This is a genomic window from Stutzerimonas stutzeri (assembly GCF_000952685.1).
Lineage (GTDB): Bacteria > Pseudomonadota > Gammaproteobacteria > Pseudomonadales > Pseudomonadaceae > Stutzerimonas > Stutzerimonas stutzeri_E.
On the sequence record NZ_JYHV01000010.1, the window covers coordinates 1 to 112629 of the forward strand.

The 112629-nt window shown below is 61.7% G+C and carries 114 protein-coding genes (1 of these 114 only partly in view); 66 read left to right on the forward strand and 48 right to left on the reverse strand.

Annotated features, from left to right (window positions below):
• The 29 genes from tuf to rplQ form a co-directional block, all read left to right on the forward strand.
• On the forward strand, positions 1-1193 hold a 1193-nt coding region (tuf, locus tag UF78_RS03090), incomplete at its 5' end, for an elongation factor Tu (protein ID WP_155397594.1).
• Between the two features lie 149 nt (positions 1194-1342).
• Positions 1343-1654 (forward strand): 30S ribosomal protein S10, encoded by a 312-nt coding sequence (gene rpsJ, locus UF78_RS03095; protein WP_003186070.1) that lies wholly within the window; start codon positions 1343-1345, stop codon positions 1652-1654.
• Positions 1655-1735: 81 nt separating this feature from the next.
• Positions 1736-2371, forward strand: coding sequence for a 50S ribosomal protein L3 (gene rplC / locus UF78_RS03100; RefSeq protein WP_045160596.1), 636 nt, complete (start codon positions 1736-1738; stop codon positions 2369-2371).
• Positions 2372-2383: 12 nt separating this feature from the next.
• On the forward strand, positions 2384-2986 hold the full coding sequence (gene rplD, locus UF78_RS03105) for a 50S ribosomal protein L4 (RefSeq protein WP_019339977.1): 603 nt from the start codon (positions 2384-2386) through the stop codon (positions 2984-2986).
• A complete protein-coding gene (gene rplW / locus UF78_RS03110; protein WP_021209378.1) occupies positions 2983-3282 on the forward strand; it encodes a 50S ribosomal protein L23 in 300 nt (99 codons plus the stop codon). Before rplD ends, rplW begins: the two co-directional genes overlap by 4 nt.
• A gap of 14 nt (positions 3283-3296) precedes the next feature.
• Complete coding sequence (gene rplB / locus UF78_RS03115) at positions 3297-4118, forward strand: 50S ribosomal protein L2 (RefSeq protein ID WP_019339975.1); 822 nt, start codon at positions 3297-3299, stop codon at positions 4116-4118.
• Between the two features lie 16 nt (positions 4119-4134).
• A complete protein-coding gene (gene rpsS, locus UF78_RS03120; RefSeq protein WP_019339974.1) occupies positions 4135-4410 on the forward strand; it encodes a 30S ribosomal protein S19 in 276 nt (91 codons plus the stop codon).
• 13 nt (positions 4411-4423) lie between these two features.
• Positions 4424-4756, forward strand: a complete 333-nt coding sequence (rplV, locus tag UF78_RS03125; RefSeq protein WP_003103908.1) for a 50S ribosomal protein L22 — start codon at positions 4424-4426, stop codon at positions 4754-4756.
• A 13-nt stretch (positions 4757-4769) separates the two neighbouring features.
• Complete coding sequence (rpsC, locus tag UF78_RS03130) at positions 4770-5456, forward strand: 30S ribosomal protein S3 (RefSeq protein ID WP_021209375.1); 687 nt, start codon at positions 4770-4772, stop codon at positions 5454-5456.
• 12 nt (positions 5457-5468) lie between these two features.
• Positions 5469-5882 carry a 50S ribosomal protein L16 gene (rplP, locus tag UF78_RS03135; RefSeq protein ID WP_003176421.1) on the forward strand — a complete coding sequence of 138 codons (414 nt, stop codon included), beginning with the start codon at positions 5469-5471 and terminating at the stop codon, positions 5880-5882.
• Positions 5882-6073 carry a 50S ribosomal protein L29 gene (gene rpmC / locus UF78_RS03140; protein WP_003289209.1) on the forward strand — a complete coding sequence of 64 codons (192 nt, stop codon included), beginning with the start codon at positions 5882-5884 and terminating at the stop codon, positions 6071-6073. Before rplP ends, rpmC begins: the two co-directional genes overlap by 1 nt.
• 2 nt (positions 6074-6075) lie before the next feature.
• Positions 6076-6342, forward strand: a complete 267-nt coding sequence (rpsQ, locus tag UF78_RS03145) for a 30S ribosomal protein S17 (protein WP_029404618.1) — start codon at positions 6076-6078, stop codon at positions 6340-6342.
• A gap of 23 nt (positions 6343-6365) precedes the next feature.
• Positions 6366-6734 carry a 50S ribosomal protein L14 gene (rplN, locus tag UF78_RS03150; protein ID WP_003289207.1) on the forward strand — a complete coding sequence of 123 codons (369 nt, stop codon included), beginning with the start codon at positions 6366-6368 and terminating at the stop codon, positions 6732-6734.
• 11 nt (positions 6735-6745) lie between these two features.
• Positions 6746-7060 carry a 50S ribosomal protein L24 gene (gene rplX, locus UF78_RS03155; protein ID WP_019339971.1) on the forward strand — a complete coding sequence of 105 codons (315 nt, stop codon included), beginning with the start codon at positions 6746-6748 and terminating at the stop codon, positions 7058-7060.
• Between the two features lie 19 nt (positions 7061-7079).
• Positions 7080-7619, forward strand: coding sequence for a 50S ribosomal protein L5 (gene rplE, locus UF78_RS03160; RefSeq protein ID WP_019339970.1), 540 nt, complete (start codon positions 7080-7082; stop codon positions 7617-7619).
• A gap of 12 nt (positions 7620-7631) precedes the next feature.
• A complete protein-coding gene (rpsN, locus tag UF78_RS03165; RefSeq protein WP_025240349.1) occupies positions 7632-7937 on the forward strand; it encodes a 30S ribosomal protein S14 in 306 nt (101 codons plus the stop codon).
• A 189-nt stretch (positions 7938-8126) separates the two neighbouring features.
• Positions 8127-8519: a 30S ribosomal protein S8 gene (gene rpsH / locus UF78_RS03170; RefSeq protein WP_003281824.1), complete on the forward strand. Its 393-nt coding sequence runs from the start codon at positions 8127-8129 to the stop codon at positions 8517-8519.
• Between the two features lie 12 nt (positions 8520-8531).
• Complete coding sequence (gene rplF / locus UF78_RS03175) at positions 8532-9065, forward strand: 50S ribosomal protein L6 (RefSeq protein WP_025240350.1); 534 nt, start codon at positions 8532-8534, stop codon at positions 9063-9065.
• 10 nt (positions 9066-9075) lie between these two features.
• On the forward strand, positions 9076-9426 hold the full coding sequence (gene rplR / locus UF78_RS03180; RefSeq protein WP_025240351.1) for a 50S ribosomal protein L18: 351 nt from the start codon (positions 9076-9078) through the stop codon (positions 9424-9426).
• 3 nt (positions 9427-9429) lie between these two features.
• The gene (gene rpsE, locus UF78_RS03185) at positions 9430-9930 is read left to right on the forward strand and encodes a 30S ribosomal protein S5 (RefSeq protein ID WP_019339966.1); all 501 of its coding nucleotides are present in this window, start codon (positions 9430-9432) and stop codon (positions 9928-9930) included.
• Between the two features lie 2 nt (positions 9931-9932).
• Positions 9933-10112: a 50S ribosomal protein L30 gene (gene rpmD, locus UF78_RS03190; RefSeq protein WP_003281818.1), complete on the forward strand. Its 180-nt coding sequence runs from the start codon at positions 9933-9935 to the stop codon at positions 10110-10112.
• Between the two features lie 3 nt (positions 10113-10115).
• Positions 10116-10550 carry a 50S ribosomal protein L15 gene (gene rplO / locus UF78_RS03195; RefSeq protein WP_045160597.1) on the forward strand — a complete coding sequence of 145 codons (435 nt, stop codon included), beginning with the start codon at positions 10116-10118 and terminating at the stop codon, positions 10548-10550.
• A complete protein-coding gene (gene secY, locus UF78_RS03200; RefSeq protein ID WP_045160598.1) occupies positions 10551-11879 on the forward strand; it encodes a preprotein translocase subunit SecY in 1329 nt (442 codons plus the stop codon).
• A gap of 30 nt (positions 11880-11909) precedes the next feature.
• The gene (gene rpmJ / locus UF78_RS03205) at positions 11910-12026 is read left to right on the forward strand and encodes a 50S ribosomal protein L36 (RefSeq protein WP_014854209.1); all 117 of its coding nucleotides are present in this window, start codon (positions 11910-11912) and stop codon (positions 12024-12026) included.
• Positions 12027-12157: 131 nt separating this feature from the next.
• Entirely contained in the window at positions 12158-12514 is a 357-nt protein-coding gene (rpsM, locus tag UF78_RS03210) for a 30S ribosomal protein S13 (RefSeq protein WP_014854208.1), read from the forward strand.
• A gap of 30 nt (positions 12515-12544) precedes the next feature.
• Positions 12545-12934: a 30S ribosomal protein S11 gene (gene rpsK / locus UF78_RS03215; protein ID WP_014854207.1), complete on the forward strand. Its 390-nt coding sequence runs from the start codon at positions 12545-12547 to the stop codon at positions 12932-12934.
• 17 nt (positions 12935-12951) lie between these two features.
• Positions 12952-13572 (forward strand): 30S ribosomal protein S4, encoded by a 621-nt coding sequence (gene rpsD, locus UF78_RS03220; protein ID WP_025240354.1) that lies wholly within the window; start codon positions 12952-12954, stop codon positions 13570-13572.
• Positions 13573-13594: 22 nt separating this feature from the next.
• Complete coding sequence (locus UF78_RS03225; RefSeq protein ID WP_019339960.1) at positions 13595-14596, forward strand: DNA-directed RNA polymerase subunit alpha; 1002 nt, start codon at positions 13595-13597, stop codon at positions 14594-14596.
• A 45-nt stretch (positions 14597-14641) separates the two neighbouring features.
• Positions 14642-15028: a 50S ribosomal protein L17 gene (gene rplQ, locus UF78_RS03230; RefSeq protein ID WP_019339959.1), complete on the forward strand. Its 387-nt coding sequence runs from the start codon at positions 14642-14644 to the stop codon at positions 15026-15028.
• A 394-nt stretch (positions 15029-15422) separates the two neighbouring features.
• On the opposite strand, the gene uvrA is transcribed toward rplQ, so the two are convergent.
• Positions 15423-18260 (reverse strand): excinuclease ABC subunit UvrA, encoded by a 2838-nt coding sequence (gene uvrA, locus UF78_RS03235; RefSeq protein ID WP_045160599.1) that lies wholly within the window; start codon positions 18258-18260, stop codon positions 15423-15425.
• Positions 18261-18391: 131 nt separating this feature from the next.
• Here uvrA and UF78_RS03240 point away from each other — a divergent pair, with 131 nt between their 5' ends.
• From UF78_RS03240 to UF78_RS03255, 4 genes are all read left to right on the forward strand, one after another.
• Entirely contained in the window at positions 18392-19759 is a 1368-nt protein-coding gene (locus UF78_RS03240) for an MFS transporter (protein WP_045160600.1), read from the forward strand.
• Between the two features lie 174 nt (positions 19760-19933).
• On the forward strand, positions 19934-20428 hold the full coding sequence (locus UF78_RS03245) for a single-stranded DNA-binding protein (RefSeq protein WP_019339955.1): 495 nt from the start codon (positions 19934-19936) through the stop codon (positions 20426-20428).
• Between the two features lie 11 nt (positions 20429-20439).
• Positions 20440-21324 (forward strand): sugar nucleotide-binding protein, encoded by an 885-nt coding sequence (locus UF78_RS03250; RefSeq protein ID WP_045160601.1) that lies wholly within the window; start codon positions 20440-20442, stop codon positions 21322-21324.
• Complete coding sequence (locus UF78_RS03255) at positions 21317-22246, forward strand: NAD-dependent epimerase/dehydratase family protein (protein WP_045160602.1); 930 nt, start codon at positions 21317-21319, stop codon at positions 22244-22246. The genes UF78_RS03250 and UF78_RS03255 overlap by 8 nt, the downstream gene beginning before the upstream one ends.
• A gap of 70 nt (positions 22247-22316) precedes the next feature.
• On the opposite strand, the gene UF78_RS03260 is transcribed toward UF78_RS03255, so the two are convergent.
• On the reverse strand, positions 22317-23003 hold the full coding sequence (locus UF78_RS03260; protein ID WP_045160603.1) for an OmpW/AlkL family protein: 687 nt from the start codon (positions 23001-23003) through the stop codon (positions 22317-22319).
• 273 nt (positions 23004-23276) lie between these two features.
• Between UF78_RS03260 and UF78_RS03265 the strand changes: the two genes are divergently transcribed.
• Genes UF78_RS03265 through UF78_RS03290 form a run of 6 tightly spaced genes read left to right on the forward strand, consistent with a single transcriptional unit; the run spans position 23277 to position 28155 of the window.
• Positions 23277-24047: a DUF3450 domain-containing protein gene (locus UF78_RS03265; protein ID WP_045160604.1), complete on the forward strand. Its 771-nt coding sequence runs from the start codon at positions 23277-23279 to the stop codon at positions 24045-24047.
• Positions 24044-25390 carry a MotA/TolQ/ExbB proton channel family protein gene (locus UF78_RS03270; RefSeq protein ID WP_045160605.1) on the forward strand — a complete coding sequence of 449 codons (1347 nt, stop codon included), beginning with the start codon at positions 24044-24046 and terminating at the stop codon, positions 25388-25390. The genes UF78_RS03265 and UF78_RS03270 overlap by 4 nt, the downstream gene beginning before the upstream one ends.
• Entirely contained in the window at positions 25383-25928 is a 546-nt protein-coding gene (locus tag UF78_RS03275) for a MotA/TolQ/ExbB proton channel family protein (protein WP_045160606.1), read from the forward strand. The genes UF78_RS03270 and UF78_RS03275 overlap by 8 nt, the downstream gene beginning before the upstream one ends.
• Before the next feature lie 10 nt (positions 25929-25938).
• Positions 25939-26352 (forward strand): ExbD/TolR family protein, encoded by a 414-nt coding sequence (locus UF78_RS03280; protein WP_021210047.1) that lies wholly within the window; start codon positions 25939-25941, stop codon positions 26350-26352.
• The gene (locus UF78_RS03285) at positions 26352-27062 is read left to right on the forward strand and encodes an energy transducer TonB (RefSeq protein WP_045160607.1); all 711 of its coding nucleotides are present in this window, start codon (positions 26352-26354) and stop codon (positions 27060-27062) included. The genes UF78_RS03280 and UF78_RS03285 overlap by 1 nt, the downstream gene beginning before the upstream one ends.
• A 1-nt stretch (position 27063) precedes the next feature.
• Positions 27064-28155, forward strand: a complete 1092-nt coding sequence (locus UF78_RS03290) for a tetratricopeptide repeat protein (RefSeq protein WP_045160608.1) — start codon at positions 27064-27066, stop codon at positions 28153-28155.
• A 102-nt stretch (positions 28156-28257) separates the two neighbouring features.
• Here the strand turns inward: UF78_RS03290 and UF78_RS03295 are convergent, their stop codons facing one another.
• The 4 genes from UF78_RS03295 to UF78_RS03310 form a co-directional block, all read right to left on the reverse strand.
• A complete protein-coding gene (locus tag UF78_RS03295) occupies positions 28258-28770 on the reverse strand; it encodes a DUF3299 domain-containing protein (RefSeq protein WP_045160609.1) in 513 nt (170 codons plus the stop codon).
• A gap of 8 nt (positions 28771-28778) precedes the next feature.
• Positions 28779-30044, reverse strand: a complete 1266-nt coding sequence (locus UF78_RS03300) for an ABC transporter permease (protein ID WP_045160610.1) — start codon at positions 30042-30044, stop codon at positions 28779-28781.
• Between the two features lie 3 nt (positions 30045-30047).
• Positions 30048-30755 (reverse strand): ABC transporter ATP-binding protein, encoded by a 708-nt coding sequence (locus tag UF78_RS03305; protein ID WP_045160611.1) that lies wholly within the window; start codon positions 30753-30755, stop codon positions 30048-30050.
• A gap of 69 nt (positions 30756-30824) precedes the next feature.
• Entirely contained in the window at positions 30825-31424 is a 600-nt protein-coding gene (locus tag UF78_RS03310; protein WP_045160613.1) for a DUF2796 domain-containing protein, read from the reverse strand.
• Positions 31425-31533: 109 nt separating this feature from the next.
• Between UF78_RS03310 and UF78_RS03315 the strand changes: the two genes are divergently transcribed.
• Positions 31534-31857, forward strand: a complete 324-nt coding sequence (locus tag UF78_RS03315) for a hypothetical protein (RefSeq protein ID WP_045160614.1) — start codon at positions 31534-31536, stop codon at positions 31855-31857.
• 20 nt (positions 31858-31877) lie between these two features.
• Here the strand turns inward: UF78_RS03315 and ypfJ are convergent, their stop codons facing one another.
• Both ypfJ and UF78_RS03325 read right to left on the reverse strand, forming a co-directional pair.
• The gene (ypfJ, locus tag UF78_RS03320) at positions 31878-32738 is read right to left on the reverse strand and encodes a KPN_02809 family neutral zinc metallopeptidase (RefSeq protein ID WP_045160615.1); all 861 of its coding nucleotides are present in this window, start codon (positions 32736-32738) and stop codon (positions 31878-31880) included.
• 93 nt (positions 32739-32831) lie between these two features.
• Positions 32832-33266, reverse strand: a complete 435-nt coding sequence (locus UF78_RS03325) for a DUF411 domain-containing protein (RefSeq protein ID WP_045160616.1) — start codon at positions 33264-33266, stop codon at positions 32832-32834.
• Between the two features lie 172 nt (positions 33267-33438).
• On the opposite strand from UF78_RS03325, the gene UF78_RS03330 reads away from it, so the two are divergent.
• Positions 33439-33987, forward strand: coding sequence for a DUF4345 domain-containing protein (locus UF78_RS03330; protein ID WP_045160617.1), 549 nt, complete (start codon positions 33439-33441; stop codon positions 33985-33987).
• A 401-nt stretch (positions 33988-34388) separates the two neighbouring features.
• Positions 34389-35621 (forward strand): gephyrin-like molybdotransferase Glp, encoded by a 1233-nt coding sequence (glp, locus tag UF78_RS03335; RefSeq protein ID WP_045160712.1) that lies wholly within the window; start codon positions 34389-34391, stop codon positions 35619-35621.
• Positions 35622-35675: 54 nt separating this feature from the next.
• Here the strand turns inward: glp and UF78_RS03340 are convergent, their stop codons facing one another.
• From UF78_RS03340 to UF78_RS03350, 3 genes are all read right to left on the reverse strand, one after another.
• A complete protein-coding gene (locus tag UF78_RS03340) occupies positions 35676-36227 on the reverse strand; it encodes a cytochrome b (protein WP_045160618.1) in 552 nt (183 codons plus the stop codon).
• A 274-nt stretch (positions 36228-36501) separates the two neighbouring features.
• Positions 36502-37590: a tRNA (uridine(54)-C5)-methyltransferase TrmA gene (gene trmA, locus UF78_RS03345; RefSeq protein ID WP_045160619.1), complete on the reverse strand. Its 1089-nt coding sequence runs from the start codon at positions 37588-37590 to the stop codon at positions 36502-36504.
• 123 nt (positions 37591-37713) lie between these two features.
• Entirely contained in the window at positions 37714-39009 is a 1296-nt protein-coding gene (locus UF78_RS03350; protein WP_045160620.1) for an NCS2 family permease, read from the reverse strand.
• Positions 39010-39353: 344 nt separating this feature from the next.
• Here UF78_RS03350 and UF78_RS03355 point away from each other — a divergent pair, with 344 nt between their 5' ends.
• From UF78_RS03355 to UF78_RS03370, 4 genes are all read left to right on the forward strand, one after another.
• Positions 39354-39956 carry a nucleotidyltransferase family protein gene (locus UF78_RS03355; protein ID WP_045160713.1) on the forward strand — a complete coding sequence of 201 codons (603 nt, stop codon included), beginning with the start codon at positions 39354-39356 and terminating at the stop codon, positions 39954-39956.
• A 232-nt stretch (positions 39957-40188) separates the two neighbouring features.
• Entirely contained in the window at positions 40189-40722 is a 534-nt protein-coding gene (locus UF78_RS03360) for a (2Fe-2S)-binding protein (protein ID WP_045160621.1), read from the forward strand.
• Positions 40719-41705, forward strand: coding sequence for an FAD binding domain-containing protein (locus UF78_RS03365; RefSeq protein WP_045160622.1), 987 nt, complete (start codon positions 40719-40721; stop codon positions 41703-41705). The genes UF78_RS03360 and UF78_RS03365 overlap by 4 nt, the downstream gene beginning before the upstream one ends.
• A complete protein-coding gene (locus UF78_RS03370) occupies positions 41702-43906 on the forward strand; it encodes a xanthine dehydrogenase family protein molybdopterin-binding subunit (RefSeq protein ID WP_045160623.1) in 2205 nt (734 codons plus the stop codon). The genes UF78_RS03365 and UF78_RS03370 overlap by 4 nt, the downstream gene beginning before the upstream one ends.
• Before the next feature lie 154 nt (positions 43907-44060).
• On the opposite strand, the gene UF78_RS03375 is transcribed toward UF78_RS03370, so the two are convergent.
• The 4 genes from UF78_RS03375 to UF78_RS03390 all read right to left on the reverse strand — a co-directional run bounded on the left by UF78_RS03375 (position 44061) and on the right by UF78_RS03390 (position 47411).
• A complete protein-coding gene (locus tag UF78_RS03375) occupies positions 44061-45287 on the reverse strand; it encodes an MFS transporter (protein WP_045160624.1) in 1227 nt (408 codons plus the stop codon).
• A gap of 161 nt (positions 45288-45448) precedes the next feature.
• Complete coding sequence (locus UF78_RS03380; RefSeq protein ID WP_045160625.1) at positions 45449-45853, reverse strand: carboxymuconolactone decarboxylase family protein; 405 nt, start codon at positions 45851-45853, stop codon at positions 45449-45451.
• A gap of 56 nt (positions 45854-45909) precedes the next feature.
• Complete coding sequence (locus UF78_RS03385; protein ID WP_080890543.1) at positions 45910-46287, reverse strand: MerR family transcriptional regulator; 378 nt, start codon at positions 46285-46287, stop codon at positions 45910-45912.
• On the reverse strand, positions 46284-47411 hold the full coding sequence (locus tag UF78_RS03390) for a methyltransferase (RefSeq protein WP_045160626.1): 1128 nt from the start codon (positions 47409-47411) through the stop codon (positions 46284-46286). Before UF78_RS03390 ends, UF78_RS03385 begins: the two co-directional genes overlap by 4 nt.
• A gap of 216 nt (positions 47412-47627) precedes the next feature.
• On the opposite strand from UF78_RS03390, the gene UF78_RS03395 reads away from it, so the two are divergent.
• Positions 47628-48404, forward strand: a complete 777-nt coding sequence (locus UF78_RS03395) for a ferredoxin--NADP reductase (RefSeq protein WP_045160627.1) — start codon at positions 47628-47630, stop codon at positions 48402-48404.
• Positions 48405-48584: 180 nt separating this feature from the next.
• Here the strand turns inward: UF78_RS03395 and gdhA are convergent, their stop codons facing one another.
• Both gdhA and UF78_RS03405 read right to left on the reverse strand, forming a co-directional pair.
• Positions 48585-49922 (reverse strand): NADP-specific glutamate dehydrogenase, encoded by a 1338-nt coding sequence (gene gdhA, locus UF78_RS03400; RefSeq protein ID WP_045160628.1) that lies wholly within the window; start codon positions 49920-49922, stop codon positions 48585-48587.
• A gap of 166 nt (positions 49923-50088) precedes the next feature.
• Positions 50089-51009 carry a choline sulfate utilization transcriptional regulator gene (locus UF78_RS03405; protein ID WP_045160629.1) on the reverse strand — a complete coding sequence of 307 codons (921 nt, stop codon included), beginning with the start codon at positions 51007-51009 and terminating at the stop codon, positions 50089-50091.
• A 112-nt stretch (positions 51010-51121) separates the two neighbouring features.
• Between UF78_RS03405 and betC the strand changes: the two genes are divergently transcribed.
• Both betC and choX (UF78_RS03415) read left to right on the forward strand, forming a co-directional pair.
• Complete coding sequence (gene betC, locus UF78_RS03410) at positions 51122-52627, forward strand: choline-sulfatase (RefSeq protein WP_045160715.1); 1506 nt, start codon at positions 51122-51124, stop codon at positions 52625-52627.
• Between the two features lie 64 nt (positions 52628-52691).
• Complete coding sequence (gene choX, locus UF78_RS03415) at positions 52692-53627, forward strand: choline ABC transporter substrate-binding protein (protein ID WP_045160630.1); 936 nt, start codon at positions 52692-52694, stop codon at positions 53625-53627.
• Positions 53628-54104: 477 nt separating this feature from the next.
• Here the strand turns inward: choX (UF78_RS03415) and betA are convergent, their stop codons facing one another.
• The 8 genes from betA to UF78_RS03455 all read right to left on the reverse strand — a co-directional run bounded on the left by betA (position 54105) and on the right by UF78_RS03455 (position 63859).
• Positions 54105-55835, reverse strand: coding sequence for a choline dehydrogenase (gene betA, locus UF78_RS03420; RefSeq protein WP_155397596.1), 1731 nt, complete (start codon positions 55833-55835; stop codon positions 54105-54107).
• 83 nt (positions 55836-55918) lie between these two features.
• The gene (gene betB, locus UF78_RS03425) at positions 55919-57391 is read right to left on the reverse strand and encodes a betaine-aldehyde dehydrogenase (RefSeq protein ID WP_045160632.1); all 1473 of its coding nucleotides are present in this window, start codon (positions 57389-57391) and stop codon (positions 55919-55921) included.
• A gap of 34 nt (positions 57392-57425) precedes the next feature.
• The gene (gene betI / locus UF78_RS03430) at positions 57426-58019 is read right to left on the reverse strand and encodes a transcriptional regulator BetI (RefSeq protein ID WP_045160633.1); all 594 of its coding nucleotides are present in this window, start codon (positions 58017-58019) and stop codon (positions 57426-57428) included.
• 267 nt (positions 58020-58286) lie between these two features.
• Positions 58287-59597 carry an OprD family porin gene (locus UF78_RS03435; RefSeq protein ID WP_045160634.1) on the reverse strand — a complete coding sequence of 437 codons (1311 nt, stop codon included), beginning with the start codon at positions 59595-59597 and terminating at the stop codon, positions 58287-58289.
• Positions 59598-59676: 79 nt separating this feature from the next.
• Positions 59677-60531: a glycine betaine ABC transporter substrate-binding protein gene (locus UF78_RS03440; RefSeq protein WP_045160635.1), complete on the reverse strand. Its 855-nt coding sequence runs from the start codon at positions 60529-60531 to the stop codon at positions 59677-59679.
• A 263-nt stretch (positions 60532-60794) separates the two neighbouring features.
• Entirely contained in the window at positions 60795-61742 is a 948-nt protein-coding gene (locus tag UF78_RS03445) for a choline ABC transporter substrate-binding protein (protein ID WP_045160636.1), read from the reverse strand.
• 30 nt (positions 61743-61772) lie between these two features.
• Positions 61773-62660: an ABC transporter permease gene (locus tag UF78_RS03450; RefSeq protein ID WP_045160637.1), complete on the reverse strand. Its 888-nt coding sequence runs from the start codon at positions 62658-62660 to the stop codon at positions 61773-61775.
• Positions 62661-62662: 2 nt separating this feature from the next.
• The gene (locus UF78_RS03455; protein WP_045160638.1) at positions 62663-63859 is read right to left on the reverse strand and encodes a quaternary amine ABC transporter ATP-binding protein; all 1197 of its coding nucleotides are present in this window, start codon (positions 63857-63859) and stop codon (positions 62663-62665) included.
• Positions 63860-64895: 1036 nt separating this feature from the next.
• On the opposite strand from UF78_RS03455, the gene UF78_RS03460 reads away from it, so the two are divergent.
• Both UF78_RS03460 and UF78_RS03465 read left to right on the forward strand, forming a co-directional pair.
• On the forward strand, positions 64896-66272 hold the full coding sequence (locus UF78_RS03460; RefSeq protein WP_045160639.1) for an L-serine ammonia-lyase: 1377 nt from the start codon (positions 64896-64898) through the stop codon (positions 66270-66272).
• Between the two features lie 393 nt (positions 66273-66665).
• A complete protein-coding gene (locus UF78_RS03465) occupies positions 66666-67763 on the forward strand; it encodes a GlxA family transcriptional regulator (protein WP_045160640.1) in 1098 nt (365 codons plus the stop codon).
• Between the two features lie 150 nt (positions 67764-67913).
• Here UF78_RS03465 and UF78_RS03470 read toward each other — a convergent pair whose 3' ends face one another.
• The 8 genes from UF78_RS03470 to UF78_RS03505 form a co-directional block, all read right to left on the reverse strand.
• The gene (locus UF78_RS03470) at positions 67914-68162 is read right to left on the reverse strand and encodes a hypothetical protein (protein WP_045160641.1); all 249 of its coding nucleotides are present in this window, start codon (positions 68160-68162) and stop codon (positions 67914-67916) included.
• A gap of 44 nt (positions 68163-68206) precedes the next feature.
• A complete protein-coding gene (locus UF78_RS03475) occupies positions 68207-68980 on the reverse strand; it encodes an electron transfer flavoprotein subunit beta (RefSeq protein ID WP_045160642.1) in 774 nt (257 codons plus the stop codon).
• A 113-nt stretch (positions 68981-69093) separates the two neighbouring features.
• Positions 69094-70317: an electron transfer flavoprotein subunit alpha/FixB family protein gene (locus UF78_RS03480; RefSeq protein ID WP_045160643.1), complete on the reverse strand. Its 1224-nt coding sequence runs from the start codon at positions 70315-70317 to the stop codon at positions 69094-69096.
• Positions 70317-72296: a dimethylglycine demethylation protein DgcB gene (dgcB, locus tag UF78_RS03485; protein ID WP_045160644.1), complete on the reverse strand. Its 1980-nt coding sequence runs from the start codon at positions 72294-72296 to the stop codon at positions 70317-70319. Before dgcB ends, UF78_RS03480 begins: the two co-directional genes overlap by 1 nt.
• A 103-nt stretch (positions 72297-72399) precedes the next feature.
• Positions 72400-74460, reverse strand: coding sequence for a dimethylglycine demethylation protein DgcA (dgcA, locus tag UF78_RS03490; protein WP_045160645.1), 2061 nt, complete (start codon positions 74458-74460; stop codon positions 72400-72402).
• A 155-nt stretch (positions 74461-74615) separates the two neighbouring features.
• Positions 74616-75146 (reverse strand): 4-vinyl reductase, encoded by a 531-nt coding sequence (locus UF78_RS03495; protein WP_045160646.1) that lies wholly within the window; start codon positions 75144-75146, stop codon positions 74616-74618.
• Positions 75147-75268: 122 nt separating this feature from the next.
• Complete coding sequence (locus tag UF78_RS03500; RefSeq protein ID WP_045160647.1) at positions 75269-76246, reverse strand: dipeptidase; 978 nt, start codon at positions 76244-76246, stop codon at positions 75269-75271.
• A 190-nt stretch (positions 76247-76436) separates the two neighbouring features.
• Positions 76437-77390 (reverse strand): GlxA family transcriptional regulator, encoded by a 954-nt coding sequence (locus UF78_RS03505; protein WP_045160649.1) that lies wholly within the window; start codon positions 77388-77390, stop codon positions 76437-76439.
• 290 nt (positions 77391-77680) lie between these two features.
• Between UF78_RS03505 and choX (UF78_RS03510) the strand changes: the two genes are divergently transcribed.
• The 4 genes from choX (UF78_RS03510) to UF78_RS03525 all read left to right on the forward strand — a co-directional run bounded on the left by choX (UF78_RS03510) (position 77681) and on the right by UF78_RS03525 (position 81285).
• Positions 77681-78619 (forward strand): choline ABC transporter substrate-binding protein, encoded by a 939-nt coding sequence (gene choX, locus UF78_RS03510; RefSeq protein ID WP_045160650.1) that lies wholly within the window; start codon positions 77681-77683, stop codon positions 78617-78619.
• 83 nt (positions 78620-78702) lie between these two features.
• Positions 78703-79590: a 3-keto-5-aminohexanoate cleavage protein gene (locus UF78_RS03515; RefSeq protein ID WP_045160651.1), complete on the forward strand. Its 888-nt coding sequence runs from the start codon at positions 78703-78705 to the stop codon at positions 79588-79590.
• 109 nt (positions 79591-79699) lie between these two features.
• Positions 79700-80665: an L-carnitine dehydrogenase gene (locus UF78_RS03520; RefSeq protein WP_045160652.1), complete on the forward strand. Its 966-nt coding sequence runs from the start codon at positions 79700-79702 to the stop codon at positions 80663-80665.
• A 152-nt stretch (positions 80666-80817) separates the two neighbouring features.
• Positions 80818-81285 carry a thioesterase family protein gene (locus tag UF78_RS03525; RefSeq protein ID WP_045160653.1) on the forward strand — a complete coding sequence of 156 codons (468 nt, stop codon included), beginning with the start codon at positions 80818-80820 and terminating at the stop codon, positions 81283-81285.
• A gap of 224 nt (positions 81286-81509) precedes the next feature.
• Here UF78_RS03525 and fdhA read toward each other — a convergent pair whose 3' ends face one another.
• The 8 genes from fdhA to gbcB all read right to left on the reverse strand — a co-directional run bounded on the left by fdhA (position 81510) and on the right by gbcB (position 92170).
• Positions 81510-82709: a formaldehyde dehydrogenase, glutathione-independent gene (gene fdhA, locus UF78_RS03530; protein WP_021209821.1), complete on the reverse strand. Its 1200-nt coding sequence runs from the start codon at positions 82707-82709 to the stop codon at positions 81510-81512.
• Between the two features lie 156 nt (positions 82710-82865).
• On the reverse strand, positions 82866-83723 hold the full coding sequence (gene purU / locus UF78_RS03535) for a formyltetrahydrofolate deformylase (RefSeq protein ID WP_045160654.1): 858 nt from the start codon (positions 83721-83723) through the stop codon (positions 82866-82868).
• 117 nt (positions 83724-83840) lie between these two features.
• Positions 83841-84470 carry a sarcosine oxidase subunit gamma gene (locus UF78_RS03540; RefSeq protein ID WP_045160655.1) on the reverse strand — a complete coding sequence of 210 codons (630 nt, stop codon included), beginning with the start codon at positions 84468-84470 and terminating at the stop codon, positions 83841-83843.
• Between the two features lie 72 nt (positions 84471-84542).
• The gene (locus tag UF78_RS03545) at positions 84543-87575 is read right to left on the reverse strand and encodes a sarcosine oxidase subunit alpha (RefSeq protein WP_045160656.1); all 3033 of its coding nucleotides are present in this window, start codon (positions 87573-87575) and stop codon (positions 84543-84545) included.
• The gene (locus UF78_RS03550; protein ID WP_045160657.1) at positions 87572-87898 is read right to left on the reverse strand and encodes a sarcosine oxidase subunit delta; all 327 of its coding nucleotides are present in this window, start codon (positions 87896-87898) and stop codon (positions 87572-87574) included. Before UF78_RS03550 ends, UF78_RS03545 begins: the two co-directional genes overlap by 4 nt.
• Before the next feature lie 56 nt (positions 87899-87954).
• The gene (locus UF78_RS03555; RefSeq protein WP_045160658.1) at positions 87955-89205 is read right to left on the reverse strand and encodes a sarcosine oxidase subunit beta family protein; all 1251 of its coding nucleotides are present in this window, start codon (positions 89203-89205) and stop codon (positions 87955-87957) included.
• Positions 89206-89326: 121 nt separating this feature from the next.
• Entirely contained in the window at positions 89327-90580 is a 1254-nt protein-coding gene (gene glyA, locus UF78_RS03560; RefSeq protein WP_045160659.1) for a serine hydroxymethyltransferase, read from the reverse strand.
• A gap of 489 nt (positions 90581-91069) precedes the next feature.
• A complete protein-coding gene (gbcB, locus tag UF78_RS03565; RefSeq protein WP_045160661.1) occupies positions 91070-92170 on the reverse strand; it encodes a glycine-betaine demethylase subunit GbcB in 1101 nt (366 codons plus the stop codon).
• 401 nt (positions 92171-92571) lie between these two features.
• On the opposite strand from gbcB, the gene gbcA reads away from it, so the two are divergent.
• Both gbcA and UF78_RS03575 read left to right on the forward strand, forming a co-directional pair.
• Positions 92572-93861 (forward strand): glycine-betaine demethylase subunit GbcA, encoded by a 1290-nt coding sequence (gbcA, locus tag UF78_RS03570; RefSeq protein WP_045160662.1) that lies wholly within the window; start codon positions 92572-92574, stop codon positions 93859-93861.
• A 267-nt stretch (positions 93862-94128) separates the two neighbouring features.
• The gene (locus tag UF78_RS03575) at positions 94129-94635 is read left to right on the forward strand and encodes a gluconokinase (RefSeq protein ID WP_045160716.1); all 507 of its coding nucleotides are present in this window, start codon (positions 94129-94131) and stop codon (positions 94633-94635) included.
• Between the two features lie 11 nt (positions 94636-94646).
• Here UF78_RS03575 and siaD read toward each other — a convergent pair whose 3' ends face one another.
• The 5 genes from siaD to ettA form a co-directional block, all read right to left on the reverse strand.
• On the reverse strand, positions 94647-95435 hold the full coding sequence (siaD, locus tag UF78_RS03580; protein ID WP_045160663.1) for a biofilm regulation diguanylate cyclase SiaD: 789 nt from the start codon (positions 95433-95435) through the stop codon (positions 94647-94649).
• A 9-nt stretch (positions 95436-95444) separates the two neighbouring features.
• Entirely contained in the window at positions 95445-95822 is a 378-nt protein-coding gene (gene siaC, locus UF78_RS03585) for a biofilm regulation phosphoprotein SiaC (RefSeq protein ID WP_045160664.1), read from the reverse strand.
• A 20-nt stretch (positions 95823-95842) separates the two neighbouring features.
• A complete protein-coding gene (gene siaB, locus UF78_RS03590) occupies positions 95843-96388 on the reverse strand; it encodes a biofilm regulation protein kinase SiaB (RefSeq protein WP_045160665.1) in 546 nt (181 codons plus the stop codon).
• A gap of 28 nt (positions 96389-96416) precedes the next feature.
• Positions 96417-98408, reverse strand: a complete 1992-nt coding sequence (siaA, locus tag UF78_RS03595) for a biofilm regulation protein phosphatase SiaA (protein ID WP_045160666.1) — start codon at positions 98406-98408, stop codon at positions 96417-96419.
• Positions 98409-98566: 158 nt separating this feature from the next.
• On the reverse strand, positions 98567-100234 hold the full coding sequence (gene ettA, locus UF78_RS03600; protein ID WP_045160667.1) for an energy-dependent translational throttle protein EttA: 1668 nt from the start codon (positions 100232-100234) through the stop codon (positions 98567-98569).
• Positions 100235-100446: 212 nt separating this feature from the next.
• Between ettA and UF78_RS03605 the strand changes: the two genes are divergently transcribed.
• The 6 genes from UF78_RS03605 (at position 100447) to UF78_RS03630 (ending at position 107982) form a co-directional block, all read left to right on the forward strand.
• A complete protein-coding gene (locus UF78_RS03605; protein WP_045160668.1) occupies positions 100447-103434 on the forward strand; it encodes a bifunctional diguanylate cyclase/phosphodiesterase in 2988 nt (995 codons plus the stop codon).
• Between the two features lie 84 nt (positions 103435-103518).
• The gene (gene glyA, locus UF78_RS03610) at positions 103519-104772 is read left to right on the forward strand and encodes a serine hydroxymethyltransferase (protein ID WP_045160669.1); all 1254 of its coding nucleotides are present in this window, start codon (positions 103519-103521) and stop codon (positions 104770-104772) included.
• Positions 104773-104939: 167 nt separating this feature from the next.
• Positions 104940-106292, forward strand: a complete 1353-nt coding sequence (locus UF78_RS03615; RefSeq protein ID WP_045160670.1) for a cache domain-containing protein — start codon at positions 104940-104942, stop codon at positions 106290-106292.
• A 35-nt stretch (positions 106293-106327) separates the two neighbouring features.
• Positions 106328-106966, forward strand: a complete 639-nt coding sequence (locus UF78_RS03620; RefSeq protein WP_045160671.1) for a response regulator — start codon at positions 106328-106330, stop codon at positions 106964-106966.
• Positions 106967-107089: 123 nt separating this feature from the next.
• Positions 107090-107551, forward strand: coding sequence for a methyltransferase family protein (locus tag UF78_RS03625; protein WP_045160672.1), 462 nt, complete (start codon positions 107090-107092; stop codon positions 107549-107551).
• A gap of 62 nt (positions 107552-107613) precedes the next feature.
• Positions 107614-107982, forward strand: a complete 369-nt coding sequence (locus UF78_RS03630) for a PilZ domain-containing protein (protein WP_045160673.1) — start codon at positions 107614-107616, stop codon at positions 107980-107982.
• 10 nt (positions 107983-107992) lie between these two features.
• On the opposite strand, the gene radA is transcribed toward UF78_RS03630, so the two are convergent.
• Positions 107993-109354: a DNA repair protein RadA gene (gene radA, locus UF78_RS03635; protein WP_045160674.1), complete on the reverse strand. Its 1362-nt coding sequence runs from the start codon at positions 109352-109354 to the stop codon at positions 107993-107995.
• A 116-nt stretch (positions 109355-109470) separates the two neighbouring features.
• Here radA and UF78_RS03640 point away from each other — a divergent pair, with 116 nt between their 5' ends.
• Positions 109471-109905, forward strand: coding sequence for a CopD family protein (locus tag UF78_RS03640; RefSeq protein WP_045160675.1), 435 nt, complete (start codon positions 109471-109473; stop codon positions 109903-109905).
• A gap of 139 nt (positions 109906-110044) precedes the next feature.
• Here UF78_RS03640 and UF78_RS03645 read toward each other — a convergent pair whose 3' ends face one another.
• Positions 110045-110314 carry a YdcH family protein gene (locus UF78_RS03645; protein WP_045160676.1) on the reverse strand — a complete coding sequence of 90 codons (270 nt, stop codon included), beginning with the start codon at positions 110312-110314 and terminating at the stop codon, positions 110045-110047.
• Between the two features lie 211 nt (positions 110315-110525).
• Between UF78_RS03645 and mscL the strand changes: the two genes are divergently transcribed.
• Both mscL and UF78_RS03655 read left to right on the forward strand, forming a co-directional pair.
• On the forward strand, positions 110526-110936 hold the full coding sequence (gene mscL, locus UF78_RS03650; protein WP_045160677.1) for a large-conductance mechanosensitive channel protein MscL: 411 nt from the start codon (positions 110526-110528) through the stop codon (positions 110934-110936).
• Positions 110937-111181: 245 nt separating this feature from the next.
• Positions 111182-112629 carry the 5' portion of a Lon protease family protein gene (locus tag UF78_RS03655; protein WP_045160678.1) on the forward strand. Its footprint extends 1006 nt past the window's final position, so only the first 1448 of its 2454 coding nucleotides appear in the window; its start codon is at positions 111182-111184; the stop codon falls past the right edge of the window.

The window sequence follows — 112629 nt, forward strand, 5'->3', positions numbered from 1 at the left end:
TGGCTAAAGAAAAATTCGAACGTAACAAACCGCACCTGAACGTCGGTACCATTGGTCACGTTGACCATGGCAAAACCACGCTCACCGCTGCGCTGACTAAGGTCTGCGCGGAAACTTGGGGCGGCTCTGCACGTGACTTCTCGCAGATCGACAACGCGCCGGAAGAGAAGGCTCGTGGTATCACCATCAACACCTCCCACGTTGAGTACGATTCCTCGATTCGTCACTACGCTCACGTCGACTGCCCAGGTCACGCTGACTACGTGAAAAACATGATCACCGGTGCTGCGCAGATGGACGGCGCGATCCTGGTTTGTTCCGCTGCTGACGGCCCGATGCCGCAGACGCGCGAACACATCCTGCTGTCCCGTCAGGTAGGTGTTCCTTACATCGTTGTCTTCCTGAACAAGGCTGACATGGTGGATGACGCCGAGCTGCTGGAACTGGTTGAGATGGAAGTGCGTGACCTGCTGTCGACCTACGACTTCCCGGGTGACGACACGCCAATCATCATCGGCTCCGCACTGATGGCTCTGAACGGTCAGGACGACAACGAAATGGGTGTGTCGGCCGTGCGCAAGCTGGTCGAGACTCTGGATAGCTACATTCCGGAGCCTGAGCGTGCCATCGACAAGCCGTTCCTGATGCCGATCGAAGACGTGTTCTCGATCTCCGGTCGCGGTACCGTTGTGACCGGTCGCGTTGAGCGCGGCATTGTCAAGGTTCAGGAAGAGATCGAAATCGTTGGTATTCGTGCCACGACCAAGACCACCTGCACCGGCGTTGAAATGTTCCGCAAGCTGCTCGACGAAGGTCGCGCTGGTGAGAACGTGGGCGTGCTGCTGCGTGGTACCAAGCGTGATGACGTAGAGCGTGGTCAGGTTCTGGCCAAGCCGGGCACCATCAAGCCGCACACCAAGTTCGAAGGCGAAGTCTACGTGCTGAGCAAGGAAGAAGGCGGTCGTCACACGCCGTTCTTCAAAGGCTACCGTCCGCAGTTCTACTTCCGTACTACTGACGTGACCGGTAACTGCGAGCTGCCGGAAGGCGTAGAAATGGTAATGCCGGGCGACAACATCAAGATGGTTGTCACTCTGATCGCTCCGATCGCCATGGAAGATGGTCTGCGCTTCGCGATTCGCGAAGGTGGCCGTACCGTGGGTGCCGGCGTGGTTGCCAAGATCATCGAATAATCCTTTCGATGTGGGAAAGGGCCCTTCGGGGCCCTTTTTCTATTGTTGATCATTTATTGACACCCCCTGGACGCATCCGTACAATTGCGCCTCCTTTTACCGGGCGTATTGCGTTTGGTAGGGATGGCTAATTGGAGTCTGAGGTCAAAATGCAAAACCAACAAATCCGTATTCGGTTGAAGGCTTTTGACCATCGCCTGATCGATCAATCAACCCAGGAAATCGTGGAAACCGCGAAACGTACTGGTGCTCAGGTGCGTGGTCCGATTCCACTGCCGACCCGCAAAGAGCGGTTCACTGTTCTGGTTTCTCCGCATGTCAACAAGGATGCGCGCGACCAGTATGAGATCCGTACTCATAAGCGTGTGCTGGATATCGTCCAGCCGACCGACAAGACTGTCGATGCGCTGATGAAGCTTGATCTTGCGGCTGGCGTGGAAGTGCAGATCAGCCTCGGCTAAAACCTCGAGTTTTAGTCGTGTAACGCTCTGAAATGGGCGGCCATAGCGGGTGAAAGCCCCGTACACTCAAGAGGTTACAACATGACTATTGGTGTAGTCGGTCGTAAATGCGGCATGACCCGCGTTTTCACCGAAGATGGTGTCTCTATTCCGGTTACGGTCATCGAGATCGAGCCGAATCGCGTCACTCAGTTCAAGAATGAAGAGAGCGATGGCTATCGCGCTGTACAGGTTACTGTCGGCGAGCGTCGCGCGTCCCGTGTTACCAAGGCTCAGGCTGGCCATTTCGCCAAGGCGAACGTTGCTGCCGGTCGTGGTGTCTGGGAATTCCGCCTCGATGGCGAGGAGTTCCAGGTTGGTGACCAGATCAACGCTGAAATCTTCCAGGCTGGACAGATGGTGGATGTCACCGGTCAGTCCAAGGGTAAAGGCTTTGCCGGTACCATCAAGCGCTGGAACTTCCGTGGTCAAGACAATACCCACGGTAACTCCGTATCCCACCGCGTTCCGGGTTCGATTGGCCAGTGCCAGACTCCTGGTCGTGTTTTCAAGGGCAAGAAGATGTCCGGGCACATGGGCGCCGAGCGCGTAACCGTGCAGTCCCTGGAAATCGTGCGTGTCGATGCAGAGCGTAACCTGCTGCTGGTGAAGGGCGCAGTGCCCGGCGCCACGGGTGGTGACGTTGTCGTGCGTCCGGCCGCCAAGGCTCGCGGGTAAGGGGGAGTTCACATGCAATTGAATGTAAATGGCGCACAGGCCATCGAAGTCTCCGAGCAAACCTTTGGTGGTGAGTTCAACGAGACCCTGGTGCACCAGGCTGTCGTCGCCTATATGGCTGGCGGTCGTCAGGGCAGCAAGCAGCAGAAGACTCGCTCCGATGTCTCGGGTGGCGGTAAGCGTCCCTGGCGTCAGAAAGGTACTGGCCGCGCGCGTGCGGGTACCTCGCGTGGTCCGATTTGGCGTGGCGGTGGCGTAACCTTCGCTGCTCGTCCGCAGAACCATGAGCAGAAGCTCAACAAGAAGATGTACCGCGCAGCGCTGCGTTCCATTCTTTCCGAACTGGTTCGTTCCGAGCGTCTGGTCGTCGTTGAAGATTTCGCCGTCGACAGTCCTAAGACCAAGCTGCTTGCCAACAAGCTGACCGGTATGGGCCTGAATGACGTACTGATCGTTTCCGATGCTGTCGATCAGAACCTGTATCTGGCGGCTCGCAACCTGCCGCACGTCGATGTTCGTGACGTTCAGGGTTCCGATCCAGTCAGCCTGATCGCCTATGACAAGGTGTTGATCACCGTGTCGGCTGTGAAGAAATTCGAGGAGCTGCTGGGATGAACCAGGAACGCGTATTCAAAGTCCTGCTTGGTCCGCACGTCTCCGAGAAGGCAACCATGCTGGCTGACAGCAAAAGCCAGTTCGTTTTCAAGGTTGCTACTGATGCAACCAAGCTGGAAATCAAGAAGGCCGTCGAAAGCCTGTTCAACGTGAAGGTAGCCAAAGTCAGCACTCTGAATGTTCAGGGCAAGACCAAGCGCACCGCTCGCGGGCTGGGCAAGCGCAACGACTGGAAGAAGGCGTACATCGCGCTTCAGCCGGGCCAAGATCTCGATTTCTCCGGCAACGCTGAGTAAGGAAGGGGTGCATCATGGCAATCGTTAAATGCAAACCGACTTCCGCGGGCCGCCGTTTTGTGGTCAAAGTGGTCGGTCAGGAGCTGCACAAAGGCGCTCCTTATGCTCCGCTGCTCGAGAAGAAGTCGAAGTCAGGCGGTCGTAACAACAACGGTCGTATCACCACGCGTCATATCGGTGGTGGTCACAAGCAGCATTACCGTCTGGTCGATTTTCGCCGCAACAAGGATGGCATTCCTGCCGTCGTTGAGCGTGTGGAATATGACCCGAACCGCACTGCGCACATTGCGCTGCTGAAGTATGCGGATGGTGAGCGTCGTTACATCATTGCGCCTAAGGGCGTAAGTGCTGGTGACCAGCTGCTTTCCGGCGTCAACGCGCCGATCAAGGCTGGCAACAGCCTGCCGCTGCGCAACATCCCGCTGGGTTCAACCGTTCACGGTGTCGAGCTCAAGCCGGGCAAGGGTGCTCAGATCGCCCGTTCTGCCGGTGCGTCGGCTCAGCTGGTCGCGCGTGAGGGTGCTTACGTAACACTGCGTCTTCGCTCCGGCGAAATGCGCAAAGTGCTGGCCGAGTGCCGAGCGACTCTGGGCGAGGTCTCGAATTCCGAGCACAGCCTGCGTTCGCTGGGTAAAGCGGGTGCCAAGCGCTGGCGCGGTGTTCGCCCGACCGTTCGCGGTGTGGCAATGAACCCGGTCGATCACCCCCACGGTGGTGGTGAGGGTCGTACCTCCGGTGGTCGTCATCCGGTGTCGCCATGGGGCTTCCCGACTAAGGGCGCGAAGACTCGTTCTAACAAGCGCACCGATAACATGATCGTCCGTCGTCGCAAGTAACTAGAGGGATACGACAGTGCCGCGTTCTCTGAAAAAAGGTCCTTTTATCGATCTTCACCTATTGAAGAAGGTCGAAGTGGCGATGGAAAAGAATGATCGCAAACCAGTTAAAACCTGGTCGCGTCGTTCGATGATCCTGCCGCAAATGGTCGGTTTGACCATCGCTGTGCATAACGGTCGTCAACATGTTCCCGTTCTCGTGAACGAAGACATGGTCGGTCACAAACTCGGCGAGTTCGCTGGTACCCGCACCTATCGCGGGCACGTAGCGGACAAGAAAGGCAAGCGCTAAGGGGTAAGGAAAGATGGAAGTAGCCGCTAAGTTGTCGGGCGCTCGCATCTCCGCCCAGAAAGCCCGCCTGGTCGCCGACCAGATCCGCGGGAAGAAGGTGGGCGAAGCGCTCAACCTGCTGGCTTTCAGCAGTAAGAAAGCCGCCGAGATCATGAAGAAAGTGCTGGAGTCGGCCGTGGCCAACGCCGAGCACAACGAAGGCGCTGACGTGGATGACCTCAAGGTTTCCACGGTCTTCGTCAACGAAGGGCGTTCGCTTAAGCGCATCATGCCGCGTGCCAAAGGCCGCGCTGATCGCATCGTCAAGCGGTCTTGCCATATCACTGTCAAGGTTGCGGACAAGTAACGGAGTCGATCAGATGGGTCAGAAAGTACATCCCACTGGCATTCGCCTGGGAATCGTCAAGGAGCACACCTCCGTCTGGTACGCAGACGGACGTACGTACGCCGATTATCTGCTTGCAGATCTGAACGTGCGTGAGTACCTCCAAGACAAATTAAAAAGCGCGTCCGTAAGCCGTATCGATATCCATCGCCCGGCTCAAACCGCACGCATCACTATCCATACCGCTCGTCCCGGCATCGTGATCGGCAAGAAAGGTGAGGATGTTGAGAAGCTGCGTCAGGACCTGACCAAGAAAATGGGTGTGCCTGTGCACATCAACATCGAAGAAATCCGCAAGCCGGAACTCGATGCAATGCTGGTAGCACAGAACGTCGCTCAGCAGCTGGAGCGTCGCGTAATGTTCCGTCGCGCCATGAAGCGCGCCGTACAGAACGCGATCCGCATTGGTGCCAAGGGCATCAAGATCCAGGTGAGCGGTCGTCTGGGTGGGGCTGAAATCGCCCGTACGGAATGGTATCGGGAAGGTCGTGTGCCGCTGCACACCCTGCGTGCCGATATTGACTACAACACCTACGAAGCACACACCACTTACGGTGTGATCGGCGTCAAGGTTTGGATCTTCAAGGGCGAAGTTATTGGTGGTCGCCATGAAGAGCTCAAGCCGCAAGCGCCTGCGCCTCGTAAAAAAGCTGCCAAGTAAGGAGTACGCCAAATGTTGCAACCCAAGCGTACAAAATTCCGTAAGCAGATGACTGGTCACAATCGTGGCCTGGCTCAGCGCGGTAGCAAAGTCAGCTTCGGCGAGTTCGCTCTGAAGTCTGTCGCTCGTGGACGTCTCACTGCACGCCAGATCGAGTCCGCACGTCGTGCGTTGACCCGTCACGTGAAGCGTGGCGGTAAAATCTGGATCCGTGTGTTCCCCGATAAGCCTATCTCCAAAAAGCCTCTGGAAGTCCGGATGGGTAAAGGTAAGGGTAACGTCGAGTACTGGGTGGCCCAGATTCAGCCGGGCAAGGTGCTCTACGAGATCGAGGGTGTTTCCGAAGAGCTGGCGCGTGAGGCATTCGCCCTGGCTGCTGCAAAGCTGCCGCTCGCCACCTCCTTTGTTAAGCGGACGGTGATGTGATGAAAGCGAATGAGCTTCGTGAAAAATCCGCTCAGCAGCTGAACGAGCAACTGCTCGAGCTGCTGCGCGACCAGTTCAATCTGCGTATGCAGAAGGCAACTGGCCAGTTGGGGCAGTCTCACCTGCTCTCGCAAGTCAAGCGCGACATCGCTCGTGTCAAGACTGTGCTCAACCAGCAGGCAGGTAAGTGATCATGGCTGAAGTTGAAAAAACTGTCCGCACGCTGACTGGCCGCGTCGTCAGCGACAAAATGGACAAAAGCATCACCGTTCTGATCGAGCGTCGTGTTAAGCACCCGATCTACGGTAAATACGTGAAGCGTTCGACCAAACTGCACGCCCACGACGAAACCAACCAGTGCCGTATTGGCGACAAGGTCACTATCCGCGAGACTCGTCCGCTGGCGAAGACCAAGTGCTGGATGCTGGTTGATGTCGTTGAACGTGCCGTCGAAGTCTAAGGGCTAGGGGTCGGAGAAATTATATGATTCAGACTCAATCAATGCTCGATGTGGCGGATAACAGTGGCGCTCGTCGCGTCATGTGTATCAAGGTTCTCGGCGGTTCGCACCGCCGTTACGCCGGCATCGGCGACATCATCAAGGTAACCGTCAAGGAAGCGATCCCGCGTGGCAAGGTCAAGAAAGGCCAGGTGATGACTGCTGTCGTAGTCCGCACTCGTCACGGTGTTCGTCGTCCGGACGGCTCCATTATTCGCTTCGATGGCAACGCTGCTGTTCTGTTGAACAACAAGCAGGAGCCGATCGGCACCCGTATTTTCGGGCCGGTGACACGTGAGCTTCGTTCCGAGAAGTTCATGAAGATCGTCTCGCTCGCGCCTGAAGTGCTGTAAGGAGAAGCCGCATGCAAAAGATTCGTCGCAACGACGAGATCATCGTCATCGCCGGCAAAGACAAGGGCAAGCGCGGTAAGGTGCTCCGGGTTCTCGCTGACGACCGTCTGGTCGTCGGTGGTATCAACCTCGTGAAGCGTCATACCAAGCCGAACCCGATGTCGGGCGTTCAAGGCGGTATCGTCGAAAAGGAGGCGCCTCTGCACGCCTCTAACGTCGCTATCTTCAACGGCGAAACCAACAAGGCTGACCGTGTTGGTTTCAAAGTAGAAGACGGCAAGAAAATTCGTGTCTTCAAGTCGACCCAAAAGCCGGTTGAAGCTTGAGACTGCTAGGTAGATAACCATGGCACGACTAAAAGAAGTTTATCGGAAGCAAATCGCTCCCAAGCTGAAAGAAGAGCTTCAGCTTGGCAACGTGATGGAAGTTCCGCGCATCACCAAGATCACCCTGAACATGGGTATCGGCGAAGCGATCGGTGACAAAAAAATTATCGACAACGCGGTTGCTGATCTGGAAAAGATCACCGGCCAAAAGGTCGTCGTGACTCACGCACGCAAGTCCATCGCCGGCTTCAAGGTCCGCGAAGGTTGGCCGATCGGTGTCAAGGTGACCCTGCGTAGCGATCGTATGTACGAATTCCTGGATCGTTTGCTGTCGATCTCCCTGCCCCGGGTTCGCGACTTCCGCGGCCTGAATGCCAAGTCCTTCGACGGACGTGGTAACTACAGCATGGGCGTGAAAGAGCAGATCATTTTCCCGGAAATCGATTACGACAAGATCGATGCGCTGCGTGGTCTGGACATCACGCTGACCACTACTGCTCGAACGGATGAAGAGGGTCGCGCACTGTTGCGTGCCTTCAACTTCCCGTTCCGTAACTAATTGGAGTAGGAAATGGCTAAGCAAAGCATGAAGAACCGCGAGCTGAAGCGTCAGCAGACGGTTGCCAAGTACGCCCAGAAGCGTGCTGCGCTGAAAGCTGTCATCGCTAATCCCGAGTCGTCTCCAGAGGCGCGTTGGGAAGCTCAGGTTGCTCTGCAGAAGCAGCCTCGTGATGCCAGTGCTTCGCGTCTGCGTAATCGTTGCCGTCTGACTGGCCGCCCGCATGGTGTGTACCGCAAGTTTGGTCTTGCGCGTAACATGCTGCGTCAGGCTGCGATGCGCGGTGATGTGCCGGGTCTGGTGAAAGCCAGCTGGTAATAACGCTCCGGCAGTTGTTGTCGGAACTGCAGTTGTCGAATCAAGCCCCTTATGGGGCTTGATTCGTTTCTGAACTGTCTCTAGAATGTCCGGCTCGCCCGAGCCATGCCTGTTAGGCGTTCGCTCATTTAGTAGCAGGCGACACGAGCCCTAGCGGGCTTATTTTTTTGAATTAGGAGCCAAGAGCCCATGAGTATGCAGGACCCGTTAGCGGACATGCTAACTCGTATCCGTAATGCCCAGATGGCCGAAAAGTCCGTCGTAAGCATGCCGTCTTCCACTTTGAAGGTGGCTGTAGCCAACGTTCTTCAGGGTGAGGGCTATATCGCAGGATACAACGTCAGCAGCGACGCCAAACCGCAGCTGTCTATCGAGCTCAAGTACTTCGAAGGCCGTCCGGTTATCGAAGAGCTGAAGCGCGTAAGCCGTCCTGGCCTTCGCCAGTACAAATCCGTTGATCAGTTGCCGAAAGTTCGCGGCGGTCTGGGTGTTTCGATCGTATCCACCAATAAAGGTGTGATGACGGATCGGGCTGCTCGCGCTGCTGGCGTTGGCGGCGAAGTGCTCTGCACAGTGTTCTAAGGGGGGATAAGCATGTCTCGCGTTGCTAAGAACCCCGTCAAGCTGCCCGCTGGTGTTGAATTCAACATGGCCGGCCAGCAGCTTTCGGTGAAGGGTGCCAAGGGTACTCTCGAACTGAACGTGCACTCGTCTGTGGAAGTGATCCACGAGGCCGGTGAGCTCCGTTTTGCTGCGCGTAATGGCGATCAGCAGAACCGTGCCATGGCCGGTACCACCCGTGCGCTGGTTAACAATATGGTGATCGGCGTCAGCCAAGGCTTCGAGCGCAAGCTTCAGCTGGTTGGTGTTGGTTACAAGGCGCAAGCCAAAGGTCAAGTGCTGTCCCTGGCTCTCGGCTTCTCGCACCCGGTGGAGTATGAACTGCCGCAAGGCGTTACCGCTGAGACCCCCAGCCAGACCGATATCCTGATCAAGGGTGTCGATAAGCAACTGGTCGGTCAGGTGGCTGCTGAAATCCGTGATTTCCGCCGTCCTGAGCCCTACAAGGGCAAAGGCGTGCGTTACTCGGACGAAGTGGTCCGTCGTAAAGAAGCTAAGAAGAAGTAGGGCATAGCAAATGAGCGTAAAGAAAGTTACTCGTCTGCGTCGCGCTCGCAAGGCACGCCTGAAGATGCGCGAGCTGGAAACCGTACGCCTTTGTGTGTACCGCTCTTCCCAGCACATCTACGCCCAGGTCCTTTCGGCCGACGGCGGCAAGGTCCTGGCCAGTGCCTCGACTCTCGACAAAGAACTGCGCGACGGAGCCACCGGCAACGTCGACGCTGCCAAGAAAGTTGGTCAGCTGGTCGCTGAGCGTGCTAAGGCCGCAGGTGTCACCCAGGTGGCGTTCGACCGTTCTGGCTTCAAGTACCACGGTCGTGTCAAGGCACTGGCTGATGCTGCTCGTGAAGGCGGGCTGGAGTTCTAAGTTATGGCATATAACGAGCAAAAGCGCGACGAAGGCTACATTGAGAAGCTGGTTCAAGTTAACCGCGTCGCCAAGACAGTAAAAGGTGGTCGTATCTTCACATTCACTGCGTTGACCGTAGTGGGTGATGGTAAGGGTCGTGTAGGTTTCGGTCGTGGCAAGTCGCGCGAAGTGCCGGCTGCCATTCAGAAGGCTATGGAAGCGGCTCGCCGCAACATGATCCAGGTCGATCTGAACGGCACGACTCTGCAGTACGCGACCAAGGCAGCGCATGGCGCTTCCAAGGTGTACATGCAGCCTGCTTCGGAAGGTACCGGTGTTATTGCCGGTGGTGCGATGCGTGCCATTCTTGAAGTGGCTGGCGTGCAGAACGTCCTGGCCAAGTGCTACGGCTCTACCAATCCAGTGAACGTGGTCCATGCCACTTTCAAGGGATTGAAGGCCATGCAGTCGCCTGAGTCGATCGCTGCTAAGCGTGGCAAGAGCGTTGAGGAGATTTCCTGATCATGGCTAACACCGTCAAGGTCACGCTGATCAAAAGCGTCAGCGGTCGTATCCCCAATCACAAGCTTTGCGTCAAAGGCCTCGGTCTGCGTCGCATTGGTCACACCGTCGAAGTCCAGGATACTCCTGAAAATCGCGGCATGATCAACAAGGCTTACTACATGCTCCGTGTGGAGGGCTAAGCCATGCAACTGAACGATCTGCGTTCTGCGCCAGGCGCCCGTCGCGAAAAGCTGCGTCCGGGCCGTGGTATCGGTAGCGGCCTCGGCAAGACCGGTGGTCGTGGTCACAAGGGTCAGACTTCCCGCTCTGGCGGCAAGATCGCTCCCGGTTTCGAAGGCGGCCAACAGCCTTTGCATCGCCGTCTGCCTAAGTTTGGCTTCGTCTCCTTGAAGGCTATGGATCGTGCTGAAGTACGTACCTCCGAGCTGGCAAAGGTTCAGGGCGACGTCGTAACTCTGCAGAGCCTTAAGGATGCCGACATCATCAATCAGAACGTACAGCGCGTGAAAGTCATGCTGTCGGGTGAGGTTGGTCGTGCGGTAACTCTGAAAGGCATCGCCGCCACCAAGGGTGCGCGTGCGGCTATCGAAGCAGCTGGCGGCAAGTTCGAGGAATAAATGGCTAAGCAAGGTGCTCTCTCCGCGCTGAATAGTGGCGGGCTTTCTGAACTTTGGGCTCGTCTGCGTTTTCTGCTGATGGCGATCATCGTCTATCGTGTTGGCGCACACATCCCGGTTCCGGGAATCAATCCCGACAGGTTGGCCGAGCTGTTCCGTCAGAACGAAGGGACCATCCTTAGCTTGTTCAACATGTTTTCCGGTGGTGCGCTGGAGCGCATGAGCATCTTTGCCTTGGGGATCATGCCGTATATCTCGGCATCGATCATCATGCAGCTCATGACGGCTGTCAGTCCCCAGTTGGAGCAGTTGAAGAAAGAGGGCGAGTCCGGTCGTCGCAAGATTAGTCAGTACACGCGCTACGGTGCTTTGGTGTTGGCTATCGTGCAGGCCATTGGTATGTCGGTCGGTCTCGCCGGCCAGGGTGTCGCCTTCAGCACTGACTTCGGCTTCTACTTCGTAGCTGTCACTACCTTTGTGGCAGGGGCGATGTTCATGATGTGGCTGGGGGAGCAGATCACCGAGCGGGGTGTCGGTAACGGCATTTCGATGTTGATCTTCGCTGGTATCGTTGCCGGTCTCCCTGGCGCCCTGGGGCAGTCGTTCGAATCTGCGCGGCAGGGCGATGTCAACATCATCGCACTGCTGGCCGTTGGTTTGCTGGCGATCGCCATCATCGGGTTCGTTGTGTTCATCGAGCGTGGTCAGCGGCGAATCGCCGTGCATTACGCCAAGCGTCAGCAGGGCCGCAAGGTCTTCGCTGCGCAGACGAGTCACCTTCCGCTGAAGGTGAACATGGCGGGTGTCATCCCTGCCATTTTTGCCAGCAGCATTCTGCTGTTCCCTGCTTCCTTGGGACAGTGGTTCGGACAGTCGGAGAACATGGGATGGCTGGCTGATATTTCTCAGTCGATCGCCCCTGGTCAGCCGTTGAATATCCTATTGTTCAGCGCCGGCATCATCTTCTTCTGCTTCTTCTATACGGCATTGATGTTCAATCCGAAGGATGTTGCAGAAAACCTGAAGAAGTCCGGTGCATTTATCCCGGGGATTCGGCCTGGTGAGCAGTCGGCACGCTATATCGATGGTGTGTTGACTCGTTTGACCATGTTCGGCGCCCTATACATGACGGCTGTATGCTTGCTACCGCAGTTTCTTGTGGTGGCAGCAAACGTGCCGTTCTACCTTGGCGGGACGTCGTTGCTGATTGTGGTTGTGGTTGTAATGGACTTCATGTCCCAGGTTCAATCTCACCTCATGTCTCACCAGTACGATTCCCTGATGAAAAAAGCCAACCTGAAGGGCTATGGCAGCGGAATGCTCCGCTGAGGTCAGCCCGTAAGGTTCCAGGAGTTGGTCATGAAAGTTCGTGCATCGGTCAAAAAGCTGTGCCGCAACTGCAAAATCGTTCGTCGCGAAGGTGTCGTTCGAGTGATCTGCAGCGCAGAACCGCGTCACAAGCAGCGCCAAGGCTGATTGTGAGCTAAGGCTCGAGCCCGGCAGCTAGTGCGCTGCCGGGTTGATTATTTGTTATTACAGCGTTAGTATCTCGCGCCCTTTTCTTGGCTTCCGGGGCGTTGGGTAGCTGTCAATTGGAGTTTCACTGAATGGCCCGTATTGCAGGCGTAAACATTCCGGATAACAAGCACACTGTTATCTCGCTGACCTACATCTATGGTGTCGGTCGCACTCGTGCGCAGACTATCTGTGCTGCTACCGGTGTAAATCCGGCAGCGAAAATCAAGGATCTTTCCGACGAGCAGGTCGAACTGCTGCGTGGTGAAGTGGCCAAGTTCATCGTTGAAGGTGACCTGCGTCGCGAAGTCAACATGAAGATCAAGCGCTTGATGGACCTGGGTTGCTATCGCGGCCTGCGTCATCGTCGTGGTCTGCCGGTACGCGGTCAGCGCACCAAGACCAACGCTCGTACCCGTAAGGGTCCGCGTAAGCCGATCCGCAAGTAATCGCGTTAGCGCATCGACAGGAATCTAATCATGGCAAAACCTGCTGCTCGTCCTCGTAAGAAAGTAAAAAAGACGGTGGTTGATGGCATCGCCCATATCCACGCATCTTTTAACAACACCATCATCACTATCACCGATCGCCAAGGCAATGCATTGTCCTGGGCTACGTCCGGTGGTTCCGGTTTCCGCGGCTCCCGTAAGAGCACTCCGTTCGCTGCCCAGGTGGCTGCCGAGCGTGCTGGTCAAGCGGCACTGGAATATGGCCTCAAGAACCTCGACGTCAACGTCAAGGGTCCTGGTCCGGGCCGTGAATCTGCCGTTCGTGCATTGAACGGCTGTGGTTATAAAATCGCCAGCATCACCGACGTGACGCCAATCCCGCACAACGGGTGCCGTCCGCCGAAGAAGCGCCGCGTGTAATCAGGAGACAGTGAGAAATGGCTCGTTATATTGGTCCCAAGTGCAAACTGTCTCGTCGTGAAGGCACCGATCTCTTCTTGAAGAGTGGTGCGCGCGCGCTCGAATCGAAGTGCAACATCGAAACCCCACCGGGTGTTCATGGTCAGCGTCGTGGTCGTCTGTCTGACTACGGCACGCAGCTGCGTGAAAAGCAGAAAGTTCGTCGTATCTACGGCGTACTTGAGCGTCAGTTCAGCGGCTACTACAAAGAAGCTGCCAGCCGTAAGGGCGCTACCGGCGAAAACCTGCTGCAACTGCTGGAATGCCGTCTGGATAACGTGGTTTACCGCATGGGCTTCGGCTCTACTCGTGCCGAGTCGCGTCAGCTTGTTTCCCACAAGGCTATCAGCGTTAACGGCAAAACCGTGAACGTTCCGTCCTTTCAGGTGAAGGCCGGTGACGTGGTTGCCGTTCGTGAGAAGTGCCGTAACCAGCTGCGCATCGCCCAAGCCCTGGAACTGTGCGTACAGCGCGGTCGCGTTGAGTGGGTCGAAGTAGACGCCGACAAGAAATCTGGTGTTTTCAAGAGTGTTCCGGCTCGCAGTGATCTGTCCGCCGACATCAACGAAAACCTGATTGTCGAGCTCTACTCCAAGTAAGGGCTAGAAAATAGGTGTATCCATGCAGATTTCGGTAAATGAGTTCCTGACCCCCCGCCATATCGATGTGCAGGTGGTCAGTCCGACCCGTGCCAAGATTACGCTCGAGCCTCTCGAGCGTGGTTTCGGCCATACCCTGGGCAACGCGCTGCGTCGTATCCTGTTGTCCTCCATGCCCGGCTGCGCTGTGGTCGAGGCTGAGATCGACGGTGTGCTCCACGAGTACAGTGCTATCGAGGGCGTGCAGGAAGATGTCATCGAAATCCTGCTGAACCTCAAAGGTATCGCCATCAAGCTGCACGGCCGTGATGAAGTGACCTTGAGCCTGGTGAAGAAGGGCGCGGGCGCTGTTACCGCTGCCGATATCCAGCTGGATCACGATGTCGAAATCGTCAATGGCGATCACCTGATCGCCAACCTGGCGGCCAATGGCTCGATCAACATGAAGCTTAAGGTCGCACGCGGCCGTGGCTACGAGCCGGCTGATGCACGTCAGAGTGACGAAGACGAGAGCCGCAGCATTGGCCGTCTTCAGCTCGACGCGACATTCAGCCCGGTTCGTCGCGTAGCGTATGTTGTCGAAAACGCTCGTGTTGAGCAGCGCACCAACTTGGACAAGCTGGTCATCGACCTGGAAACCAATGGAACCCTGGATCCCGAAGAGGCGATCCGTCGTGCCGCGACCATCCTGCAGCAGCAGTTGGCCGCGTTCGTCGACCTCAAGGGTGACAGCGAGCCGGTCGTAGTCGAGCAGGAAGACGAGATCGATCCGATCCTGTTGCGTCCGGTTGACGATTTGGAACTGACCGTACGTTCGGCAAACTGCCTCAAGGCAGAAAACATCTACTACATCGGTGACCTGATCCAGCGCACCGAAGTCGAGCTGTTGAAAACGCCGAACCTGGGCAAGAAATCTCTGACCGAAATCAAAGATGTTCTGGCTTCTCGTGGTCTGTCCCTCGGCATGCGCCTCGACAATTGGCCGCCGGCCAGTCTCAAGAAGGACGATAAGGCTACGGCCTGATCGACCATAGTCACCGAACTGATCGTTTGGTAAGGAATTTCAATCATGCGTCATCGTAAAAGTGGCCGTCATCTCAGCCGCACAAGCGCTCACCGCAAGGCCATGTTTCAGAACATGGCGGTGTCGCTGTTCGAGCACGAACTGATCAAAACAACCCTGCCCAAGGCCAAGGAGCTGCGTCGTGTTGCTGAGCCGCTGATCACCCTGGCCAAGGAAGACAGCGTCGCCAACCGCCGTTTGGCTTTCGACCGTACTCGCTCGAAGGCTATCGTCGGCAAGCTGTTCAACGATCTGGGTCCGCGTTACGCCACCCGTCAGGGCGGTTATCTGCGTATTCTCAAGTGCGGCTTCCGCGCTGGAGACAATGCTCCGATGGCTTACGTTGAACTGGTTGACCGTCCGGTTACCGGTGAAGTGGAAGCTGCAGAGTAAGCATTCGCTTGCTTGAAAAAACCGGGCGATCGCCCGGTTTTTTTTTTCATTTTTTAGGCTGGATCTATCGCGAAGGCCCGTTCAATGAACGGTGTGCTGCGGCCGTCTGGTTAGATTCGATCCTCAGCCTGCGAGACCAAAGATAAGCGAGCGCATTTGTTCTTGCACTTATCAGCGGCGGGGCGATCAAGGCTCAGCTTGATATTGAACATCCGCTCAGATATCGGCGCCATGAAGCCAGTGATATTCAGCCCGTCAGCCTGGATATTTCTTCCAGGCCAACCAGGTGCATGGTGTTGGTATCGTGGAGGGGTTGGAATTCGATCCTGATGAGGCTAGCTAAGAGCTGAAAAATAAAGCCGGGCGCAAGGCCCGGCTTCTTCTTGCCTGTGGGTCAGGCTTTGTCGCGGTCGAGCAGAGGCTTGAGGAAATGGCCAGTATGAGATTGGGGCATCGCGGCAACCTGTTCCGGAGTGCCTGTCGCGATGATCTGGCCTCCTTTCGAGCCGCCTTCGGGGCCGAGGTCCACCAGCCAGTCGGCCGTCTTGATGACATCGAGATTGTGTTCGATGACCACTACCGTATTGCCATGATCACGCAGCCGGTGCAGCACATCCAACAATTGCTGTATGTCCGCGAAGTGCAGGCCGGTAGTGGGCTCGTCGAGGATATACAGTGTTTTGCCAGTGTCACGTTTGGACAGTTCGCGTGACAACTTGACCCGCTGCGCCTCGCCGCCTGAAAGCGTGGTCGCGCTCTGGCCCAGCTTGATATAGGACAGCCCCACATCCATCAAGGTCTGAAGTTTGCGCGCCACGGCCGGTACCGGATCGAAAAACTCCCGAGCCTCCTCAATGGTCATGTCCAGCACTTCGGTAATGCTCTTGCCCTTGTATTTCACTTCCAGCGTTTCACGGTTATAGCGCTTGCCCTTACAGACGTCGCAGGGCACATAGATATCCGGCAGGAAGTGCATTTCTACCTTGATCACCCCATCGCCCTGGCAAGCCTCGCAGCGGCCACCCTTGACGTTGAAAGAGAAACGTCCAGGGCCGTAGCCACGCGAGCGGGCCTCTGGTACGCCGGCGAAGAGTTCCCGGATTGGCGTAAACAGTCCGGTATAGGTAGCCGGGTTGGAGCGCGGCGTACGGCCGATCGGGCTCTGATCGATATCGACGACCTTGTCCAGATGCTGCAGGCCATCGAACGAATCATGGGGCGCCACTTCCAGCGTGGTCGCGCCGTTCAAGGCGGTGGCGGTGATGGGGAAAAGTGTGTTGTTGATCAGCGTCGATTTGCCGGAGCCGGAAACCCCGGTGATGCAGGTGAGCAGCCCGACAGGAATCTCAAGGTCGACGTTGCGCAAATTGTTGCCGCGCGCGCCTTTGAGCTTGAGCAGCTTGCTGGCGTCGCGGGGCGTGCGTTTCTCTGGATAGAGGATCTTCACCCGACCAGAAAGATATCCCCCGGTTAGCGAGGCGGGGTTGTTCATGACCTCGTCCGGTGTGCCTTCGGCGACGATCTGCCCGCCGTGCACGCCCGCCCCGGGGCCGATGTCGACTACATAATCGGCAAGGCGTATGGCGTCTTCGTCGTGTTCAACGACAATCACTGTATTGCCGATGTCGCGCAGGTGACGCAGGGTGCCCAGCAGGCGCTCGTTGTCGCGTTGGTGAAGGCCAATAGAAGGTTCGTCGAGGATATACATCACCCCGACCAGGCCTGCACCAATCTGGCTGGCCAGGCGAATTCGCTGCGCCTCTCCCCCGGACAGGGTATCGGCACTGCGGTCGAGCGTCAGGTAGTCGAGTCCTACGTTGACTAGAAATTGCAGGCGCTCGCAAATCTCCTTGAGGATCTTGTCGGCAATCTCTCCTCGCCGGCCGGACAGCGAAAGCCCACCGAAATACTCGGTGGCATCGCCAATCGGCAGCCCGGTCACCGCCGGCAGCGTCTTGTCACCTACCCAGACATGGCGGGCTTCGCGACGCAGACGGGTACCGCGGCATTCCGGGCAGGGCTGAGTACTCAGGTACTTGGCCAGCTCTTCGCGCACCGCGTTGGATTCGGTTTCCCGGTAACGGCGTTCGAGGTTGGGGATGATTCCCTCGAACGGATGGGAGCGTTTGACGATGTCGCCGCGGTCGTTCAGGTAGCGGAAGTCAACGTTTTCCTTGCCACTGCCGCGCAGAACCACCTTCTGCTGCTCTGCCGGGAGGGAATCAAATGGTTTATCGAGACTGAAACCGTAGTGCGAAGCGAGTGAGCCGAGCATCTGGAAATAATAGACGTTGCGCCGGTCCCAGCCGCGGATGGCGCCCTCGGCCAAGGTCAGCTCGCCATTGACCAGGCGCTTGGCATCGAAGAACTGTTTCACACCAAGGCCGTCGCAGGTCGGGCAGGCGCCGGCCGGGTTATTGAATGAAAACAGTTTGGGCTCAAGTTCGCTGATGGAATGCCCGCAGATCGGGCAGGCGAAGCGGGCGGAGAAGATCATCTCCTCACTGTCGTCGCCTTCCTCCATCGAGGCGACCAGCGCGATGCCATCGGCGAGCTTCAACGCGGTTTCGAAGGACTCGGCGAGACGCTGCTGCAAATCGCCGCGCACCTTGAAGCGATCCACCACGACGTCGATCGAATGCTTCTTCTGTTTATCGAGTTTTGGCAGTTCGTCGAGCTCGTAAAGCCGTCCATTGACCCGAGCGCGCACGAAGCCTTGAGCGCGCAGCTCGTCGAACACCGCCAGATGCTCCCCTTTTCGCTCGCGGATGACCGGGGCGAGAAGCATCAGCTTACGGCCCTCCGGCAGTGCCAGTACCTGATCGACCATCTGGCTGACCGTCTGGGCTTCGAGCGGCGCATCGTGGTCAGGGCACCGCGGTGTGCCTACGCGTGCATAGAGCAGGCGCAGGTAGTCGTAGATTTCGGTGATGGTGCCGACAGTCGATCGCGGGTTATGCGATGTCGATTTCTGCTCGATGGAAATGGCGGGGGAGAGCCCTTCGATGGTATCGACGTCAGGCTTTTCCATCATCGAGAGGAATTGCCGCGCGTAGGCCGAAAGAGATTCAACATAGCGGCGTTGCCCTTCGGCATAAAGCGTGTCGAAGGCCAGCGAGGATTTGCCGGAGCCGGACAAGCCGGTAATCACGATCAACTTGTCGCGCGGCAGAGTGAGGTCGATGTTCTTCAAGTTGTGGGTGCGAGCCCCACGAATCAGAATCTTGTCCAAAGCAGCCTCGCGTGGCGGGCGAAAACCCGAAAGTATACGACCAGGGGCGACATCGCGGCAAAGTTGCGAGCCTGTGCCGAGCCGGGGATGGCTGCTAGAATCGCCGCCGGTTCATTCAAGCGAGTCCCGCAATGCACGATCCCTACAGCGAGCGCATGAGCGTCAGAGAAACCCGCGCCGCATCCGGGCTGGCCCTGGTTTTCGCGTTTCGTATGCTCGGCATGTTCATGGTGCTGCCAGTCCTGGCGACGTACGGCATGGATCTGCGGGGAGCGACACCGGCACTGATTGGCCTCGCTATCGGTGCCTATGGTTTGACCCAGGCTGTGCTACAAATTCCGTTCGGCATGCTCTCAGATCGAATCGGTCGGCTGCCAGTGATCTATTTCGGTCTGCTGATCTTCGCTGCTGGAGCCGTGCTGGCGGCGTCGGCCGACTCCATTTGGGGCGTCATCGCCGGTCGTATCCTGCAGGGGGCGGGGGCCATTTCGGCGGCGGTGATGGCTCTGCTATCGGATCTCACTCGCGAGCAGCATCGCACCAAAGCGATGGCGATGATCGGCATGAGTATCGGTATTTCATTCGCTGTTGCCATGGTCGTCGGCCCGCTGTTGACCCGCGCATACGGATTATCCGGCCTGTTCTGGATAACGGCTGGAATGGCGCTGCTGGGCGCGCTCATTGTTGCGACGCTACCACGGGCTCATCGGCATTTGCGCCATCGCGAATCCGGCGTGGCGAAGCAGGCGCTCGGCGTTACCGTGCGTGATCCCGATTTGCTGCGGCTCGATTTCAGTATCTTCGTGCTGCACGCCATTCTGATGGCGAGCTTTGTTGCCCTGCCCCTGGCTCTGGTCAATAACGCAGGCCTTCCCAAGGATGAGCATTGGTGGGTCTATCTCACGGCGCTGGTGGTTGGCTTCTTCGGTATGGTGCCTTTCATCATCTACGGTGAGAAGAAGCGTCAAATGAAGCGCGTCGTGCTGGGCGCCGTGGGTGGACTGGTCCTGACCGAGCTGTTCTTCTGGTTGTTCGGTGACCGCCTTTGGTCGCTGGTTGCTGGCATGATCGCGTTCTTCATCGCGTTCAATCTGCTGGAGGCTTCTCTGCCTTCATTGATCAGCAAGGTGGCACCCGCTGGCGGCAAGGGCACGGCGATGGGGATTTATTCCACGAGTCAGTTTCTCGGTTCCGGCTTGGGTGGCGTTCTTGGTGGCTGGCTTTATCAACTCGGCGGTTTAGGGCTGGTCTTTGCCGGTTGTGCGGTGTTGTGCACGCTGTGGCTGCTGGTTGCCTGGGGCATGCGGGAGCCGCCTTATGTAACCGGGCTGCGCCTGCCGCTCTCGATCGATGCAGCGCGTAATCCGGCGCTCGCCGAACAGATGTTGGCGGTTCCAGGTGTCTCGGATGCCGTGGTGATCACCGAGGAGTCGGCCGCCTACGTCAAGGTCGACATGCAAGCGCTGGATCGGGCTGCGCTCGATCGGCTAGTCGCCTGACTGGCTTCTGGGATTGCTGCCCGCGTCGGGATGCTTAGTGTCCCAACGCCCAAGCTCGCGCCGGTTGGCCGACTTGGGGTGGTAAGGTAAGATTCACGGTCATTGGTTTTCCCGGTCACGGGGATTCTCTCCAATGAGCCAACCCAATTCACGTTCAAACTAAGGAGTTACCTCATGGCCAGAGGGGTGAATAAAGTCATCTTGATCGGTAATGTCGGCGGCGACCCGGAAACCCGCTACATGCCCAATGGCAATGCGGTGACCAACATCACGCTGGCCACCACTGACAGCTGGAAGGACAAGCAGACCGGCCAGCAGCAGGAGCGCACCGAGTGGCACCGCGTCGTGCTGTTCGGCAAGGTTGCCGAGATTGCCGGCGAGTACCTGCGCAAGGGCTCGCAGTGCTATATCGAAGGCCGCCTGCAGACCCGTGAATGGGAAAAGGATGGCGTCAAGCGCTACACCACCGAGGTGGTAGTGGACATGGGCGGCACCATGCAGCTGCTCGGCGGCCGCGGTGGCAGCTCCGACGATGCACCGCGTCAGTCGCAGCCGCGTCCTCAGCGTGAGTCGCAACCTCAGCAGCAGTCGCGCCCGCAGTCTCAGCCGCAGCCCGCGCAGCAACCCGCTCCGGACTACGACAGCTTCGACGACGATATCCCGTTCTAGAGTCCACCTCCATGCGAATGCGCCTGATGCTGTTGGGCGGCGGCAATGCCCTGGGTCAGGCGCTGATCCGCCTGGGTGCGGAGGAAGACATTGGCTTCCTCGCGCCACGCCCGCCCGATCAGGGGTGGGATGCGCCTAGTCTGACCAATCTGCTCGACGACAATCGTCCGGACGTCGTGATCAACCTCGCCTACTACTTCGACTGGTTTCAGAGTGGTTATGTCGAGGGCAACGTGCTGGCCAGTCAGGAGCGGGCGGTAGAGCGGTTGGCCGAACTGTGCCAGCACCACCAGTTCGTCCTGATGCAGCCCTCCAGCTACCGCGTATTCGATGGCGCTCGTACCAGCGCTTACAGCGAGAAGGACGAAGTTGCGCCGCTGGACTCGCGCGGCCAGGCGCTCTGGCGTATCGAGCAGAGCGTTCGCGCGCTCTGCCCGCGCCATGTTCTGCTGCGGTTCGGCTGGTTGCTCGATGACAGTTCGGACGGTTTGCTGGGACGATTTCTTCAGCGGCTCGAACAGAGCGATGAACTTTGCCTCGCCGATGATCGTCGTGGTAATCCGACACCGGTCGAAGACGCGGCGCGGGTCATCTTGGCTGTGCTGAAACAGTTGGACTGCCAAGCGCCGCTGTGGGGGACTTACCACTATGGCGGACACGAGGCCTCGACTCCGCTGGTGGTCGGTCAAGCGCTACTTGCCGAAGCGGCTCACCATCGGCAGCTGAAAGTCAGTAGCTTGACGCCCGTCGCACACGCGGCGTGCCCGGACGCAGCAGACGAGCCGCAGCATGGCGTATTGGCCTGCAAGAAAATCTTCAACACCTTCGGTATCAAGCCGCGTGCCTGGCGCACCGGGCTGCCGAGCCTGCTGGAGCGTTACTACCGTCATGGCTGACTCACCGATTCTGGTTACCGGGGGTGCCGGCTTCATCGGCTCCAACCTGGTCGATGCGCTTGTTGCTCACGGTTATGCGGTGCGGGTGCTGGATAATTTATCAACCGGCAAGCGCAGCAACCTGCCGGATAGCGCCAATGTGGAGCTGATCGAAGGCGACGTGGCTGATGCGCAGCTCGTGCGGCGCGCGGTTCAGGGATGCCGGGCCGTGGTGCATCTCGCCGCGGTGGCTTCGGTGCAGGCTTCGGTCGATGATCCGGTCGGCACGCACCAGAGCAATCTGGTGGGCACCCTGAACCTGTGCGAGGCGCTGCGCGAGTTTGGCGTGCGCCGAGTCCTCTTCGCCTCGAGTGCGGCGATCTATGGCAATAATGGCGAAGGGCAGTCCATCGACGAAGAAACACCGAAGGCTCCGCTGACCCCTTATGCCGCAGACAAGTTGGCCAGCGAGCACTACCTGGATTTCTACCGACGCCAGCATGGTCTGGAGCCTGTGGTGTTCCGCTTCTTCAATATCTATGGGCCGCGCCAGGATCCTTCTTCGCCCTATTCGGGAGTGATCAGCATCTTCACCGAGCGCGCGCAACAGGGATTGCCGATCACCGTGTTTGGCGATGGCGAGCAAACTCGCGACTTTCTCTATGTGGGCGACCTGGTCGAAATCCTGTTGCAGGCATTGGAGAGTCCGACTGTTGAAGTTGGAGCGGTCAACGTCGGGCTGAATCGCGCCACCAGTCTGAACCAGTTGCTGGCAGCGATCGGTGATGTATTGGGGCCGTTGCCGCCCGTCAGCTATCAAGCGGCTCGTGGTGGAGATATCCGCCATTCACGGGCTGATAATACGCGCTTGCTGCAGCGATATCGTCCGCCGGAGCCGGCGACCGATATGCGTACAGGACTGGCGAAGTTGCTGGAGCGCTAGCGAAAGTTAAAAAACAAAGGCGCCGTGGGCGCCTTTGTCGTCTCTACGGTCCGGTAATGTACCGGATTCGTCAGAACTTATAACCGAGGCCGACCATATAGACCATCGGGTCGACGTCCACGTCGACCTTTACTTTGGCTCCGCCAAAGCTGGTGGTGCCGGTGGTATCGATGTCGATATAGCGAACCTGGGCGTTGACCATCAAACTGTCGGTCAGCATGTAGTCCATGCCCACTTGCGCCGCCAGGCCCCACGAGTCCTTCATGTCCAGGCCGCTAAAGCCCTTGCCCTCGGCTTCGCTGCTGAGTTTGTCATCGAAAAACCAGGTGTAGTTGATGCCGGCGCCGACATAGGGCTGGAACGCCGACTTGCTGTCGAGCGGGTAGTACACGACGCTGAGGGTCGGTGGCAGGTGCTTGAGTTCGCCCAGCTTGCCATTCAGTGATGCAAAACCGCCGGGCATGCCAGCCACGCCTACGTCATGGGTAAAAGGGCTCGCTGCGAGCAGCTCAATGCCGATCTTGTCGGTAACCATGTAGGCGAAGTTCAGTCCTAGCTGGGTATCGCTATCAAGCGTGGCCTTGGTCCCCGCAACGCTCGTGGAGAGCGCACCTACATAAATGTCACCGCTTTCTTCTCGCGGATCAACGGTGATCGCACCGGCGCGAACGACTACATCACCAGCCTGATGGGCCTGGGCGAAGGGGACGGCCAGGGCTACGGCCAGCACGGACGCGGTAAACAGGGTCTTGCACATAATGGACTCCATCGAGACATGGTGTGTTGCGTTGGCGCCCATGTTAGAGCTCTCCCTTGGGTCCATTTTGATCTAGCTCAACAAAGCCTCCGCCTATGTTTCGCCTGTTTGATCTGGTTGCTTTGTGCTCTGCTTGCGGATGATAATGTTTCTCTTTCTGAACCGCAGTGGTCTCAGGTAGGTATCGCAGGTGAGGGAATAGGCTGCGAGACTATCGTCAAGTGTTATAACATAACGCTTTTGAAGCCGCCGTGAACCGAGGATCCGCTCCGCATGAATCAGTACCCGACTCGCTTGCTCGCAGGCGTGCTGTTGTCGTTATGCCTGCCGCTTAATGCGGCTCCGCTGGACGCTGCACTGGAAGAAAGCCAGCAACTGGCTGCTGAGGCCCAGGCGTCCCAAGCGCGCATCGAGCAGCTCGATGACACCGCTCGGAAAATGCTCACCGAATACCGCAATGCCGTCCAGCAAGCGGAGGCTTTGAAGGCATACAACGAGCAATTGGTCGAACTGACCGCTGCGCAGCGCAAGGAGCTGGACGGGTTTCAGCGTCAGTTAGACAGCATCGAGCGTACCCAGGAAGCCGTTGCACCGCAGATGGGGCGGATGATCGAAGTGCTTGAAGAGTTCATCGCGGCAGACCTTCCGTTCCTTCCAGACGAGCGCGCCGATCGCCTGGCCAGCTTGCAGGACATGCAGGCGCGCGCCGACGTCAGTCTCGCTGAGAAATATCGCCGCATCCTTGAGGCCTATCAGATCGAGAGCGACTACGGCCGCACCTTGGAAGCCTGGCGCGGAGAGCTACCGGTCGAAGGTGGCAGCCGCAGCGTAGAGTTCCTCCGACTGGGGCGTACGATGCTTTATTACCAGACGTTGGATGCCCATGAGAGTGGTTGGTGGAACCCCAGGACTCGCGCGTGGGAAGCGCTGGACGGCAGCGCCCGTCGACCAATCACTAAGGCGATTGCGATTGCTCGTCAGCAGCAGGCACCGACCTGGCTGGAACTGCCTGTGAAGACTTTGGCCAAGGAGGCTGCGCAATGAGCCGCTTGTTGACGTTGTTACTCATCGGCCTGTTGCCGACAATGGTTCAGGCAGCCGAGCCCTTGAGCCCTGATCAGTTGCTGCAGCGCATTCGCAGCGAGCGCGCTGCGGAAGTCGATGCCATGCAAGCACGCGAGCAGGCGTTCATCCAGAATCGCGGCGAACAAGCGCAGCTGCTGGCGCGAGCCAATGCCGCGCTTGAAAAGCAAAAAGCCGAAGCCGAGCGCCTGAAAGCTGAATTCGATCGCCAGGAAGCCGAGCTGGCCGAACAGGAAAAACTGCTGGCGCAGCGGGTTGGCCACCTTGGCGAATTGTTCGGAGTAGTGCGGCAGAGCGCTGGCGATATCGCCGGCCAATGGCAGGACAGCCTGCTCAATGCGCAGTATCCAGAGCGACTCAAGCGGCTCAAAGCGCTGGCTGAAAGCCGCACGTTGCCCTCGGCCGAGGATCTGGACAGCTTCTGGATGACCCTGCTTGAGGACCTCACAGCCAGCGGTCAGATCGAGCGCGTCGAACTGCCGGTAGTAGGTGTCGACGGGCAACGCAGCGAGCAATCGGTCCTGCGTGTCGGCAACTTCTCGGCTTTCACTCAGGACAATTTCCTGCGCTACGACAGTGACGCTCGCGAGCTGCTGACGCCCAGCCGTCAGCCGGCCGGCATCGGGCAGGTGAGTGACTACCTGAGCAGCAGTGACGCGCTGGCGACGCTGCCGATCGACCCGAGCCGCGGCTCGCTGCTGGCTCAGTTGCAGCGCCAGCCACAGCTGTGGGATCGCCTTCAGCAAGGCGGGCTGGTGGGTTGGGTCATTTTGGTCCTGGGCGCCATCGGGCTTGTCCTTGCGGTCTGGCGCATGATCTATCTAGCGGGCGTTGGCCGTGCGGTAAGCCGTCAGACCCGGGAGCTTCATCAGCCGCGCGATGACAATCCGCTAGGCCGTATCATCGGGGTGCTGGGACCCAAGCCACAGCTGTCGGACCTCGAAACTCTGGAGCTCAAGCTCGACGAGGCGATCCTCCAAGAAACACCGCCTCTCGAGCGCGGCCAGCCACTGCTCAAGCTGCTCAGTGCGGTCGCGCCGTTGCTCGGTCTGCTGGGCACGGTGACCGGTATGATCGTGACGTTCCAGGCGATCACCCAGAGCGGCGGTGGCGATTCGCGGCTAATGGCCGACGGCATCTCTCAGGCGCTGGTCACCACAGTGCTCGGCCTGGTCGTGGCGATTCCGCTGCTGTTCCTGCACAGCCTGCTGGCCAGCCGCAGCAAGGCGCTGATCCAGCTGCTCGAGCAGCAGAGCGCCGGGTTGATCGCGCTGCACTTGTCGGGAACACAGCGCCGTGACTGACCTGCACGGCCAATGGCTACGTCTGGTCGACAGCGCTTACTCGCTGCTCGACTTCATGGCGGCGGGTGGCGCGGTGATGTGGGCGCTGGCGGCGCTGTGCGTGCTCTATTGGACGCTGGTGTTCGAGCGTCTGTGGTTCATGCGCCGCGTGTTTCCACGCTGGGTCGAAAGCCGGCGCCAGGCCTGGTCGCAGCTGGGCAACGAATCCGGCAGCTGGCAGCGCGCGGTGCGCAGCGCCTGGCTGGCCCAGGCCCAGCAGCAGCTCGCAGGTCCCTTGCGCATGAGCAAGACTCTGGTGGCCATGTATCCGTTGCTGGGCCTGCTCGGTACCGTCAGCGGCATGATTGCTGTATTCGATGTGCTGGCGCTCAACGGCACCGGCAACCCTCGCGGCATGGCCGCGGGCGTCTGGCAGGCGACCCTGCCGACCATGGCTGGCATGGTGCTCGCCATCACTGGACTGTTCAGCCTGGCGCGTCTCGAACGTATTTCGCGCCAGGCTCTCGACCGGCTGGCCGACCAGCTGCGTCACGATTGAGGATTAACGGATGCGTATGCGTCGTCACCATTACCAGCAGGAAGAAGACACCGGCATCGATCTGACGCCGATGCTAGACGTGGTCTTCATCATGCTGATCTTTTTCATCGTCACCAGCTCGTTCATCAAAGAGTCCGGCGTCGAGGTTCAGCGGCCTCAGGCCGACACCGCCAGTGCGCAGGATAAGGGCAACATTCTCATCGCGGTCACGGCAGATGGTCAGGTCTGGATCGACAAGCAGGCCGTGGATGTACGCAGCGTGCGTGCCCATGTCGAACGCATGCGCGTCGACCAGCCGGAGGGCGCCGTGGTGGTCCAGGCCGACCAGGATGCACGTACCGGTCTTGTCGTCCAGGTTATGGACCAGGCGCGTCTGGCCGGGGTCCAGGACGTGGCGCTTGCCGCTACGTCGGGAGCGCCGTGATGGTTCGTGGGTTGACCCGCGTCGGGGTGTCCTTCGTCGCTGCCTGCGTGGTGGCGCTGCTGTTGTTTGCGCTGATGCTGAGCATGGTCAACCCGCCGCGTAACGAGGTGACGGACGATCCAGTAGCCATCGCCAATTTCGTGCGTATGGACAATCGAGACGAAAGTGCGGCGACGCGCTCGCGGCAGCAGGCACCACAACCGCCGCAGCCGAAGACGCCGCCGACGCCCACGCCGCCGACACCGAGTATGGCCAGTCCCAGTGCCAATCTGCCCAAGCTCGATCTGCCGCTGCCGAACATCGATACTGGCGTCTCGGTTGCCAGCGCGCCGGCACCGAGCCTTGCCGGGCTGACGGCCGCGTCCGCCCCAGCAGCACCTCCAGCGCCGGCGGCCCCTTCGGCCGACGAGACGGCAGGCCAGTCCGGCCCCGAGCAGGAGGTCATGCCGCTCAACGATGTGCGTCCCGAGTACCCTTATCGGGCACGTCAACGCGGCATCGAAGGCCACATCAAGCTCGCCTTCACCATCACGGCAGCGGGCAAGGTCGAAAACATCCGGGTACTGGACGCCTCGCCGCCGAATGTCTTCGACCGCGAAGCACGTCGTGCCGCCGCTCGCTGGCGCTTTACGCCGCGTACCGAGAACGGCTCCGCGGTATCGCGCGAAGCCGTCAAAACCCTGCATTTCCGCCTGCAAGGAGAACGCTGACATGCCCCGTTTGCTGTTACTGATCTCGTTGTTGTTCGCTGTATCGGCTCAAGCCGCCCAGAGCATCGATCCTGGCGTATTCAAGGCATTGGAACGCGCGCAAAGCGCCCAGGAGAGAGGGGATTTCGGCGCCGCGCGAAGGGCGCTCGAGCAAGCCGAAGCCAAGCCAGGTAGCGCCGAAGAGGCACTGCTATGGCGCAGCCGCGCTTATCTGGCTTGGGCGCAAGGCAACAACCGGCAGGCCCTCGAATTACTCGAGAAAGCGATAACCAGCGGCAAGCTGGACGAGTCGATACTGACGAACGAGCGGCTCAACCTGGCGAAGCTCAATCTGATCGAGCATCGCTACGACAAGGTGATCAGCCTGCTGGGCTCGCCTGACCAGGCGAACGAAGAAGTCCTGCAGATGCTGGTCCAGGCCTATCAGGGGCTTGGGCAGCACGCCAAGGCACTGCCGTTGGCAGAGCGCTATGTCCAGGCCAACCCCAACGCGGCCGATACCTGGTTGCAGTTCCTGGTGGCCGGCAACGCCGAGTTGAAGCGCTACGAAACCGCCGAACGCTGGCAGAGCCGACTGCTTGTGCGTCACCCTGATCAGGTCAAGAGCTGGCGTCAGTTGGCGAGCTTGCAGCAGATGGCAGGTGACGAGGACAAGGCGCTCGCGACCCTGCGTGCCGCCCATGTCAAAGGGCTGCGTTTCAGCGAGGCGGAGCTGGACAATCTGGTGCTGTTGGCCGGGGCCGCTGGCCAACCCTGGCAAGGCGCGAAACTGCTCAAGGGCATGCTCGAATCGCGTCTGCTGCCCAGCGATGCCACGCGGCGTGAACGTCTGGGCATGCTCTGGTGGCAAGCGCGTGAGCGCTCGGAAGCGGTGCAGATTTACCGCGAGCTGGCGACACAGTCCGGCAACGCCAAGCTCTGGCTGAATGTCGCGCAGCTGGAGCTGGAGCAAGCTCGCTGGCAGGCCGGCCTCGATGCGCTGAAACAGGCCGAGCGCGCCGGCGCCGAACGCCGCAAGGTGCGGGCCTGGCGGGACTGGGCCGAGGGTGAGCTGAGTTTCGAACGGCAGCGCCAGATTGCAAGTGTTCGCTAAGTCCAGTGCATGGAGTCGCCCGGCCGGGTGACTCCGCGCTTCCTGATGCTGCTCCGGCCTCGGTAGCTCGATCTATCGAGGACCCGGGGCCGGCGGCGACCCTTACTCCAGCTCGTAGAGATAGATCTTCTGGGCTTCCATGCGATAGCCCGCCTCAGCCAGTTCGCTACTGGCGTGCTCGACTTTCAACGGGCCCTCGATCCAGAACGGCTGATACAGCTCATCAACCTTGACGCCCAGTTCGCTGGTTGCATGGACGATCTGGTTCGACGGCGGCGGTGGTACGTGGATGCAGGCGCCGAAATAGGGTACCAGTAGAAACTCGATTACCCGCCCATCCTCGCCGACCTCCAGCGGCACGATATATCCCGGCAGTTTGACCTGCACGCCATCGAGTTCTTTGACCACTGGCTCGGCAGGCGATTGCTGAGCCGCTGCCGGGCCCGCTTCGGCTGCCAGCGCATCGGCCAGCTGGGACATGTCATGCATCGCTATGGGGGGTGGCGGCGGAGGCGCATCCGCCGGAATCAGGTCCGACCACTGCAGTTCGCGGACATCGGCAGCGGCGAAGGGGGCCGCAAGGGCGAGCAGGGCGGCGAACAGCAGGCGAGACATGGAGTTCCTCATAGTCTGATCGACAGGCCGTCGGCCAAGGACTGCCGGTAGACGCGCCAGGCCGGCACGCCACCCATCAGCAGCCCGGCCAGCAGTATGCCGGCAAGCAACGACCACTCATAGGCGCTGGGCAACGCCAATGGCAGGTAGAGTCCATAGTGACTCTGCAGCGGACCTTGGGCGGCCGCAATCGCGGCGTACAACAACAGCAGGCCGAACAACACGCCTGCCAACGCCAGGCTGAACGCCTCAAGTATCAGCAGTCCGGCGATATGCCAGGGACGTGCCCCCACCGAGCGCAAAATCGCCATTTCCCGACGTCGCTCGTTGAGGCTGGTCAGGATCGCCGTAAGCATGCCGATCAATCCGGTCAGTACGACGAACAGCGATACCACGAACAGGGCCTTTTCCGCGGTGCCCATCAGGCCCCAGAGCTCTTGCAGGGCAACACCCGGGAGAATCGCCAGCAGCGGCTCGCCGCGATACTGGTTGATTTCGCGCTGCAGGCTGAAGGTGGCGATCTTGCTGTTGAGGCCGAGCATGAAGGCGGTGATCTGCTTGGGCTGCAAATCCATATGACGCGCCTGTGCGGCGTCGATGCGCGCCGCGCCGCGCGCCGGCATGCCGTTCTGCCAGTCGATGTGCAGCGCTTCCATGCCGGCCAGATTGATATGCAGTGTGCGATCCACCGGAGTACCGGTGCGCCGTAGAATGCCGACTACGTGAAACGGCTTGTCGTCATGCTTGACCAGACTGACCGTGGCGACGCCATGCGCCAGCACCAGCTGGTCGTCCAGCTTGTATTTCAGCGCTTCGGCCACTTCGGCGCCTAATACCACTTCGAACGGGTCTTCGGCGAACGGCCGACCTTGCGCGAGTTGCAGCGGTTGCTTACGCCCGTAGCGGTAGTGTTCGAAATAGGCGCTGCTGGTGCCCATGACGCGATAGCCGCGATGGGAATCACCCAGCGAGATGGGAATGGCCCAGCTGACCTGCGGGTGTCGGGCAAAGTGTTCGAAGCTGTCCCAGCGAATGTTGTTGGTCGCGTTACCGATGCGGAACACCGAGTACAGCAACAGATTCACCGAGCCGGAACGGGCGCCGACGATCAGGTCGGTGCCGCTGATGGTGCTGGCGAAACTGGCTCGGGCTTCGGTGCGCACGCGCTCGACGGCCAACAACAGGCATACCGAGAGGGCAATGGCGAAGACGGTGAGCAGGGCGGTGAAACGGCGGTTGTTCAGGCTCGCCAACGCCAGGCGCAACAGGTACATGGCCTATATCTCCGGGGTGCGAGCGGCGCGGTTGAGGTCCGCCAATGACAGGCTGCGGTCGAATAGCGGCGCCAGACTCTGGTCGTGGCTGACGAACAGCAGGCTCGATCCGGCCTCCCGGCATTCGGCGAAGAGCAGTTGTAGGAAGGCTTCCCGACTGTCTGCGTCGAGTGCCGAAGTGGGCTCGTCGGCGATCACCAGCTCTGGCTGGCCAATCAGTGCGCGTGCGGCAGCGACGCGCTGTTGCTGGCCGATCGACAATGCTTCGGCACGTCGCTCGAGCAGGCTCTTGGATAGTCCGAGATGCTGGAGCAGGCTTGCCGTTGCTTGCGCAACGCTGCCATGCCGCTGACGGGCGCGCTCGGCGCGAGCCTTGGAGAAGTGACAGGGCAGGCCTACATTCTCGGCCACCGAGAGAAACGGCAGCAGGTTGAACTGCTGAAAGATATAGCCGGTGTGGTCGACGCGAAAACGGTCCCGTGCGCCGGCCGAGAGCGCCGCGAGATCGCTGCCAAGCAGGCGAACCGTCCCGCGCTGCGCTTTATGCACGCCGCCAATCAGTCCGAGCAAGGTGGTCTTGCCGCTGCCGGACGGGCCCTTGAGGAACAGGCTCTGGTTGCGTTCCAGCTTGAAGCTGGGGATGTCGAGCAGTTCTGCCTGGCCGGGCCAGGCAAAACCCAGTTGGTGGAGATCGAGCAAGGGTGCGGTCATCGAGATGATCCGTTTCAGGCGAGCCGGTGAGTTTACTGCGTCGGGCCGGGCGGCGGCAGGCCACGGGGGTCAGAAGGTCGCGCGCGGCTGGCTGGCGTCAAGTTGTGCGCCGCGTTGCCCATTCGGGCCGATCAGCTGGGCCTGGATTTTCTTAGTGCCGGGAAAAGCCTTGAACAGTTCCTGCAGGTCGAGTGCTTGAATCGTTTGGGGTGTGGCGCAATCAAAGTGGTAGTGCGCGTGGATCTCGCTGTGCTGACCTTCCTGATCATCGTCGTGCTCGTGCTCGTGCTCGTGCTCATCGCCATGATCATGGTCATGAGCTGCGCCTTCGAACAGTGGGCTTTCCAGCCCGGTTTCGACCAGTTTGCAGTTTGCCGCGGCTGGCAGCCCAAACAGCGTATCCGGTTGTTCCAGCCATTTGCGGGCGTCGGCGATCTTGCGCTTGTCCGCGTCGCTGCTCGGCGCGTGTTCGAAGCCCACTAGGTTCATCGCCGGGCTACGCAGGTCGATTTCCAGCGTCGAGCCTTCCAGCGCGGCGTCCAGCTCGGCGGCGCCGTGCTCATGGGCGCCGAGGCTGTCATGGTGATCGTGGTCATGATCGTGATGTTCGGCGGCCAGAGCGAAACCGGGCAGCAGGGCGAAGGGCAGGGCAAGCAGCAAGCGGCGCATAACGAACTCCAGTTGAATTGTTGGTTACGTTATAACAAAAAATGACGCTAGCTAGCCAGCCTGCTCGGAGCGTGGGAGCATGCCATCCGGAACGTTCAGGAGAGTGGGGATGATTCGAATTCGTGGGTATGTAGGCGAATGGCCGGTTGACCTCAGCATCGAGATGGATGAGCACGACTGGACACAGCTGGCATCCCAGCTGCGTACGTCAGAGGTTGCTCCGGCTCAGGCGCAGGCCGATCCGCACTGGCTGAATGCGCAGCAGCTGCTGCGCGATGCAGGGCGAATGGATGGACCGCAGTTGCTGGCGGAGCTGGAAGCGCTGACGGGCAGTGCGCAGGCGGGCAAGCGCTTGCTGGTGCGCCTGCGCCACAGCGCTCAGGTGAAGATTGACAGCGGAGGCGACGCACCGGTGTACCGCTGGGTCGGCTGACGACGCTGACCACGACCGGATTAGAGCCGTTGCGCCTGGAACGTATCGCAGCGTGCCGGCTCGCCGCTGTCGAAGCCGGTGCGGAACCATTTCACCCGCTGTGCCGAGGTGCCATGGGTGAAGGCATCCGGCACCACGCGACCCTGACTCTGCTTTTGCAGACGATCATCGCCGATGGCGTTGGCGGCGTTCAGTGCCTCCTCCAGATCGCCTTCCTCGAGCCAGTCATGGCGCTGTTGGGCATGGAAAGCCCAGACACCGGCGAAGCAGTCGGCCTGCAGCTCTTGGCGAACCAGCAAGCCGTTATCCCCTTCCATGCGTGCCCCGCGTTGACGTGCCGCCTGCATCTGCTGCGAGACACCTAACAGAGTTTGGACGTGATGACCGACCTCGTGTGCGATGACGTAGGCCTGGGCGAAATCTCCGGCGACGGAGAAGCGCGAGGCCATCTCGTCGAAGAACTGCAGATCGAGGTACACCTGCCGGTCGCCCGGGCAATAGAAGGGGCCGACCGCCGATCTGGCGAAGCCGCACGCTGAATTGACTCCGCCGCGAAAGAGCACCAGCGTTGGGTCGCGGTATTGCTCGCCGGACTGCTGGAACAGTGCGCGCCAGGTGTCCTCGGTGTCACCTAGAAGGGCCTGGACGAATGCCACTTGCGGGTCGTCGCCGCGGGCTGGCGTGGTGCTCTGCTGAGTGGGGCCGGAGCCGGTCTGATTGGCCAGCTGACCGAGGATCTGCATGGGGTCCTGACCGGACAGCAAGCCGATCACTACCACGACAGCCACCCCGGCCAGACTCAGGCGCCCGCCACCAATGCCGCCGCTGCGCCCCCGGGCATCTACTACGTTGTCGCTGCGACGTGCTTTCTTCCAACGCATATACGAATCCCTTTTACAGGTGTCTGCCGCTGGGTAGACCCGATATGCCGCCCGCTAATTCAGCAAGCGCTTGGCGTTTCGTCTATTTCTCGATCAGTTCGCCGGGTAGTCGGCCAGCACCGATTCCTTGCCCTGGTTGCTCAGCCCGATCACCTTGAAGGCATCCTTGCGGTCGCCCATCTCCATGCCCGGCGAGCCCATGGGCATACCGGGCACTGCCGCGCCGATCAGCTCCGGTTGAGCACGAAGTTTGAGGATGTCGCGGGCCGGGACATGCCCTTCGACGAACTTGCCGTCGATCACGCCGGTGTGGCAAGAACCCAGCCGCTGCGGCACGCCGAGGCGGGTCTTGACCGCGATCATGTCGGCCTCGACGTGGTCGTTGACCTGAAAACCGTTGTCTTCGAGATGCTGGATCCATGCGCGGCAGCAGCCGCAGCTGGCGTCGCGGTGAACGTCGATGGCGATGGGTTCGGCTGCCTGAGCCAGGCTGGCGAAGAGGGTAGTGACGAGTAGCAGATGGCGCATGGTGTTTTACTCCGGCGAACTCACTGCAGAATACCGCCAACCGGGCACGTGGCCCAAGTGCCCTCCCATGCGCGATCACCGCACTACTACCGCGGTCATGCGGGCGAACCAACGCCCGCCGCTTCGGTCGGATGTCTACCGTGGTACGGAGCCGCTATCAGGAGAGTTTTCGATGCGTTTTGCCCGTTTCGTTCTGGTTGCCCAGGCCGTGATCATGATCGGTTTCAGCCTCGCCTACTGGCTGCGCCCTTATGAGATGGCCAATCTGAACGGGATGCTGTTGATGGAGACCGCCTCGGTCAGCCATATGCGGGTCTATTACGGCGGATTGCAGCTGGGTATGGCGTTGTTCCTGATCTGGGCGATGCGCGAGCCGGAGCGCGCCAGGGCGGCGCTGGTCATGCTGGTTATCACCATGCTGGCATTGGCCGCTGGACGGCTGGGATCATTGTGGCTCGATGGCGGTGAGCTGATCGGCTTCGATCTAGCCTCGTTGATTTACCGGGTATGCGCTGCACTGCTTGCCGCGGTTGCGCTGCTGTTCATGCGCGAGCGAGCAACACCTGAAACACCGGCGGAGCGGGTCGGGCCGCCGACCCGTCGGCTGGTGGACGAAGCGCCGCAGCCGTTCCGTCTGGGCGATGCCCGGCCGGAGCCGGAGCCGGAACCGGAACCGCCGACCGAGCCGATGCCGTTTCGCCGTGATGATGCAGCGCCCTGATGCTGGCTGGATCACGTCCCGGCTGGCCAGTTACCTAATGTCCGTAGCCATTACTTCCATTCAACGATCTGATGCTGACATTCACGTCACCGCGTAGCACCCAGGATGACGGGGCACTCGAGCCGATCATCGCGTGCCCCTGCGTTCTGCTTCTTCGCATGCTGTTCCGCCAGGGTTGCCGGAACGCCTCCCGCGGCTTCGAACACGGAGCAAGGTAGCGACTATTAGCGGGCTGCCGCGACCCTTGGCCGCAACCCGCAGCAGGTCGCTGCGCAAACGGCTAGGGTAGGTGGAAACACCCCGACGGGGTGCCCCCGGTCCCGCGCAGGTTCGGCCTGCCGCCATTTTCCTCGGAGCTTGGAGCCATGGCTCACCTACCCCAGAACGAATTCCAGCCGCCCCTGAGCGCCTGCGGTTGCGACATCAGTGGTCTTAAACCTGTGGACGAGGCGATCGATGAGTTGCTTACCCGCGTCCCGCCGTTACCCGCGGTGGAGCGTGTGGCGTTACCCGATGCTCTCGGTCGGGTGCTGGCGGAGTCGCTGAACGCGCCATTTTCGATACCGGCGTGGGACAACAGTGCAATGGACGGCTACGCGCTGCGCGCCGCCGACCTGCCCGCCGAAGGCGGCTGGCTGCCGCTGCTCGGGCGCATCGCCGCCGGCGACTCGGCCGATCAGCACCTGCCGGTGGGGCATGCGGTACGCATCTTCACCGGCGCACCGCTGCCGCCGGGCGCCGACACCGTGGTGGCCCAGGAGGACTGCCAGATCGAGGTTGACCGCGTGCGGCTTCCGGCGGTCAACCTGGGCATGCATGTGCGCCGCCGGGGTGAGGAGCTGGTGACCGGTGCGCCGGTGCTGCAGGCCGGCAAGCGCTTGCGACCGCAGGAGCTGGGACTGCTGGCGAGCCTGGGCGTGGCCCGGGTTGCGGTCTATCGACGGCTGCGCGTCGGCCTGCTCTCCAGCGGCAACGAACTGCGCGAGCCGGGCGAGCCGCTAGCGCCCGGGCAGATCTACAACGCCAACCGCTACGCGCTGCTCGGGGTGTTGCGCAGCCTCGGGCTGGAGGTGCACGACTACGAAATCCTCGTCGACGAGCTGGCCGCCAGCCGCGACGCTCTGGCGCTGGCTGCCTCTGAGTGGGACGTTCTCATTACCTCCGGTGGCGTCTCGGTTGGCGAGGAAGATCATCTCAAACAAGCGATTCGGGAGCTGGGCGAGTTGCACCTCTGGCGCCTGGCGATCCAGCCGGGCAAACCGCTGGCGTTCGGTGAGGTCAACGGCAAGCCGTGGATCGGCCTACCGGGCAACCCGGCGGCGGCACTGATCACTTCGCTGGTGGTGGCTCGGCCGTTCCTGCTCAGTGCCCAGGGTTGCACCGAGGTGCTACCCAAACCGCTGCGGATGACCGCCGGCTTCGCCTGGCGCAAGTCGAACAACCGCCGCCAATACCTGCGCGCGCGGCTGGAGCAGGTCGATGGCGAGATGCGCGTGTGCCTGCACCCGCGGCAGGGCTCGGCGATGCTGTCCTCCGCTAGCTGGGCGGAGGGCTTAGCGATCGTCGAGCCTAACCGCACGCTGGAAGCGGGTGAGACGGTGGAGTATCTGCCGTTCAGCGAACTGCTCGGCTGAGACATGAAAACGCCCGGTCGATGATGAGTCGACCGGGCGTTTTGCGTCTGCGCTTCAGGCCTGGTGGCGCTGCGGCAGCATGCGCAGCAGGGTGCCGTCGCGGCGCACGTAGTGATGGAACAAGGCTGCCGCCGCATGCAGGCCGATCAGCCAGTAGCCGGCCACCGCCAGCGTTTCATGCAGTTCCTTGAACTCACCGGCCAGCTCCTTGTTGGCGCCGATCAGCGCCGGAAGTTCGAGGCCGAAGAAGGGAATCGGCTTGTCCGCCGCGCTCAGGGTCAGCCAGCCGAGCAGCGGCAGGCCAATCATCAGGCCGTACAGCGCCAGGTGCACCAGCTTGGCCAGCGCGCGTTCCCAGCCCGCCCCGGCGACTGCCTTCGGTGCCGGACGCAGCCATCGGGTAAGCAGGCGCAGCCAGACCAGTGCAAACACCGTCAGACCCAGCATGAAGTGCCATTGCTTGAGCACTTCGCGCGGTTCACTGCCCTTGGCGAAATTGCCTTTGAGTTCGATGGTCGCGTAGACCGCAGCGATAAACAGCACCATCAGCCAGTGCAAGGCGATGGACAGCCGCCCGTAGCGTGCCAGTGGGTTCAAAACAGTCATTTCACACACTCCGAGTAGGGGATTTCGCCAGTCTAGGGTGACAGGCTTAAGCAAACCATTGGCGAATGGCCGTTTCGCCTGCGGCGGACGGTCGCGGCGTTGCACGAGTCGATCACTGCGGCGGCCAAAGCCTTGCTGTTGCCCACCAGATAGGAGATCTGCGCCAGGCCGTCGGTATAGATCGGCTCGAAAAACCAGCATGTCCCCACCTCCGTAACGGCTCAATGGTTACGAATGTGGAAAGCCAGCGGGTTACCGGACGTTCACTCGGCGATCACCTGCGAACCAGCAGCACGCCTGACTCCATGTGGTGCGTGTAGGGGAACTGATCAAACAGCGCGCAGCGCTCGATGCGGTGGGTGTCGTGCAGCTGGGCAATATTCGCCGCGAGGGTTTCCGGGTTACAGGAAATATAGAGGATGCGCTCGAAGCGGCGGGTCAGTTCGCAAGTGTCCGGATCCATGCCGGCGCGGGGCGGGTCGACGAAGACGCTGCCGAAGTTGTAGCTCTTCAGTTGGATGCCGGCCAGGCGGCGGAACGGGCGCACTTCGTTCAGCGCTTGGGTCAGCTCTTCAGCGGACAGGCGTACCAGGCTCACGTTGTCGACGCCGTTGTCGTCGAGGTTGGCCAGGGCAGCATTAACCGAGGATTTGCTGATCTCGGTTGCGAGTACCTTGGGCACACGCGTTGCCAACGGCAGCGTGAAGTTACCGTTACCGCAATAGAGCTCGAGTAGGTCGTCGTCTCGTTCGCCAAGCACGTCGTAGGCCCAGTTCAGCATCTTCTGGCACACGTCGCCGTTGGGCTGGGTAAAGGCGCCTTCGGGTTGCCGGTAGCTGAAGGTGCGGCCGGCAACGGTCAGCTGCTCGGTGACATAGTCGCGGCCGATGACGATGCGCTTGCCCTTGGAGCGGCCGACGATGCTGGTGCCCAGGGCAGCGGCCAGCTGCTCGGCTTCGGCCTGCCAGGCGTCGTCCAACGGCCTATGGTAGGCGAGGGTGATCAGCGCATCGCCGGAAAGCGTGGTGAGGAACTCGACCTGGAACAGCTTGAAGCTCAGGGTCTCGCTGGCTTTCCAGGCGGCTTTGAGCTGCGGCATCAGCTCATTGATGCGACGGCTGGCGATGGGGAACTCGTCGATCAGAATGGGCGTGTGCTTGTCGCCCTGCTCGAACATTGCGTAGTGACGCTGGCCGTCCTCACGCCACAGGCGAAATTCGGTGCGCAGCCGATAGTGTTCACGTGGCGAGTCGAAGACTTCCGGGGCGGGTGCGTCGAAGGGCGCCAGCAGCTCAACCAGCCGTGCGGCTTTCTCGGCGAGTTGGGCATCGTAGGTGGCGGGGTCGAATTGCGGAGCGCTCATGAAGACTCTTGGGAAAATTGAATGAATCGTAGGGTGGATCGGGGCGCGCAGCTGACGCTTTACCCATCCACCGTTACCGCACGGCAGGTGAATGATGAAAGCATCATCGTGCCCATGGCGCTATCAGCCGGCAAACCAGCCCAGCTTGATCACGAACAGGATCGAGAGGATCCACATCGCCGGGCTCAGCTCACGCCAGCGGCCGGCGAGCAGCTTGATCGCAGTCCAGGCAATGAAGCCGAAGGCGATGCCGTTGGCGATGGAGAAGGTCAGCGGCATGGCCAGCGCGGCGATGGCCACCGGGGCGGCGACGGTAAGGTCTTCCCAATCGATGTTGGCGAGGCTGCTCATCATCAGCACGGCGACGAACAGCAGCGCCGGTGCTGTGGCGTAGGCGGGCACGGCACCAGCCAGCGGGGCGAAGAACAGGCTGAGCAAGAACAGCAGGGCGACCACGCAGGCGGTCAGCCCGGTGCGGCCACCAGCGCTGATGCCAGCGGCCGATTCGATGTAGCTGGTGGTGGTCGAGGTGCCGAGCGCGGCGCCTGCCATCGTCGCGGTGCTGTCGGCCAGCAACGCACGGCCGAGGCGCGGCATGCGACCGTCCTTGTCCAACAGGTTGGCTTTCTGCGCCACCCCGATGAGGGTGCCGGAGGTGTCGAACAGGTCGACGAAAAGGAAGGCGAAGATGACGCTGAGCAGGCCGATGTCCAGCGCGCCCGCGATATCCAGCTGCAGCAGGGTCGGCATCAGCGATGGCGGCATTGAGACAACGCCGTTGAGTTCGGAGAGGCCAAGGACGATCGACAGGGCGGTGACTGCCAGAATGCCGATCATCACAGCGCCGGTCACCTTGCGGTAAGCCAGCGCGGCGATGAGGAAGAAGCCCAGGCAGGCCAGCAACGGGCCGCCGGCGGTCAGGTCGCCGAGGCCCACGAGCGTGGCCGGGTTATCGACGACAATTCCGGCATTCTTCAGCGCGATGATCGCCAGGAACAGGCCGATACCGGCCGCGATACCGGAACGCAACGCCAGCGGGATGCTGTGGATGATCCATTCGCGGATCTTGAAGATCGACAGCAGGAAGAAGATCGCACCCGAGAGGAACACCGCGCCCAGCGCCGTCTGCCAGGTGTAGCCCATGGTCAGCACCACGGTGTAGGTGAAGAAGGCGTTCAAGCCCATGCCCGGTGCCAGGGCGATCGGGTAGTTGGCGACCAGGCCCATGATGGCCGAGCCGATAGCGGCGGCCAGGCAGGTGGCGACGAACACCGCGCCGTGATCCATGCCGGTTTCGGCGAGGATGCTCGGGTTGACGAAGAGGATGTAGGCCATCGTCAGGAAGGTGGTGAGACCGGCGAGGATCTCGGTGCGCAGCGTGGTGTTGTGCGCCTTGAGTTGGAACAGCTTCTCCAGCATGGTCAATCCTCGTGTGTGCCGGTCAGGGGTTGGCGGTTGGTCTGCCTGCCTCTCTGGGCAGTTCATTCGCTATAGCAAAGCCTATCGAGGCCTTGCCCGCAAAAGCCGCGCATCTTACACCGGCCCTGCATCGGGTTGAATTTTCCGTTGCGTGACTGGTGGGTTCCGGCTGATCGGCTGCTGCGCTATGGTCGGCGCCATCGATACAACCCCTTCATTGAGAGCACATTGGCTGAATGAGTGAGAAAAAATGAGCGGCATGACTGTGCGAGGAAACCGATCCGCTTGCCATAGGAATCCCTTTGCATACGGCACTCGCCAGCAGGTCGCGGCAGGGCGGCGTTGTGCCTGATTCGACTGAGGGCGTTTGCGCCATCGTCCTGGCTGCGGGCCAGGGCAGGCGGTATCGTGAACATCGCGACGAGGACAAGTTGCTCGCGGCCAGCCGTGACGTCAGCGATGCGCCGCCAGTGCTGGCCGAGACCCTGAACGCCCTGGCCGGAATGACCGAGCGGTTGTTGGTGGTCACCCGCGACGACAACCCTGGGCTGCTGGCCTGGCTCGAATGCCACGCTGGTAGATTCGACGCGGAAATCCTGGCAGTGCGGACCAATGGCCTTGGCCATAGCCTGGCGCAGGCGGTGGCGCACCGGTCGGCTCGTCGTGGCTGGCTAGTGGTCCTGGGCGACATGCCCTACGTGCGGCGCGACAGCATCGCCCGCATCGTCACTGACATTCAGCCGCAACGGCTGGTGGTGCCGACCTACCAGGGTCGCCGCGGCCATCCGCGGGGGATTGGTGCCGACTATCTCCATCGCTTGCTCGCGCTGGAGGGTGATCGAGGCGCGCAGGAGCTGTTCGCAAGCGCCGCGGTGGAAGAGATCGAACTGAACGATCCGGGCGTGCTGCAGGACATCGATCGCCCGGAAGACCGCCGTCACCGTTGAATTTTTCCCATGATCCGCCCGGCGGGCCAAGTGAGATCCCGTCGGTCATGAATGCCCGCGCGGTGCTTGGCTCTTCCGGGCTTCGCCGCCCTCCGCCCGCCACCCCGGCTGAACATTCTTTCGCCTGTGGCAGTCGTACCCCCTAGACGCACGGACAGCGCACCCAATGCCTGAGGTCTTCGGCAAACCTGCACAGAACAGGTGCCGGACGGCCCCCAAACGTGAGGCTGCCATGAGCGAAACATCTTCTCCCGCAGGTGGGATCGCCGCCTGCCCGATCACCCTTGAGTTGAACGGCCAGACCCGCCAGGTCGAGGTATATCCCTGGACCACATTGCTCGATCTGCTGCGCGAACAGCTGCATCTGACCGGCACCAAGAAAGGCTGCGACCACGGCCAATGCGGCGCCTGTACGGTGTTGCTCAACGGCAAGCGGATCAACAGCTGCCTGACCCTCGCAGTGATGCACGACGGTGCCGAGTTGACCACCATCGAAGGCCTGGCCCAAGGCGAGGTGCTGCATCCGATGCAAGCCGCCTTCGTCAGCCATGACGCCTTTCAGTGTGGTTATTGCACGCCCGGACAGATTTGCTCGGCGGTCGGGTTGGTGGCTGAAGGCCACGCACAGACCCGCGATGAGCTGCGCGAGCAAATGAGCGGCAACCTCTGTCGCTGCGGTGCCTATCCGAACATTCTCGCGGCGATCGAAGAGGCTATGCCACAGACCCGCGATCGCCTCACGGCTGTGCGGGAGGTGAAGCCTTGAATCCGTTCAGCTACGCACGTCCGGTTGCCATCGATGAAGCGATCGGCCTGTTCCGGCCGAACAGTCGTTACATTGCCGGCGGGACCAATCTGCTCGACCTGATGAAGGAAAACGTCACCCGTCCGGAGCAACTGATCGACATTACCCGGCTGCCGATGACGGATGTCGAGGAGACGGCTGAGGGCGGGCTGCGCATCGGTGCGCTGGTCAGCAATGCTGATCTGGCCTGGCATCCGCTGGTGCAGCAACGCTACCCGCTGCTGTCCCAGGCGATTCTCGCCGGCGCTTCGCCACAGCTGCGCAATATGGCCAGCACCGGCGGTAACCTATTGCAGCGCACCCGTTGCTACTACTTCTACGACAGCACCACACCGTGCAACAAGCGCGAGCCTGGCAGCGGCTGCTCGGCGCGCGATGGGCTCAATCGCATCCATGCGATTCTCGGTCACAGTCAGGCGTGCATCGCGGTGCATCCGTCCGATATGTGCGTGGCCCTCGCCGCTCTGGAGGCGGTGGTGCAGGTACAGGGCCCACAAGGCGAGCGCCGTATCGCTTTTGCCGACTTCCATCGACTACCGGGTGACACGCCAGACCGCGACAACACACTGGTCGATGGCGAGCTGATCACCGCGGTCGAGCTGCCGGCGCAGGGTTTCTCTGCCCACAGCAGCTACCTCAAGCTGCGTGATCGCGCTTCCTATGCGTTCGCCCTGGTGTCGGTGGCAGCGGCGCTGGAGATGGATGGTGCCGGCATTCGCAACGCCCGCATCGCCATGGGCGGCGTAGCGCACAAACCTTGGCGCAAGGCCGAAGCGGAGGCGGCGCTGATTGGCAAGGGGCCCGGCGAGGCCGCCTTCACAGCTGCGGCGGGCATCCTCCTCGAGGGTGCCAGCGGCTTCGAACACAACGCCTTCAAGATCGAACTGGGCCGGCGCGCCATCGTGCGTGCCCTGAGCGATGCCGCCAAAGGAGACGCCCGATGAAACCAGCCACTTCTCCCTTCGGCCAGCCCATCGATCGAGTCGACGGCCCGCCCAAGGTGACCGGCCAGGCGCAATACGCCGCCGAATTCCATCTGCCCGGTTTGCTCTACGGCAGCGTGGTCAACAGCAGCATCGCGCGCGGACGCATCGTCTCCATCGATGCCAGCGCAGCCGAGGCGGTGCCCGGCGTCAAGCTGGTGCTGACTCACCAGAACCGGCCACCGATCGCCAGTTACGACGAGCCGTACGAAGACGACGATGCCGCCGAGGGCTCGCCGTTCCGGCCGCTGTATAACGATCACATCCTCTACAGCGGCCAGCCGATCGCGCTGGTGGTCGCGGAAAATCTCGAACTGGCCCGTTATGCCGGCAGCCTGGTGCGGGTGGAGTACGAGCAAGAGCCGCATCGGACCGATCTGCTCAGCGAACTGGACACCATGCACAAGGCACCGGCCGAGCTACCGCCGGTCCGCGGCGACGTGGATGCCGCCCTGCGCGGCGCCATGCTCAGGCTCGATCTCAAATACAGCACGCCGGTCGAGCACCACAACCCGATGGAGCCGCACGCATCCACCGTCCACTATTTCCCGGAAGGCAACCTGGAGATCCATGACAAGACGCAGGGCGTGCAGAATTGCATGCGCTATCTCGAAGACGTGTTCGGCATGAAAGGCCGGATTCGGGTGCTGTCGCCTTTCGTTGGCGGTGCCTTCGGTTCCGGGCTGCGCCCGCAATATCAGCTGACGCTCGCGGTGATGGCGGCGCTGAAACTGCAGCGCTCGGTGCGCGTTGTGCTCAAGCGCCAGCAGATGTTCACCTTTGGCTATCGACCGCGCACCCTGCAGCGCATCTCCATCGGCGCTGCACCCAACGGGCAGTTGGAGGCCCTGACCCATCAGGCGATCGGTCAGACGTCGAGCTTCGAGGATTTCACCGAGCATGAGGTCGAGTGGTCCGGGATGCTCTATCAGTGTCCCAATGTGCGGCTGGATTACCAGCTGGTGCCGCTGGACGTCTACACCCCGCTGGACATGCGCGCGCCGGGCGCGACCATCGGCGTCTACGCACTGGAATGCGCGATGGATGAGCTGGCCTATGCCGCCGCCGTCGATCCGCTGGCGCTGCGCCTGACCAACTATGCCGAGCGCAACGGCAACGAGGGCAAGCCGTACTCCAGCAAGGCGCTGCGCCAGTGCTACGAGCAGGGCGCCGAACGTTTCGGTTGGTCACGTCGCTCCATGGAGCCGCGCAGTATGCGCGACGGCAATCAACTGATCGGCTGGGGCATGGCCACCGGCGTTTGGGAGGCGATGCAGATGCCGGCCAGCGCCAAGGCCTGCATGGAGCCCGATGGTCGGTTGGTGGTCAGCAGCGCCACGGCTGACATCGGCACCGGTACCTATACGGTGATGACCCAGATCGCGGCGGCGGCCATGGGGCTGCCGCTGGAGCGTGTCGAGTTCCGCCTGGGGGATTCCAACTTTTCCCAGGCGCCGCTGGAAGGCGGATCGGCGACCGTGTCCTCGGTCGGCAGCGCCGTGCAGCAGGCCTGCGAAGGGTTGCGTCAGAAGATACTGGACGCGGCTCAGCAGTCGCCGGTATCGCCATTTACCGGGGCCAAGCTCGACGACGTTGAGTTTGTCGAAGGCCAGATGCGGCTGAAGGCCACGCCCGCCCACAGCGTAGAGGTCGAGCAGATCGCTGCCGTCAGTGGCGTGCTCGAGGCCGAGGCGAGCGTCAAGCCCGGAGAGGAGCGCAACGCCTATTCCACCGCCACGCACTCGGCGGTATTCATCGAAGTACGGGTTGATGAGAACCTGGGTACGGTCAAGGTCAGCCGGGCGGTGAGCGCCGTGGCCGCCGGGCGGGTAGTCAATCCCAAGACCGCCGGCAACCAGATCGTCGGTGGGGTGGTGTGGGGCATCGGCCAGACCCTGCATGAGGAAACCATGATTGACCACGCATTAGGTCGTTACATGAACCACAACCTGTCCGAATATCACGTCCCGGTGAATGCCGATATCGGTGAGATCGACGTGATTTTCGTCGAGGAGAAGGACGAAATCGTCAACGCGCTCGGCTCCAAAGGCGTCGGCGAGATTGGCATCGTCGGTGTCGCTGCAGCGGTCGCCAACGCGATCTATCACGCCACTGGCAAGCGGGTGCGGGATTTGCCAATCACCATGGATAAGCTGTTGTAAAAGGCGGGGCGGCGGAAGGCTTCGCCGTTTTCCACCCTACGGTTGGGCATCAGTATGTAGGGTGGACCGGGCGGCGCTCCGCTTCAGCCCCCAGCGAAGTCCAAGCTCTAAAAACGGGCGCGAGGGGGGTACGTTATTCCGCCTTGTTTCGACGTTAATCCAGATCGCGGTGCAACTGGTCGCGGTTGGCCAAGGTTGGGAAGAGTTTCATCCAGGTGCCGGTGATGATCAGCGTGCCGACCCCGCCGATCACTACAGCTGGCACCGTGCCGAACCAGTGTGCGGTCAGGCCGGATTCGAATTCGCCGAGCTGATTCGACGCGCCGATGAACAGTCCATTGACCGCGCTGACCCGGCCGCGCATGGCGTCCGGCGTTTCCAGCTGCACGAAGGCGCCGCGTATCACCATGCTGATCATGTCCGCCGCGCCGAGTACCACCAGCACGCCGAGCGACAACCAAAACGAGGTCGATAGGCCGAAGGCGATGGTCGCCAGGCCGAATACCCCGACGGCGGCGAACATCACCCGACCGACCTGCCGGTTGATTGGGTATCGCGCCAACCAGAACGACATCAGCAGTGCGCCCACCGCTGGCGCCGAGCGCAGCAGCCCGAGGCCCCAAGGCCCGGTGAGCAGGATGTCCTTGGCGAACACCGGCAGCAGCGCCGTGGCACCACCGAGCAGCACGGCGAACATGTCCAGCGAAATGGCACCGAAGATGTCCGGCCGGCTGCGGATGAAGCGCATGCCGGCGAGCAGGTTGTCCATCGCCGGGCCGGTCTGTTTCGGTGGGGCCGGGCGTTTCGGCAGGCTCAGCATCAGGCTGCAGGCCAGAGCGAAGAGGAGTGCCACCGGGCCATACACCCACAAGGGGCCGATGGCAAAGAGCAACCCGCCAAGCGCCGGGGCGACGATGGTCGCTGTCTGCATGGCCGAAGACGAGGCGGCGACCGCCGCCGGAAACAGCTGCGTCGGCACCAGACTCGGCAGTAACGCCTGGGTAGCAGGACCTTCGAAGGCTCGCGCGGTGCCCAGCAGGAAAGCGAGCACGAAGATCATTTCCCGCGTCACCCCGAGCCCCCCGGCACCGAGCACCAGCGACAGGGCGATCAGGCCTTGCAATCCTTGGCACAACGCGGCGACCCGGCGGCGATCGAAGCGATCGGCGACATGCCCGGTCCAGAGGATGAACAACAGACGCGGAAAGAACTCGGCCAACCCCACCAGGCCGAGATCCAGCACGCTGCCGGTCAGTTCGTACATGTGCCAACCGATGGCCACCGCCAACATCTGAAAGCCGCTGGCGGTGAATACGCGCGCAAACCAGAACTTGATGAAGGGGCGTTGGTGGCGCAGCAGGAGTTTGGCGTGGGTCGACATCAGACAAGCGCAAGAACGGCAGGGCCGGGCAGATTAGCACGCAGCCAATGCACGCGAGGCTCGCGTTTGACGGTGGCGTTCGTTGTTCGCACCGGTTCGATCATTGCTGCTACCGGCCCAGCCTACGCAATGATCGGCGTCTGAGCTGTCTTGCGCACCATTCAGCTGTCACCCGATGCGTGGGGCAGGACACCACGTTCGTCGAACACTGCCTTGGCCGTCATCATGCCGTTGAGCGCCGCAGGGAAGCCGGCATAGACGGCCATCTGAATGATCACCTCGACCACCTGCTGCGGCGTGCAGCCGACGTTCAGCGCGCCGTGGATATGTACCGCCAACTGCGGCTGGCAATGCCCGAGTGCGGTCAGCGCCGCCACCGTAGCAAGCTCGCGTTGCGGCAGGTCGAGGCCGGGGCGCTGGTAGATGTCGCCGAAGGGAAACTCGATGACGTAACGGGCCAGGTCCGGGGCGATGACTTGCAGGCTGTCAATGACCTTGCGGCCAGCCTCGCCGTCGATCTGTTGGAGCTTGGCCAGGCCTTCGGTGTAGCGGGTCGATGCAGACATGGAGCGTTCCTCTCGATTGGGTAGAGGAAAGCCTGCGGGTTGGAGCGGACTCCAGGTCAAGCCATTGTTTGCTGGCGATACAGTTCGATCTTCGCCTGCAGTGCATCGAGGTGCTCGCGGTCGCGCTCAAGGCGTGCCTGCAGCCTGGCGGCGTGCGCTTCGAGCAGGACCTGGCGCGCGGCGAGCGTCGCCTCTCCCTGTTCGCGCAAATCGGCATAGCGGGTGATGTCCTCCAGCGCCATGCCCGTTTCCTTCAACCGAAGGATGAACGCGACCCACTCCAGGTCACGCGGACCATAGACACGAAAGCCGCTGGCGTCCCGCGCGACCTGGCGCAGAAGGCCAATCTTCTCGTAATAGCGCAGGGTATCGGCGGACAGCCCGGTGCGTGCGGCGAACTGCTGGATGCTCAGCCTGGCCGGTGCTTCGCTCACGGCTTGATCGCCCTCAGGATGACGAACTTGGGCGTCGCCGCGACCTGTTCGACCTTGCCGAACAGGCGCTTGAGCTTGAGGTGATAGCTGAGGTGGCGGTTGCCGACGATCCACAACTCGCCGCCTTTCGCGAGCGCGGTCTTGCCCTGGGTGAACATGCGCCAGGCGAGAAAGTCGCCGACCACCTGCTGCTGGTGAAAAGGCGGATTGCACAACACCAGATCCAGCGAGGCGGGCGGCTGTTCGGCGAGCCCGTCGCCAGCTCGGATATCGGCCGGACGCTCGCCGAGGATCGCCTGCCAGTTCTCCTCTGCCGATTGCACCGCCATGTAGCTCTCGTCCACCAATGTCATCTGCGCCTGCGGATTGCTCAGCGCGTAGACGATGCCGAGCACGCCGTTGCCACAGCCCAGATCCGCCACGCGCAGGTTGCCGAGCGCCTTGGGCAGGTGCGGAAGGAAGGCGCGGGTGCCGATGTCGAGTTCTTCGCGGCAGAATAGGTTGGCGTGGTTGAGCAGTTCGATGCCCGGCTGATCGAGGCGGTAGCGGGTCGGGTAGGGCGACACGGGCGCTGGCTTGTCGCTCGGTATGGCAATCAGCAGGCGTGCCTTTTTTACCGCCAGTGAGGCTTGCACTGGGCCGATGTACTTTTCCAGCAAGTCGCCCGCTGCACGTGGCAGATGTTTGATCATCGCGCCGGCGATCACCTGCGCACCCGGTGCAAGCTGGCCGTGCAGGCGGATCAGTTGTTCCTCCAGCAGCGCCAGGGTTTTGGGCACCCGAATCAGCACGCGGTCGAACGGCCCTCGCGCAACTTCGCTGGCAGGAACGAAAGTCACCGCGTCACCCGTCAGGTCGTTGCGTTGCAGATTCTTTTCCAGCGCCAGGTGCGCCAGGTGCGAATCGCCGCTGCTGGTGACCTGGGCGTGCTGCGCCAGCGAGCACGCCAGCGCCCCGAAGCTGTCGTTGAGGATCAGCACCCGGCTATCAGGCGACAGGTCCTGCTCATGCAGCTGCGTCAGCAGATACTCGTCGGCGGCGTCGAAGGCCTGCAGCGGCTCGTTGGGCTGCTCGGGCTGACGGATCAGGTCGAGGCGGGCGAAAGGCGATTCGAGAATAGGCATAAGAACTGGCGGTGTTTGTGGGCGTCGGAATGGAGTATCAAGGAATCAAACCGTTGAAACGATCGGCGTCGCTATACGCATCGGCAGCGTAGCCTGGTCGGTTCAGAACGGCTTGACGCTGCTTGCTCTGGCTGTCGGGTGGCGTACTTGCCTCGCCAAGGTTATTCAGTGGCCTGATGAGCCTCAATCCGCAGAAGTCCGCGAAGGGAGCGAAGTATGACCGTCAGCGAAGAGAAGTTCACCCGTCAACGTCTGCTCGAGGTGCAGACGCTGACGCCCAGCCTGTTCACCCTGCGTACCACTCGCGATCCCGGCTTTCGGTTCACGGCGGGCCAGTTCGCCCGTCTCGGTGTCCGCAAGCCCAGCGGCAGCATCGTCTGGCGGGCCTATTCGATGGTCTCGGCGCCCCATGACGAGTTTCTCGACTTCTTTTCAATCGTGGTGCCGGATGGCGAGTTCACCAGCGAGCTGAGCCGCCTCAAGCCTGGCGATGAGTTGCTGGTGGACAAACAGGCGTTCGGTTTTCTCACCCTGGACCGCTTCATCGATGGTCGCGACCTGTGGTTGCTCGGCACCGGGACCGGCATCGCGCCGTTTCTCTCGATTCTGCAGGACTTCGAGGTCTGGCAGCGCTTCGAACGGATCATCCTGGTCTACAGCGCGCGGACCGCATCCGAACTGGCCTACCAGGCGCTGATTCGCGACTTGCCGCATCGCGACTACCTGGAAGGCCTCGGTTCGAAGCTTACCTACCTGCCGGTGGTGACCCGCGAACGGATCCCCGGCGCGCTGCACGGGCGCGTCACCACGCTGATCGATAGCGGCGAGCTGGAGCGTGCCGCCGGCCTGGCGCTGGAACCGGAGCACTCGCGGATCATGCTCTGCGGCAATCCGCAGATGATTGAAGACACCCGCGCCATTCTCAAGGCCCGCGAGCTGAACCTCGCCTTGACCCGTAAGCCCGGTCAGGTGGCGGTGGAGAATTACTGGTAGCGCATGAGCTGGATGTTCGTTGGGGCTTTAGCCTGCCGTGGCCGGATCGAAACCTCCGTTGGGCTGAAGCCAGTCTGAGGTCTGTGCGACGCACTATCTGAACCAAAAAGCCCCCGCCGGACGATCCGGCGGGGGCTTTCGTTCGAGTGGCTCCGCCTGAGGCTCGCCGTTCGACCCTGCTTAGACCACGCCCTGGGCCAGCATGGCATCGGCGACCTTGACGAAGCCGGCGATATTGGCGCCTTTCACGTAGTTGGTGCGGCCGTTTTCTTCGCCGTACGCCACGCAGGCATGGTGAATCGACTGCATGATGCCGTGCAACTTGGTATCCACTTCACCGGCGGTCCAATGCATGCGCATGGCGTTCTGGCTCATTTCCAAGCCGCTACAGGCCACGCCGCCGGCGTTGGACGCCTTGCCCGGGGCGAACAGGATGCCCGCTTCGAGGAACAGGTCCACCGCTTCGAGCGTCGAGGGCATGTTGGCGCCTTCGGCAACGCAGAGGCAGCCGTTACTCAACAGGGTGCGCGCATCCTCGCCATCGAGTTCGTTCTGCGTGGCGCAGGGCAGGGCGATTTCGCAGGGCAGGCTCCAGGGACGCTGATCGGGCAGGTGGGTGACATCGAAATGCCGGCCCATTTCCTCGAGCCGCCCGCGACGGACGTTCTTCAGGTCCATCAAATATTCCCACTGCTCGTCGCTCAGCCCATCAGGGAAGTGCAGCGTACCCCCTGAATCCGATAGTGAAACGACCTTGCCGCCCAGCTCCATGACCTTCTGTGCGGCGAATTGCGCGACGTTACCCGATCCGGAAATCGCCACACGCTTGCCATCGAAACTGGCGTGGGAGGTCTTGAGCATTTCTTCGGCGAAGTACACGCAGCCGTAGCCGGTGGCTTCCGGGCGGATCAGGCTGCCCCCATAGGACAGGCTCTTGCCGGTCAGCACCGAGGTGAACTGATTGGACAGGCGTTTGTACTGGCCGAACAGGTAGCCGATCTCGCGTGCGCCAACTCCGATGTCGCCGGCCGGTACATCCAGGTCGGCGCCGACATGGCGGAACAGCTCGCTCATGAAGGACTGGCAGAAGCGCATCACTTCACCGTCGCTCTTGCCTTTGGGGTTGAAGTCCGAGCCGCCCTTGCCGCCGCCCATGGGCAGCGAGGTGAGGGAGTTCTTGAATACTTGCTCGAAGGCGAGAAACTTCAAAACGCCCATGTTGACCGAGGGGTGAAAGCGCAGGCCGCCCTTATAGGGACCGATGGCACTGTTCATCTGAATCCGAAAGCCGCGGTTGACCTGGACCTGCCCCCGATCATCGACCCACGGAACGCGGAATAGAATGGCCCGCTCCGGCTCGACCATGCGCTCTAGGATGCCGGCCTGCCGGTACTTCGGGTTCGCTTCCAGAAAAGGCCAGAGACTGCCGAGTACCTCTTCGACGGCTTGATGGAATTCTGGTTGGTGAGGGTCGCGCTGCTTCAGGCGGTCAAGAAACGCATGGACGGTTTCAGTCATTCGAATGGCCTCGGAATACCGCGGTAGCGGTCACGAAAAAGGGATAAGGCCGTCGACTCTAGCAAAGCGGGTTTGCCCCGCGATAGTGCATGTAATGCGCTACGCACATTATTGGTGCGTGATCATGGCCGTGTCCTGCTCCTGTGAGCGGATGGGCGTTGGTGATTCAGACCTGGCCAACGTCGCTGGCCAACTCGGCCTGCAGCCAGGTCACGAAGCTGCCGATCAGGCGTTGGCGTCGTTTGCGCTCAGGCAGCACGACGTAATAGCCGAACTCGGTTCGCACGCTTTCATTACAAACCCGGCAGAGCAGACCCTGAGCCAGGAGATCATCGACCAGATGACGCCAGCCGATGGCCACGCCTTGGCCGGCAATCGCCGCCTGGATCAGCAGCGTGTAGTTGTCGAAGCGCAACATGCCCGCGCCAGGTGTCTCAGTGATGCCGAACGCGCGAAACAGGCTGCTCCAGTCGAGCCAGCGTGAGCGGCTTTCCGGGCGCAGATGCAGCAGCGGCAGCCGCGAAAGCGCTGTCGGCGCCAGGGGCGTCGTCTCATTCTTCAGCAGCAGCGGGCTGCAGACGGGATAGACCTCCTCGTGAAACAGCAGATGCGCCTCGCCATGCTTGGAGCGACCGTCGCCGAAGACGATGGCCACGTCGGTTTCCGATGGCAGCACGCCGAGGCCGCGCTCGCTGGTCACCAGGCTGACATCCACTGCAGGATGAAGCTGATGAAAACGCTCCAGGCGCGGCATCAGCCAGTACGCGGCGAAGGCGAAATCGGTGGCGACCTGGAGCACCTCATGCTGCTGCTGCGCGGTCACCGCGGCGAGGCCGGCGTCCAGCGCGCCCAGGCCCTGCTGCACATAGCCCAGGAGCAGCTCGCCGGCCTCGGTGAGGACGATGCCGCGGTAGACGCGATCGAACAGCCGGATCGCCAACTGCTGCTCCAGGCGTTTGATCTGCTGACTGATGGCCGGCTGCGTGCTGCCCAGCTCCAGCGCAGCGGCGGTGAAGCTTTGTTGGCGAGCCGCGGATTCGAAGACCCGCAGTGCATCGAGGGGGATCTGATCGATTCGATTTGGCATTAGCTGTGCTTATCCTAGGCATATGTCGCAGCCGGGTTTACCGCAGCGCTACAGGGTCCAGACTGTGTTCCAGGCAATCTCGCATAAAAACAAGGCATGGACCATTCGCATTATGAAGCGCCCCAATATCCTGTTCATCATGGCCGACCAGATGGCCGCTCCCATCCTGCCGATGCATGACCCGGCGTCGCCGATCCAAGTGCCGAACCTAGCGCGTCTCGCCGCCGAAGGCGTGGTGTTCGATTCGGCCTATTGCAACAGCCCGCTCTGCGCGCCGTCGCGCTTCACCCTGGTCAGTGGGCAGCTGCCGAGCAAGATCGGCGCTTACGACAATGCCGCCGACTTCCCAGCCGACGTGCCCACCTACGCGCACTACTTGCGGCGGCTCGGTTATCGCACGGCGCTGTCCGGCAAGATGCATTTCTGCGGCCCGGACCAGCTGCATGGCTACGAAGAGCGGCTGACCAGCGACATCTATCCCGCCGACTACGGCTGGGCAGTGAACTGGGACGAGCCAGAAGTCCGCCTGAGCTGGTACCACAATATGTCGTCGGTGCTGCAGGCCGGGCCCAGCGTGCGTACCAACCAGATGGATTTCGATGAAGAAGTGGTGTTCAAGGCGCAGCAGTACCTCTACGACTTCGTTCGCGCAGACGAGGGCCAGCCGTTCTGCCTGACGGTTTCGATGACCCACCCTCACGACCCGTACACCATTCCCGAGGAATACTGGAACCGCTATCAGGATGAGGACATCCCTCTGCCGCGCCAGGACATCGACCAGGACGAGCAGGACCCTCATTCGCAGCGCCTGCTCAAGGTCATCGATCTTTGGGGCAAATCACTGCCCGAAGAGAAAATCCGCGATGCCCGCCGCGCCTATTTCGGCGCCTGCAGTTATATCGACGACAACGTTGGCAAGCTGCTGAAAACGCTCGAGGCGTGCGGCCTGGCCGAGGACACCATCGTGGTGTTCTCCGGAGATCACGGCGACCAGCTAGGCGAGCGTGGCCTCTGGTACAAAATGCACTGGTTCGAGATGGCCGCTCGCGTGCCGCTGATCATCCGTGCCCCGGGAATCGACCCGGCACGGGTCGGTGCTTCGGTATCGACCGCCGACCTGTTGCCAACCCTGGTCGAGCTGGCGGGCGGCACGCTGGAAGCCAATCTACCGCTCGATGGGCGCTCGCTGCTGCCGCACCTCACCGGCCACGAGGGCCATGACGAAGTGATCGGCGAATACATGGCCGAAGGCACTACCAGCCCTTTGATGATGATTCGGCGCGGCGCCTACAAGTTCATCTATTCGGAGCAGGACCCTTGCCTGCTGTTCGATGTGGCCGGCGATCCGCTGGAGCGCGAAAACCTGATGAACTCCCCCGATCACCAGGCGCTTGCCGAGGCCTTTCTGACCGAGGCGCGGAAGCGCTGGGACATCCAGGCCATCCATGATCAGGTGCTCGCCAGCCAGCGTCGTCGGCGCCTGGTCAGCGAAGCGCTGAGCCTGGGCAAGCTGACCAGCTGGGACCATCAACCCTGGGTCGATGCCAGCCAGCAATACATGCGCAATCACATCGACCTGGACGATCTCGAGCGCAAGGCACGTTACCCCCGGCCTTGAGCGCCAATCGGCGGCGAGCCCGTGTCACCAAAGGAACTTTCGAACAGAGAGAAGGCAGACGGACATGAATAAAACTATAAATGCGGTTGTGGTCGGCAGCGTGTTGCTGGCCGTCACGAGTCTCCAGGCGCAGGGCGCGGTCGAAGGCGAGCAGTGCTCTACGGTGCGCCTGGGGGATCCGGGCTGGAGCGACATCGCGGTCACCAATGGCATCGCCAGCCTGCTGCTGGAGGGCCTCGGTTACAAGCCGAAGGTCATGACGCTGGGCGTGCCGATCATCTTCGCCGGGCTGACCAAGAATCAGCTCGATGTCTTTCTCGGCAACTGGATGCCGGCGCAACAGGACAACTACGACAAGTTCGTGGCGACCGGTGAAATCGAAGAGCACAGCGTCAACCTGACCGGCACCGAATACACCCTGGCGGTGCCGACCTCGGTGTGGAATGCCGGCGTGAAGCGTTTCGAGGACCTCGACTCGCACGCCGAGCTGTTCGACAAGACCCTCTACGGGATTGCCGCCGGTGCGCCGGCGAATCTGTCGATCCAGAAAATGATTGATCAAGATGAGTTCGGGCTGGGCGACTGGCGACTGGTGGAATCCAGCGAGCAGGCGATGCTGGTGCAGGTGGGGCGCGCGGTGAAGCGCGATAAGGGTGTGGTCTTTCTCGGTTGGACGCCACACCCGATGAACGTGCAGTTCGACATCAAGTACCTCAAAGGTGGCGAGGCCTATTTCGGCGAGAGCGGCACGGTCAATACGCTGGTACGCAAGGGCTATGCCGCGCAGTGCCCGAACGTTGGCAAATTGCTGAGCAACCTGAAATTCACCCAGGACATGGAGAACGCCATCATGGACGAGGTGCTGGCCAGAAATGCCAGCAACGACGCGGCGGTGAAGGCCTGGGTGAAGGCCCATCCCGAGGTGCTCGAAGGCTGGCTGCAAGGCGTCACGACCCGCGAAGGTGAAGACGGGCTGGCCGCGGTGAAAGCCTCGCTCTGAGGTTAGCTTCGTAGGGTGGATCACGCTTCATCGATCCACCAGGCGACGGCAAAACGGTGGATGAAAAGAGCGTTATCCACCCTACGTAGGACGTTTGGTTGAGCGTCGCCTGATTCCTGAACGCGCACACGCGAGAGCTTCGTAGGGTGGATCACGCTTCATCGATCCACCAGGCGACCGCAACGGTGGATGAAAGAGCGTCATCCACCCTACGTAGGACGTTTGGTTGAGCGTCGCCTGATTCCTGAAGCGCACACGCGAGAGCTTCGTAGGGTGGTCACGCTTCACCGATCCACCGGGCGACGGCAACGGTGGATGAAAAGAGCGTCATCCACCCTACGTAGGACGTTTGGTTAAGCGTCGCCTGATTCCTGAAGCGCACACGCGAGAGCTTCGTAGGGTGGATCACGCTTCACCGATCCACCGGGCGACGGCAACGGTGGATGAAAAGAGCGTCATCCACCCTATATCGGCCCCCTAGACTTGAACGCTTTGCGCCTTCTGCGCCTTCTGCGCGGCTGCCGGCTGTGTCTGCGCCGCGTTGCGCACCGGGTCGGATCCCGCGACGTAATACGGCGCGGTGCTGCGCGGCAACGGCGTGCGCCCGCGAACCCGGTCGGCGAGTTTCTCGGCCATCATGATGGTCGGCGCGTTGAGGTTGCCGGTAGTAATCAGCGGCATGATGGAGGCATCGATCACCCGTAGCCCGTCGAGGCCGTGCACCCGGCCCTGGCCGTCGACCACGGCCATCTCGTCTTCGCCCATCTTGCAGGAGCAGGACGGATGGAAGGCGGTTTCGGCGTGCTGGCGGACGAACTCATCCAGCTCGGCATCGCTGTCGATGTTGGCGCCGGGACTCAGTTCTCGGCCGCGATAGGGATCCAGTGCCGATTGCGCCATGATCTCCCGGGTGATCCGGATGCCGTCGCGGAACTCCTGCCAATCCTGCTCGCACGACATGTAGTTGAACAGGATGCTCGGGTGCTGGCGCGGGTCCCGCGAGCGGGCATGTACACGCCCGCGGCTGGGCGAGCGCATGGAACCGACATGGGCCTGGAAGCCGTGCTCCTTTACCGCGTTGCTGCCGTTGTAATTGATCGCCACCGGCAGGAAGTGGTACTGGATGTTCGGCCACTCGAACTCGGCGCGCGAGCGAATGAACCCGCCCGCCTCGAACTGGTTGCTGGCGCCGATGCCCTTGCCCAGGAACAGCCACTCGGCGCCGATCAGAGGCTGGTTATGCAACTGCAGCGCAGGGTAGAGCGAAACCGGTTGTTTGCAGGCGTACTGCAGGTACATCTCCAGGTGATCCTGCAGGTTGGCCCCGACGCCTGGAAGATCGTGGACGATCGGGATGCCCAGTTCGCGCAGCAGCGCGCCCGGGCCGACGCCAGAGCGCTGCAGGATCTGTGGCGAGGCGATGGCGCCACTGCACAGCAGCACTTCACGCCGGGCATGGACGATCACTGGCGTGTCGCTGCTGCCATGCAGGTAAGCCGCACCGATGGCCCGCTTGCCGCTGAACAGGATGCGATCGGTCAGCGCATGGGTCACGATGGTCAGGTTCGGTCGGCCACGGGCCATGTCCAGATACCCACGCGCGGTGCTGGCGCGACGCCCCTTGGGCGTGACCGTGCGATCCATCGGGCCGAAGCCTTCCTGGCGATAACCGTTGAGGTCGTCGGTTTCCGGATAGCCGGCCTGTACGCCGGCCTCGATCATGGCGCGGAACAAGGGATTGTTGCCGGGCTTGGGCGTGGTCACGCTCACCGGGCCGTCGCCGCCATGGTAGTCGTTGGGGCCGATGTCACGTGTCTCGGCTTTACGGAAATAGGGCAGGCAGTCGAGATAGGTCCAGTCTTCCAGACCGGGCGCCTTGGCCCAGCCATCGTAGTCCATGGCGTTGCCTCGGATGTAGCACATGCCGTTGATCAGCGACGAGCCGCCCAGGCCCTTGCCCCGACCGCACTCCATGCGGCGATTGTTCATGTGCGGCTCGGGATCGGTCTCGTAGGCCCAGTTATAGCGCCGCCCCTGCAGCGGAAAGGCCAGCGCGGCGGGCATCTGGGTACGGAAATCCATCCGGTAGTCGGGACCTCCGGCTTCGAGCAGCAGCACGCTGACATCAGCGTCCTCGGTCAGGCGAGTCGCCAGAACGTTACCGGCCGAACCGGCACCGATGATGATGTAGTCGTATTCCATGAGCAGCGTCCTTGGGATGGACGCTTCAGGCCTGAAGCCGCGAGCAACAGTGAGCGCTGTCCTGCCTGAAGCGTGTGGCTGGCAACGGTTTAGAACACCGAGGCGAAATCGCCCAGTTCGACCTGGATCGACTTGGTGCGGGTGTAATGGGCCAGGGTCATCAGCCCGTTCTCGCGGCCCACGCCGGATTGCTTGTAACCGCCGACCGGCATTTCGGCTGGCGATTCGCCCCAGGTGTTGATCCAGCAGATACCCGCTTCCAGGCTGTGGATCACCCGGTGGGCGCGGGCCAGGTCGTGGGTCACCACGCCGGCGGCCAGTCCGTAATCAGTGTCGTTGGCGCGGCGAATCACCTCCGCTTCGTCGTCAAAGACCAAGATGCTCATCACCGGGCCGAAGATTTCCTCGCGCACGATGCGCATGTCGTCCCGGCAGTCGCTGAACACGGTCGGCGCGACGTAGGCGCCCTTAGCGTACTCGCCCTCGGTCACCCGCGTTCCGCCGCAGAGCAGGCGCGCGCCTTCGGCCCGACCCGACTCGATGTAGTCGAGCACGCTGTCCATGTGCGCATAGCCCACCAGCGGACCGAAGTTGGTCGCCTCGTCCAGCGGGTCGCCCAGTCGGATGCGCTTGACGCGTTCGAGCACCTTGGCTTCGAACCGCGCTTGCAGCGAGCGATGGACGAACACGCGGGTGCCGTTGGTGCAGACCTGGCCCGAGCTGAAGAAATTGGCCATGACCGCGATGTCAGCGGCACGGTTGAGGTTCGCGTCCTCGAAGATGATCAGCGGCGACTTGCCACCCAGCTCCATGGTCACGTCCTTGAGCGAGGAGCTGGACGCGCTGGCCATGACTTTCTTGCCGGTGCTGGTGCCGCCGGTGAAGGAAATCTTCGCGATGCCCGGGTGCTCTGTGAGCCAGGTGCCGACTTCCCGCCCGCTGCCGGTGAGTACGTTGAACACACCGTCCGGTACGCCTGCCTCGGTATAGACCTCGGCCAGTTTCAGGGCGCTCAGGGACGTCATCTCGCTGGGCTTGAAGATCATCGCGTTGCCGGCTGCCAATGCTGGCGCGGATTTCCACAGGGCGATCTGGATCGGGTAGTTCCAGGCGCCGATGCCTGCTACTACGCCCAGCGGCTCGCGGCGGGTATAGACGAAGCTGGTGTCGCGCAACGGGATCTGCTCGCCTTCGATGGCGGGGATCAGCCCGGCGTAGTACTCGAGCACATCGGCACCGGTCACGATGTCCACCGCCCGGGTTTCCGCTAGAGGCTTGCCGGTATCGAGGGTCTCCAGCTCGGCCAGTTCATCGTTGCGTTCGCGCAGGATATCCACTGCCCGACGCAAGATGCGCGAGCGCTGCATGGCGGTCATCGCGGCCCAGACCTTCTGTCCCGCGGTGGCGCTGGCGACAGCTTTATCGACATCGTCCCGCGACGCGCGCTGGAGCTCGGCAAGCACTTCGCCGGTCGCTGGATTGACGGTCTCGAAGGTGTCGCCGCTAGTGGCCTCGGTATAGCGGCCATCGATGTAGAGTTTCTGTTGTTCGAAACGGGGCATGGTCATCCTCGCGGTGCATAGTGAAGGAGGGGGATCAGTGCACCTGCTTGGTCAGTAGCTGATCCAGGTAGTCATAGGCCAGTTGCAGTGCCTGTTCGATATCGAAGTCGTCGCTGGCCAACGCGCCGCGCAGCCACAGGCCGTCGATCAATGCCGCCATGCCTCGCGCGGCCGAGCGTGCTTGCTCCTTTGGCAGAACGCGGCGGAACTCGCAGCAGAGATTGGAATACAGGCGGCAGTCGTTGATCCGCTGCAATCGGTGCAGGGCGGGTTGATGCATGCTGAACGCCCAGAACGCCAGCCAGGTTTTCATCGCGGGTCCGTTCACCTGGCTGTCGTCGAAGTTGCCCTCGATGATCGCTTTCAGGTGCGCGCGCGGGCTGTCGTCGGTCAGCGCCTCGCGGCGTATACGGACGGCCTGATTCAGCGCCTTCATGAGGTGCCGCATGGTGGCTTCGAGCAGGCCGTTCTTATCCTGGAAATAATGACTGATGATGCCGTTCGAGACGCCCGCCAGTCGCGCAATCATGGCGATGCTGGCGTCACTCATACCGACCTGGTCCACGGCCGCGAGGGTGGCATGGATCAGCTGTTTGCGTCGGATGGGCTGCATTCCAACCTTGGGCATTGGAGGCTCCGGGAGGATGATGAATGCTGTACACCCTAGTTTTTATTGATTGATCGATCAATAAAAAAACAAAGGGCTGTCGGGAATGGATATGACTATGTCGTGCGTCGCAGACGCAGATGTGAACGAGCCCAAAGGCGGGTTGGGACAGCTAGCCGGTTTTCCCGATGGCAGTGTTGCCTGCGCCCCAATCGAAGGCCGCCGGGCACTGCCACGACGGCGTTCGGGGGTAAGGTGCGGGCGCGTGAGCGCCCGTACGGGTGCTGCTTACAGGATGTCCAGTGGGTACTCGGTGATCACGCGCAGTTCGTCGATGTCGCCGGCGAAGCCGCGCGCGGTGGCGTAACGCACACGCAAGGAGAGGTCTTTGAGGTCGCCGTCCTGGACCACGTACTTGGCTTCGAGGTCGCGCTCCCATTCCTTGCCCTTGCCGGCGGCTCCGGCGTAGTAAGCGTAGGCGCCATCGGGATCGACGCTCGCGCCATCAATGTCTCCCTTGATGTACCTGGCCATCAGGCTCAGACCCGGCACGCCGTAGGTCGCCATGTTGAGATCGTAGCGGGCCTGTACCGACTTCTCGCCGGGCGCGTTGAAGTCCGACCACTGCGAAGAGTTGGCCAGATAGATGGAGTCGCCGGCGTTGGTGCCGTCCATGCTGATGTAATCCATGGGCGCGTTGCCGTTCACCTGCTGATGGGCGAGGGTGAAGCTATGCGCGCCGATCGAATAGCCGGCGGCCAGCGACCAGGCTGTGGTGTTGATGTCCCCCGCCAGGGCGGATCCTTCGTCACGGGTGTCATAGACGTTGAAGTCGAACGACAGTGCCTGACCTTCGGAGAGCGGCAGCGCGTAGTTCAGGTTGCCGTAGTACTGGCTCCAGACGTCCTCGTACTTGGAACCGTAGAGGGTCGCGCTGAGGCTGTCGGTCAGCTGGTACGTGCCGCCCAGATAACTGACGGTTTCCGAGTCGATGGCGCCGGCATAGACCAGGGTGATCTCGCCGTCGTGGTTGAGCGAGCGGTTGCGATCGCGAATCGAGGTGAAATAGCCCGCGTCGACGGTCAACTGATCGAGCTCGTTGGACGTCAGCTGGAAGCCAGTGGCGGTGCTGGCGAAGATGCGCCCGGTGCCTGGGGAGAAGACCGGGGCGGTGGGCGTCAGGTCGCCATACTTCAGGGTCGTGTTGGAAACACGTACCTTGACCGCGCCGCCAGCGAAGCCGAAGTCGTCGGCGGCACGGCCGTCGCTGTCCACTGGCAGCAGGCCAGTGCCGCTGGTGCCTCGACCGCTGTCGAGCTTGATCGCACCACCGGCATGAAGGTCGACGCCGAAGCCGACGGTGCCCTGGGTGAAGCCGGATTGATAGGAGAGTAGCAGGCCGTGGGCCCATTCTTCCCGGCGGCTCTGGGCGGCGCCAGGCGCATGGTTATCGCGGGCGAAGTAGTAGTTCTTGTTCAGCAGCGTCAGGTCACTGCCTTCGACGAAGCCGGTGGCTTCCGACTGTTCGCTGGCTACGGCCAGCTGGCTGACCGCGGTGGTGACGGCCAGCGCCAGGGTGGTCCATTTGATTGCGTGCATGCACACGACTCCATTGCTTCGAGCGGCGCTCGTTCAGTGCGCCGGTCGGGGTTGGGTATAGGGGGATTGCGAGATCCGATTATTCGAGCCAGCTGGCGACGCGTTCCGGGTGGTTCTTCACCCACTCACGGGCGGCAGCGTCCGGCTTGGCGCCATCACGTATCGCCAGCATCACTTCACCGACTTCTTCAGGACCCCAGTTGAACTTCTTCAGGAAGGCTTCGGCCTCGGGAGCCTTGCTGGCGAGCGCTGGGTTGGCGACCGTATCGACGTGCTCGTCGTCACCGAAGACCTTCTTCGGATCTTCCAGGAAGCGCAGCTTCCACTTGGCGAACATCCAGTGCGGGATCCAGCCGGTAACTACGATCGGCTTCTGCGCTTTTTCCGCGCGGGTCAGGGCGGTGGTCATCGCTGGCCCGGAGCTGGGCATCAGTCGGACGTTCAGGTCGTATTGTTTTATGGCGTCTTCGGTGCGGCGCATGACACCGGCGCCGGCATCGATGCCAGTGATCTTGCCGTCGAATGCGTCGCTGTACTTGTTGAGATCCTCGATGCTCTTGGCCTCGACATAGTCCGGCACGATCAAGCCGATCTTCGCGCCTTCATAGTTGGTGCCGAGGACCACGACCTTGTCCTTCAATTTCTCGAAGTACTCGCCGTGTGTGGCGGGCAGCCAGGCGGAGAGGGTGGCGTCGAGATCACCGCGTGCGACGCCCTGCCACATGATGGCCGGCTCGACCGGCTGCAGCTTGACCGGGTAACCCAGGTTGCTCCCGAGAATTTCACCCGCCACGTGCGTGGCGGCGACGCTGTCGTCCCAGCCGTTGACGTAGCCGATCTTCAGCTCGGGCTTGTCCGCCGCCATGCTGGTGGCCATGCCGAGCGCCATGCTGGCGGCGCCGAGACCACAAAGAAGGTGCTTGATTAGATTCATGCGTTTAGCTCCATGTAGGAATATGGCAGTGATGCCTACCGTGGTCCCGTTCTGCGAGGGACTGCGGTTTTGTTGCAGGGATCTCAGCGATTGAGCGAGGTCCCGTGCACGGTTCGGCGCGCTGGTTCTGCTTGCGCACCGGCGAAATGAAAGGTGATCGGTTGTGTTGTGGCTGCGGAGCAGGCTCGTCTCGGCATCTGAGCCGGGACGGGCCTGCTGGCTACTTTTGCCTGGTCCTGTTCTGCGCGATGGCGTTCAGGCAGTCAGAGGCCGACGAACTTCTTCACCGCAGCGACCGCGTCCTGGCCGTCGTAGGTGGTCACTCCGGCCAGCCACTGATCGAGCGCGCCCGGGTTGGCTTTGATCCACTTCTTCGCCACGGTTTGCGGATCGTCTCGTTCGAGCGCCATTTCCATCAGCTCGCTTTCGATGGGGACGGTGAACTGCAGGTTCTGTAGCAGCTTTCCTACGTTTGCGCAGCGCTCCACATAGTCCGGCGGCACGACGGTAAACACCTTGGCCGCACCGAAGTCGGGGCCAAACACCTCGTCACCGCCTGCCAGGTAGGTCAGGTCGTACTGGGTATTCATCGGGTGCGGAGCCCAGCCGAGGAAGACCACCGGTTCTTTCTTGCGAATCGCACGTTGCACCTGAACCAGCATGCCGGCTTCGCTGGACTCGATCATGCGGAAGTCGCCGAGGCCGAACTGATCGTTCTTGATCATCTTCTCGATCAGCAGGTTGCCGTCGTTACCCGGTTCGATCGCGTAGATTCGGCCGCCCAGCTCGTCCTTGAACTTGGCGATGTCCTGAAAGCTTTTCAGTCCCGCCTCAGCCGCATAGGTCGGTACCGCCAGGGTGTATTTGGCGCCTTCCAGATTGGGCGATTCGAGCACCTTGACGCCGCCGTCCTTGGCAAACGGTTCGATGACCGCATCCATGGACGGCGACCAATAACCGAGAAAGGCATCGATCTGCTTGTTCTTCACGCCGGTGAAGGCGATCGGTACCGAAGCCATTACCTTGCTCGGCTGGTAGCCCAGACCCTCGGTCAGAACCATTGCCACGCCCGTGGTCGCGGCGATGTCGGCCCAGCCGATTTCGGCAAAACGCACCTTTTCGCAGCTCGCTGGCTCCTGTGCCCAAGCTCCCTGCATCGCTGCGCAGGTGAGCAGGCCGACGGCAGTCGTTATCGTCTTGAAAGTATTCATCCTGATTTCCCGTGTCTGCGGTTCGTGGTGCTATTGGCGCTGCAACTTGAGCTTGGTGCTCACCCAGGTGTACCAGGTGGCCTTTTGCGTGGCTCGCTTGGTGCTGCCGAAGCTCTCGGTGATGCGATCGAGGATGATTGCCAGCAGTACCACGGCCATGCCGCTTTCGAAGCCGAGACCGATGTCCAGTCGCTGAATACTGGCCAACACGTCGTTGCCCAGGCCGCCAGCACCTACCATCGAGGCGATGATCACCATCGACAGCGCCATCATGATGGTCTGGTTGACCCCCGCCATGATCGAGGGCATGGCGTTGGGCAGCTGCACCTTGAACAACAGCTGCCTGCCGTTGCAGCCGAAGGATTGCCCAGCCTCGACGATCTCTTTGTTGACCTGGCGGATGCCGAGGTTGGTCAGGCGTACCGCTGGCGGCATGGCGAAGATCACCGTGGCGATGATGCCGGGCACACGGCCGAGGCCGAATAGCATCGCGGCCGGGATCAGGTAGACGAATGCCGGCATGGTCTGCATGAAGTCCAGAATCGGACGGATGATCATGGCGACCCGCTCACTGCGCGCCGACCAGATGCCCAGCGGAATCCCCAGCAGCAGGCTGATCAGCGTGGCGGAGAAGGTCAGGCCGAGGGTCACTACGGTCTGTTCCCAGAAACCGGTGAGCACGATGAGAATGAAGGACACAGCGGTGAAGACGGCGAACCGGGCACCGATGCGCCACAAACCGAGGCCGACGAAAATGGCGATGAGCAGCCAGGCCGGCGGCAGCATCAGCAGCGCTTCGACGCCCTCGGAAAACCCGCTGACCACGCCACCGAGGCTGTCGAAGGCGCCGCTGTAGTTTTCCAACAGATGCTGGACGACGTCGTTGACCCAGCTCCCCAGATCCAGATCTTTGCTCATGTTCAGTCCTCCTGCAGGCGAGTCAGAAGGCGGCCTTTGCTGATGGCGCCCGCGTAGAACCCTTGGCTGTCCACCACGGGCATCGGTCCCTCGTTGTCCACTAAGCGTTCGATCACCTGATCGAGTGGCTGGTCTTCGGTAAGAGGATCGATCTGTTTCAACACGTCCGCCTCGAGGGCGCAGGTCTGGCCGTTCTCGACCAGCAGGGCGATCCGCTCCAGGCTGATGGAGCCGCGGAATCGTTTGTCTTCGTCGACGATGAAGGCGTAATGCTTGTCCATCGCCTGCAGTTCCTGGCAGACCTGCAGGGCATCCGGCGCTTTGCCGTTGTGCACATAGAGCGGAACGCTATCGGACTTGAGCTGGCCGGCGGTGAGGTAGCGGCTGGTGTTGACGGTGTCGAAGAAATTGCGCACGTAGTTGTTGGCGGGGTTATCGATCAGTTCCTGCGGCGTACCGACTTGAATCAGCTTGCCGCCTTCCATGATGCCGATGCGGTTGCCGATGCGCATGGCCTCTTCGATGTCATGGGAGACGAAGATGATGGTGCGTCGGTGAGTCTTCTGCAGCTCCAGCAGCACGTCCTGCATTTCCCGGCGCTTGAGCGGATCGAGGGCGGAAAAGGCTTCGTCCATGATGATCATCGAAGGGTTGACCGCCAGCGCTCGGGCGAGGCCGACCCGTTGTTGCATGCCACCGGACAGTTCGTGGGGATACTTCTGCGCGAAGGTGTCGAGACCGACCTGTGTGAGCACCGCCATGGCGCGCTCCTCACGCTCCTTGCGCCCGATGCCGGCGACCTCCAGCCCGAAAGCCGCATTGTCCAGCACCGTGCGCGACGGCATCAGCGCGAAGGACTGAAAGACCATGCTCATGTCGCGGCGGCGCAAGTCGATGAGTTGGGCGTGGGGCAGTTTCGCCACGTTCTGCCCGTCGATGAAGACGTCACCGGCGCTGGGTTCGATCAGGCGGTTGATCAGTCGTATCAGCGTGGATTTGCCGGAGCCGGACAGGCCCATCAGCACGAAAATCTCCCCTTCCTCGACACTGAACGAAACATCACTTACGCCGATGACGGCGCCGCGCTCGGCGAGAATCTTGTCCTTGCTCCAGCCTTGCTTGAGCAAGGCGATGGCTTCTTGTTCTTGTGGGCCGAATACCTTGTACAGGTTCTCGACGACGATTTTTCCAGACTGCATGGGATGGTTCCCCTCAGTAGACATCCAGATCAGCTAAACGGAGTCGAAAGCGCCTTGCGACGCCGTCGGCTAGTGCCAACTGCTATGGCTTTTGGGTTGACATGTTCTTGGACGGAAGCGGTGTCGCGGTGGCTCGACGGGCCGCAGCTGTGCAGGCGAGATGAGTGGTCATCTCGAGCATCGGCTGGCTCGGTATCGTTGTGCATTCACCGTGGTGTCGTAACCGCTTCCATCCTTTGGCAGTGCTAGTAAGCTCATCGTGGTTCGTACGCTCCGTACGGAGCGGAACCGGTACCCATTATTGTTATGTGCACACCCGTTTGGGACGGCTGTAGCTATAGTCGCGCAAGGCATCCAGTGGCCAACGCTATGGCTGGCGGCTGAGGGATATGGCTTAACGATATCCCCCTCTGGCGGCGGCAATTGTCGAGTTACGACGCTTGCATACTGAACGGCGACATGCACTGCCTTAAAAACCATAACAGAAAAAAATTCATCATGGCATCGCTGGGCTTTCAAGCCGTTCAATGGGTTAAGCCTCGATTTTGCTGATGGTCTGCAATGGCGTGGCTTGTAGCGGCCCTTGTCATTATGAAAAAAATTCACTGCCCCGGTTGGTTTTATCCGCCTGGGGCCGTCCCTTGGCGGTTTTTCGCCGCATTTCAAGTGCTCTTGACGTCATAACGCCAGCCTTGTTGCGCCTGCGGCACGAGGTGCGAAGAGCGTTCTTCAGCCCCTTCATTCATCAAACCGTTACGGTTTCGTGGTAGGCGTCGGCTGGCCGCGACGGCCCGGCCCATTCCTTCCAAAAATGCGCTCGCGCGACTCGCCAATAAGGCCCACCGATGGCCCCATCTCGATGGCTGGGTGACGACTGCGCTACTACTGTTCGAGCGGAGCGGGTGACAAGACTCGCGGGTCATTTAGGAGGCAATCTGGCGGATTTGGACATGACTACGTCGGTGCCAGACGTCTATTCGCCCGCAAAACCACCATGATGGCGCCTGTCTTTGAGGCATCCCGTGGAGCGTGCAGCGTGGCGATCAGCGTATTCGACCTTTTCAAAATCGGCATCGGGCCGTCCAGCTCGCATACCGTTGGCCCCATGCTCGCCGGTGCGTTATTCGTCGGCTCCCTGCGCGAGCGTAAGCTGCTGGAGCAGGTCTGGCGTATCGAGGTGCGCCTTTATGGCTCGCTGTCGGCCACCGGGGTCGGGCATGGCACCGACAACGCCGTGATAATGGGGTTGATGGGCGAGCGGCCTGACCTCCTCGATCCGGAGCAGATCGCACCGCGCATCGCGGCGCTGCGGTCCTGCGGGCAGCTACGGCTGGACGGACATTGGCCGGTCGCATTCGACTGGTCGAAGGACCTGCTGCTGCTCGAGGAAAACCTGCCTTATCACCCCAATGCCGTCACCTTTATCGCGCACGGGCATTCCGGTGTGCTGCACGAGGACACCTACTATTCCGTCGGCGGCGGCTTTGTGGTCAACGCCGAGCAGGCTGCGGCCGGGCAGCTGGACCAGGACCACACCGTGCTGCCGTACGATTTCTCCAATGCCGTCGAACTGCTGCAGCTGTGCAAGCGCCACGGCCTGCGCGTCAGTCAGCTGATGATGGCCAACGAGATGGCTTGGCGCAGCGAGGCTGAGATTCGCCAGGGGCTGTTGCGCCTGTGGGAGGCGATGAAGCTATGTGTCGCCAATGGCTTGCGTCACGAAGGCATACTGCCCGGCGGGCTGAAGGTGCGGCGGCGCGCCGCCAAACTGCACCAGAGTCTGTTGGAGCTGGGTAAGCCGAACGTCATCGGTTCGACCATGAGCGCGATGGAGTGGGTGAACCTGTTCGCCCTGGCGGTCAATGAGGAAAACGCGGCGGGAGGGCGCATGGTTACGGCGCCCACCAACGGCGCGGCGGGCATCATCCCGGCGGTGCTGCATTACTACATGAAGTTCCATCCCGAAGCGTCCGACGACGACGTGGTCAACTACCTGCTCGCCGCTGCATCGATCGGCATCCTGTGCAAGAAGAACGCATCGATCTCTGGCGCTGAGGTGGGCTGCCAGGGCGAGGTGGGTTCCGCCTGCGCGATGGCGGCAGCCGGCCTGGCCGAACTGCTCGGCGCGACGCCGGAGCAGTTGGAAAATGCCGCGGAAATAGGCCTCGAGCATAACCTGGGGCTGACCTGCGACCCCGTCGGCGGCCTGGTGCAGGTGCCCTGCATCGAACGCAACGCCATTGCCGCCATGAAGGCAATCAATGCGGCGCAGATGGCGCTGCGTGGCGACGGTGAGCATTTCATCTCGCTGGATCGCGTTATCCGCACGATGCGCGATACGGGCGCCGATATGCACGACAAATACAAGGAAACCTCTCGTGGTGGCCTGGCGGTCAGTGCGATCGAGTGCTGAGCCGAAGGCGAGCACCGGGAGCGCCGCGATGTCCTTCTGTGGTGCGTTTTCGCCGAGTGCGCGAGATGGTATTTGGCCATCTCTCGCGCTGGCCGTTACCCGGTCCTGTTACCAGGCTGTGACAGTGCGCGGATTATGCCGATGGGTATCGCCGACACTGCTACGAAAGTGCTCACAGCGGGTAACGCCCCCGCCTTCCCGATGTTCGCTCCGCTTCCGTCGAGCCTTGTAGTACGGGCCTTTCAGCAGTTTCCGCAGTTTTATTGAACGCGCATTCAAATTAGGCATACAGTTTGCCTTGATAATTGCAAGAGCCGGCGCCGTCGAGCGCCGGAACACAAAAAAGAGTCTCGTCGAAGGCTCACGAGAAATGCCTAGCGTGAGGATCCGTCATTGTCACAGATCAACCCCGGGTTGCAGCCCCCGAATCGGCTCCCACAGACCATCGGCTTCCTGCTGTTGGATAACTTCACTCTCATCTCCCTGGCCTCGGCCGTGGAGCCTTTGCGGATGGCCAATCAGCTATCGGGCAAGGAGCTCTACCGTTGGTTTACCCTGACCCAGACGGGACAGCCGGTGACCGCCAGCGACGGGCTGCAGATCACGCCGGATGCCGGCTTTGATACTGCACCCAGCCTGGATAGCGTGATCGTATGCGGCGGCGTGGACATCCAGCACAGCGTGACTCGCGAGCATCTGCACTGGTTGCAGGTTCAAGCTCGTCACGGGCGTCAGCTCGGTGCGGTTTGCACGGGCAGTTGGGCGCTGGCCAAGGCTGGCTTGCTCGATGGTTATGATTGCAGCGTGCATTGGGAGTGTCTGGCCGCGATGCAGGAAGCTTTCCCTCGCACCTCGGTCACCCCCCGGCTGTTCTCCATCGATCGCAATCGCCATACCGCCTCAGGTGGTACCGCGCCCATGGATCTGATGCTGCAACTGATCGGCGCCCAGCATGGGCGTGAACTGGCTGCGGCAATCTCCGATATGTTCATGTATGAGCGCATTCGCAGTGAACAAGATCTGCAGCGTGTGCCGCTCAAGCACATGCTCGGCACCAACCAGCCGAAGTTGCTGGAAATCGTGGCGCTGATGGAGGCCAACCTGGAGGAGTTGATCGATCTTGACGAGCTGGCCTGCTATGTCAACGTGTCGCGACGTCAGCTCGAGCGATTGTTCCAGAAATACCTGCATTGCTCACCGTCGCGCTATTACCTCAAGTTGCGGCTGATACGTGCCCGTCAGCTGCTCAAGCAGACGCCGATGTCGATCATCGAGGTGGCCTCGGTCTGCGGCTTCGTCTCCACGCCGCATTTTTCCAAGTGCTATCGCGAGTTCTTCGGCATTCCGCCGCGCGACGAGCGTTCTGGTCAGCAATCGGCGCAGGTGGTCGCTCTGATACCTCGTCCCGATGATGGCAGCCGAAATCCCGCCACCATGGCTGCGTTGCAACGAGCCCAAGGCGAGTCGACCTTCGCCAGCGTGCGCGTCTGACGTAGCCCACGTCCTGTCCCATAACGGTGGATGACGGCGTCATCCACCTTTTTCTTAGCTTTTGGCGGCAGCTGCGCTCCGCTGTGCTTCGACACTGTGGCTATGGCAGCAGTGACTCCGCCGCGCGGCTCCACAGGTGGCCAGCAAGGTCTAATTGGCCCGTACCAGTGCTGGAAGCAAATTCCGGCTGATGGCCTCACGCACCGCAGGCAGCAGGGTCGCGGAGCCGCCCAACAGTTCCTCTACCAAGCGGCGTAGCGCCTGCGCGCGCTCCTTGGATAGGCCAACGACAGCACGTTCACAGGCCTGTTCGGCCGTTGCGCCGCTGGGAATTTCAAAGCCCAGTGCCACGAGGCGATCACGGAAATCTTCTTGGTCAATCAGATCGGCATGCATCATCGTGTTTTGCTCCTTTGGCTTCGATATTTGAGGTGGCGCTGCGCTCAGCGCAGCACACCCTCGTCCAGTAGTAACTTGAAGATAGCCTCGGCACCTGCTTGCGGCGACACGTCTTGGAGAACCTGTCCGCCGCCCCCTGAGGCCTTGGCGGTGGCCGCCTTCATCCGTTCGGCGCCGGTCTTGGCCTTGATAACCTTCAGCCGTTTGGGACGTGGTCGTGCCGGTTGCAGTTGCGATTCGTCCAGCAGGCTGTCTTCGATCACGGCGACATCCTCGGCGAGCAGCTGGCCACGGCGGGCCGGACCGAAGGCGTTCTGGCGCGCCGTCGGCGCAGCGTTGTCGACGCTGGCGACAAACGGTAGCCGCACCTTTAGCCGGCGTCGCTGGCCGCGGGGCAGGGCCTGCAGCACCTGGGCTACGCCGTTGTCGACCTTCTCTACCTCTGCCAGACCGACCACCAGGGGCCAGCCCAGACGTTCGGCCAGCAGATAGGGCAAGAGCCCTGAACCTTCACCGGTTTCCGCCTGGCTGCCAGTCAGCACCAAGTGGGCGCCAGCATCCCGCAAATAGTTGTTCAACAGCGGCAGCGCATCGCAGTGGCTGGGCTGCTCGAGCACGGTCATCTCGCTCAGGCCCATGCCCAGATAGGCGCGCAACGCCTGCTCCTGTGGGTTGCCGGCGTGCAGCAGCTGCAGCCGATCGCCGGCCAGCCGCAGGCCGAGCTCGACGGCGCGGGCGTCCTGCTCGGCGCGGCGGGCGCGGCCCGAGGTCGGGTGAGCGCCGACCGAGACCAGGGTGATGATGTTCAAGTCAGTCATGGCGCGACTCCGTAGGGTGGAAGACGCTTTTCTCTTCCGCCATCAATGTGCGGCCTTCCGCGGTGAATGGGTGAAGCGCCATCCAACTTGCGGGGCTTTTACCGGCCAGCCGTTTATGCCGCATCGCGTGCGCCTCCTTGGCGATATTGCGTGACCAGCTCGATCAGCGCGGCGAGGATCTCGGTGGAGTCACCGATGACCGCCAAGTCGGCGCGTTTGATCATGTCGCAGCCAGGATCCATGTTCACCGCCACCACCTTGTCGCAGGCGCCGATACCCTGCAGATGCTGGATGGCACCGGAGATCCCCACGGCCATATAGACCCGCGCGGTGACCCAGGTGCCGGTGGCACCGACCTGGCGGTCGCGCGGCATGAAGCCGTCATCCACCGCCACCCGCGAGGCGCCCTCGGTGGCGCCGAGTGCTTCGGCGGCCTGATGGAACTGGGCCCAGTCCTTGACCCCGTTGCCGCCGGAGAGAATGAACTCGGCTTCGGCCATTGGGATCAGGGCCGGATCTACGGCCACCGCGCCGAGGTCTTCGATGCGTGGCAGGCAGCGGGTGATATTGGTTTCCAGCGGCAATGCGCGCACTTCATGGCGGGTATCGCTGACCGGATCGGCGCACTCGACGGCGGCCAGAATCAGACGCGGCGCCTTGCGTACCAGATCCTGCTGGCCGGCACCGGCGCGGCCGATGCACTGTCCGTCGGCGACCTGCCAGACGCGGGTGGCAGGGCGCTCGCCGAGTTTGGCACCGAGGCGTCTGCCGAGCTCGCCACCACCGGTGCGGCTGTCCGGTAGCAACCAGTAACGTGGCGCCAGTTGGCTTTCCACCGCGCTGAGGGCCAGTACCCGCGCTTCCGGTGCGTAGCCGTCGAAGGCCTCGCCCTCGATGTGCACCAGGCGATCGACACCGGCGGTGTCGAAGGCGGTTTCCTTGTAATCACCGAAGACCACGGCAACCACAGCGCCCGCTTCACCGGCCAGCTTGTTGGCCAGGCCGAGCACGTCCTTGTCGTGGCTGCTCAGGCGGCCACCGACCATGTCCGGTACCACGGCGATGTAAAAGGCTGGTTGTTCAACCACATGCAACGGCAGTTGAACCACTGTGCTGGCAGCGCTGCGTTTGGCGCTGCCGCCTTGCTGGGCACCGCTGCGATCGATGCGCTTGAGCCCGTTGGGTCCGATGAAGCCGACCGCATGAGGGTTCTTGCGGATGATGCCGTTGGGGCCCATCCAGCTGGTTTCGGCCTTCTGCATGGCTGCGTGCAACGGATGCAAGCGGTTGCGGGCGATCCACTCGGCGCGAGGGTCGCGGCGGATGATGTCGCTCATCAGTGCACCTCCAGGGCTTCAGGCTTGGCTGCCGCGGCCTTTTTTGCCGGGGCGGGTGTCTCCAGCAATACGTCCGCGACCAGCTCGGCGATGTCCTTGATCTGCGGCCGCGGTTCGACCACGCCTTCGAGCATCGCGGTGCATTGGGGGCAGCCCACGGCCACCAGTTCGGCGCCGGTTTCCTTGATGTCGACCATGCGCATATCGGGAATCCGCTGCTTGCCGGGAATGTCAGTGATCGGCGCACCGCCACCACCGCCGCAGCAGCGTGAACGGAAGCCGGAACGCTCCATTTCCTTGACCTCGATGCCGATGGCTTTGAGGACGCTGCGCGGTGCTTCGTACTCGCCGTTGTAGCGGCCCAGGTAGCAGGGATCGTGATAAGTCACGCTGCCGCCCTTGTGCTGACCCAGGTTGAGTTTCTGTCCGCTGATCAGCTCTTCCATGTAGGTGCTGTGGTGCAGCACCAGGTATTCGCCACCCAGTGCGCCGTATTCGTTCTTCAGCACGTGGAAGCTGTGCGGATCGCAGCTGACAATCTTGTTGAAGCGGTACTTGGCCAGGGTCTCGATGTTGCGTTTGGCCAATGTCTGGAAGGTCGCCTCATCACCGAGACGGCGTGCCACGTCACCGCTGTCACGCTCTTCCAGGCCGAGCACGGCGAAGTCGACCTCGGCGGCTTTGAGTACCTTGACGAAGGCGCGCAGGGTGCGCTGGTTGCGCATGTCGAAGGCACCATCGCCCACCCAGAACAGCACGTCGGCCTGTTTCTTCTCGCTCATCAACGGCAGGTTCAGGTCGGCAGCCCAGTTGAGGCGACCACCTGGGGCGAAGCCGCCCGGGTTGTCGGTGGCGATGAGGTTGTCCAGCACCTCGGCGCCCTTGTTCGGCGTGGCACCTTTTTCCAGGGTAAGGTGGCGGCGCATGTCGACGATGGCATCGACGTGCTCGATCATCATCGGGCACTCCTCGACGCAGGCGCGGCAGGTGGTGCAGGACCACAGCGTTTCCGCTTCGACCAGGCCCTTGCCCTCGGCGAACACGATGGGCTGATGTGGATTGCCGCCGTGTTCACCGACCGGAATGCCCGGATAAGGGCTGCCGAAGTAACCCTTGTCACTGCCACCGGCGAGGCCGATGACCATGTCCTGGATCAGCTTCTTCGGGTTCAGCGGCTGGCCGGCGGCGAAGGCCGGGCAAGCTGCCTCGCAGCGACCGCACTGCACGCATGCATCAAAGCCGAGCAGCTGGTTCCAGGTGAAATCCTTGGGTTTTTCCACGCCCAACGGTGCGTTCGGATCAGTCAGATCAAGTGCCTTCAGGCCGCTGGAGCGAGCCGCACTGGCATTGTGCGGGGTGCGGAAACGCTCAGGACGGCGATGCCAGGCCAGGTGCAGGGCACCGGCGAAGGCATGCTTCATCGGCCCGCCCCAGGTCATGCCGAAGAACATCTCGGACACGCCCCAGGCCACGCCCAGCGCCAGCACGGCAGCCAGGATCCAGCCGCCGAAATCTTCCGGCAGGATGCCAGCCACCGGCAGGGTGGCGATGAAGAAGCTGAACGAGAACATCAGCAAGCTCTTCGGAAGGCGCATCCAGGGGCCTTTCGACAGCCGTGCCGGCGGGTTCCGGCGGCGTTTGGCGACGAACAGCGCGCCGACGAACATCAGCACGCACGCGGCGAGTAGGGCGAAGCCGAGAATCCGGCTCTGCAGACCGAAGCCATGCACGACGATCGCCAGCAAAGCTGCCAGGACAAAGCCGCCGGCCGTGGCAACGTGAGTCTTGGACATGTATTTGTCGCGCTCAACCACATGGTGCAGATCGACCAGGTAGCGCCGCGGCATGGCCATGAGGCCGCCGAACCAGTTGACCTTCGAAGGGCGACCACGGCGCCACATGGCGAAGCGCCTGCCTGCGCCGAGTACGGCAAGCCCGAGGGCGGCGAACAGCAGGATGGGAAGAATTGTATTCAGCATTGCAGCTCACCCTGTGGGGAGCTGGAAGCAGCAAGCAAGAAGCTGGAAGCGGTTCGGGCCGCTTTTTTACTTCTAGCTTCTGGCTTCCAGCTTCAAGCTTTTCTTAGAAGTCTTTGCACAGCCGCAGCGCGTCATAGATCGCTGCGTGGGTATTGCGCTGGGCTACGCAGTCACCGATGCGGAACAGCAGATAGCCGTCGCCGCTCTGCGAAAGACAAGGTTGCGGTTGGATGGCGAACAACGCCTCGACGTCGATCTGGCCCTTGTTGCGCGAACCTTCCTTGAGCGCGTAATACAAGGTTTCGTCCGGGCGTACGCCGTTTTCCACCACCACTTGGTCGACCACCCGCTCTTCTTGCGCGCCGGTGTATTCGTTTTCCAGGACCGCCACCACCTTGTCGCCCTCGCGGTAGACCTTTTCCAGCATCAGGTCGCCGGTCATGATCACTTCCTTCGGGTACAGGCTGCGGTAGTAGGTGGGGAAGCTGGTGCCGCCGACGGCCACGCCGGGTTTGATGTCGTCGGTGACAATCTCCACCTTGACACCTTTCTCGGCCATGAAGTCAGCCACCGACATGCCGGTGAACTCGCAGATGGTGTCGTAGACCAGCACGTTGTTGCCGGGCGCCACCTTGCCGTCGAGGATGTCCCAGCTGCTGACCACCAGGCCTTCTTCCGCGCCCCAGTGCTCGTTCTGCTCGATGAACGGATGGCCGCCGTTGGCCAGCACCACGATGTCCGGACGCAGATCGAGAATGGTTTCGACATCCGCACCGGTGCCCAGGCGAAGGTCGACGCCGAGGCGAGCGATCTCCAGCTGGTACCAGCGGGTGATGCCGGCCATCTGATCACGTTGCGGCGCCTTGGCGGCCAGGCTGATCTGTCCTCCGAGGCTGTCCTTCTTCTCGAACAGGGTGACGTCATGGCCGCGTTCCGCCGCCACGCGTGCCGCCTCCATGCCTGCTGGGCCGCCGCCGACGATCACCACCTTGCGCTTGGGCCCGGTGGATTTCTCGATGATGTGCGGCAGGCCCATATACTCGCGGCTGGTGGCGGCGTTCTGGATGCAGAGCACGTCCAGGCCCTGGTACTGACGGTCGATGCAGTAGTTGGCGCCGACACACTGTTTGATCTGGTCTACCTGGCCCATCTTGATCTTGGCGATCAGGTGCGGGTCGGCGATGTGCGCGCGGGTCATGCCAACCATGTCCACGTAACCGCCTTCGAGGATGCGCTGGGCCTGGTTCGGGTCCTTGATGTTCTGCGCATGCAGCACGGGGACATTGACCACTTCCTTGATCCCGGCGGCCAAGTGCAGGAACGGCTCCGGCGGATAGCTCATGTTCGGAATAACGTTGGCCAGAGTGTTGTGAGTATCACAACCCGAGCCGATCACGCCGAAGAAGTCGACCATGCCGGTGGCATCGTAGTACTTGGCGATCTCTTTCATGTCCTCATGGGTGAGGCCGTCCGGGTGGAACTCGTCGCCGGTGATGCGCATGCCGACGCAGAAATCGTCGCCCACCTCGGCTCGCACGGCCTTGAGGACTTCCAGGCCGAATTTCATGCGCCCCTCGAAGGTGCCACCCCATTCGTCGGTACGCTTGTTCACGCGCGGCGACCAGAACTGGTCGATCAAGTGCTGGTGCACGGCGGACAGCTCGACGCCGTCCAGGCCGCCTTCCTTGGCGCGGCGTGCGGCCTGGGCATAGTTGCCGATGATGCGCCAGATCTCTTCCGGCTCGATGGTCTTGCAGGTGGCGCGGTGTACGGGTTCGCGAATACCCGACGGCGACATCAGGGTCGGCCAGTTGAAGCCGTCCCAGCGCGAGCGACGACCCATGTGGGTAATCTGAATCATGATCTTGGCACCATGCTTGTGCATGGCGTCGGCAAGGTTCTGAAAATGCGGAATGATCCGGTCGGTGGCCAGGTTGACCGAGCTCCACCATTCCTGCGGGCTGTCGATGGCGACCACCGAGGAACCGCCGCAGATGGCCAGGCCGATGCCGCCCTTGGCCTTCTCTTCGTAATACTTCACGTAGCGCTCGGTGGTCATGCCGCCGTCGGTGGCATAGACCTCTGCGTGGGCGGTGCTGATCACACGGTTGCGGATGGTCAGTTTGCCGATCTGGATGGGTTGGAACATTGCTTCGAAAGCCATGGCGGCATCCTCTGAAAACTACTGCGCTCGGTTATGCGGCGTTGGAGGCAGAAGCGAAAATGCTCATTTACAACAGTAAACTCCGCTCTTCGCTTCTGCCTCCGCCTTGCCTACCCTTCGCTCGCTACGTTTTCGATCACGGTTGAAAGTTGTTTTTAGAGTGGTTTGACGCGGAACAGCCCGTGGTCGTGGCCTTCCTGCGAGGCGCCATAGACCTGTTCGGCGACGGTGCGGATGCTGCTGCCCTGCGCCTGTAGAATCTGGTCCATGGCGCCGGCGAACCAGCCGGTGAACATGTAGTCCACCGGGCGACCGCATTTGCCGTAGACGTACACGAAGGCCGAGTGGTCCAGGCGTACCTCGCAGGTGCCAGCGTCCAGGTCGATCGCCTGGATCTTGAACAGCCCCCAACCGCGCTGCGACAAGCGCTTCATGTAGTGTTCGAAGACTTCAACGCCGACCAGGCCGTGGCACTCGGCTTCCTTTTCGCACCAGTGCCAGGCCGATTTGTAGCCGGCCTTGTAGAGAATCTCAGCGTACTTGTCGGCGCCCAGGACTTCTTCGATACCCATGTGGTTATTGACGAAGAAGTGCCGGGGCACATAGAGCATGGGCAGGGCATCGGTGGTCCAGACGCCGGTTTCGTCGTCGACCTGGATGGGCATCTCGGGGGCATGTGTGGACATGTGGATCAACTCCGAATTCAAAAGTCAGGTGTAGGGTGGATCGGGACGCGCAGTTGGCGCCTTGTCTATCCACCGCAAAGATGATTGGTGGATGAAAAACGCGTCATCCACCCTACGTTCGTTTACTCGCCCCAGACGTCTTTGAGCACGCGCACCCAGTTCTCGCCCATCACCTTGCGCACGGTGCGTTCGGACATGCCGCGCTTGAGCAGGGTCTCGGTGAGGTTGGGGAACTCGCCCACAGTGCGGATGCCCAGCGGGTTGACGATCTTGCCGAAGCTGGTCAGGCGACGGGCGTAGCCCTTGTCATGGGTCAGGTACTCGAAGAAGTCCTGGCCATGGCCCTGGGTGAAGTCGGTACCGATGCCGATGGCGTCTTCGCCGACCAGGTTCATCACGTACTCGATGGCCTCGGCGTAGTCGTCGATGGTCGAGTCGATGCCTTTGGCCAGGAAAGGCGCGAACATGGTCACGCCGACGAAGCCGCCGTGGTCGGCGATGAACTTCAGTTCCTCATCGGACTTGTTGCGCGGATGCTCTTTCAGGCCCGATGGCAGGCAGTGGGAGTAGCAGACCGGCTTCTTCGACTCGAGGATGACTTCCTCGCTGGTCTTGGAACCGACATGGGACAGGTCGCACATGATGCCGACGCGGTTCATCTCGGCGACGATCTCGCGACCGAAGCCGGACAGGCCGCCGTCGCGCTCGTAGCAGCCGGTGCCGACCAGATTCTGGGTGTTGTAGCACATCTGTACGATGCCCACGCCGAGCTGCTTGAACACCTCGACGTAGCCGATCTGGTCCTCGAAGGCATGAGCGTTCTGGAAGCCGAACAGGATGCCGGTCTTGCCCAGTTCCTTGGCTTTGCGGATGTCAGCAGTGGTCCGCACCGGCATCACCAGGTCGCTGTTCTCGCGGATCAGCTTCTGGCTGGCAGCGATGTTGTTTACCGTGGCCTGGAACCCTTCCCATACCGAGACGGTGCAGTTTGCGGCGGTCAGGCCACCCTTGCGCATATCCTCGAAGAGCTCGCGGTTCCATTTGGCGATAATCAGGCCATCGATGACGATGCTGTCGGCGTGCAGTTCGGTTGGGTTCATCAGGTCACTTCCCCGGTGTGGCGCAGCGAATCTTTTGTCGGCGCTTTGGGGGGAGCATATCCCTGGGGGGCGGGGCGACCCGGTGCAAAAGCGACTGGGGTATTGCCGAAAACGTCAAAGGACGGTCGCGAATGGACAGGTCCGACCGTGGACCTCAGGCTGGGAGCCGGAGCATTCTGGCCAGGCTTGCTCAGCGCGCCGTCGCGAGCAGCTCGTGGCGATCCTGGCTGGGGCTGGCAGCAAAGCGCGAACGGTAGCAGCGGGAGAAATAGGAGGGCGATTCGAAACCGCAGGCCACCCCGATCTCCAGTACGCTCATGTCGGTCTGGCGCAGCAGCTGCCGGGCTTTGTCCAGGCGCAGGGCCAGATAGAAGGCCGACGGCGTTTCGCTGAGGTGCTGGCGAAACAGGCGTTCCAGTTGCCGTGGCGTCACATTGACCAGTTCGGCGAGTTCCTGGGAGCAGAGCGGCTGTTCGCTATGGCGCTCCATCTCGCTGATCACCTGCACCAGCTTCTTGTTATGTATGCCGTAGCGGCTGGCGATCTGCATCCGTTGGTGGTCCTGGCGCGAGCGGATGCGGCCAACCACGAACTGTTCCGAGACGGCCACCGCCAGGGTTTCGCCATGGTCGCGGCCGATCAGCGTCAACATCAGGTCCAGGCTGGCCGTTCCGCCTGCACTGGTGATGCGCCTGCCGTCGACTTCGAACAGTTCCTGGGTCACGTTCAGGTGGGGGTAGCGCTCCTGAAAGGCGCCGATGGCTTCCCAATGCAGCGTCAGGCGTTGCGTGCCGAACAATTCGGCTTGTGCCAGAACGAAGCTGCCGGTGTCGATGCCACCGAGCATCGCCCCCTCGCGTTCGATTCGATGCAGCCAATGAGCGAGGCGCGTATCGAAGGTCGCCAGCGGGTCGAAGCCGGCCACCACGAATAGCGTGTGGCATGCGTTCGGTGCTTCCAGCGCACCATCGACGTTGAGCGACATCCCATTGCTGCTGGCGACTGCTGCGCCATCCTGGCTTAGCAGACGCCAGCGATACAGCTCGCCGCGAAACCGATTGGCCACACGCAGCGGCTCTATGGCCGACATAAGGCCCATCATGGAAAAGCCCGGAAGCAGGAGAAACCATAGGGTTTGAGGCATCGGAAATCCCGTTCTGATGACGCTAAAAGCAGCGGTTGGCGTTGCTGGCAAGTGTTCGCTGCAGTTCACAGCAAGTGGTCGCTTCAGTTCAACAGACAGTCGCTTTAGTTCGTTTTTCAGCGCGCGCCGCTGCGTACTGTGGCCACATCGGGCGCAGTAGATACCGTTCACGGGGCGCCATTGCACCCCGCATGAGCGGATTATCTGCTCCGACAGGGAACAGAGGCCTCTGCACGACAACAAACAGGGCGCGAGCGTCCTGATAAATCGAACCCTTCAGGGGAGCGCCAATGAAAGGTCTTAGCACAATCGCCGGCTGCTGTTTACTCAGCCTGTTCAGTTCACCCCTGCTGGCCGCAGACGACGCCAGTTGCCAGGAGATCCGCCTGGGTGCGGTCGGCTGGACCGACGTGGTCGCCACCACGGCGGTCGCCAGCGAGCTGTTGGGCCGCCTTGGCTACGAAACCACCCAGACCCAGGCATCGCAACAGATCATTTTCGCCGGCATTCAGAAAAACCAGATCGATGCATTTCTCGGCTATTGGAAGCCGATCATGGACGACAACATAAAGCCGTTCCTGGACCGTGACGCGGTCAAGGTCGCGCCCGAGCCATCGCTCGATGACGCCATCGCGATACTCGCCGTGCCGACCTACACCGCCGAGGCGGGCCTGAAGACCTTCGCCGATATCGCCCGGTTCAAGGATCAGCTCGATGGCAAGATCTACGGCATCGAGTCCGGCTCCGGCGCCAACACTGCCATCCAGAAAATGATCGACGAAGATCAGTTCGGCCTGGGCGAGTTCACCTTGGTCGAGTCCAGCGAGGGCGCCATGCTGACAGCGGTCAAGCGAGCGGTGAGGGCGGAGAAGCCGGTGCTGTTCTTCGGTTGGAAACCGCATCCGATGAACATTCAGCTGTCGATCACCTACCTGACCGGCAGCGAAAATGTGTTTGGCCCCAACGACGGCGCCGCAACGGTTTCCACGGTCACGGCGCCGGACTTCGCCCAGCGTTGCCCGAATGCCGATCGGCTGCTGACTGGCTTGCGCTTCACCAGTGCCCAGGAGGCCGAACTGATGGCGCCGATCATGGACCGCCAGGCGCCCGATCAGGTGGCCCGCGCCTGGCTCAAGGCCAACCCCGAGGTGGTCAAGGCCTGGCTGGCCGGTGTCACCAGTTTCGATGGCAAGAGCGGTGCCGATGCGGTGATCGCCTCGCTCCAATAGACGACCGTCCCGAACGCAAACTGATACACCCGTGCGCGGCCCACCGCGTACGGCCTCCCATCGCCTGAAACAAGGACCTAACCGTGAACTACGAAGTCATCGTCACCTGTGCGGTGACCGGTGCTGGCGATACCGTCGGCAAGCATCCGGCCATCCCTGTCACGCCCAAAGAGATCGCCGCCGCCGCCATCGAGGCGGCCAGGGCTGGCGCCACGGTCGCCCATTGCCATGTCCGCGACCCGCGGACCGGCAAGCCGAGCCGTGATGTGGCGTTGTACCGGGAGCTGGTCGAGCGCATCCGCGAAAGCGATACCGATGTGATCATCAATCTGACCGCCGGCATGGGCGGCGATCTGGAGATCGGGCGGGGCGAGCAGCCGCTGGAATTCGGTAGCGGTACCGATCTGGTCGGTCCGCTGGAGCGTCTCAAGCATGTGCAAGAGCTGCTGCCGGAGATCTGCACGCTGGATTGCGGCACGCTGAATTTCGGTGATGGTGACTTCATTTACGTCTCCACACCGTCCCAGCTGCGCGCGGGCGCCAAACGCATCACCGAGCTGGGCGTGAAGGCTGAGCTGGAGATCTTCGACACCGGTCACCTGTGGTTCGCCAAACAGATGCTCAAGGAAGGCCTGCTCGATGATCCCCTGTTCCAGATCTGTCTGGGCATTCCTTGGGGCGCACCCGCGGACACCACCACCATGAAAGCCATGGCCGACAACCTGCCGGCAGGCGCGATCTGGGCCGGTTTCGGCATCGGCCGCTCGCAGATGCCGATGGTTGCCCAGGCCGTGCTGCTGGGCGGCAACGTGCGGGTCGGCCTGGAGGACAACCTATGGCTCGACCGTGGTGTGCATGCCAGTAACGGCCAGCTGGTCGAGCGAGCCATCGAGATCATCGAGCGCATGGGTGGACGAGCCTTGACTCCCGCCGAAGGCCGCGACCGGATGAACCTCAAGAAGCGCGGTTGAAACGCCCGTAGGCACCGAGCCCGACGTGCCGGCATTACGCCGTCGCGCCTGGCGCCTCGGCTGCCAATCGAAGCCCCGGGATTGCCGGGACACACAAGCAGGAGCCGCTATGGCCTTTGTCACCGAAATAAAGACCTTCGCCGCCATCGGAACCGGCGTGATCGGCGCAGGATGGATTGCCCGAGCGCTGGCCCATGGCCTGGATGTGCTCGCCTGGGATCCGGCACCGGGTGCCGAAGCGGCTTTGCGTACGCGCATTGCCAATGCCTGGCCGGCGCTCGAAGCGCAAGGCTTGGCGCCGGGAGCCAACCAGGCCCGGCTGCGCTTGGTCGAAACCATCGAGGCCTGTGTGGCGGATGCCGACTTCATCCAGGAAAGCGCTCCGGAGCGTCTCGCACTCAAATGTGAGCTGCACGCGAAGATCAGCGCCGCGGCCCGTCCAAACGTACTGATCGCGTCCAGCACGTCGGGCTTGTTACCCAGCGCGTTCTACGCCGACGCCGTACAGCCCGAGCGCTGCCTGGTCGGGCACCCGTTCAATCCGGTGTACCTGCTGCCCCTGGTAGAAGTGGTTGGAGGCGAGCGGACCGCACCGGAGGCCGTACAAGCCGCTGTCGACATCTATGAAGCATTGGGAATGCGCCCGCTGCATGTGCGCAAGGAAGTGCCTGGCTTCATTGCCGACCGCTTGCTCGAAGCGCTGTGGCGCGAAGCCTTGCATCTGGTCAACGACGGTGTCGCCACCACCGGAGAAATCGATGATGCGATTCGCTTCGGTGCCGGCCTGCGATGGTCGTTCATGGGGACATTTCTCACCTATACCCTGGCGGGCGGTGACGCCGGTATGCGCCATTTCATGGCTCAGTTCGGGCCGGCCTTGCAGTTGCCATGGACCTATCTGGAGGCGCCGGAATTGACCGACGCGTTGATCGACAAGGTGGTCGAAGGCACGACCGAACAGCAGGGCGCCCGCGGCATCGCCGAGCTGGAGCGCTATCGTGACGATTGTCTATTGGCCGTAATGGCTGCGATCAAGCAAACCAAGGCACGCCACGGTTTCGATTTTGCAGACTGACTACGCCATACGGGCAGTGCTTCATGCCGCGTGCCTAGCCGCAATGGCGTAGAGGATGAAGCCATACGCCGTTCGCTGCTAGATTGCCCGTTCGGTCTTCGAGTCCGCCGCAACGGGCTCTTGCCACTCGACTTCCGTCTCCGAGGATCACCATGCTTCTGACCAGCTACCGCACCGTCATCCCGGCCGAATGGGTGGACTACAACGACCACCTGCGTGATGCCTTCTACCTGCTGATCTTCAGCTACGCCACGGATGCGCTCATGGATCGCATCGGCCTGGATGCAGCCGGGCGTGAGCGCACGGGGCATACGCTGTACACCCTGGAATGTCATCTCAACTACCTGAACGAGGTGAAGCTCGGCAGCGAAGTCGAGGTACGTACCCACCTGCTGGCATACGATCACAAGCGGTTACACGTTCATCTGGGTCTCTATCGTCCCGGTGACGAGCAGTTGCTGGCGGCCAGCGAGCAGATGTTGATGAATGTCGATCGCGGCGTTGCGCGTTCGGCGCCGTTCGACGAGGAGGTGCTGGCGCTGGTGCAGGCGCTGCACGAGGCGCAGCGGGACCTGCCCAGGCCCATCCATATCGGACGGGTCATCGGTCTGCCAGGCTAAGTGGTGTTCGCATCGGGTCGCCGGGTGTGCATGCTCTAAGCCGGCGCTCCCGCAACCAGGCGTGGCGTTTCGACTGTATCTAGCGGGCAGCGCCCGAACAGCGAGTCGATAGGCGCTCGCCAAAAAAAGAGGAGCCGTAAGGCTCCCCAAAGTGCTTCATGTCAGGGGCCTGCGGAAGCGATCCGCAGGGAGAGTTACCTGCCGGCGACCGAGCAGGCGGCGAATCAGGCTGCGCTGAACATCTTGTGCGGGTCGATGACGAATTTCTTCGGCACGCCGGCATCGAACTCGCCGTAGCCCTGGGGTGCCTGGTCCAGGCTGATCACTTGCACGCCGACAACCTCGGCGATATTGATGCGGTCCCACATGATCGCCTGCATCAGCGCGCGGTTGTATTTCATCACCGGCGTCTGACCAGTATGGAAACTGTGCGACTTGGCCCAGCCCAGACCGAAGCGGATGCTCAGGCTGCCCATTTTCGCTGCGGCGTCCACCGCACCCGGATCCTCGGTCACGTACAGACCGGGAATACCGATCTTGCCGGCGACTCGAACCACGCCCATCAGCGAGTTGAGCACGGTGGCTGGCGCCTCGTGCTTGGCGCCTTCATGACCATGGCCGCGAGCCTCGAAGCCCACGCAATCGACCGCACAATCGACTTCCGGCTCGCCCAGCAGGGCGGCGATCTGTTCGTGCAACGGGGTGTCCAACGACAGGTCGGCGATCTCGAAACCCTGGGCCTTGGCGTGGGCCAGGCGGGCGGGGTTGAGGTCCCCGACGATCACCACCGCGGCGCCCAGCAGGCGTGCCGAGGCGGCAGCCGCCAGACCGACCGGGCCGGCGCCGGCGATGTACACCGAGCTGCCTGGGCCGACACCGGCGGTGACCGCGCCGTGGTAGCCGGTGGGCAGGATATCCGACAGGCAGGTCAGGTCGCGGATCTTCTCCATCGCCTTGTCGCGGTTGGGCAGCTTGAGCAGGTTGAAGTCGGCGTAGGGCACCAGCACGTATTCGGCCTGACCGCCGGTCCAGTCGCCCATGTCGACGTAGCCGTAAGCGCCGCCGGCACGCGCCGGGTTGACGGTCAGGCAGACGCCTGTGTGCTGTTCCTTACAGGAACGGCAACGGCCGCAGGCGACGTTGAACGGTACCGAGACCAGGTCGCCGATCTGCAGGTTCTCGACATCGCTGCCTTTCTCGATGACTTCCCCGGTGATCTCGTGACCGAGCACCAAGCCGACCTGGGCGGTGGTGCGGCCGCGCACCATGTGCTGGTCAGAGCCGCAGATGTTGGTGGAAACGACACGCAGGATCACACCGTGTTCGATCTTGCGCCCGCGGGGGTCCTGCATCTTGGGATAGTCGATTTTCTGGACTTCGACCTTGCCTGCGCCGAGGTAAACGACGCCACGATTGTCAGCCATCTGCCTTTCTCCTTTGTGTTTTTGTGAATACAAGGCGCGACGGGAGGCCGCGCGGGCTTGTAGTGGAGCTTTCAGTTGCCGCCTGGGTCAGCCGGCAGTTGTCTATTGCGGATCTGCTCGCCGCTTCGCGGATCGCAGTTCCATGGTGTCCGAGCCTTACAGCACTACTGTGCGGTTGGCATGCAGGAACACGCGTCGTTCGAGGAAATAGCCGACCGCCTTGGCCAGCGTCAGACATTCAATGTCGCGGCCCTTGGCGATCAGGTCTTCCGGATAGTGGGTGTGGTCCACCGCCTCGACGCCCTGGGCGATGATCGGCCCTTCGTCGAGGTCGTTGTTGATGAAGTGCGCGGTGGCGCCGACCAGCTTGACGCCTTTCTGGTAGGCCTGGTGGTAGGGCTTGGCACCCTTGAAGCCGGGCAGCAACGAGTGGTGAATGTTGATGGCGCGTCCGTCGAGCGTCCGGCACAGCTCGGGCGAGAGCACCTGCATATAGCGTGCGAGCACCACCAGCTCCGCGCCGCTGTCCTCGATCACTTGCAGCACCCGGCGCTCTTGGGCCGGTTTGTCGCGCGGATCGAGCGGGAAATGGTGATAGGGAATGCCGTGCCAGCGTGCCAGGGGTTCCAGATCCGGGTGGTTGGAAACCACGGCGGCGATGTCCATCGGCAGCTGGCCGATGCGCTGGCGGTACAGCAGATCGTTCAGGCAGTGATCGGACTTGGACACCATGATCACCACCTTGGCCCGGTAACCCGGTGGTGTCAGCTCGGTATGCATTTCGAAGGGCGTGACGCGGTCGATCAGGCCGGTGCGGAAGTCGGCCTCGTCGAAGCCGTCTGGCGCGCGAAATTCGACCCGGATGAAGAAGCGGTTGACCAGGCGATCATCGAAGCTGTGGTGCTCGGTGACGTAGCAGCCCTGTTCGAACAGGTAGCGGGTCACCACATCGACGGTGCCGAGCAAGCTCGGGCTGTGTGCGGTGAGAATCCAGGTATCGGGCGTGCGGCTCATTGTCAGGCTCCCGGTAATCGTTGCCAGGCGTAGGGTGGATGGGGCGTGCAGCTGTCCCTCCACCCATTTACCTTTGCTGTACCACGGTGGACGAAAAAGGCATCGCCCACCCTGCGCTCACGCCTCGATCGCCAGCCCGTACTCGGCGCTGGCATCCTGCAGCCAGAGCCAGATGTAGTCGGCGAAGCTGCGCCGCACCACCAATTCCCATACATGCTCGGCGGTGTGGCGAATCACCAGCTGGCTCTTGGCGAAATGGGTCCCTACCGCCTTGCCCACCGGGAAGTTGCCCGGATGCACGTCATAGGGCGTCGATTTCATCAGCAACTCACGCACCTTTTCTCCGGAGAGTTCGAGCAGGGTTTGTCCGCCGCTGACATTGACCACCTGGATGTGCTGCCCGGACAGCGCGTCGCGCAGCCGCTGTTCGGTGGCGAATTCCTCGCCCTGCGGCACGATCAGCAGCCATTCGTCCGGGCCCATCCACTGCAGCGAGGTCTCGCCTTCGGCCACCAGCGTCAGCGCGACCGGCAACGGGAGTCCGAGGGCCTGCTGCACGCCGTTGGCAAAGGCTGGGTCGTGGGCGTCGCCGCGCAGGGTCAGGTGACCGCGCAGCTTCTTTTCACGCAGGCGGATGCCGGCCCCGGCGCGGCCCTTGCCGACCAACTCGGCGAGGCCGGCATGGTGCAGCGGCGATTGCCCCTCGAGATTGTCCGGGCGTTGTTTGTAAACGTTCACTGCGGTCATGGTTTACCTGCCTGGCGCCGCTAGGCGCCGTTGAATTCCGGGGTGAGGTGGCGAGCCAGCCTCACGCTCACCTCACACGTTCTGCCGCTCGCCTTTCGGGTCGTAGAACACCGAGCTGACAATCTCGGCCTCGATCACGCTGCCATCGACCAGCGGTGCGAAGACTCGCTCGCCGATGCGCTTGAGGCCGCCCTTGACCAGTGCCATGGCGAAGCTGTAACCCATGGCCGCGCTCATGTAGCTGGAGGTGACGTGACCCACCATGGTCATGGGTACGGGCTGTTTCGGGTCGAATACCAGCTGCGCGCCCTCGGGCAGTACCTTTTTCCGATCCAGCGGCTTGAGGCCGACCAGCTGCTTGCGGTTTTCCTTGAGGCAATCCTCGCGGTTCATCCCGCGCCAGCCGATCCAGGAGAAGGGCTTGGTCCGGCCGACGCACCAACCCATGTTCAGGTCGTCCGGCGTGACGGATCCATCGGTGTCCTGGCCTACGATGATGAAGCCTTTCTCGGCACGCAGTACGTGCATGGTCTCGGTGCCGTAAGGCGTCAGGCCGTGCTTCTTGCCCGCCTCGATGATCTGCTCCCATACCCCCAGAGCGTAGTCGGCCTGGACGTTGACTTCGTAGCTCAGCTCACCGGTGAAGGAGATGCGGAACACCCGCGCAGGTACGCCGCCGACCTTGCCTTCCTTCCAGGTCATGAACGGGAAGGCGTCCTTGTCCAGGTCGATGTCGGTGACCTCGGCCAGCAGCTTGCGGCTGTTGGGACCGGACAGGGTCATGGTCGCCCAGTGGTCGGTGACCGAGGTGAAGTACACCTTCAGTTCCGGCCATTCGGTCTGGTGATAGATCTCCAGCCATTCCATTACCCGTGCCGCGCCGCCAGTGGTGGTGGTCATCAGGAAGTGGTTGTCGGCCAGACAGGCGGTCACGCCGTCGTCGAAAACCATGCCGTCTTCCTTGCACATCAGGCCGTAGCGGGCCTTGCCCACGTCCAGCTTGGTCCAGGCATTGGTGTAGACGCGGTTGAGGAACTCGCGTGCATCCGGGCCTTGGATATCGATCTTGCCGAGGGTCGATGCGTCGAGGATGCCAACCGCATTACGCACGGCCAGACACTCGCGGGCCACGGCGGCGTGCAGATCTTCGCCCTTCTTGGGGAAGTACCAGGGACGCTTCCACTGGCCGACGTCCTCGAATTCGGCGCCGTTCTGCAGGTGCCACTTCTGCATGGCGGTATAGCGCTTGGGCTCGAACAGCTCGCCGCAGTGAGCACCGGCTACGGCGCCGAAAGTCACCGGCGTGTAGTTCGGGCGGAACATCGTGGTGCCCATTTCGGCGATGCCGATGCCCATCGAATGCGCAGCGATGGCCAGGCCGTTGATGTTGCCGAGCTTGCCCTGGTCGGTGCCGAAGCCCAGTGCGGTGTAGCGCTTGACGTGCTCGACCGACTCGAACCCTTCGCGAGTGGCGAGTTTGATGCCGGCCGCAGTGACGTCGTTTTGCAAGTCGACGAATTGCTTGGGCGCACGCTCGGTGGGCTTGTCATGCGGCACATGGAACAGAGCGACGCTGGCTTCCTCGGCGCGCTGTTCGACCCTCGGCACGCTGCCGGTGACTACCTTGAAACCAGTCTCGACGGCCGCTTTGGCACCAGCCTCGAAGCCGTCGGCGAGGGCGTCGCCGAGGGCGAACACGCCGTTCACCGCACCAGCGCAGCTGCGCTGCTGGAAGCCCTCGCCGGGGACGAAGGCGAGAATATCTTCGCGCCAGATCGGACGGCCACCGAGGTGTGAGGCCAGGTGGACCACCGGACTGTAGCCGCCGGAGCTGGCGATCAGGTCGCAGTCAATCACCTCGCCAGAGCTGGTGACTTTATGGTTGGCGATGTCGATGGAGCAGATCCGTGCGCCGGTGACTCGCTTGCTGCCGCGTGCCTCGACCACTGCACTGCCGGTGAGGACACGTACGCCGCGCTTGCGCGCTTCCTCGACCCAGGCGCCACGCGGATTACTACGGGCATCGGCAACCGCCACCACCTGATGGCCGGCGTCCAGCCAGTCGAGCACCGCGCGGTAGGCATAGTCGTTGTTTGTCGACAGTACCAACTGACGGCCCGGTGCCACGCCGTAGCGGCGTACATAAGTGGAAACCGCATCGGCCAGCATGTTGCCGGGCACATCGTTGTTCGAATAGACCAGTGGGCGCTCGTGAGCGCCGGTCGCCAGCACCACACGCTTGGCTCTCACGCGGTGCATGCGTTGACGCACGATTCGCTGGTTGAACGCACCCATGGGTGCTACCTCACCGAGGTGGTCGGCCAGGCGTTGATGAATGGTGAGAAAGTTGTGGTCGTGGTAGCCGTTCACGGTAGCCCGCGGTAGCAATGTCACTTCCGGCATTTTCTCCAGCTCTGCGATGGCGCTCGCGGCCCAGTCGGCGGCGGGTTTGCCATCGAGCTTCTCGCGTGTACTGAGCAGGCTGCCGCCGAACTCTTCCTGCTCATCGGCCAGGATCACCCGGGCACCACTGCGGCCGGCGGCCAGGGCCGCTGCCAGACCAGCAGGGCCAGCACCGACTACCAAGACGTCGCAATGTTGGTTCACGTGGTCGTAGCTGTCCGGGTCATTCTCCGTGGGCGCGCGGCCAAGGCCTGCGGCCTTACGAATGTACTTTTCGTAGGTCAGCCAGAGGTTCTGCGGATACATGAAGGTCTTGTAGTAGAAACCGGGCGGCATCATTCCGCCGCCGACCTTGCCGAGAATCCCCATGAGGTCGGTGTTGACACTCGGCCAGCCGTTCACGCTGTTGGCGGTCAGGCCGGCGTACAGCGCTTGCTGAGTGGCACGCACGTTGGGGATCTGCGCTGCTTCGGTACCACCGATCTGCAGCACGGCATTGGGCTCTTCGGCCCCGGCGGCGACGATGCCGCGTGGGCGCGAGTACTTGAAGCTGCGACCGACCACATCGACACCGTTGGCCAGCAGTGCTGCGGCCAGGGTGTCGCCGGCGTAACCCTGATAGGTTTCGCCGTTGAAGCTGAAGGTCAGGGGCTGGCTGCGGTCGATGCGGCCACCTTGGGAAAGACGATTGACCTGGCTCATGCCGTTACTCCTTGGTCGACAGCCTTCTTCGCAGCGAGCGCAGCCTCAGTCACGCTGGGCCGTTCGCCGATCTTGTAGGTCTCGAGAATTTCGTAGCTCACCGTATGACGGGTGACGTTGAAGTACTGACGGCAGCCCGCCGCGTGAATCCACAGTTCGTGGTGGATGCCGCGCGGGTTATCACGGAAGAACAGGTACTCGCCCCATTCCTCGTCGGTGCAGGCGTTCGGGTCCAGCGGACGGGGTATGTGCGCCTGGCCACCCGCGTGGAACTCTTCTTCGGAGCGCAGTTCGCCACAGTGAGGGCAGAAGATGTGCAGCATGGTCGGTACCTCCAGAAAACCTTCCTCCCTCCGCCGTCGGCGGAGGGGGCACTAAATCAGTGTGCGACCCCAGCCGCGCCGTGTTCGTCGATCAAGGCGCCGTTGTGGAAACGTTCGATCGAAAACGCCTTGGCCAGCGGGTGCATCTCGCCCTTGGCCAGGCTGGCGGCGAACACGTGGCCCGAACCCGGTGTGGCCTTGAAGCCACCGGTGCCCCAACCGCAGTTGAAGAACAGGTTCTTCACCGGGGTCTTGGCGATGATCGGGCAGGCGTCCGGGGTGGTATCGACGATGCCGCCCCATTGGCGATTCATGCGCACCCGCGAAAGAATCGGGAACATCTCGACGATCGCCTGCAGCGTGTGTTCGATGGTGGGGTAGGAGCCACGCTGACCGTAACCGACATAGCTGTCGATGCCGGCGCCGATGACCAGGTCGCCCTTGTCCGACTGGCTGATATAGCCATGCACGGCGTTGGACATGATCACGGTGTCGATGATCGGCTTGATCGGCTCGGATACCAGTGCCTGCAGCGGATGGGACTCGAGCGGCAGGCGGAAGCCGGCGAGCTTGGCCATATGTCCGGAGTTACCGGCGGTGACTACACCGACACGCTTGCCGCCGATGAAGCCCTTGGTGGTTTCCACGCCGATGCACACGCCGTTTTCCTTGCGGAAGCCGGTCACCTCGGTCTGCTGGATCAGGTCGACGCCCAAGGCGTCGGCGGCGCGGGCATAGCCCCAGGCCACCGCATCGTGACGGGCGACGCCGCCGCGGCGCTGTAGCGAGGCACCGAGAATCGGGTAACGGGTGTTCTTCGAGCAATCCAGGTAAGGAATCATCTCCGCCACCTGCTTGGCATCCACCACTTCGCCGTCGATACCGTTGAGGCGGTTGGCACTGACGCGGCGCTCGATGTCGCGCATGTCCTGCAGGGTGTGGCCGAGGTTGAACACGCCGCGCTGGGAGAACATGACGTTGTAATTGATGTCCTGGGACAGGCCTTCCCACAGCTTCATCGCGTGCTCGTAGAGCTGCGCCGATTCGTCCCAGAGATAGTTGGAACGCACGATGGTGGTGTTGCGCGCGGTGTTACCGCCGCCCAGCCAGCCCTTCTCGATCACCGCGACGTTCTTAACGCCGAACTCTTTCGCCAGGTAATAAGCGGTGGCGAGGCCGTGGCCGCCGCCGCCGACGATGACCACGTCGTAGACCGGCTTGGGCTTGGGGTTGCGCCACATGCGCTGCCAGTTTTCATGATGGCTGAAGGAGTGCTTGAGCAGGCCGAAGCCGGAATAACGTTGCATGTCGATGCTCCTGAAAAACGACCGCCTCGAAGCGGTGACGCAATGCGATTCGCAAAGTGGATCGCCGGTTATCGATCCACCGAGTTGCGGTGGAAGGCAACAGCGCCTCCCACCCTACGAATCAGCGGTACACCGGATAGTCGGCGCACAGCCCAGCGACTTGTCGGGCAACTTGTGCCTCGACATCGTCATCACCGAGGTGATCGAGGATGTCGCAGATCCAGCCCGCGAGCTCGACACTCTGATCTTCCTTGAGCCCGCGTGTAGTAATGGCCGGTGTCCCGATACGCAGACCGGACGTCACGAAAGGCGACTGCGGATCGTTGGGTACGGCGTTCTTGTTGACGGTGATGCCTGCACGACCCAAAGCGGCATCGGCGTCTTTACCGGTCAGGCCCTGCTTGATCAGGCTGACCAGGAACAGATGGTTGTCGGTGCCGCCAGAGACCACGTCGAAACCGCGATCGACGAATACCTTGGCCATGGCCTGGGCGTTCTTGATGACCTGGGCTTGGTATTCCTTGAAATCCGGCTCCATGGCTTCCTTGAAGCACACCGCCTTGCCCGCGATCACGTGCATCAACGGACCGCCCTGGGCACCGGGGAATACCGCTGCGTTGAGCTTCTTCTCGATTTCGGGATTGGCCTTGGCCAGGATCAGGCCGCCACGCGGACCGCGCAGGGTCTTGTGCGTGGTCGTGGTGACCACGTCGGCAAACGGGATCGGGTTGGGATACAGGCCGGCGGCGACCAGGCCTGCTACGTGGGCCATGTCGACGAAGAGCAGTGCACCGACCTTGTCGGCGATGGCGCGGAAGCGTGGGAAGTCCAGCGTCTTCGAGTAGGCGGAGAAGCCGGCGACGATCATCTTCGGCTTGCTTTCGACGGCCAGGCGCTCGACCTCGTCGTAATCGATCAGACCGGTGTCGGTGTCGATCCCGTACTGAACGGCGTTATAGAGCTTGCCGGAGCTGCTGACCTTGGCGCCGTGGGTCAGGTGGCCGCCGTGGGCCAGGCTCATGCCGAGGATGGTGTCGCCGGCGTTGAGCAGGGCAAGGTAGACGGCGCTGTTGGCCGAGGAACCAGAATGCGGCTGGACGTTGGCGTAGTCGGCACCGAACAGCTGCTTGGCACGGTCAATCGCCAGTTGCTCGACCTTATCGACATGCTCACAGCCACCGTAGTAGCGCTTGCCCGGATAGCCTTCGGCGTACTTGTTGGTCAGGCCGCTGCCCTGTGCCTGCATCACCCGCTTACTGGTGTAATTCTCCGAGGCGATCAGCTCGATGTGATGTTCCTGACGCAGTTCCTCGGCATCCATCGCCGCCAGAAGTTCGTCGTCATAGCCTTGAATTTTGTCTTGCTTGCTGAACATCGCGGATCTCCTAAAGGCGCAACGGCGCCATTCGCCTCGGTGAAGGCTTTTGTCTGTCTGGATGCGATGGTAGGGCTGGGCCTTGGCGCGAAGATGCCTGCCTGCGTCTTGTGGGAGTTCGTTTGCGACATGCTCCGTCGTTCTCGGAAACCTCGCGCAGGCCCCCGCCTGCCTGCGTCAAATTGCCGGTCACGCAGACGCAGGGCATCGCCCCGTGATAACGGTCGAGTCATGAACCAGGCGGCGTCGAGAAGAATGCAGGGGCTGAGCGAGTGGGCAGGGTAATGCTTCAGTGGGTGGCGGCAGTCACGCGACGATTTGGCGCTGCCGTATCAGGTTCGCGTGTCCGGTTTGGCTGCTTGGTCAATTTGCGGGCTGTCTCGCTGCCGCTCGCCTCGTGCGTGAATCGTTGACTGCGCGAGGCGTGCTAAGCAGGCCCGGCCGGGCGGCCAGACCTGCAGTGAAGGGCGGGCCGCCCGGAGGGGTGGCTCAGTAGTCGATGACCACGTCGCCCTGGGGCACGCTGCAGCAGGAGAGGATATAACCCTCAGCGATATCTTCGTCGGTGATCCCGCCGTTATGCTCCATGGTCACCTCGCCGGATGTCTTCATGACCTTGCAGGTGCCGCAGATGCCCATGCCGCACGCCTTGGGGATGTGCAGGCCGAGCTGAGCGGCCGCCGAATGGACCGTATCGCGCGGGCCGACGCGGATGCTCTTGCCGGTTGCGGTGAATTCCACCTGATTGAGGTCGGCCAGCGGCACATCGGGCGCTTCGGCAGCCTGCTCGGCCAGCTCCTTGACGTCTTCACGCACGTCGGCCGGCGTCGCGCCGAACGACTCCTCGTGATAGCGCTGCATGTCGAAGCCGTTGGCGGTCAGCAGGCGCTTGACGGCGTTCATGTACGGGGTCGGCCCGCAACAGAAGATTTCCCGGTCGGCGAAGTCCGGTGCGATCAGCTCCAGCATGCGCTGGTCGAGGTAGCCGCGATAGCCGGCCCAGGCCTCGCCCATGCCGTGCTTCTCGCAAATGATGTGCAGGCTGAAGTTGTTGACCCGCGACGCCATGTGCTCCAGCTCGCGGTGGAAAATAATGTCCTTGGGCGAGCGGGCGCTGTGGACGAACACCATATCGACGTTGGCGTTGGTGTCGAAGAACCAGCGCGCCATCGACATGACCGGCGTGATGCCGACGCCGCCGGACAGAAACAACGCTTTGTCGGTGGGGAAATCGATAGAGTTGAACAGCCCGACCGGACCGTGCACCGGCAGCAGATCGCCTTCGCTGAGGTTGTCGTGCAGCCAATTGGAAACCTTACCGCCCGGGATACGTTTGATCGTCAGGGAAAAACTGTAGGGCACAGAAGGTGAGCTGGCGATGGTGTACGAGCGCATCACCTGTTCGCCATCGATCTCCAATTCCAGGGTAACGAACTGGCCGGGCTTGAAGAAGAACATGATCGGCTGATCGGACATGAAGCAAAAGGTGCGAACGTCCCAGGTTTCCTGGATCACCTTTACGCAGCGCACCAGATGGCGGCCGTTGGTCCAGGTCTGGGTATTGACCGGATTGAGGAAATTGCTGGACATGCTCACCTCGATTGCGCGCTGGCTACAACGGCCTATTCAGGCCCTTTTCCAGGGCTGCGACTGCCACGACGCATGGCCCTTCTGGCGCAGAATTGTGCGCAACGCGCTGCGGCGTCACTTACCTATCCGCGACATCGGCATGCTTATCGCGACCAGCCCGGTGTCACGGGGGTTCGGGAGTCGGAAACGGATGTGTGCCTGTCGCCCATGGATAAGGTTTCCCTCTGGCGCCGCGACACACTCGGTCGCAGCCGAGCTAGGGAAGGCGGTCTCGCCGGAGTCGCTTTCCTTATTGACTATATGGATGCGGTCCGGCTCGCCGCCTTGCGTAGTAACCGAATAGCCACTTTTGTCGCCAGCCACAGACGCCTGCAAGGCGCGGCCGGCTTGAGGAGCAACCGATGGATGTCACTTCCAACCTGAGCCTGGGCGATCCGCTCGAACCCGCGCGTAAGGCTACTGCCGAAATGCTGCAGACGCGTGAACGGACGTTTTCGCTGCCGCAGCCGTTCTACAACGATGAGCGGCTATTCCAGCTCGACATGCAGGAAATTTTCCACAAGGAATGGCTGATCGCAGGCATGACCTGCGAGATTCCCGCGAAGGGCAACTTCCTGACGTTGCAGATCGGCAATAACCCGATCCTGGTCATCCGCGGCGCCGAAGGCACTGTGCACGCTTTCCATAACGTCTGTCGCCATCGCGGTTCGCGGCTGTGCACAAGCGACAAGGGCAAGGTCGCCAAGCTGGTGTGCCCCTACCATCAGTGGACCTACGAGCTGGACGGCCGTCTACTGTTCGCCGGCACCGAAATGGGCGCCGACTTCGACATGAACCAGTACGGGCTCAAGCCGGTGCAGTGCAAGACGGCGGGCGGCTACATCTTCATTTCTCTGGCAGAGAACCCGCCAGCGATCGACGATTTCCTGGCCACTCTGTCGCACTACATGGAGCCGTACGACATGGAGAACGCCAAGGTGGCGGTGCAGAGCACCCTGGTGGAAAAGGCCAACTGGAAGCTGGTGCTGGAGAACAATCGCGAGTGCTACCACTGCAATGGTGCGCACCCTGAACTGCTCAATTCGCTGCTGGAATGGGACGACGTCACTGATCCACGTGCCAGCCAGGCATTCAAGGACCACGTTGCCGAATCTGCAGCCAAGTGGGACGCCGAGAAGATTCCCTATGCCCATGCCAGCTTCGGCCTGCGCAACCGTATTGTGCGCATGCCGCTACTCAAGGGCACCGTGTCCATGACCATGGATGGTAAACAGGGATGCCAGAAGCTGATGGGGCGGATCAAGAACCCCGAGCTCGGCTCGATGCGCATCCTGCACCTGCCGCACTCATGGAACCATTGCATGGGCGATCACATCATCGTCTTTACCGTGTGGCCGATCAGCGCGCAAGAAACCATGGTCACTACCAAGTGGATCGTCCACAAGGATGCAGTAGAAGGCGTCGATTACGACGTGGCTCGCCTGCGCCAGGTCTGGGATGCCACCAACGACCAGGACCGTCGCCTCGCCGAGGAAAACCAGCGCGGGATCAATTCCACCGCCTACCAGCCCGGGCCCTACTCGAAGACCTACGAGTTCGGTGTGGTCAACTTCGTCGATTGGTACAGCGAGCGCATGCTGCACAACCTTGGCGCGGAGCCAGCGAACTATCTGCGACAGATCAACCAGTGATCCGATAGGCCGCTCGACGTCGGTGGCGTACCCGTATGCAGCGGGTGCGCCGCCAGCGTTTTCCCCAGCGGCAGACAAGCCGCTCATGCCGACGCGGGCCTTGGCGGTTCGCTCGCTCCGGCAGGCACCTCGCGATACGAGGAACTTCGGTACGCCCCTGTGACCGAAGAGTGGAAGTGCTCCCGCATGGGAGCCGATGGCGTCGCTGCCGAGCACGCGCGCCATCTTTTTTCCGAAGCCACAATTGCCGCAACGACGAGGATGCCAGTGATTGTCATCATCATGGGGGTAGCGGGTAGCGGGAAAACGACCATCGGCGAGAAGCTGGCTGCTCGCCTGGGATGTGGTTTCTCCGATGCTGACGAATTCCACAGCGAGGCTAACAAGCGCAAGATGGCCAGTGGCATCGCGCTGGATGACGAGGATCGGCGGCCCTGGCTCCAGGCGATGCGCGATGCGATCGAAACGCGGCACGAGCAGGGTCACGACTGGGTGTTCGCCTGTTCGGCTCTCAAACGAAGTTATCGTCAGTTGCTCAGCGGAGGCCACGAGGGGGTCGTCTGGGTTTATCTGGACGGTTCGCAGGCACTGTTGTTAGAGCGGCTGCGGCGGCGCTCCGGGCATTTCTTCGACCCCAGCCTGCTGTGCAGCCAGCTGCAAGCGCTGGAAAAACCCAGCGAGGAAGAGGCGATAAGGGTGGATATCACCCATTCGCCCGAACAGATCGTCGAGACGATTATCGAGCGCCTGTCGCACGCCGAGGCGAGCGACTAGGGGAAACAGAATCAGTCGTCGGCCAGCTCATAACGATCGCGGCCATTGCGCTTGGCCCTCAGCAGCGCCACGTCGGCGCGGTTGATGGTGCTGGAATAGTTCTCGTCGGCGCGCAACTGCGCAAGGCCCAGGCTCACGGTGACCGATAGCGAGTCGTCGTTGACTCGAACGCGCAGCTTGGCAACCGCCTGGCGCAGGCGCTCCATTACCCGAACGGCCTGTTCGCTTGTGGTTTCCGGCATCATCACCAGGAACTCTTCCCCGCCCCAGCGGCCGCACAGATCGTGCTCGCGGACTTCCGCTTCCATCACCCGCACTACATCCATCAGCACATGGTCGCCCACTTCGTGGCCATATTCATCGTTGATGACCTTGAAGCGGTCGATATCGATCATGACGATGCACAGCGGGCGCGAATAACGCTTGGCCCGCTCGGTTTCGTCGCGCAGGCGCTCGGTGAGCAGGCGGCGATTGGCGATCCCGGTCAGCGCGTCGTGGGTGGAGGCCTCTTTCAGCGCGATATTCAGGTCGCGCATCATCATCTGGTAGCGGTCGGAGATGCGCGCGACCTTTTCCAGCTGCCGCAGCTGTTTCTCGAAGCGCGCCGAAAGCGTCATTTCGCGGTCCCGGACGATGCTCTGATAGCCGTCGGAGACACGGGCGATCCGCTCGATCCGGTTGAGCAGGGCGTGATGCGCTTCCCACAGCTGGCTCAGCGCTTCATGCAGCGGATGATCCTGATTCCGGGGGTCGGACAAGGACTCCAGGACCTGGCTTTCCAGAGGCTTTTGGCCGCGCATACAGACCTTCTATTCGTCGCTGAGGATCATGAAGGGAAAGGTGCAGTCTTCCTTGAATTCCTCGGCCAGCTCCACCACCCGCTCGTTGCGTCGATCATAGTGCCAATTGACTGCAACCGGCTTGCCGTCCTGATGAGCCGCTTCGAGTAGGTCGAATATGTCCATCACCGCCTTGATGCTGCTGGTGTTCAGGTACAGGAGGTGCAACTCCAGGCGCAACGGTCGTCCGGCTTCGGCCAGATAGCGCTCGATCCACTCGATGACTTGGTGGAAAAGCTCGTAGGAGTTTTCCGGGTAGGAGTCGCCTTGCATGGCAAGCACGCCGTTTTCCCAGTCGGACTGAATGGCTGGCGATGACTGGCTGCCGACGATGGAGAAATCATTCATGTGCATTGTGCTCTTATGAGTCAGATGACCGCGCTCAGGCTGATGAACGAGCGGCCGTTGGCAACGGTTTGCAGTGATGCTTTCAGCGGCTCGCTGGATTTACGGGCGATGTCGATCAGGCCCAATCCGGCACCGCTGGCGGTGTTGTCTTCACGCGGTTTGCGCAATTGTTCCTTGTAGCGGACTTTGAGCTGGGCCTTGTTCAGGCCTGCCAGCTCTTCAATGGTGGCGAGCAGTGCTTCGCCGTCGGCGGTCTCGATCAGGTTGCCTGCGGAAACGACATAGCGGCCGTCGCTATCGTTGCGCGCTACCACCACCGTGGCGCCGGCTTCCTGGTCGGCCCAGTTGCGCACTTTGGCGTAATGTCGAATGTTCTGGGTCATCTCGATATACACGGCGAACACGTCCATGGCCGATGACGGGTTGGCATGATCGGCAGCCAGGTAGTTGCGCAACGCATTGCCGATTTCCTCGATCAGGCTGCGTGAGATCGGGCCGTTGAAGCACAGCATGATCTGCTGTCGGTTGTAGCTTTCGCGCATGGCGAACAGGTCAAGGGTTTCCATGGGGCAACTCGACTCCGGTGGATGGCGCTCAATCGAAACGGAAACACAGCATCGTGATGTCGTCACGCTGCGGATAATCGCCCTGATACTCGGCCAGGGTCGCTATGAACGCGGCGCCTTGTTCGGCCAAGGGCAGGCGCGCGTGACGCAGGATCATCTCGGCGAAGCGACTGTTACCGAAGCCATAGCCTAGCTCACCGCCTGCCTGATCGAGGAAGCCATCGGTGGCGAGGTAGAAGGTACGACCAGGCGTCAGTTCGAGTTCGGCGTTCTGGTATTCACCGGGGCGACGATCACCGATCGCGCGGCGGCCGGCCGGCAGTTCGTCGAGGGTTTCGCCGTCGCTGTAGTACAGCGCGATCTTGGCGCCGGCATAGGTCACCTTGTGGCGGTCGAAGTCGACATACGCGAGCCCCACGTCCATGTTGGTGGCCAAGGCGTGTTGGGTGGTGTCGTCGCGCAGCATTCGGCGCACGATGCCGTCTGTCCGCGCAAGGATGGCGGCCGGATCGTGCAAACCGGCGTCGGCGATGGCCTGCTCGATCGCGGCGTGGGCGAGCATGGTCATCAACGCACCGGGCACGCCGTGTCCTGCGCAGTCGACCACGCCGAGCAGGCAGCCCTGGGCGGTCGCGCGATAGACATAGAAGTCGCCGCCGACCACGTCGCGTGGATGCCAGAGCACCGCGTGACGGTCGTCGAGGTCGGCGATCAACTGGCGCTTGGGTAGGATGGCGTGCTGGATGAGGCTGGCGTAATCGATGGAATCGTCGATTTTCTTGTGTGCCGCCGCCATTTCGCGGTTGGCCTGCTCCAGCTCGCGCGTGCGGTCCTGGACGCGGCTTTCCAGCTCGCTGGTATGGCTGCGAACCTTCTGCGCCATGCTGCCGAATGCGGCGCTCAGCTCGCCGATCTCGTCGCCGCGATGGCTTGGCAGGGCCGCGTCGTAGTGCCCGGCGGCGATCGCCTGGGCGCTCTTGCGCAGTTGCCGCAGGGGACGTAGCACGCGCTTGTCGACCAACCAGACGCCGCTGACGATCAGCAGCAAGAAGAGCATCAGCACGGCGCCGATGGCAGGCAACAGCGGTTTGATCTCGATGACCTGGGCAGTACGCAGATCGACCGCGCTGGCGACGAACCAGTTCAGCTCGGGTACCCAGCTCATCGCCAGCAGGCGCGGCTCACCGTCCAGCGTGACTTGTAAAGTGGCGGTATCGCCGGGGTGTTCCCGGCTGAAGGTCATGGCTTCCCGCAGCGCGGTGGCTTGCTCGATGTTGTCCAGCAACCCCAGCACGTTGGTGGCCAACGACCGACCTTGCGAAGTGTCGGCATTGAGTGTCACCAGGGTCTGGTTGGGGTGGATCAGGATCGAGCCATAGCTGTCGAGCACCATGGATTCGACACCGGTCCTGTCGACCTCGATGAAATCGCTGATGAAGGCGCTCAGGCTGATGCCCGAACCAACCACCCCCAATGGCTTGTCGCCGTCCCGCACGACGATGTTGAACCAGATCTTGAGGTCCTGGGTGACGACGGAGCGGTCTACGTTGAGGTGATAAGGCGCATCCGAACGCAGCGTGGTGTAGAACCACTCGTCATCATCGGCGTCGGGCGTCATCTGATAGCGAGGGGCTTCGCTGGGGCTCAGTTTGTCGCTGTTGGAATAGTAGTTGTTGCTGCTCGCTGACGCAGCGAAGTAGGCGTGGTCGCTTAGTGCCCGTTGATAACCGGCCGCTTCGTTGAAAAACAGGGCACGTTTGTCGCCATCCTCTTCATCGAGCAGCCAGGCACGGGTGATTTGCGATTCGGCCAGGCGTTGCGCCAACGCCAGTTCACGGGTGACCGGGGCGAACAGGCGTTCGCGGTTGAGCTGTACCGCGTTGCGCGCGTAGGCTTCGCCGAAACGGTTCTGTACGCCTTTGAGCGCTTCGCGGCCGACCAGCGCGGCCACGCCGATCGCGAGCAGGAAAGTCAGCAATAGCGCCAGCAGCGACTTGCCGCGTAATCCCAGTGCCGCCATGTTGACCCCGTCTTCCTTCGCGATTGCTGCTGAACCTGGCGTCGCAGAGCATGCCAGGCGGCGATAAGGCGGTGATTATCAGGTATCAGGCCAGTTGCCACCAGTGGCGGTTCGCCACGTAAAAACGGAGCCTATCGACTCCGTTTTTATTTTTTGTGCTACTGGGCCAGCTTCTTGTACTTGACCCGATGCGGCTGCGCCGCAGCGTCGCCCAGGCGTTTCTTGCGATCGGCTTCGTACTCGGTGTAGTTACCTTCGAAGAAGACGATATCGCCGTCGTCCTCATAGGAGAGGATGTGGGTGGCGACCCGGTCGAGGAACCAGCGATCGTGAGAGATCACGATGGCCGCGCCGGGGAAGTCCAGCAGCGCTTCTTCCAGCGAGCGCAGGGTTTCCACGTCGAGGTCGTTGGACGGTTCGTCGAGCAGCAGCACATTGGCGCCTTCCTTGAGCGTCAGCGCCAGGTGCAGGCGGCCACGCTCACCGCCGGACAAGTCCTTGACGAATTTCTGCTGGTCGCCGCCCTTGAAGTTGAAGCGTCCCACGTAAGTGCGCGACGGAACTTCATAATTGCCGATGCGGATCATGTCGGAGCCATCGGACACCGCTTCCCATACCGTCTTGCTGCCGTCCAGGTCCTCGCGGCTCTGGTCGACGCAGGCCACCTGCACCGTGTCGCCGATTTCGATGCTGCCCGAATCTGGCTGCTCCTTGCCCATGATCATGCGGAACAGGGTCGACTTGCCCGCACCATTGCCGCCGATCACGCCGACGATGGCGCCCTTGGGCATGCTGAAGGAAAGATCTTCGATCAGTACCCGGTCGCCGTAGCCTTTGGTCACGTTCTTGAAGTCGATGACCTTGTCGCCCAGACGCGGACCGGCCGGGATATAGATTTCGTTGGTCTCGCTGCGCTTCTGGAATTCCTGCGACTGCAACTCCTCGAAGCGCTGCAGGCGTGCCTTGGATTTGGCCTGACGGGCCTTGGCGCCCTTGCGCACCCACTCCAGCTCTTCCTTCATGGCCTTTTCATGGGCCGACTGCTGCTTGGATTCCTGTGCCAGACGGTTGGATTTGGCCTCCAGCCAACCGGAGTAGTTGCCCTCGTAAGGGATGCCCGCGCCGCGGTCGAGTTCGAGAATCCAGCCGGCGACGTTGTCCAGGAAGTAGCGATCGTGAGTGATCGCTACCACGGTGCCAGGGAAATCGTGAAGGAAGTGTTCCAGCCAGGCCACCGAGTCGGCGTCCAGGTGGTTGGTCGGTTCGTCCAGCAGGAGCATGTCGGGTGCCGACAGCAGCAGGCGGCAAAGTGCCACGCGGCGCTTTTCGCCACCGGACAGGTGCTCGACTTTGGCATCCCATGGAGGCAGGCGCAGGGCGTCGGCGGCAACTTCCAGCTGACGCTCGAGGTTGTGGCCATCGCTAGCCTGCAGGATCGCTTCGAGCTTGGCCTGTTCGGCGGCCAGCTTGTCAAAGTCTGCATCCGGCTCGGCGTAGGCGGCATAGACCTCATCGAGGCGGGCCTGGGCATCCTTGATGCTGCTGACCGCCTCTTCGACGATTTCTCGAACGGTCTTGCTCGGGTCGAGCAGGGGCTCTTGCGGCAGGTAGCCGACGTTCAGGTCGGGCATTGCCCGGGCTTCGCCGTCGAACTCCTTGTCGACGCCGGCCATGATCCGCAACAGCGTAGATTTACCCGCGCCGTTGAGGCCGAGCACGCCGATCTTGGCGCCAGGAAAGAATGACAGGGAAATATTCTTGAGAATTTCACGCTTCGGCGGAACGACTTTGCTCAGCCGGTGCATGGTGTAGACGTATTGAGCCATGGAGACGAATGCCCGTGACAGGAAAAGAAGGATAAAAGCCCGTCGCGGCGGACGGGCGAAAACAGTTCGGCAAAGCTACCGGAATGCTCCAGGCAGGGCAAACCAGCGGTCAATCCTTTTGAGTGATGGCGTTTTGCCTTATAGCAAGGCATTCTTCGCATTCCGCACCCGTTGTATGGCTATTGCTGCTTCACCAGATAGGTTCGATACGTGTGACCGACACCGATCTCTCTCAGTCGCCGGCGTCCCGTCCCGAGTGGCTTGCTGGGCTTGGCCTACGCTTGGCCCGGGCCTGCGGCCGTTTTCTGGTGCCTCGACGTTTCGCGCCTCGCTGGCAGGCGCTGCGCTATTCCATTACCGCACTGGATGCCATTGAAGAGCGCATCCTGATCAGCGATTTTTCCGGTCGGTTGCAGTACCTCAACGGTCAGGCGGCGGTCATGTTCGGCCTGAGCAATCGAGACGTGTCGCGTTATCGGCTGCAGAAGCTGCTGCCCATGCTCGATGCGCAGGCCTTCGATGCCAGCAACGGCCATGCCGATATCTGCCTGAAACCCGTACGCCTGCTGCAGAGTGGGGAATCCCGGCTCTTTTCCATGACCCGCCGGGCATTGCGCCTGGAGGGCGATGCGCAACCCTCCGGTTTCGTTTGGGTCATGCGCGACATCACCTGCGAGCAGCAGGCGCAGACGGCGCTGGCAGAGCGCGAACGCTTCTGGTCGGAGGTGCTGCGGGCCGTGCCCGACACGCTCTATGTACAGGACGTTCAGAGCGGCAAATTGCTATTCAGCAACAATAATCTGGCGTCGCGGCTGGGCTACAGCGAAGAGGATCGTGGCGATGATGGCAATGCGTTCTGGCGCCGCATTAGTCATCCGGACGATCAGGAATACATCTGGCGACTATTGGCTCTGCGCGGCTCGATGACCGAGGAGGCAGGCCAGGAGGCGCTGCTGCGATGGCGACATCACGATGGCAGCTGGCGCTGGTTCAGCATTCGCGAGCAAGTGCTCTCGCGTGATGACCACGGACGGATCTGGCGCCTGATCGGCGTGGCCCGCGATGTGACCGCAAAAATCGAGCACAGTCATTCGCTGCGCGACAGCGAGCGTCGTTATCGCATGCTGGCGGGTAGTCTGCAGGACGTCATTTTCACCACTGACAGCGCGGTCCAGATCGACTACGTGAGTCCGTCAGTACAAACGGTGCTTGGTTATAGCGCCGAGTGGACGATGAAGCATGGCCTGGATCGAGTTGTGACTAAGCCACGCCAGGCGGCGCGCTTCTATGAGCTGATGCGCAAGGTGCGCAAGGCGTCTTTCAATCCGACGACTCTTGCCGAGCTTGGGCAAAGCCTGCAGCGCCAGACGCTGTATTTCGACTGCATTTCCGCCGACGGGCGGCCGGTAGCCATCGAACTGCGCATCACGCTGCTCTGGAACGAGAACAACCGCTTCGACGGCGCCCTGTGCGTGGGCCGCGACATCAGCAAGCAGCGCCAGGCGGAAAAGGAGCTGCGCCGCGCGGCGACGGTATTCGAGCACTCCTCGGCCGCCATCGTTGTGACCGATCCGGCCGGAAGGATCGTGCAGGTCAACGATGCCTTCCAGCGAATAACCGGCTACAGCGGCGAGGAAGTGATGGGGCTGTGGCCGACTGCACTGAGCGCGGATCGACAGCAGGCCAATCAGATGACCTTTGTGCGTGATCAGATCCTCAGGGTGGGCAAATGGGAAGGCGAGCTCTGGCTCAAACGCAAGGACGGCGACACCTATCCGTGCTGGATCGGTATCACGGCCGTGCGCGACGCCGAGGATGATCTGGTCAGCTACGTGTGTTTTTTCAGTGACATGAGCGAGCGCAAGGCCAGCGAAAAGCGTATTCACCGCCTGGCCTACTACGACAGCTTGACCCAATTGCCGAACCGGACACTATTTCAGGATCGTCTGCACAGCAGTCTGCAGCTGTCCTCGCGGCGCGGCGCCTGGGTCGCACTGATGTTCTTGGATCTCGACCGCTTCAAGCCGATCAACGATTCTCTCGGTCATGCCGCCGGGGATCGCATGCTGAAGGAGGTCGCCATGCGCCTGGCTTCCTGCGTGGAGGAAGACGACACGGTCGCACGCATGGGCGGGGACGAGTTCACCTTTCTTCTGCGTCCATGCCCGGAGCGGGACGAGGCCCTGACTCGGGCGATCCATGTCGGCGAGCGCATTCTGGCCAGCCTCACCGAACCGTTCGTGTTGTCCGGGCGCGAATTCTTCGTCACCGCCAGCATCGGCATCGCCCTTAGCCCACAGGACGGCGATGACATCAGCCAACTGATGAAGAACGCCGACACTGCCATGTATCACGCGAAGGAGCGTGGCAAGAACAACTTCCAGTTCTATCAGGCTGAAATGAACGCCCGTGCGCTAGAGCGTCTGGAGCTGGAAAGTGACTTGCGCCATGCGCTCGAGCAGGAACAGTTCGTGTTGCATTATCAGCCGCAATTTCTCGCTGAGGGGCGGACGCTCACTGGCGTCGAAGCCTTGTTGCGCTGGCAGCATCCGGTGCGTGGTCTGGTGTCACCCTGCGACTTTATTCCCGCGCTGGAGGAACTGGGGCTGGTGGTTGAAGTCGGCGACTGGGTAATCGGTGAAGTCTGCCGACAGGTTTCTCAATGGCAGGCGCAGGGCAGGGCGGTACCGAAGGTATCGGTCAATCTGTCGGCGCGACAGTTCGCCGACGGCAAGCTCGCGCAGCGGATCGCCACGCTATTGGAGGCGAGCGGCATCGCCCCGGGTTGCCTTGAGCTGGAGTTGACCGAGAGCATCCTGATGCAGGACGTGGGCGAGGCCATGCGCATGCTCGACTCGTTGAAGCAGCTCGGGCCTTCCATTGCCATCGACGATTTCGGTACGGGGTACTCCTCGCTTAACTACCTGAAGCAGTTCCCCATTGATGTGCTCAAGATCGACCGCAGCTTCGTCGATGGTCTGCCAGAGGGCGAGCAGGATGGCCAGATCGCCCGAGCCATCATCGCCATGGCGCACAGCCTGGGCATGTCGGTGATTGCCGAAGGCGTTGAGAACCAGGCCCAGCTGGATTTCCTGCGTGAGCACGGCTGCGATGAGGTGCAGGGGTTCTTCCTCGGCAGACCTGTTCCCGCCAGCGTCCTGGCCGAGCATCAAGGCTGGGCCGATTCATGTTGCACATGATCAAGGCTCATACCCGCGCTCCGGCGGATGGGTTAGAATCCGCGCCTCTCTTTACTACCGCCAGCTGATTCTCAGAGGACTGCCATGTTCAGCCGTGATTTGACCCTCGCCCGTTTCGACGCCGATCTCTTCGCTGCCATGCAGCAGGAAGCCAAGCGTCAGGAAGACCACATCGAGCTGATCGCCTCGGAGAACTACACCAGCCCGGCGGTGATGGAAGCCCAGGGTTCGGTGCTCACCAACAAGTACGCCGAAGGCTATCCGGGCAAGCGCTACTACGGTGGCTGCGAGTACGTCGACGTGGTGGAGCAGCTGGCCATCGACCGCGCCAAGGAGCTGTTCGGCGCCGACTACGCCAACGTCCAGCCGCACGCCGGCTCCCAGGCCAACAGCGCTGTCTACCTGGCGCTGCTCAACGCCGGTGACACCATTCTCGGTATGAGCCTGGCCCACGGCGGCCACCTGACTCACGGCGCCAGCGTTTCCTCCTCCGGTAAGCTGTACAACGCCGTGCAGTACGGCATCAACGACCAGGGGCTCATCGATTACGACGAAGTCGAGCGTCTGGCCCTCGAACACAAGCCGAAGATGGTCGTCGCAGGCTTCTCCGCCTATTCTCAACAACTCGATTTCGCCCGTTTCCGCGAAATCGCCGACAAGGTCGGTGCCTACCTGTTTGTCGACATGGCTCACGTGGCCGGTTTGGTCGCCGCGGGTGTCTATCCGAACCCGGTGCCGTTCGCCGACGTGGTGACCACCACCACTCATAAGACCCTGCGCGGCCCGCGCGGTGGCCTGATCCTGGCGCGTGCCAACGCCGAGATCGAGAAGAAGCTCAACTCCGCCGTATTCCCAGGCGCCCAGGGTGGCCCGCTGGAGCACGTGATCGCCGCCAAGGCGGTGTGCTTCAAGGAAGCGCTGCAGCCCGAGTTCAAGGCCTACCAGCAGCAGGTGGTGAAAAACGCCCAGGCGATGGCCGAGGTGTTCATCCAGCGCGGCTTCGACGTGGTTTCCGGCGGTACCCAGAATCACCTGTTCCTGCTTAGCCTGATCAAGCAGGACGTCACCGGTAAAGACGCCGACGCCGCTTTGGGTCGCGCTCATATCACTGTGAACAAGAACAGCGTGCCGAACGATCCGCGCTCGCCGTTCGTTACCTCTGGTCTGCGTATCGGTACGCCAGCGGTAACCACCCGGGGCTTCGGCGAGACCGAATGTCGCGATCTGGCCGGCTGGATCTGCGACATCCTCGACAACATGGGCGACGAGTCGGTGATCGAGACCGTGCGCGGCAAGGTCGAAGCGGTCTGCGCCAAGTTCCCGGTCTACGGTAACTAAGCACGACAGTTGCAGCGAAAGCCCGGCTATTGCCGGGCTTTTTTGTTCGGGGCCGTCCGTCCGCCAAGCCACCGGTAGCGAAGTGCCAGTCGGCCCTGGGCGTCACGCACCGGCTGGGTTAACGTGCAGTCCCCAACCGCCCGGATTCGGGTCCTCGGAGAGGTGTGATGCAGCTCAAGCACAAAATCGCCGCGCTGAGCATCCTGCCGCTGCTGCTGGCCGTGGCGGTGGTCTGCGCGCTAGTGCTGGTACAGAACCAGCGTCTCGGCGAGCAGCAGGCGCAGCTCATCGAAAGCAGCATTCTGGCCAGCAAGCAGGCTGAGCTGAAGAACTACGTAGAGATGGCACTGAGCACCATTGCGCCGCTCTACGGCGGCGGCCTGGATGATGCAGAGACCAAGCAGAAGGTGCTCGCGGCGCTGGGGCGATTCAGTTTCGGCAGCGATGGTTACTTCTTCGTCTACGACCGCAGCGGCCTGAACCTGATGCATCCTCGCCAACGCGAGCTGGTCGGCCAGGATCTATGGGAGATGACCGACCCCAACGGCCTGAAGGTGATCCAGGCGCTGATGCGCAGCGCGGAAACCGGCAATGGCTTTCAGCGCTATGCCTGGCAGAAGCCCTCCACCGGCCAGTTCGCCGACAAGCTTGCCTACGTGGTAATGCTCGAGCGCTGGGGCTGGATGCTCGGCACCGGCATCTATCTCGAAGATGTCGAGCAAGCCATCCAGACGGTGCGTACCGAGGTGTCGGCCGGTATTCATACCACCATGCTGGCGATTGCCGGGGTCGCGCTGGTGGCGGTGCTGCTGGTTTTCGCCAGCGGGCTGACGCTAAACGTCAGCGAACGGCGGTTGGCCGACCGCAAACTGCAGGCGCTGACTCAGCGCATAGTCAGCCTGCAGGAGGAGGAGCGCTCGCGGGTGTCTCGTGAATTGCACGACGGCATCAGTCAGTTGCTGGTATCGATCAAGTTTCAGTTCGAGCTGGCCAGTCATGAGTTCTCCATCAACAGCCCCAAGGCGCTGATCACGCTGGATGCCGGCGTCGAGCGGCTAGCCGGGGCGATCGGTGAAGTACGGCGCATCTCTCACGATCTACACCCATCATTACTGGATACCCTGGGTTTGCCGGCGGCGATTGGCCAGCTTGTGGCAGAGTTCGAACAGCGCAGTGGGTTGAAAATGCTATACAAAAACGGCCTCGGCGACAGCGATCCGGATGATTCGGTAGCGGTCGCGTTGTTCAGAGTGCTGCAGGAGGCGCTGACCAACATCGAACGTCATGCTGCAGCGCAATCAGTGCATATCAGCCTGGACGGCGATGATGCGTCGGTGCGCCTGCGGGTGCGGGACGACGGTGTCGGTTTCAATCCACGTCGGCTCGACAGCATCAAGGGCGGCGGTATTGGTTTGCGTAACATCCGCGAACGGGTGGAACACTTCGGTGGGCGTTTCAGCCTGCTATCGGCCGCCGGCGGCACCGAGCTGGACGTGACCTTGCCGGCTCGGGCCGGTTGAACCCTCGACTTCTCGAATAATAAGAGGCTCGCTCAATGAACCCGCAAGCTTGCATCAAGGTGGTACTGATCGACGACCATGTCTTGGTTCGGGATGGCATCCGCGCATTGCTGATGGCCGTGCCCGAACTGGATGTCGTCGGGGAAGCCGGCTCCGGCACCGAGGCGGTCGAGCTGCTGCGTCGGGTTCCGGCGGATGTGGTGTTGATGGATATCGGTCTGAAGGACATCAACGGGCTCGAGCTGACTCAATCGCTACGCAACGAGTTCCCCGACATCCGCGTGCTAATCCTGAGCATGTACGACAATCAGGAGTACGTGAACACCTCGGTGAAAGTCGGTGCCAGTGGTTATGTGCTCAAGGATGCGCCGTCGAGGGAAATCATCGTCGCCATCGAGGCGATTGCCGCAGGTGGCACTTACTACAGCAGAGGCATCGCCGAGAAGCTGGCCAGCAGCGGCGCCGAGGAGCGGGAGCTCACCCCGCGTGAGCGGGAGGTACTGCTGATGCTGGCTCAGGGGCACAACAACAAGACCATGGCGCGTGCGCTGCAGATCAGCGTGCGGACGGTGGAAACCCATCGGCTGAGCATCCGCCGCAAGCTCGATATCGATCGCCCCGCAGACCTGATGAAGCACGCCATGGTGCATGGCTGGCTACCGGGTCAGCACTAGCGCTTCCTCCGAGCGTCCACCGAGGCGATGAGCGCAACGCCGCTCGGCCGATACCCTGGCCAGCGCGGGCGCTGTGCCTCCCTGTTCTGTAGGATGGCGCCATCGAATACCTTTGGGCGCCCCATGACGGTCATCCCTTCTGGCGTGATGTTGCCGCCGCCGCTGATTTATCTGTTCTTCGTAGCTTGCGCTTGGGGATTGGCGCAATGGATGCCGCTGGCGCTACCGGAGCATGAGCTGTTGCGTTACGCCGGTTGGGTTTCGATTGCCGTCGGCATCGTCCTGATGCTCTGGGCGGCGCTGACGATGTTTCGTCAGCGCACCACCATCAATCCTTACGGTAAACCCAGCAGCCTGCTGCAGATCGGCCCGTTTCGCCTTTCGCGCAATCCCATCTATCTCGCCGATACGCTGATCTATTGTGGGATCGGCCTATTGCTCAACAGCCTCTGGCCCTGGTTGCTGCTGCCCTTGCTGATTCGCTGCATGCAGCGCACCGTGATCGTTCACGAAGAACATCTGCTGACGCGAACCTTCGGCGATGAGTATCGGGCCTATCGGCGGCGCGTGCGACGCTGGCTCTGAGCATGACCTCAAGGCCGTGAGGCTGACCTATAGTTAAACGAGAATTCTCGGGAGTGGTTCTGATGAATGAAACAAGCAGCGACCGTCGGCGCTTTCAGCGCTTCGCCTTCGATGCCGAAACGGAGCTGGTGCAGGGACAGCGCCGCTGGTCGGTCGAGTTGCATGATCTTTCGCTGAAGGGCTTGCTGGTGCATCGACCAGCGGGTTGGGATGCCGATCCCGCCCAGCCGTTCGAGGCACGGATACGGCTCGCCGATGACGCCGAGGTGCGCATGGAGGTGGAGACGACTCATGACAAAGGTGAGCTGATTGGCCTGGTCTGCCGGCACATCGACGTCGATTCCATCAGCCATCTGCGGCGGCTGGTGGAGCTCAATCTGGGTGACGAAGCGCTGCTGGAACGTGAACTGGCGGCGCTCGGCGAGTCCTGAGGCGTTGGTCTTATTCGAACAAGGCGTCCAGCGCCTGTTCGAGCCGTGTCACGGCGATGACCTGCAGTCCGGCGGGCGCCTCCTTCGGCGCGTTGCCCTTGGGCACTATGGCACGCTTGAACCCGTGCTTGGCGGCCTCTTTCAATCGTTCCTGGCCGCTCGGCACCGGTCTGATCTCACCGGATAACCCCACCTCACCGAATACCAGTAGGTCAGTGTCCAGCGGGCGGTTGCGCAGGCTGGAGATCACTGCAGCCATCAGCGCCAGATCCGATGCGGTCTCCAGCACCTTGACGCCACCGACCACATTGATGAACACGTCCTGGTCGTAGGTAGGAATGCCGCCGTGGCGGTGCAGCACCGCCAGCAGCATGGCCAGACGATTCTGGTCGAGGCCCAGCGTGACGCGGCGTGGGTTGGCCATATGGCTGGTGTCGACCAGCGCCTGGACTTCCACCAGCATCGGTCGAGTGCCTTCCCAGGTGGCCATGACCACGCTGCCGGGCACCGCTTCCTGGGCGCGAGTAAGGAAGATCGCCGAGGGGTTGGTGACTTCCTTGAGGCCCTTGTCGGTCATGCCGAACACACCCAGTTCGTTGATCGCGCCGAAGCGGTTCTTCACTGCGCGCAGCAGACGCAGGCGACCATCTGATTCACCTTCGAAATACAGCACGGTGTCGACCATGTGCTCCAATACGCGCGGGCCGGCCAGCGCCCCCTCCTTGGTGACGTGGCCGACCAGAAAGATCGCCGTGCCGCTTTGCTTGGCGAAACGCACCAACAACGCCGCGCTCTCACGCACCTGGGCGACCCCGCCGGGGGCCGACTGCAATTGCTCGGTGAAGATCGTCTGGATCGAGTCGATCACCATCACCTTGGGCTTCTCCAGCCGCGCGGTGGCGATGATCGATTCGATGCAAGTCTCGGTCATCACCTTGAGCCGGTCCTGCGGCAGGTCCAGGCGACGCGCGCGCATGGCCACCTGCTGCTGCGATTCCTCGCCCGTGACATACAAGGCCGGGAATTGTCGGGCGATATTGCACAGCGTCTGCAGCAGGATGGTCGACTTGCCGATGCCGGGGTCACCACCGATGAGCACCACCGAACCGTCGACCAGGCCGCCGCCGAGTACGCGGTCCAGCTCGCCGGAAGCCGTGGAGAAGCGCGGTACTTCCTCGACGCTGACTTCGGCCAGCGTCTTGATATTGGCCTGATCACCCGCCCAGCCAGCGCGACCCGAGGGTGGTGCGGCGCCGTCGATGACGGTTTCCACCAAGGTATTCCAGGCGCCACAGTCACCGCACTGGCCGGCCCATTTGGGGAAGGTCGAGCCACATTCGGTGCAGCCATACATGCGCTTGGCCTTTGCCATGGGAAACTCCGCGTCGGATGAATGGAGTCGCATGATAGCGACTGACTTGATCGCCATCAGCCACAAGTGCCGTCATAGCCGCCAGACTGTAAACAAATCGAACAGGAGTCAGCGCCATGCGCCATCTGTTATTTCTGCATTTGCTGGGTGCCAGCGTCTGGGTAGGTGGCCATCTGGTGTTGTTGTGCAGCGTATTGCCCGGCGCACTGCGTGGTCGCGATGTGCAGCCAGTGCGCGCATTCGAGCAGCTCTACGAGCGGGTCGGCATTCCGGCCTTACTGTTGCAGATTGTCACCGGCATCTGGTTGGCCGGATCATGGTTGCCATACTCCCAATGGCTGGGTGACTCGCCCATCGCTCATCTGGTCCAGGCCAAGCTGGTGCTACTGGGCTTCACTGCCGTGCTGGGCGTGCATGCGCGACTGGCGCTGATACCCAAACTGGACGCGCAGCGCCTGCCGCAGCTGGGCGTGCATATCGTCCTTATCACGCTCACAGCCGTAGCGTTCGTGTGGGTCGGGTCAGGCTTCAGATTTGGTGGACTGTTCTAGTCGAACGAATGGTCGGCCGGTTGGTGGGGGAAGGGTGAGGGCGAGATTGCCGGCAAGGCCGTGCGGCGCGGTAGTTCATGGCCGCACCCGTCGCGTCAGGCGGGCCTGAGCGCACGGGTGCGGTAGCGAGACGCATCGATCAACCGCAGCAGCCGCCACAGCAGCTGCCGCTGGCACGCTTCAGGTCGCGGACGATGTCGTCCTTGAGTGCTACACGCTCCTGCTTGAGTGCGTTGAGCACCTCGTCATCCAGGGTTTCCGCACCGCCTTCGACGCGGCAGATCTGCTTGTCCAGAGCTTCGTAGGTGTCTGCTTTGCGAGCGAACGCAGGGTCTTGCTGGCGCAGCTGGTGCAGCTGCTCGCGCTTCTCGGGAAAATCCTTGATCAGTGGGTGATGTTCGATGTGCATGGTGCCGCTCCGGGTCGTGTCTGAGGGCTCGTACATTAGCTGTGCCCCTTCGCATCGCTTTTGACGGCGATCAAGACGCGGTCAATGCCTCGTTTCCGTTTGTCGTGAAACTGTCTGGCCCGGCGGTTGAACCCAACCTATGCTGCAAAGGGTCGAAGCGCTACGGCGGTCGTACCGACGGCATATTCTCACTCGAACGGGACAGATTCAGATGGGCATGATCAGCGAATTCAAAGCGTTTGCAGTCAGGGGCAACGTCATCGACATGGCGGTGGGCATCATCATCGGCGCGGCGTTTACCAAGATCGTCTCGTCGTTCGTCGCCGATGTGGTGACGCCCCCATTGGGCATGTTGATTGGCGGTGTGGATTTTTCCGATCTGGCAATCGTGCTCAAGCAGGCCGTAGGCGATACGCCGGCGGTCACTCTGAGCTATGGGCGTTTCATCCAGACGGTATTCGACTTCACGATCGTGGCCTTCGCGATCTTCCTGGCGGTCAAGGGAATCAATCATCTCAAGCGCAAGGAGGCGGAAGCGCCTTCTGCCCCGCCGGCACCGAGCAAGGAAGAGATCTTGCTGACCGAAATTCGCGATGCGTTGCGTGCGCAGAACCGCACCTGAGCACGGAAGCCAGTACGCGGCCGCTCACCGGGCTCCGGTGTGCCGGCCCGATAGTGCTGGCAGGGTCGGAGTGTCGCTTGTGCCGGAGTGAAAAGGTTGCCCAGGACTGAGGCGCACATACGGCGCATGTGCCGGCAGGCAGACATCACCTAACAAGCGCTGCTGAACCTTGCGGCCAGCCGGAGGCATCGCCAGAATGGCGGCATCAATCGTGGCCATCAGGTCACCTCCAGCAAGGATTCCCAATGCCCGAAACTGTCGCTGCCGGCCTGCGCCTGGCGCCCGAAGCGCTGACCCGTCCCTTCGAACCCAGCCAATTCGACTTCAAGACTACCGATGAGCTGGAGCCTTTTCTCGGCGTGCTCGGCCAGGAGCGTGCGGTCGAGGCCCTGCAATTCGGGGTGGCGATGCCGCGCCCTGGCTACAACGTCTATGTGATGGGCGAGCCGGGCACGGGGCGCTTCTCATTCGTGCGGCGCTATCTCAAGGCTGAGGGCAAGCGTCTGGATACGCCTTCGGACTGGGTCTATGTGAACAATTTCGATGAGCCACGCGAGCCGCGCGTGGTGGAGCTGCCGCAGGGCGGTGCCGCGGAGTTCATCGCCGACATCGGACAGTTGATCGACAATCTGATGGCGACGTTTCCGGCGGTGTTCGAGCACCCGAGCTTTCAGCAAAAGAAGAGCGCCATCGATCGTGCGTTCAATCAGCGCTACGACAAGGCGCTGGACGTCATCGAGAAGCTCGCGCTGGAAAAGGAAATCGCGCTCTACCGCGACAGTAGCAACATCGCCTTCACGCCGATGAAAGACGGCAAATCGATGGACGAGGCGGAATTTGCCCAGCTGCCTGAAGCTGAGCGCGAACGCTACCACGAAGACATTTCCGCGCTGGAAGTCCATCTGAACGAAGGGCTTGCCAGCCTGCCGCAGTGGAAACGTGAATCGAGCAATCAGCTGCGTCAGCTCAACGACGAGACTATCAGTCAGGCCCTGCAGCCGCTGCTCGCACCACTGTCGGAGAAGTACAGCGAAAACGCCGGCATCGAGTCCTATTTGCAGGCCGTGCAGGTCAACCTGCTGAAGACCGTGGTCGAGCAACTGGTCGACGAGAATCGTCCCGACGCGCAGACCCGTCAGTTGCTAGAGGAACAATACAGTCCGAGCCTAGTGGTCGGACATCCGCTGGACGGCGGTGCACCGGTAGTATTCGAACCACATCCGACCTACGACAATCTGTTCGGCCGGATCGAGTACAGCACTGATCAGGGCGCGCTCTACACCAGCTATCGCCAGCTGCGGCCCGGGGCACTGCACCGCGCCAATGGCGGGTTCCTGATGCTTGAAGCGGAAAAAATGCTCAGCGAGCCCTTCGTCTGGGAGGCGCTCAAGCGTGCCTTGCAGTCGCGCAAGCTGAAGATGGAGTCGCCACTGGCTGAGCTGGGGCGTCTGGCTACGGTGACATTGAATCCAGCGGTCATCCCGCTCAACGTCAAGGTGGTGATCATCGGTTCGAGGCAGCTGTACTACACGCTGCAGGATCTCGATCCGGACTTTCAAGAAATGTTCCGCGTGCTGGTGGACTTCGATGAGGAGATTCCCCTGGCCGAGGACAGCCTCGAGCAGTTCGCGCAGTTGATGAAGACGCGGACTTCGGAAGAGGGCATGGCGCCGCTGACGGCGGCTGCGGTGGC

Bases quoted from the DNA above. Each gene is read 5' to 3' on its own strand.
- rpsJ (WP_003186070.1), top strand. From the start codon at position 1,343: ATGCAAAACCAACAAATCCGTATTCGGTTGAAGGCTTTTGACCATCGC.
- rplC (WP_045160596.1), top strand. From the start codon at position 1,736: ATGACTATTGGTGTAGTCGGTCGTAAATGCGGCATGACCCGCGTTTTC.
- rplD (WP_019339977.1), top strand. From the start codon at position 2,384: ATGCAATTGAATGTAAATGGCGCACAGGCCATCGAAGTCTCCGAGCAA.
- rplW (WP_021209378.1), top strand. From the start codon at position 2,983: ATGAACCAGGAACGCGTATTCAAAGTCCTGCTTGGTCCGCACGTCTCC.
- rplB (WP_019339975.1), top strand. From the start codon at position 3,297: ATGGCAATCGTTAAATGCAAACCGACTTCCGCGGGCCGCCGTTTTGTG.
- rplV (WP_003103908.1), top strand. From the start codon at position 4,424: ATGGAAGTAGCCGCTAAGTTGTCGGGCGCTCGCATCTCCGCCCAGAAA.
- rpsC (WP_021209375.1), top strand. From the start codon at position 4,770: ATGGGTCAGAAAGTACATCCCACTGGCATTCGCCTGGGAATCGTCAAG.
- rplP (WP_003176421.1), top strand. From the start codon at position 5,469: ATGTTGCAACCCAAGCGTACAAAATTCCGTAAGCAGATGACTGGTCAC.
- rpmC (WP_003289209.1), top strand. From the start codon at position 5,882: ATGAAAGCGAATGAGCTTCGTGAAAAATCCGCTCAGCAGCTGAACGAG.
- rpsQ (WP_029404618.1), top strand. From the start codon at position 6,076: ATGGCTGAAGTTGAAAAAACTGTCCGCACGCTGACTGGCCGCGTCGTC.
- rplN (WP_003289207.1), top strand. From the start codon at position 6,366: ATGATTCAGACTCAATCAATGCTCGATGTGGCGGATAACAGTGGCGCT.
- rplX (WP_019339971.1), top strand. From the start codon at position 6,746: ATGCAAAAGATTCGTCGCAACGACGAGATCATCGTCATCGCCGGCAAA.
- rplE (WP_019339970.1), top strand. From the start codon at position 7,080: ATGGCACGACTAAAAGAAGTTTATCGGAAGCAAATCGCTCCCAAGCTG.
- rpsN (WP_025240349.1), top strand. From the start codon at position 7,632: ATGGCTAAGCAAAGCATGAAGAACCGCGAGCTGAAGCGTCAGCAGACG.
- rpsH (WP_003281824.1), top strand. From the start codon at position 8,127: ATGAGTATGCAGGACCCGTTAGCGGACATGCTAACTCGTATCCGTAAT.
- rplF (WP_025240350.1), top strand. From the start codon at position 8,532: ATGTCTCGCGTTGCTAAGAACCCCGTCAAGCTGCCCGCTGGTGTTGAA.
- rplR (WP_025240351.1), top strand. From the start codon at position 9,076: ATGAGCGTAAAGAAAGTTACTCGTCTGCGTCGCGCTCGCAAGGCACGC.
- rpsE (WP_019339966.1), top strand. From the start codon at position 9,430: ATGGCATATAACGAGCAAAAGCGCGACGAAGGCTACATTGAGAAGCTG.
- rpmD (WP_003281818.1), top strand. From the start codon at position 9,933: ATGGCTAACACCGTCAAGGTCACGCTGATCAAAAGCGTCAGCGGTCGT.
- rplO (WP_045160597.1), top strand. From the start codon at position 10,116: ATGCAACTGAACGATCTGCGTTCTGCGCCAGGCGCCCGTCGCGAAAAG.
- secY (WP_045160598.1), top strand. From the start codon at position 10,551: ATGGCTAAGCAAGGTGCTCTCTCCGCGCTGAATAGTGGCGGGCTTTCT.
- rpmJ (WP_014854209.1), top strand. From the start codon at position 11,910: ATGAAAGTTCGTGCATCGGTCAAAAAGCTGTGCCGCAACTGCAAAATC.
- rpsM (WP_014854208.1), top strand. From the start codon at position 12,158: ATGGCCCGTATTGCAGGCGTAAACATTCCGGATAACAAGCACACTGTT.
- rpsK (WP_014854207.1), top strand. From the start codon at position 12,545: ATGGCAAAACCTGCTGCTCGTCCTCGTAAGAAAGTAAAAAAGACGGTG.
- rpsD (WP_025240354.1), top strand. From the start codon at position 12,952: ATGGCTCGTTATATTGGTCCCAAGTGCAAACTGTCTCGTCGTGAAGGC.
- UF78_RS03225 (WP_019339960.1), top strand. From the start codon at position 13,595: ATGCAGATTTCGGTAAATGAGTTCCTGACCCCCCGCCATATCGATGTG.
- rplQ (WP_019339959.1), top strand. From the start codon at position 14,642: ATGCGTCATCGTAAAAGTGGCCGTCATCTCAGCCGCACAAGCGCTCAC.
- UF78_RS03240 (WP_045160600.1), top strand. From the start codon at position 18,392: ATGCACGATCCCTACAGCGAGCGCATGAGCGTCAGAGAAACCCGCGCC.
- UF78_RS03245 (WP_019339955.1), top strand. From the start codon at position 19,934: ATGGCCAGAGGGGTGAATAAAGTCATCTTGATCGGTAATGTCGGCGGC.
- UF78_RS03250 (WP_045160601.1), top strand. From the start codon at position 20,440: ATGCGAATGCGCCTGATGCTGTTGGGCGGCGGCAATGCCCTGGGTCAG.
- UF78_RS03255 (WP_045160602.1), top strand. From the start codon at position 21,317: ATGGCTGACTCACCGATTCTGGTTACCGGGGGTGCCGGCTTCATCGGC.
- UF78_RS03260 (WP_045160603.1), bottom strand. From the start codon at position 23,003: ATGTGCAAGACCCTGTTTACCGCGTCCGTGCTGGCCGTAGCCCTGGCC.
- UF78_RS03265 (WP_045160604.1), top strand. From the start codon at position 23,277: ATGAATCAGTACCCGACTCGCTTGCTCGCAGGCGTGCTGTTGTCGTTA.
- UF78_RS03270 (WP_045160605.1), top strand. From the start codon at position 24,044: ATGAGCCGCTTGTTGACGTTGTTACTCATCGGCCTGTTGCCGACAATG.
- UF78_RS03280 (WP_021210047.1), top strand. From the start codon at position 25,939: ATGCGTATGCGTCGTCACCATTACCAGCAGGAAGAAGACACCGGCATC.
- UF78_RS03285 (WP_045160607.1), top strand. From the start codon at position 26,352: ATGGTTCGTGGGTTGACCCGCGTCGGGGTGTCCTTCGTCGCTGCCTGC.
- UF78_RS03290 (WP_045160608.1), top strand. From the start codon at position 27,064: ATGCCCCGTTTGCTGTTACTGATCTCGTTGTTGTTCGCTGTATCGGCT.
- UF78_RS03295 (WP_045160609.1), bottom strand. From the start codon at position 28,770: ATGTCTCGCCTGCTGTTCGCCGCCCTGCTCGCCCTTGCGGCCCCCTTC.
- UF78_RS03300 (WP_045160610.1), bottom strand. From the start codon at position 30,044: ATGTACCTGTTGCGCCTGGCGTTGGCGAGCCTGAACAACCGCCGTTTC.
- UF78_RS03305 (WP_045160611.1), bottom strand. From the start codon at position 30,755: ATGACCGCACCCTTGCTCGATCTCCACCAACTGGGTTTTGCCTGGCCC.
- UF78_RS03310 (WP_045160613.1), bottom strand. From the start codon at position 31,424: ATGCGCCGCTTGCTGCTTGCCCTGCCCTTCGCCCTGCTGCCCGGTTTC.
- UF78_RS03315 (WP_045160614.1), top strand. From the start codon at position 31,534: ATGATTCGAATTCGTGGGTATGTAGGCGAATGGCCGGTTGACCTCAGC.
- ypfJ (WP_045160615.1), bottom strand. From the start codon at position 32,738: ATGCGTTGGAAGAAAGCACGTCGCAGCGACAACGTAGTAGATGCCCGG.
- UF78_RS03325 (WP_045160616.1), bottom strand. From the start codon at position 33,266: ATGCGCCATCTGCTACTCGTCACTACCCTCTTCGCCAGCCTGGCTCAG.
- UF78_RS03330 (WP_045160617.1), top strand. From the start codon at position 33,439: ATGCGTTTTGCCCGTTTCGTTCTGGTTGCCCAGGCCGTGATCATGATC.
- UF78_RS03340 (WP_045160618.1), bottom strand. From the start codon at position 36,227: ATGACTGTTTTGAACCCACTGGCACGCTACGGGCGGCTGTCCATCGCC.
- trmA (WP_045160619.1), bottom strand. From the start codon at position 37,590: ATGAGCGCTCCGCAATTCGACCCCGCCACCTACGATGCCCAACTCGCC.
- UF78_RS03350 (WP_045160620.1), bottom strand. From the start codon at position 39,009: ATGCTGGAGAAGCTGTTCCAACTCAAGGCGCACAACACCACGCTGCGC.
- UF78_RS03360 (WP_045160621.1), top strand. From the start codon at position 40,189: ATGAGCGAAACATCTTCTCCCGCAGGTGGGATCGCCGCCTGCCCGATC.
- UF78_RS03370 (WP_045160623.1), top strand. From the start codon at position 41,702: ATGAAACCAGCCACTTCTCCCTTCGGCCAGCCCATCGATCGAGTCGAC.
- UF78_RS03375 (WP_045160624.1), bottom strand. From the start codon at position 45,287: ATGTCGACCCACGCCAAACTCCTGCTGCGCCACCAACGCCCCTTCATC.
- UF78_RS03380 (WP_045160625.1), bottom strand. From the start codon at position 45,853: ATGTCTGCATCGACCCGCTACACCGAAGGCCTGGCCAAGCTCCAACAG.
- UF78_RS03390 (WP_045160626.1), bottom strand. From the start codon at position 47,411: ATGCCTATTCTCGAATCGCCTTTCGCCCGCCTCGACCTGATCCGTCAG.
- UF78_RS03395 (WP_045160627.1), top strand. From the start codon at position 47,628: ATGACCGTCAGCGAAGAGAAGTTCACCCGTCAACGTCTGCTCGAGGTG.
- gdhA (WP_045160628.1), bottom strand. From the start codon at position 49,922: ATGACTGAAACCGTCCATGCGTTTCTTGACCGCCTGAAGCAGCGCGAC.
- UF78_RS03405 (WP_045160629.1), bottom strand. From the start codon at position 51,009: ATGCCAAATCGAATCGATCAGATCCCCCTCGATGCACTGCGGGTCTTC.
- betC (WP_045160715.1), top strand. From the start codon at position 51,122: ATGAAGCGCCCCAATATCCTGTTCATCATGGCCGACCAGATGGCCGCT.
- choX (WP_045160630.1), top strand. From the start codon at position 52,692: ATGAATAAAACTATAAATGCGGTTGTGGTCGGCAGCGTGTTGCTGGCC.
- betB (WP_045160632.1), bottom strand. From the start codon at position 57,391: ATGCCCCGTTTCGAACAACAGAAACTCTACATCGATGGCCGCTATACC.
- betI (WP_045160633.1), bottom strand. From the start codon at position 58,019: ATGCCCAAGGTTGGAATGCAGCCCATCCGACGCAAACAGCTGATCCAT.
- UF78_RS03435 (WP_045160634.1), bottom strand. From the start codon at position 59,597: ATGCACGCAATCAAATGGACCACCCTGGCGCTGGCCGTCACCACCGCG.
- UF78_RS03440 (WP_045160635.1), bottom strand. From the start codon at position 60,531: ATGAATCTAATCAAGCACCTTCTTTGTGGTCTCGGCGCCGCCAGCATG.
- UF78_RS03445 (WP_045160636.1), bottom strand. From the start codon at position 61,742: ATGAATACTTTCAAGACGATAACGACTGCCGTCGGCCTGCTCACCTGC.
- UF78_RS03450 (WP_045160637.1), bottom strand. From the start codon at position 62,660: ATGAGCAAAGATCTGGATCTGGGGAGCTGGGTCAACGACGTCGTCCAG.
- UF78_RS03455 (WP_045160638.1), bottom strand. From the start codon at position 63,859: ATGCAGTCTGGAAAAATCGTCGTCGAGAACCTGTACAAGGTATTCGGC.
- UF78_RS03470 (WP_045160641.1), bottom strand. From the start codon at position 68,162: ATGATGCATGCCGATCTGATTGACCAAGAAGATTTCCGTGATCGCCTC.
- UF78_RS03475 (WP_045160642.1), bottom strand. From the start codon at position 68,980: ATGACTGACTTGAACATCATCACCCTGGTCTCGGTCGGCGCTCACCCG.
- UF78_RS03480 (WP_045160643.1), bottom strand. From the start codon at position 70,317: ATGAGCGACATCATCCGCCGCGACCCTCGCGCCGAGTGGATCGCCCGC.
- dgcB (WP_045160644.1), bottom strand. From the start codon at position 72,296: ATGCTGAATACAATTCTTCCCATCCTGCTGTTCGCCGCCCTCGGGCTT.
- dgcA (WP_045160645.1), bottom strand. From the start codon at position 74,460: ATGGCTTTCGAAGCAATGTTCCAACCCATCCAGATCGGCAAACTGACC.
- UF78_RS03495 (WP_045160646.1), bottom strand. From the start codon at position 75,146: ATGTCCACACATGCCCCCGAGATGCCCATCCAGGTCGACGACGAAACC.
- UF78_RS03500 (WP_045160647.1), bottom strand. From the start codon at position 76,246: ATGAACCCAACCGAACTGCACGCCGACAGCATCGTCATCGATGGCCTG.
- UF78_RS03505 (WP_045160649.1), bottom strand. From the start codon at position 77,390: ATGCCTCAAACCCTATGGTTTCTCCTGCTTCCGGGCTTTTCCATGATG.
- choX (WP_045160650.1), top strand. From the start codon at position 77,681: ATGAAAGGTCTTAGCACAATCGCCGGCTGCTGTTTACTCAGCCTGTTC.
- UF78_RS03520 (WP_045160652.1), top strand. From the start codon at position 79,700: ATGGCCTTTGTCACCGAAATAAAGACCTTCGCCGCCATCGGAACCGGC.
- UF78_RS03525 (WP_045160653.1), top strand. From the start codon at position 80,818: ATGCTTCTGACCAGCTACCGCACCGTCATCCCGGCCGAATGGGTGGAC.
- fdhA (WP_021209821.1), bottom strand. From the start codon at position 82,709: ATGGCTGACAATCGTGGCGTCGTTTACCTCGGCGCAGGCAAGGTCGAA.
- purU (WP_045160654.1), bottom strand. From the start codon at position 83,723: ATGAGCCGCACGCCCGATACCTGGATTCTCACCGCACACAGCCCGAGC.
- UF78_RS03540 (WP_045160655.1), bottom strand. From the start codon at position 84,470: ATGACCGCAGTGAACGTTTACAAACAACGCCCGGACAATCTCGAGGGG.
- UF78_RS03545 (WP_045160656.1), bottom strand. From the start codon at position 87,575: ATGAGCCAGGTCAATCGTCTTTCCCAAGGTGGCCGCATCGACCGCAGC.
- UF78_RS03550 (WP_045160657.1), bottom strand. From the start codon at position 87,898: ATGCTGCACATCTTCTGCCCTCACTGTGGCGAACTGCGCTCCGAAGAA.
- UF78_RS03555 (WP_045160658.1), bottom strand. From the start codon at position 89,205: ATGCAACGTTATTCCGGCTTCGGCCTGCTCAAGCACTCCTTCAGCCAT.
- glyA (WP_045160659.1), bottom strand. From the start codon at position 90,580: ATGTTCAGCAAGCAAGACAAAATTCAAGGCTATGACGACGAACTTCTG.
- gbcB (WP_045160661.1), bottom strand. From the start codon at position 92,170: ATGTCCAGCAATTTCCTCAATCCGGTCAATACCCAGACCTGGACCAAC.
- gbcA (WP_045160662.1), top strand. From the start codon at position 92,572: ATGGATGTCACTTCCAACCTGAGCCTGGGCGATCCGCTCGAACCCGCG.
- siaD (WP_045160663.1), bottom strand. From the start codon at position 95,435: ATGCGCGGCCAAAAGCCTCTGGAAAGCCAGGTCCTGGAGTCCTTGTCC.
- siaC (WP_045160664.1), bottom strand. From the start codon at position 95,822: ATGAATGATTTCTCCATCGTCGGCAGCCAGTCATCGCCAGCCATTCAG.
- siaB (WP_045160665.1), bottom strand. From the start codon at position 96,388: ATGGAAACCCTTGACCTGTTCGCCATGCGCGAAAGCTACAACCGACAG.
- siaA (WP_045160666.1), bottom strand. From the start codon at position 98,408: ATGGCGGCACTGGGATTACGCGGCAAGTCGCTGCTGGCGCTATTGCTG.
- ettA (WP_045160667.1), bottom strand. From the start codon at position 100,234: ATGGCTCAATACGTCTACACCATGCACCGGCTGAGCAAAGTCGTTCCG.
- glyA (WP_045160669.1), top strand. From the start codon at position 103,519: ATGTTCAGCCGTGATTTGACCCTCGCCCGTTTCGACGCCGATCTCTTC.
- UF78_RS03615 (WP_045160670.1), top strand. From the start codon at position 104,940: ATGCAGCTCAAGCACAAAATCGCCGCGCTGAGCATCCTGCCGCTGCTG.
- UF78_RS03620 (WP_045160671.1), top strand. From the start codon at position 106,328: ATGAACCCGCAAGCTTGCATCAAGGTGGTACTGATCGACGACCATGTC.
- UF78_RS03625 (WP_045160672.1), top strand. From the start codon at position 107,090: ATGACGGTCATCCCTTCTGGCGTGATGTTGCCGCCGCCGCTGATTTAT.
- UF78_RS03630 (WP_045160673.1), top strand. From the start codon at position 107,614: ATGAATGAAACAAGCAGCGACCGTCGGCGCTTTCAGCGCTTCGCCTTC.
- radA (WP_045160674.1), bottom strand. From the start codon at position 109,354: ATGGCAAAGGCCAAGCGCATGTATGGCTGCACCGAATGTGGCTCGACC.
- UF78_RS03640 (WP_045160675.1), top strand. From the start codon at position 109,471: ATGCGCCATCTGTTATTTCTGCATTTGCTGGGTGCCAGCGTCTGGGTA.
- UF78_RS03645 (WP_045160676.1), bottom strand. From the start codon at position 110,314: ATGCACATCGAACATCACCCACTGATCAAGGATTTTCCCGAGAAGCGC.
- mscL (WP_045160677.1), top strand. From the start codon at position 110,526: ATGGGCATGATCAGCGAATTCAAAGCGTTTGCAGTCAGGGGCAACGTC.